102 protein-coding genes, 6 pseudogenes and 2 riboswitches (1 of these 110 running past the window's edge) are annotated in these 110,614 nt (G+C 37.5%); of the genes and pseudogenes, 33 read left to right on the top strand and 75 right to left on the bottom strand.

What is annotated here, in order from left to right:
• Nucleotides 1–359 precede the first annotated feature (359 nt).
• The gene (locus ACM5BR_RS16190; protein ID WP_416829054.1) at nucleotides 360–710 is read left to right on the top strand and encodes a DUF2614 family zinc ribbon-containing protein; all 351 of its coding nucleotides are present in this window, start codon (nucleotides 360–362) and stop codon (nucleotides 708–710) included.
• Nucleotides 711–926: 216 nt separating this feature from the next.
• On the opposite strand, the gene perR is transcribed toward ACM5BR_RS16190, so the two are convergent.
• The 6 genes from perR to ACM5BR_RS16160 form a co-directional block, all read right to left on the bottom strand.
• Nucleotides 927–1,370: a peroxide-responsive transcriptional repressor PerR gene (perR, locus tag ACM5BR_RS16185; RefSeq protein WP_416829053.1), complete on the bottom strand. Its 444-nt coding sequence runs from the start codon at nucleotides 1,368–1,370 to the stop codon at nucleotides 927–929.
• Between the two features lie 276 nt (nucleotides 1,371–1,646).
• The gene (bcp, locus tag ACM5BR_RS16180) at nucleotides 1,647–2,114 is read right to left on the bottom strand and encodes a thioredoxin-dependent thiol peroxidase (protein ID WP_416829052.1); all 468 of its coding nucleotides are present in this window, start codon (nucleotides 2,112–2,114) and stop codon (nucleotides 1,647–1,649) included.
• Between the two features lie 46 nt (nucleotides 2,115–2,160).
• Nucleotides 2,161–2,568: an ion channel gene (locus ACM5BR_RS16175; RefSeq protein ID WP_416829051.1), complete on the bottom strand. Its 408-nt coding sequence runs from the start codon at nucleotides 2,566–2,568 to the stop codon at nucleotides 2,161–2,163.
• A 47-nt stretch (nucleotides 2,569–2,615) separates the two neighbouring features.
• On the bottom strand, nucleotides 2,616–3,401 hold the full coding sequence (locus ACM5BR_RS16170; protein ID WP_416829050.1) for an ABC transporter permease: 786 nt from the start codon (nucleotides 3,399–3,401) through the stop codon (nucleotides 2,616–2,618).
• A 6-nt stretch (nucleotides 3,402–3,407) separates the two neighbouring features.
• Complete coding sequence (locus ACM5BR_RS16165; RefSeq protein WP_416829049.1) at nucleotides 3,408–4,199, bottom strand: ABC transporter permease; 792 nt, start codon at nucleotides 4,197–4,199, stop codon at nucleotides 3,408–3,410.
• The gene (locus ACM5BR_RS16160; protein WP_416829048.1) at nucleotides 4,192–5,202 is read right to left on the bottom strand and encodes an ABC transporter ATP-binding protein; all 1,011 of its coding nucleotides are present in this window, start codon (nucleotides 5,200–5,202) and stop codon (nucleotides 4,192–4,194) included. Before ACM5BR_RS16160 ends, ACM5BR_RS16165 begins: the two co-directional genes overlap by 8 nt.
• A 205-nt stretch (nucleotides 5,203–5,407) precedes the next feature.
• Here ACM5BR_RS16160 and ACM5BR_RS16155 point away from each other — a divergent pair, with 205 nt between their 5' ends.
• The 3 genes and pseudogenes from ACM5BR_RS16155 to ACM5BR_RS16145 form a co-directional block, all read left to right on the top strand.
• A complete protein-coding gene (locus tag ACM5BR_RS16155; protein ID WP_416829047.1) occupies nucleotides 5,408–6,715 on the top strand; it encodes a glutamate-1-semialdehyde 2,1-aminomutase in 1,308 nt (435 codons plus the stop codon).
• Nucleotides 6,716–6,947: 232 nt separating this feature from the next.
• Nucleotides 6,948–10,484 (top strand): annotated as a pseudogene (locus ACM5BR_RS16150) (glutamate synthase-related protein); the annotation flags it as partial.
• A gap of 72 nt (nucleotides 10,485–10,556) precedes the next feature.
• Nucleotides 10,557–11,378: pseudogene (locus tag ACM5BR_RS16145) on the top strand (GltB/FmdC/FwdC-like GXGXG domain-containing protein); the annotation flags it as partial.
• Nucleotides 11,379–11,437: 59 nt separating this feature from the next.
• On the opposite strand, the gene ACM5BR_RS16140 reads toward ACM5BR_RS16145, so the two are convergent.
• The 3 genes from ACM5BR_RS16140 to ACM5BR_RS16130 form a co-directional block, all read right to left on the bottom strand.
• Nucleotides 11,438–13,192: an ABC transporter ATP-binding protein gene (locus ACM5BR_RS16140; protein WP_416829046.1), complete on the bottom strand. Its 1,755-nt coding sequence runs from the start codon at nucleotides 13,190–13,192 to the stop codon at nucleotides 11,438–11,440.
• A gap of 123 nt (nucleotides 13,193–13,315) precedes the next feature.
• On the bottom strand, nucleotides 13,316–13,846 hold the full coding sequence (gene ntdP / locus ACM5BR_RS16135; protein ID WP_416829045.1) for a nucleoside tri-diphosphate phosphatase: 531 nt from the start codon (nucleotides 13,844–13,846) through the stop codon (nucleotides 13,316–13,318).
• Between the two features lie 167 nt (nucleotides 13,847–14,013).
• Entirely contained in the window at nucleotides 14,014–14,193 is a 180-nt protein-coding gene (locus ACM5BR_RS16130; protein WP_416829044.1) for a gamma-type small acid-soluble spore protein, read from the bottom strand.
• A 145-nt stretch (nucleotides 14,194–14,338) separates the two neighbouring features.
• Here ACM5BR_RS16130 and ACM5BR_RS16125 point away from each other — a divergent pair, with 145 nt between their 5' ends.
• Nucleotides 14,339–14,563, top strand: coding sequence for a hypothetical protein (locus ACM5BR_RS16125; protein ID WP_416829043.1), 225 nt, complete (start codon nucleotides 14,339–14,341; stop codon nucleotides 14,561–14,563).
• 43 nt (nucleotides 14,564–14,606) lie between these two features.
• On the opposite strand, the gene mutY is transcribed toward ACM5BR_RS16125, so the two are convergent.
• Nucleotides 14,607–15,698: an A/G-specific adenine glycosylase gene (mutY, locus tag ACM5BR_RS16120; RefSeq protein ID WP_416829042.1), complete on the bottom strand. Its 1,092-nt coding sequence runs from the start codon at nucleotides 15,696–15,698 to the stop codon at nucleotides 14,607–14,609.
• A 155-nt stretch (nucleotides 15,699–15,853) separates the two neighbouring features.
• Between mutY and ACM5BR_RS16115 the strand changes: the two genes are divergently transcribed.
• Nucleotides 15,854–16,834, top strand: a complete 981-nt coding sequence (locus ACM5BR_RS16115; protein WP_416829041.1) for a metal-dependent hydrolase — start codon at nucleotides 15,854–15,856, stop codon at nucleotides 16,832–16,834.
• 10 nt (nucleotides 16,835–16,844) lie between these two features.
• Here the strand turns inward: ACM5BR_RS16115 and ACM5BR_RS16110 are convergent, their stop codons facing one another.
• A complete protein-coding gene (locus ACM5BR_RS16110) occupies nucleotides 16,845–17,111 on the bottom strand; it encodes a YfhJ family protein (protein ID WP_416829040.1) in 267 nt (88 codons plus the stop codon).
• 117 nt (nucleotides 17,112–17,228) lie between these two features.
• On the opposite strand from ACM5BR_RS16110, the gene sspK reads away from it, so the two are divergent.
• Together sspK and ACM5BR_RS16100 are read left to right on the top strand one after the other, a co-directional pair.
• Nucleotides 17,229–17,378, top strand: a complete 150-nt coding sequence (gene sspK, locus ACM5BR_RS16105) for a small acid-soluble spore protein K (RefSeq protein WP_416829039.1) — start codon at nucleotides 17,229–17,231, stop codon at nucleotides 17,376–17,378.
• A 16-nt stretch (nucleotides 17,379–17,394) separates the two neighbouring features.
• Nucleotides 17,395–17,547: a YpzG family protein gene (locus tag ACM5BR_RS16100; RefSeq protein ID WP_416829038.1), complete on the top strand. Its 153-nt coding sequence runs from the start codon at nucleotides 17,395–17,397 to the stop codon at nucleotides 17,545–17,547.
• 21 nt (nucleotides 17,548–17,568) lie between these two features.
• On the opposite strand, the gene ACM5BR_RS16095 is transcribed toward ACM5BR_RS16100, so the two are convergent.
• Together ACM5BR_RS16095 and recX are read right to left on the bottom strand one after the other, a co-directional pair.
• Nucleotides 17,569–17,892, bottom strand: a complete 324-nt coding sequence (locus ACM5BR_RS16095) for a YfhH family protein (RefSeq protein WP_416829037.1) — start codon at nucleotides 17,890–17,892, stop codon at nucleotides 17,569–17,571.
• Nucleotides 17,893–17,975: 83 nt separating this feature from the next.
• Nucleotides 17,976–18,779, bottom strand: a complete 804-nt coding sequence (recX, locus tag ACM5BR_RS16090) for a recombination regulator RecX (RefSeq protein ID WP_416829036.1) — start codon at nucleotides 18,777–18,779, stop codon at nucleotides 17,976–17,978.
• A gap of 103 nt (nucleotides 18,780–18,882) precedes the next feature.
• Between recX and ACM5BR_RS16085 the strand changes: the two genes are divergently transcribed.
• The 4 genes from ACM5BR_RS16085 to ACM5BR_RS16070 all read left to right on the top strand — a co-directional run bounded on the left by ACM5BR_RS16085 (nucleotide 18,883) and on the right by ACM5BR_RS16070 (nucleotide 21,891).
• Nucleotides 18,883–19,773, top strand: coding sequence for a TIGR01777 family oxidoreductase (locus tag ACM5BR_RS16085; RefSeq protein ID WP_416829069.1), 891 nt, complete (start codon nucleotides 18,883–18,885; stop codon nucleotides 19,771–19,773).
• A gap of 14 nt (nucleotides 19,774–19,787) precedes the next feature.
• Nucleotides 19,788–20,909, top strand: a complete 1,122-nt coding sequence (locus ACM5BR_RS16080; RefSeq protein WP_416829035.1) for an amidohydrolase — start codon at nucleotides 19,788–19,790, stop codon at nucleotides 20,907–20,909.
• A gap of 240 nt (nucleotides 20,910–21,149) precedes the next feature.
• The gene (locus ACM5BR_RS16075) at nucleotides 21,150–21,704 is read left to right on the top strand and encodes a GNAT family N-acetyltransferase (protein ID WP_416829034.1); all 555 of its coding nucleotides are present in this window, start codon (nucleotides 21,150–21,152) and stop codon (nucleotides 21,702–21,704) included.
• Between the two features lie 64 nt (nucleotides 21,705–21,768).
• Nucleotides 21,769–21,891 carry a YfhE family protein gene (locus ACM5BR_RS16070; RefSeq protein WP_416829033.1) on the top strand — a complete coding sequence of 41 codons (123 nt, stop codon included), beginning with the start codon at nucleotides 21,769–21,771 and terminating at the stop codon, nucleotides 21,889–21,891.
• A gap of 316 nt (nucleotides 21,892–22,207) precedes the next feature.
• On the opposite strand, the gene ACM5BR_RS16065 is transcribed toward ACM5BR_RS16070, so the two are convergent.
• From ACM5BR_RS16065 to ACM5BR_RS16050, 4 genes are all read right to left on the bottom strand, one after another.
• Entirely contained in the window at nucleotides 22,208–23,341 is a 1,134-nt protein-coding gene (locus ACM5BR_RS16065) for a diglucosyl diacylglycerol synthase (RefSeq protein WP_416829032.1), read from the bottom strand.
• Between the two features lie 376 nt (nucleotides 23,342–23,717).
• Complete coding sequence (pflA, locus tag ACM5BR_RS16060) at nucleotides 23,718–24,455, bottom strand: pyruvate formate-lyase-activating protein (protein ID WP_416829031.1); 738 nt, start codon at nucleotides 24,453–24,455, stop codon at nucleotides 23,718–23,720.
• An 18-nt stretch (nucleotides 24,456–24,473) separates the two neighbouring features.
• On the bottom strand, nucleotides 24,474–26,714 hold the full coding sequence (pflB, locus tag ACM5BR_RS16055) for a formate C-acetyltransferase (RefSeq protein WP_416829067.1): 2,241 nt from the start codon (nucleotides 26,712–26,714) through the stop codon (nucleotides 24,474–24,476).
• Nucleotides 26,715–26,909: 195 nt separating this feature from the next.
• On the bottom strand, nucleotides 26,910–27,923 hold the full coding sequence (locus tag ACM5BR_RS16050; RefSeq protein ID WP_416829030.1) for an N-acetylmuramoyl-L-alanine amidase: 1,014 nt from the start codon (nucleotides 27,921–27,923) through the stop codon (nucleotides 26,910–26,912).
• A gap of 255 nt (nucleotides 27,924–28,178) precedes the next feature.
• On the opposite strand from ACM5BR_RS16050, the pseudogene pyk reads away from it, so the two are divergent.
• A pseudogene (gene pyk / locus ACM5BR_RS16045) lies at nucleotides 28,179–29,594 on the top strand (pyruvate kinase); the annotation flags it as partial.
• A 139-nt stretch (nucleotides 29,595–29,733) separates the two neighbouring features.
• Here the strand turns inward: pyk and ACM5BR_RS16040 are convergent.
• The 13 genes from ACM5BR_RS16040 to ACM5BR_RS15980 form a co-directional block, all read right to left on the bottom strand.
• Nucleotides 29,734–30,480, bottom strand: a complete 747-nt coding sequence (locus tag ACM5BR_RS16040) for an ABC transporter ATP-binding protein (RefSeq protein WP_416829029.1) — start codon at nucleotides 30,478–30,480, stop codon at nucleotides 29,734–29,736.
• Complete coding sequence (locus ACM5BR_RS16035) at nucleotides 30,477–31,433, bottom strand: ABC transporter substrate-binding protein (RefSeq protein WP_416829066.1); 957 nt, start codon at nucleotides 31,431–31,433, stop codon at nucleotides 30,477–30,479. The genes ACM5BR_RS16040 and ACM5BR_RS16035 overlap by 4 nt, the downstream gene beginning before the upstream one ends.
• 38 nt (nucleotides 31,434–31,471) lie before the next feature.
• Entirely contained in the window at nucleotides 31,472–32,269 is a 798-nt protein-coding gene (locus tag ACM5BR_RS16030; protein ID WP_416829028.1) for an ABC transporter permease, read from the bottom strand.
• Entirely contained in the window at nucleotides 32,217–32,537 is a 321-nt protein-coding gene (locus ACM5BR_RS16025; RefSeq protein ID WP_416829027.1) for an MTH1187 family thiamine-binding protein, read from the bottom strand. The genes ACM5BR_RS16030 and ACM5BR_RS16025 overlap by 53 nt, the downstream gene beginning before the upstream one ends.
• A gap of 80 nt (nucleotides 32,538–32,617) precedes the next feature.
• Nucleotides 32,618–32,718: riboswitch (TPP riboswitch) on the bottom strand.
• A 196-nt stretch (nucleotides 32,719–32,914) separates the two neighbouring features.
• A complete protein-coding gene (locus ACM5BR_RS16020) occupies nucleotides 32,915–34,666 on the bottom strand; it encodes a PAS domain S-box protein (RefSeq protein ID WP_416829026.1) in 1,752 nt (583 codons plus the stop codon).
• Nucleotides 34,667–35,026: 360 nt separating this feature from the next.
• Complete coding sequence (locus tag ACM5BR_RS16015; RefSeq protein ID WP_416829065.1) at nucleotides 35,027–36,592, bottom strand: succinate CoA transferase; 1,566 nt, start codon at nucleotides 36,590–36,592, stop codon at nucleotides 35,027–35,029.
• Nucleotides 36,593–36,672: 80 nt separating this feature from the next.
• Nucleotides 36,673–37,317: a LytTR family DNA-binding domain-containing protein gene (locus tag ACM5BR_RS16010; RefSeq protein WP_416829024.1), complete on the bottom strand. Its 645-nt coding sequence runs from the start codon at nucleotides 37,315–37,317 to the stop codon at nucleotides 36,673–36,675.
• Between the two features lie 212 nt (nucleotides 37,318–37,529).
• Nucleotides 37,530–39,047 (bottom strand): acetyl-CoA hydrolase/transferase family protein, encoded by a 1,518-nt coding sequence (locus tag ACM5BR_RS16005; RefSeq protein WP_416829022.1) that lies wholly within the window; start codon nucleotides 39,045–39,047, stop codon nucleotides 37,530–37,532.
• A 777-nt stretch (nucleotides 39,048–39,824) separates the two neighbouring features.
• Nucleotides 39,825–40,268: a DUF3021 domain-containing protein gene (locus ACM5BR_RS16000; RefSeq protein WP_416829020.1), complete on the bottom strand. Its 444-nt coding sequence runs from the start codon at nucleotides 40,266–40,268 to the stop codon at nucleotides 39,825–39,827.
• Nucleotides 40,269–40,280: 12 nt separating this feature from the next.
• Nucleotides 40,281–40,721 carry a LytTR family DNA-binding domain-containing protein gene (locus tag ACM5BR_RS15995; protein WP_416829018.1) on the bottom strand — a complete coding sequence of 147 codons (441 nt, stop codon included), beginning with the start codon at nucleotides 40,719–40,721 and terminating at the stop codon, nucleotides 40,281–40,283.
• Between the two features lie 163 nt (nucleotides 40,722–40,884).
• Nucleotides 40,885–41,115, bottom strand: a complete 231-nt coding sequence (locus ACM5BR_RS15990; protein ID WP_416829016.1) for an excisionase family DNA-binding protein — start codon at nucleotides 41,113–41,115, stop codon at nucleotides 40,885–40,887.
• 83 nt (nucleotides 41,116–41,198) lie between these two features.
• Nucleotides 41,199–42,143, bottom strand: coding sequence for an N-acetyl-gamma-glutamyl-phosphate reductase (argC, locus tag ACM5BR_RS15985; RefSeq protein WP_416829014.1), 945 nt, complete (start codon nucleotides 42,141–42,143; stop codon nucleotides 41,199–41,201).
• A gap of 129 nt (nucleotides 42,144–42,272) precedes the next feature.
• Nucleotides 42,273–43,184 (bottom strand): DMT family transporter, encoded by a 912-nt coding sequence (locus ACM5BR_RS15980; RefSeq protein WP_416829013.1) that lies wholly within the window; start codon nucleotides 43,182–43,184, stop codon nucleotides 42,273–42,275.
• A 246-nt stretch (nucleotides 43,185–43,430) separates the two neighbouring features.
• Between ACM5BR_RS15980 and ACM5BR_RS15975 the strand changes: the two genes are divergently transcribed.
• The 5 genes from ACM5BR_RS15975 to ACM5BR_RS15955 all read left to right on the top strand — a co-directional run bounded on the left by ACM5BR_RS15975 (nucleotide 43,431) and on the right by ACM5BR_RS15955 (nucleotide 48,266).
• Nucleotides 43,431–43,853 (top strand): DUF2871 family protein, encoded by a 423-nt coding sequence (locus ACM5BR_RS15975; RefSeq protein ID WP_416829012.1) that lies wholly within the window; start codon nucleotides 43,431–43,433, stop codon nucleotides 43,851–43,853.
• 164 nt (nucleotides 43,854–44,017) lie between these two features.
• A riboswitch (PreQ1 riboswitch) is annotated at nucleotides 44,018–44,062 on the top strand.
• 8 nt (nucleotides 44,063–44,070) lie between these two features.
• Nucleotides 44,071–44,556: a QueT transporter family protein gene (locus tag ACM5BR_RS15970; RefSeq protein WP_416829010.1), complete on the top strand. Its 486-nt coding sequence runs from the start codon at nucleotides 44,071–44,073 to the stop codon at nucleotides 44,554–44,556.
• A gap of 172 nt (nucleotides 44,557–44,728) precedes the next feature.
• Nucleotides 44,729–46,210 (top strand): HD domain-containing phosphohydrolase, encoded by a 1,482-nt coding sequence (locus ACM5BR_RS15965; protein WP_416829009.1) that lies wholly within the window; start codon nucleotides 44,729–44,731, stop codon nucleotides 46,208–46,210.
• Nucleotides 46,211–46,463: 253 nt separating this feature from the next.
• Nucleotides 46,464–46,988 carry a DoxX family protein gene (locus tag ACM5BR_RS15960; protein WP_416829008.1) on the top strand — a complete coding sequence of 175 codons (525 nt, stop codon included), beginning with the start codon at nucleotides 46,464–46,466 and terminating at the stop codon, nucleotides 46,986–46,988.
• A 312-nt stretch (nucleotides 46,989–47,300) separates the two neighbouring features.
• Nucleotides 47,301–48,266 (top strand): FTR1 family iron permease, encoded by a 966-nt coding sequence (locus tag ACM5BR_RS15955; protein ID WP_416829006.1) that lies wholly within the window; start codon nucleotides 47,301–47,303, stop codon nucleotides 48,264–48,266.
• Nucleotides 48,267–48,409: 143 nt separating this feature from the next.
• Here the strand turns inward: ACM5BR_RS15955 and ACM5BR_RS15950 are convergent, their stop codons facing one another.
• From ACM5BR_RS15950 to ACM5BR_RS15930, 5 genes are all read right to left on the bottom strand, one after another.
• Nucleotides 48,410–49,060 (bottom strand): HAD family hydrolase, encoded by a 651-nt coding sequence (locus tag ACM5BR_RS15950; RefSeq protein ID WP_416829004.1) that lies wholly within the window; start codon nucleotides 49,058–49,060, stop codon nucleotides 48,410–48,412.
• A gap of 111 nt (nucleotides 49,061–49,171) precedes the next feature.
• Nucleotides 49,172–50,305 carry a carboxynorspermidine decarboxylase gene (gene nspC, locus ACM5BR_RS15945; protein WP_416829003.1) on the bottom strand — a complete coding sequence of 378 codons (1,134 nt, stop codon included), beginning with the start codon at nucleotides 50,303–50,305 and terminating at the stop codon, nucleotides 49,172–49,174.
• Between the two features lie 10 nt (nucleotides 50,306–50,315).
• The gene (locus ACM5BR_RS15940; RefSeq protein ID WP_416829001.1) at nucleotides 50,316–51,515 is read right to left on the bottom strand and encodes a saccharopine dehydrogenase family protein; all 1,200 of its coding nucleotides are present in this window, start codon (nucleotides 51,513–51,515) and stop codon (nucleotides 50,316–50,318) included.
• Nucleotides 51,516–51,920: 405 nt separating this feature from the next.
• Nucleotides 51,921–52,658 carry a tRNA pseudouridine(38-40) synthase TruA gene (gene truA / locus ACM5BR_RS15935; protein WP_416829000.1) on the bottom strand — a complete coding sequence of 246 codons (738 nt, stop codon included), beginning with the start codon at nucleotides 52,656–52,658 and terminating at the stop codon, nucleotides 51,921–51,923.
• 49 nt (nucleotides 52,659–52,707) lie between these two features.
• A complete protein-coding gene (locus ACM5BR_RS15930; protein WP_416828998.1) occupies nucleotides 52,708–54,897 on the bottom strand; it encodes a bifunctional diguanylate cyclase/phosphodiesterase in 2,190 nt (729 codons plus the stop codon).
• Between the two features lie 306 nt (nucleotides 54,898–55,203).
• On the opposite strand from ACM5BR_RS15930, the pseudogene ACM5BR_RS15925 reads away from it, so the two are divergent.
• Nucleotides 55,204–56,097: pseudogene (locus ACM5BR_RS15925) on the top strand (PhzF family phenazine biosynthesis isomerase).
• 131 nt (nucleotides 56,098–56,228) lie between these two features.
• On the opposite strand, the gene ACM5BR_RS15920 reads toward ACM5BR_RS15925, so the two are convergent.
• The 3 genes from ACM5BR_RS15920 to ACM5BR_RS15910 are packed head-to-tail and all read right to left on the bottom strand — an operon-like array spanning nucleotide 56,229 to nucleotide 58,527.
• Complete coding sequence (locus tag ACM5BR_RS15920) at nucleotides 56,229–57,026, bottom strand: ABC transporter permease subunit (RefSeq protein WP_416828997.1); 798 nt, start codon at nucleotides 57,024–57,026, stop codon at nucleotides 56,229–56,231.
• A gap of 2 nt (nucleotides 57,027–57,028) precedes the next feature.
• Nucleotides 57,029–57,916, bottom strand: coding sequence for an ABC transporter ATP-binding protein (locus tag ACM5BR_RS15915; RefSeq protein ID WP_416828995.1), 888 nt, complete (start codon nucleotides 57,914–57,916; stop codon nucleotides 57,029–57,031).
• Nucleotides 57,913–58,527, bottom strand: coding sequence for a TetR/AcrR family transcriptional regulator (locus tag ACM5BR_RS15910; RefSeq protein WP_416828994.1), 615 nt, complete (start codon nucleotides 58,525–58,527; stop codon nucleotides 57,913–57,915). Before ACM5BR_RS15910 ends, ACM5BR_RS15915 begins: the two co-directional genes overlap by 4 nt.
• A 221-nt stretch (nucleotides 58,528–58,748) precedes the next feature.
• On the opposite strand from ACM5BR_RS15910, the gene ACM5BR_RS15905 reads away from it, so the two are divergent.
• Complete coding sequence (locus tag ACM5BR_RS15905) at nucleotides 58,749–59,744, top strand: excalibur calcium-binding domain-containing protein (protein ID WP_416828992.1); 996 nt, start codon at nucleotides 58,749–58,751, stop codon at nucleotides 59,742–59,744.
• Between the two features lie 273 nt (nucleotides 59,745–60,017).
• On the opposite strand, the gene ACM5BR_RS15900 is transcribed toward ACM5BR_RS15905, so the two are convergent.
• Entirely contained in the window at nucleotides 60,018–60,212 is a 195-nt protein-coding gene (locus ACM5BR_RS15900) for a hypothetical protein (RefSeq protein ID WP_416828991.1), read from the bottom strand.
• 638 nt (nucleotides 60,213–60,850) lie between these two features.
• Between ACM5BR_RS15900 and ACM5BR_RS15895 the strand changes: the two genes are divergently transcribed.
• Nucleotides 60,851–61,648, top strand: a complete 798-nt coding sequence (locus ACM5BR_RS15895) for an SGNH/GDSL hydrolase family protein (protein ID WP_416828989.1) — start codon at nucleotides 60,851–60,853, stop codon at nucleotides 61,646–61,648.
• 450 nt (nucleotides 61,649–62,098) lie between these two features.
• Here the strand turns inward: ACM5BR_RS15895 and rlmD are convergent, their stop codons facing one another.
• The 3 genes from rlmD to pdaA all read right to left on the bottom strand — a co-directional run bounded on the left by rlmD (nucleotide 62,099) and on the right by pdaA (nucleotide 65,363).
• On the bottom strand, nucleotides 62,099–63,490 hold the full coding sequence (rlmD, locus tag ACM5BR_RS15890; protein WP_416828988.1) for a 23S rRNA (uracil(1939)-C(5))-methyltransferase RlmD: 1,392 nt from the start codon (nucleotides 63,488–63,490) through the stop codon (nucleotides 62,099–62,101).
• A 10-nt stretch (nucleotides 63,491–63,500) separates the two neighbouring features.
• Entirely contained in the window at nucleotides 63,501–64,361 is an 861-nt protein-coding gene (locus tag ACM5BR_RS15885) for a DNA-3-methyladenine glycosylase family protein (protein WP_416829064.1), read from the bottom strand.
• Nucleotides 64,362–64,580: 219 nt separating this feature from the next.
• On the bottom strand, nucleotides 64,581–65,363 hold the full coding sequence (gene pdaA / locus ACM5BR_RS15880) for a delta-lactam-biosynthetic de-N-acetylase (protein WP_416828986.1): 783 nt from the start codon (nucleotides 65,361–65,363) through the stop codon (nucleotides 64,581–64,583).
• A 156-nt stretch (nucleotides 65,364–65,519) separates the two neighbouring features.
• Here pdaA and ACM5BR_RS15875 point away from each other — a divergent pair, with 156 nt between their 5' ends.
• Together ACM5BR_RS15875 and ACM5BR_RS15870 are read left to right on the top strand one after the other, a co-directional pair.
• A complete protein-coding gene (locus tag ACM5BR_RS15875; RefSeq protein WP_416828985.1) occupies nucleotides 65,520–65,927 on the top strand; it encodes an Rrf2 family transcriptional regulator in 408 nt (135 codons plus the stop codon).
• A gap of 72 nt (nucleotides 65,928–65,999) precedes the next feature.
• Nucleotides 66,000–66,638, top strand: a complete 639-nt coding sequence (locus ACM5BR_RS15870; protein ID WP_416828984.1) for an NAD(P)-dependent oxidoreductase — start codon at nucleotides 66,000–66,002, stop codon at nucleotides 66,636–66,638.
• 143 nt (nucleotides 66,639–66,781) lie between these two features.
• Here ACM5BR_RS15870 and ACM5BR_RS15865 read toward each other — a convergent pair whose 3' ends face one another.
• Entirely contained in the window at nucleotides 66,782–68,302 is a 1,521-nt protein-coding gene (locus ACM5BR_RS15865) for a fumarate hydratase (protein ID WP_416828982.1), read from the bottom strand.
• A gap of 189 nt (nucleotides 68,303–68,491) precedes the next feature.
• The gene (locus tag ACM5BR_RS15860) at nucleotides 68,492–68,671 is read right to left on the bottom strand and encodes an SE1561 family protein (RefSeq protein ID WP_416828981.1); all 180 of its coding nucleotides are present in this window, start codon (nucleotides 68,669–68,671) and stop codon (nucleotides 68,492–68,494) included.
• Nucleotides 68,672–68,852: 181 nt separating this feature from the next.
• On the opposite strand from ACM5BR_RS15860, the gene yfkAB reads away from it, so the two are divergent.
• Nucleotides 68,853–69,971 carry a radical SAM/CxCxxxxC motif protein YfkAB gene (yfkAB, locus tag ACM5BR_RS15855; RefSeq protein WP_416828980.1) on the top strand — a complete coding sequence of 373 codons (1,119 nt, stop codon included), beginning with the start codon at nucleotides 68,853–68,855 and terminating at the stop codon, nucleotides 69,969–69,971.
• Between the two features lie 224 nt (nucleotides 69,972–70,195).
• Here the strand turns inward: yfkAB and ACM5BR_RS15850 are convergent, their stop codons facing one another.
• Together ACM5BR_RS15850 and cax are read right to left on the bottom strand one after the other, a co-directional pair.
• Complete coding sequence (locus tag ACM5BR_RS15850) at nucleotides 70,196–70,981, bottom strand: YfkD family protein (protein WP_416828979.1); 786 nt, start codon at nucleotides 70,979–70,981, stop codon at nucleotides 70,196–70,198.
• Nucleotides 70,982–71,109: 128 nt separating this feature from the next.
• Nucleotides 71,110–72,165, bottom strand: a complete 1,056-nt coding sequence (cax, locus tag ACM5BR_RS15845) for a calcium/proton exchanger (RefSeq protein WP_416829063.1) — start codon at nucleotides 72,163–72,165, stop codon at nucleotides 71,110–71,112.
• A 258-nt stretch (nucleotides 72,166–72,423) separates the two neighbouring features.
• Here cax and ACM5BR_RS15840 point away from each other — a divergent pair, with 258 nt between their 5' ends.
• Entirely contained in the window at nucleotides 72,424–72,570 is a 147-nt protein-coding gene (locus ACM5BR_RS15840) for a BH0509 family protein (RefSeq protein ID WP_416828977.1), read from the top strand.
• 495 nt (nucleotides 72,571–73,065) lie between these two features.
• Entirely contained in the window at nucleotides 73,066–74,154 is a 1,089-nt protein-coding gene (locus ACM5BR_RS15835) for a phosphodiester glycosidase family protein (RefSeq protein WP_416828975.1), read from the top strand.
• A 48-nt stretch (nucleotides 74,155–74,202) separates the two neighbouring features.
• Here the strand turns inward: ACM5BR_RS15835 and ACM5BR_RS15830 are convergent, their stop codons facing one another.
• Complete coding sequence (locus tag ACM5BR_RS15830; RefSeq protein WP_416828974.1) at nucleotides 74,203–74,805, bottom strand: DedA family protein; 603 nt, start codon at nucleotides 74,803–74,805, stop codon at nucleotides 74,203–74,205.
• 442 nt (nucleotides 74,806–75,247) lie between these two features.
• On the opposite strand from ACM5BR_RS15830, the gene ACM5BR_RS15825 reads away from it, so the two are divergent.
• The gene (locus ACM5BR_RS15825; RefSeq protein WP_416828973.1) at nucleotides 75,248–77,179 is read left to right on the top strand and encodes a heavy metal translocating P-type ATPase; all 1,932 of its coding nucleotides are present in this window, start codon (nucleotides 75,248–75,250) and stop codon (nucleotides 77,177–77,179) included.
• Between the two features lie 197 nt (nucleotides 77,180–77,376).
• On the opposite strand, the gene ACM5BR_RS15820 is transcribed toward ACM5BR_RS15825, so the two are convergent.
• Genes ACM5BR_RS15820 through ACM5BR_RS15810 form a run of 3 tightly spaced genes read right to left on the bottom strand, consistent with a single transcriptional unit; the run spans nucleotide 77,377 to nucleotide 79,251 of the window.
• Entirely contained in the window at nucleotides 77,377–78,252 is an 876-nt protein-coding gene (locus tag ACM5BR_RS15820; RefSeq protein WP_416828972.1) for a YihY/virulence factor BrkB family protein, read from the bottom strand.
• A gap of 13 nt (nucleotides 78,253–78,265) precedes the next feature.
• Nucleotides 78,266–78,763, bottom strand: a complete 498-nt coding sequence (locus tag ACM5BR_RS15815) for a hypothetical protein (RefSeq protein WP_416828971.1) — start codon at nucleotides 78,761–78,763, stop codon at nucleotides 78,266–78,268.
• A gap of 23 nt (nucleotides 78,764–78,786) precedes the next feature.
• Nucleotides 78,787–79,251, bottom strand: coding sequence for a low molecular weight protein-tyrosine-phosphatase (locus ACM5BR_RS15810; protein WP_416828970.1), 465 nt, complete (start codon nucleotides 79,249–79,251; stop codon nucleotides 78,787–78,789).
• A gap of 189 nt (nucleotides 79,252–79,440) precedes the next feature.
• Between ACM5BR_RS15810 and ACM5BR_RS15805 the strand changes: the two genes are divergently transcribed.
• Nucleotides 79,441–79,662, top strand: a complete 222-nt coding sequence (locus ACM5BR_RS15805; RefSeq protein WP_416828969.1) for a DUF1128 domain-containing protein — start codon at nucleotides 79,441–79,443, stop codon at nucleotides 79,660–79,662.
• 82 nt (nucleotides 79,663–79,744) lie between these two features.
• Here ACM5BR_RS15805 and ACM5BR_RS15800 read toward each other — a convergent pair whose 3' ends face one another.
• Together ACM5BR_RS15800 and ACM5BR_RS15795 are read right to left on the bottom strand one after the other, a co-directional pair.
• Nucleotides 79,745–80,551 carry a hypothetical protein gene (locus ACM5BR_RS15800; RefSeq protein ID WP_416828968.1) on the bottom strand — a complete coding sequence of 269 codons (807 nt, stop codon included), beginning with the start codon at nucleotides 80,549–80,551 and terminating at the stop codon, nucleotides 79,745–79,747.
• A 294-nt stretch (nucleotides 80,552–80,845) separates the two neighbouring features.
• Nucleotides 80,846–81,493 carry a hypothetical protein gene (locus tag ACM5BR_RS15795; RefSeq protein ID WP_416828967.1) on the bottom strand — a complete coding sequence of 216 codons (648 nt, stop codon included), beginning with the start codon at nucleotides 81,491–81,493 and terminating at the stop codon, nucleotides 80,846–80,848.
• Between the two features lie 310 nt (nucleotides 81,494–81,803).
• On the opposite strand from ACM5BR_RS15795, the gene ACM5BR_RS15790 reads away from it, so the two are divergent.
• From ACM5BR_RS15790 to ACM5BR_RS15780, 3 genes are all read left to right on the top strand, one after another.
• Nucleotides 81,804–83,117, top strand: a complete 1,314-nt coding sequence (locus tag ACM5BR_RS15790) for an alkaline phosphatase family protein (protein ID WP_416829062.1) — start codon at nucleotides 81,804–81,806, stop codon at nucleotides 83,115–83,117.
• Nucleotides 83,118–83,447: 330 nt separating this feature from the next.
• Nucleotides 83,448–84,695 carry an RNA-guided endonuclease IscB gene (gene iscB, locus ACM5BR_RS15785; RefSeq protein ID WP_416828966.1) on the top strand — a complete coding sequence of 416 codons (1,248 nt, stop codon included), beginning with the start codon at nucleotides 83,448–83,450 and terminating at the stop codon, nucleotides 84,693–84,695.
• Nucleotides 84,696–84,793: 98 nt separating this feature from the next.
• A complete protein-coding gene (locus ACM5BR_RS15780; protein ID WP_416828965.1) occupies nucleotides 84,794–86,071 on the top strand; it encodes an MFS transporter in 1,278 nt (425 codons plus the stop codon).
• A 127-nt stretch (nucleotides 86,072–86,198) separates the two neighbouring features.
• On the opposite strand, the gene ACM5BR_RS15775 is transcribed toward ACM5BR_RS15780, so the two are convergent.
• The 18 genes and pseudogenes from ACM5BR_RS15775 to ACM5BR_RS15690 form a co-directional block, all read right to left on the bottom strand.
• Nucleotides 86,199–86,783 carry a TetR/AcrR family transcriptional regulator gene (locus ACM5BR_RS15775; protein WP_416828964.1) on the bottom strand — a complete coding sequence of 195 codons (585 nt, stop codon included), beginning with the start codon at nucleotides 86,781–86,783 and terminating at the stop codon, nucleotides 86,199–86,201.
• A 157-nt stretch (nucleotides 86,784–86,940) separates the two neighbouring features.
• Nucleotides 86,941–87,534: a hypothetical protein gene (locus ACM5BR_RS15770; protein ID WP_416828963.1), complete on the bottom strand. Its 594-nt coding sequence runs from the start codon at nucleotides 87,532–87,534 to the stop codon at nucleotides 86,941–86,943.
• A gap of 165 nt (nucleotides 87,535–87,699) precedes the next feature.
• Nucleotides 87,700–89,409, bottom strand: a complete 1,710-nt coding sequence (locus tag ACM5BR_RS15765; protein ID WP_416828962.1) for a nuclease domain-containing protein — start codon at nucleotides 89,407–89,409, stop codon at nucleotides 87,700–87,702.
• Complete coding sequence (locus ACM5BR_RS15760) at nucleotides 89,393–91,324, bottom strand: McrB family protein (RefSeq protein ID WP_416828961.1); 1,932 nt, start codon at nucleotides 91,322–91,324, stop codon at nucleotides 89,393–89,395. The genes ACM5BR_RS15765 and ACM5BR_RS15760 overlap by 17 nt, the downstream gene beginning before the upstream one ends.
• Nucleotides 91,321–91,635, bottom strand: coding sequence for a hypothetical protein (locus tag ACM5BR_RS15755; RefSeq protein WP_416828960.1), 315 nt, complete (start codon nucleotides 91,633–91,635; stop codon nucleotides 91,321–91,323). Before ACM5BR_RS15755 ends, ACM5BR_RS15760 begins: the two co-directional genes overlap by 4 nt.
• 1,050 nt (nucleotides 91,636–92,685) lie before the next feature.
• Entirely contained in the window at nucleotides 92,686–93,918 is a 1,233-nt protein-coding gene (locus ACM5BR_RS15750) for an aminopeptidase (RefSeq protein ID WP_416828959.1), read from the bottom strand.
• Nucleotides 93,919–94,069: 151 nt separating this feature from the next.
• Complete coding sequence (gene thiE / locus ACM5BR_RS15745; protein ID WP_416828958.1) at nucleotides 94,070–94,717, bottom strand: thiamine phosphate synthase; 648 nt, start codon at nucleotides 94,715–94,717, stop codon at nucleotides 94,070–94,072.
• A gap of 1 nt (nucleotide 94,718) precedes the next feature.
• On the bottom strand, nucleotides 94,719–95,516 hold the full coding sequence (gene thiD, locus ACM5BR_RS15740) for a bifunctional hydroxymethylpyrimidine kinase/phosphomethylpyrimidine kinase (RefSeq protein ID WP_416828957.1): 798 nt from the start codon (nucleotides 95,514–95,516) through the stop codon (nucleotides 94,719–94,721).
• An 11-nt stretch (nucleotides 95,517–95,527) separates the two neighbouring features.
• Nucleotides 95,528–96,328 (bottom strand): hydroxyethylthiazole kinase, encoded by an 801-nt coding sequence (thiM, locus tag ACM5BR_RS15735; RefSeq protein WP_416828956.1) that lies wholly within the window; start codon nucleotides 96,326–96,328, stop codon nucleotides 95,528–95,530.
• A 373-nt stretch (nucleotides 96,329–96,701) separates the two neighbouring features.
• Nucleotides 96,702–98,063: a type I glutamate--ammonia ligase gene (gene glnA, locus ACM5BR_RS15730; protein WP_416828955.1), complete on the bottom strand. Its 1,362-nt coding sequence runs from the start codon at nucleotides 98,061–98,063 to the stop codon at nucleotides 96,702–96,704.
• A gap of 205 nt (nucleotides 98,064–98,268) precedes the next feature.
• Nucleotides 98,269–99,477: a threonine ammonia-lyase gene (gene ilvA, locus ACM5BR_RS15725; RefSeq protein ID WP_416828954.1), complete on the bottom strand. Its 1,209-nt coding sequence runs from the start codon at nucleotides 99,475–99,477 to the stop codon at nucleotides 98,269–98,271.
• Nucleotides 99,478–99,549: 72 nt separating this feature from the next.
• Entirely contained in the window at nucleotides 99,550–100,482 is a 933-nt protein-coding gene (locus ACM5BR_RS15720; RefSeq protein WP_416828953.1) for a D-2-hydroxyacid dehydrogenase, read from the bottom strand.
• A 40-nt stretch (nucleotides 100,483–100,522) separates the two neighbouring features.
• Nucleotides 100,523–101,908, bottom strand: coding sequence for a sigma-54 interaction domain-containing protein (locus ACM5BR_RS15715; RefSeq protein ID WP_416828952.1), 1,386 nt, complete (start codon nucleotides 101,906–101,908; stop codon nucleotides 100,523–100,525).
• Between the two features lie 120 nt (nucleotides 101,909–102,028).
• On the bottom strand, nucleotides 102,029–102,811 hold the full coding sequence (locus ACM5BR_RS15710; protein WP_416828951.1) for a 3-hydroxybutyrate dehydrogenase: 783 nt from the start codon (nucleotides 102,809–102,811) through the stop codon (nucleotides 102,029–102,031).
• 14 nt (nucleotides 102,812–102,825) lie between these two features.
• The gene (locus tag ACM5BR_RS15705; protein WP_416828950.1) at nucleotides 102,826–103,488 is read right to left on the bottom strand and encodes a 3-oxoacid CoA-transferase subunit B; all 663 of its coding nucleotides are present in this window, start codon (nucleotides 103,486–103,488) and stop codon (nucleotides 102,826–102,828) included.
• Between the two features lie 12 nt (nucleotides 103,489–103,500).
• The gene (locus tag ACM5BR_RS15700; protein ID WP_416828949.1) at nucleotides 103,501–104,202 is read right to left on the bottom strand and encodes a CoA transferase subunit A; all 702 of its coding nucleotides are present in this window, start codon (nucleotides 104,200–104,202) and stop codon (nucleotides 103,501–103,503) included.
• 49 nt (nucleotides 104,203–104,251) lie between these two features.
• A pseudogene (locus ACM5BR_RS15695) lies at nucleotides 104,252–104,953 on the bottom strand (GntP family permease); the annotation flags it as partial.
• A gap of 92 nt (nucleotides 104,954–105,045) precedes the next feature.
• Nucleotides 105,046–105,691 (bottom strand): annotated as a pseudogene (locus ACM5BR_RS15690) (GntP family permease); the annotation flags it as partial.
• 435 nt (nucleotides 105,692–106,126) lie between these two features.
• On the opposite strand from ACM5BR_RS15690, the gene ACM5BR_RS15685 reads away from it, so the two are divergent.
• Together ACM5BR_RS15685 and ACM5BR_RS15680 are read left to right on the top strand one after the other, a co-directional pair.
• On the top strand, nucleotides 106,127–106,318 hold the full coding sequence (locus ACM5BR_RS15685) for a hypothetical protein (protein ID WP_416828948.1): 192 nt from the start codon (nucleotides 106,127–106,129) through the stop codon (nucleotides 106,316–106,318).
• Nucleotides 106,318–106,512, top strand: coding sequence for a YwbE family protein (locus ACM5BR_RS15680; RefSeq protein ID WP_416828947.1), 195 nt, complete (start codon nucleotides 106,318–106,320; stop codon nucleotides 106,510–106,512). The genes ACM5BR_RS15685 and ACM5BR_RS15680 overlap by 1 nt, the downstream gene beginning before the upstream one ends.
• A 51-nt stretch (nucleotides 106,513–106,563) precedes the next feature.
• Here ACM5BR_RS15680 and ACM5BR_RS15675 read toward each other — a convergent pair whose 3' ends face one another.
• The 5 genes from ACM5BR_RS15675 to ACM5BR_RS15655 all read right to left on the bottom strand — a co-directional run.
• Nucleotides 106,564–106,719 carry a hypothetical protein gene (locus ACM5BR_RS15675; protein ID WP_416828946.1) on the bottom strand — a complete coding sequence of 52 codons (156 nt, stop codon included), beginning with the start codon at nucleotides 106,717–106,719 and terminating at the stop codon, nucleotides 106,564–106,566.
• A 347-nt stretch (nucleotides 106,720–107,066) separates the two neighbouring features.
• A complete protein-coding gene (locus ACM5BR_RS15670; RefSeq protein ID WP_416828945.1) occupies nucleotides 107,067–107,573 on the bottom strand; it encodes a DUF1700 domain-containing protein in 507 nt (168 codons plus the stop codon).
• A 184-nt stretch (nucleotides 107,574–107,757) separates the two neighbouring features.
• Nucleotides 107,758–108,717, bottom strand: coding sequence for a peptide-methionine (S)-S-oxide reductase MsrA (gene msrA, locus ACM5BR_RS15665; protein WP_416828944.1), 960 nt, complete (start codon nucleotides 108,715–108,717; stop codon nucleotides 107,758–107,760).
• Nucleotides 108,718–108,988: 271 nt separating this feature from the next.
• Nucleotides 108,989–109,891 (bottom strand): formyltetrahydrofolate deformylase, encoded by a 903-nt coding sequence (purU, locus tag ACM5BR_RS15660; protein ID WP_416828943.1) that lies wholly within the window; start codon nucleotides 109,889–109,891, stop codon nucleotides 108,989–108,991.
• 91 nt (nucleotides 109,892–109,982) lie between these two features.
• Nucleotides 109,983–110,614, bottom strand: the end of a protein-coding gene (locus tag ACM5BR_RS15655) for a long-chain fatty acid--CoA ligase (protein ID WP_416828942.1). Its footprint extends 988 nt past the window's final position; 632 of the gene's 1,620 nt are visible here — the last part of the coding sequence; its start codon lies off the right edge, out of view; the stop codon is at nucleotides 109,983–109,985.

Raw genomic sequence — 110,614 nt, 5'->3', positions numbered from 1 at the left:
TTAGGCACGCCGCCAGCGTTCATCCTGAGCCAGGATCAAACTCTCCATAAAAGTTAAGTTTGTCTAAGCTTATTAAAAAACTGACGTTTCATGTTTTGTTTAGTTTTCAAAGAACTCTTCATCGCTCAAAAGCGACTTCTTTATGTTAACACCATTCTAAATTCGTGTCAACATCTTTTATTTCGTTGTTTCATCGCTGTATTTCATCAGCGACGTGTAATAATATATCATGTCATAATCACATGGTCAATAGAATTTATAATTAAATTTTAATTTCATTTTATTGGAAAATCAGGTCGTATTTATGACTAAGAATTTATATAATATATTATTATATGGCAAAATGAGGTGTTAGCCAAATGAGAATGAAATATAGCAGTAAAATCAATAAAATTCGAACGTTTGCGTTAGGAACTGTTTTTGCTGGACTTTTTCTTTCTTATGTAAGTGTATTTTTTCGTTACTCTCCTCTCATTATGTCATTATTCATTATTGTAGGTTTTCTTGCTATTCTATGTAGTACTATCATTTATTTTTGGATTGGTATACTTTCAACGAAAACGGTACAAGTTATTTGCCCAGAATGCAAAAAAACAACAAAAATACTCGGCAAAGCCGATGTCTGTATGTACTGTCGTCAGCCGCTTACCTTAGATGCTTCATTAGATGGGAAAGCATTTAACGAATCCTATCGTAACCGAATAAAGTGAAACTTTCCTTAGCGATGGGTTTTCTCTCAGCCGATGGTTATCCATTAACAAAGTTATAGGCAGTCCCCCTCTTAGGTCTTTCATTATTTCTCAATCCTTGGAACAAGTATCTTACTGCCCTTAAATAGCGGAATAAATAAAAAAAGCTGGCTGTAAAGGATCACATCCAATACAACCAGCCTGATACCGGCTCATGCCGGTTCCTCTATACGTTTCTTAATTTTCCAACACATGATTACATTCTGGACAAACACCGTACAATTCTAAGCGATGACTTCGAATTACAAAGCCAGTTTCTTCCGCTGCTTTTTGTTCCACTTCTTCTAAATGAGTATAAGGAAAATCTACAATTTTTCCACAGCTTTCACATATCACATGATAATGATCGCTTGTTACATAATCAAATCTACTCGATGCATCACCATACGTTAGCTCTTTAACTAAACCGATTTCCTTAAATACACGTAAATTATTGTATACAGTCGCAACACTCATATTTGGAAATTTATCTTCAAGTGCTTTATAGATTTCATCAGCCGTTGGGTGTGAAAAAGAACCAACAAGATACTCTAAAATAGCATGACGTTGTGGAGTCATACGTACACCTGTACCTTTCAAAAGTTCCAGCGCCTCTTTTAGTTCGTCATTAACCACCGTCATGCACCCCCATTCTATAGGAATTCCTATGTTATAATATTTACAATTAGTTTACAGCTTCATATTTCCCATTGTCAACATTTATACTTTAATGGTACCGCAAATCTGTCTAAATTATGAGAATTGCAATAAACTTATTTTGCAAGCAAAAAAATAGTGCGAGAAATGTCTCGCACTTGGAAAGCTATCATCTGAGGAGGTATGCCCTATACTGTAGACTATGACCAGATAGCAACATTGTATAGACGAATGCCTCATTTTACTTAAATAAAAGAAGCCTTAATCTAACTCTTCTTTAATTGCAGCTAATACTTCCTTAGCGTGTTCTTTCACTTTTACCTTACGCCACTCTTTAACTAGCTTACCCTCTTTATCAATTAGGAATGTTGACCGTTCAATCCCCATATATTCTTTTCCAAAATTCTTTTTAAGTTTCCAAACACCGTACAGTTCTGTTACGACATGCTGTTCGTCCGATAATAATAGAAATGGTAAATTGTGCTTTGCCACAAAAGATTTATGCTTTGAAAGCGGGTCACGATTTATTCCGAGTATTACTGTATTCTCGTCATTGAATAAATCAAGCATATCACGAAAATCACATGCTTGCGTTGTACATCCTGGTGTCATATCTTTCGGATAAAAATATATCACCACATTTTTCCCACGAAAATTTGATAAAGTTACTTCTTTTCCGTTACTTGCAGGCAATGTAAAATCTGGTGCAAGCTCTCCTATCTTACTCATTGTAACAACATCTCCTTCGTATTCTACACCATTAACTATACCAGATTTAATCGCGTTTTTGTTCTGCAACGATCCGAAAGACGAAGGCAAACGGCATCGTATACCCAATTAAAGCTTCTACAATTACAATTGCTCTTCCTATTCCTATCGGAGTTATATCACCATACCCGACAGAAAACAAAGTAATAGCACTAAAATAGATGCATATCCCTATCAGTTCAACTGCTTTATCCTCAGCAGTATTCCCATGTTCATTAAGAACAGGCAATCCTATTTCTTCTAACAGGAAATACCCTAATCCAAAGGCAATAAGTACTGTTAAATAAACTAGGCTTAGCAGAAGTAAATTAGAAAACGAAAAAAATGAATGGGTCGTATAGGATGATTTCCAAAGGCTGCGTATGCTATGCACAATAGCTAGAATAACGAGTATTAACACCATTATCCAAATCATGTTTGTCCACCTCATCTCATATGTATGAGGAAGAAGAGTCAATTATTTCAATTACCTGCACCCCGGTAATGTTTTACCCCTTTATTCCAAAGAAAAACAGCGAAAGTGAAAAAGAGAACGCCCATTACTGGTGTTAAAAACGCATAAGAGTACCATTCACTCTTATGCAAAAAATACGAAGCTGGATACACTCCTACGAAAGCAAATGGTAAAATCCACGTTAAAATAAACCGAATGACTTTATTATAAATATTAATTGGATACCGGCCATAGTTTCCAATGTTATACATAAGCGGCATAATCGAGCTTCTTGCATCAGACCAAAACCCTATGCTTGCAAGCGAGACAAATATTCCGCCGTATACAAGTGCTCCGCCAATCGCCATAATGATAAACAAAAAGAAATCATACCAGTGAAATGTTAAATGCAGCTGGATGGAAGCATAAACCATGATAAGTATACCTGTAATGCCTCCTATAAAAGATTCAAGCTCCATCCGTTCTAATATGATTTGAAATAAGCTATGAATAGGTCTAGTTAAAATACGGTCCATTTCTCCTTTTACAATATATCTATCATTAAAATCCCAAATGTTAAAAAAAGCGGAGAAGATTGAGAATGGTACGAGGAAAAAGCCGTAAATAAAGATAACTTCTTCTCTTCCCCAACCTTGAAGGGACTGCGTATGACCGAATACAACAAGAATAAAAATCAGATTAACAGCCTGCATCATCATATCCGACATAAGGCCTACAAGAAGATCACCGCGATACTGCAGCTTTGTTTTCATATACTGTGCTGCATAATGAAACAGTAATTGTATATACATCATGCTCCCTCACCCTCCTTGCACAATTAATCGTTTTTTTGCTAGTTTCCACATGAAAACGATAGGAAGGATCAAAGCGACGGACCATATCATTTGAAACATAATAGCATGCCAAACCGCTTGCCCTTTTAACCCTTCTGAGAAAATCATGCTTGGAATGTAGCTTATGGCTTGAAACGGAAAGAAGTTCATCACAGTTTGAGCCCACAAAGGATAAAAGCTAATCGGAAGCAAAAGCCCGGAAAATAAATCAATAACAACTCGTTTTGCATACATTAACCCATCATTATTAAATAAAAAGAATGTCATCATACCTGTAATCAAGTTAATCTGTGTATTAATGATAAAGCTAAATATAATAGATAGAAAAAATAAAAACCACGTCTGTACATGGGAAGTGACCGCTAGAGAAAATAGAAATGAAACGAGGATCATTCCTGGTATCGAAAAGAATAGAAACCGAAAAATTCCTTCCCCTAGCCCTTGCATAACCTTCATGCCAAGATAACTATACGGACGAATCATTTCAATGGCTACACGTCCTTCGCGAATTTCCTCCGCAATTTCACGGTCGATATTATTGAAGTAAAAAGCCCGAGCCATCCAGCCAACCGCCACATACGTTGTCATTTGTGCAACTGATAACCCTTGCACACTTTCTTTTCCACCGTATATCGCTTCCCACAAAAAGTAATAGGCTCCGATATTTATCGTATAGATTAGAATTCCACTATAGTAATTTGTCCGATAGGCAAGCATCATAAGAAAACGTATCCGAATCATTTCAATATACTTAGCCATGAACATTACCCTCTTCATAAATATTACGAATGATTTCTTCGGTCGATACTTCTTCTATCTTTATATCTTTAATTTTAAACGATTGTACGACATTGGAAATTAATGCAGAAATCACACTTTCTTCATTAGGTAATTTTGCAGCCCAAACATTTTCTCCATCCTCTTGTTTCCATATAACTTGTCCTGACAATTGCTTGGTAAGTTGCTCTTTCGAAACAGGATTTACAAATTGAAAATGAATGATTTTTTCTTTTCCCCAATTAGAACGAAGCTTATCAAGTGAACCATCATAAATTATTTTTCCTTCATCTAACATGACAACACGATCACATAAAGCTTCGATATCAGATATATCATGAGTTGTTAACAAAATTGTCGTTTTGTATCTTTCATTCATTTCTTTCAAGAATTCCCTTATTTTCAATTTAACTAGAACATCTAATCCAATCGTCGGTTCATCTAAAAATAAGAGGGGTGGATTATGAATCAGTGCTGCAGCAAGCTCACATCTCATTCGTTGTCCAAGTGATAGCTTACGAACAGGTTTGTCTAGAAGTGGGCCAATTTCAAGCGTTTCAATCACATGATCCATATGCTCCTTGTACTGCTTATCAGATATTCCATACACTTTCTTTAGCAATCGAAAGGATTCCTGTACAGCAATATCCCACCAAAGCTGAGAGCGTTGCCCAAATACAACACCAATTGTTCTCACAAACCGTTCTCTTTCCTTATGAGGATTCATGCCATTCACAACAATTTGTCCAGATGTTGGTGTGAGTATACCCGTTAGCATTTTAATCGTTGTCGACTTTCCTGCCCCATTCTCCCCGATATACCCTAGCATTTCACCTCGTCTAACTGAAAAGGAAATGTCGTTTACAGCCGGAACAACCTTGTAATTTCGCGTGAATAAATCACGAAAGGCTCCCTTTAATCCTGAACGACTCGAATGGGAAACAAATTCTTTTCGCAACTGTTTTACGTCGATAATCGTGTCCATTTACTTACCTCATTTTCATATTTTCATAACGAATAGTTTACCTAACAGGTGCCCTGTTCTCAACTAATAAGTATTATCCTATATCCTGTGTTACAATAAAAGAAACGAAAGATATTTTGAACTTATCAGGTATTTCCCTAAAGGGCAGGATAGTGAAAATTGTCACAATCTTTCAAGGGTATCTATGTAAAGGAGAGGAATAGAAGTGAAATTTACCAACTCAGAACAATTACATACCGAAGCGCTAGCAAATATTGTTGGCGGCGTAAACAGTCCATCACGTTCCTATAAAGCAGTTGGAGGCGGTTCTCCAGTTGCGATGAAACGGGGAAAAGGAGCATACTTTTGGGATGTTGACGATAATAAATATATTGACTATTTAGCAGCATACGGTCCTATTATTACCGGTCATGCTCATCCGCATATTACGAAAGCAATTCAAGAAGCTGCAGAGGATGGCGTTCTATTCGGAACACCAACACCTTACGAAGTGACTTTCGCAAAATTATTAAAAGAGGCAATTCCCTCATTAGATAAGGTTCGTTTTGTTAATTCTGGTACAGAAGCCGTTATGACAACCGTTCGTGTTGCCCGTGCATACACAGGAAGAACGAAGATTATAAAGTTTGCCGGCTGTTACCACGGTCACTTTGATTCTGTGCTTGTGGCTGCGGGATCTGGTCCTTCTACCCTTGGCACTCCAGATTCTGCTGGGGTTCCCCGTAGTGTTGCACAAGACATCATTACCGTTCCATACAACAATGTTGAAGCATTTAAAGAAGCATTAGATAAATGGGGAGACGATGTTGCCGGTGTATTAGTAGAACCCATTGTAGGAAATTTCGGAATCGTTATGCCAAATGAAGGATTCCTTGAACAAGTAAATGAAATAGCCCATAAAGCCGGTGCACTTGTAATTTATGATGAAGTAATTACAGCTTTTCGTTTTACATATGGCGGAGCACAAAATTTATTAGGTATCACTCCCGACTTAACAGCACTAGGCAAAATCATTGGCGGCGGTCTGCCAATCGGTGCATACGGCGGTAAGAAAGAAATTATGGAACAAGTTGCTCCATTAGGCCCTGCCTACCAAGCAGGAACAATGGCAGGAAATCCAGCCTCTATGCGTGCAGGTATTGCATGCCTGGAAGTTCTTAAGCAAAATGGCGTATACGAAAATTTAGATGAACTAGGTAAATTATTAGAAGAAGGAATCCTCGCTAAGGCAAAAGAGCATAATATCACCATTACGATAAATCGATTAAAAGGTGCTTTAACTGTATTTTTCACGAATAAAAAGGTAAAAAATTACGATGATGCTAAGCTATCTGATAGTGACCTCTTCGGTAAATTTTTCAAGCTTATGCTAAGCCAAGGTATAAATCTTGCACCGTCCAAATATGAAGCATGGTTTTTAACAACAGAGCACACAAGACAAGATGTTGAAGATACAATCGCTGCTGTTGATTTTGCATTTAAAGAACTGGCTACTATCATCTCCAATCATTAAAATGGAAGAAAAAAACAGAGGAAAAACCTCTGTTTTTTTCTGTATACTATTTCATAAATTTAAGTTTAATAGTATAATTATTCATACCACTAAAAATTGAAGAAACGAACTTATTATATTTTACTTGTTAAAACCTTCGTTTTTTCTTTATAATTAGACATTATACGTTCAAAAAAATCTAACAATTTTGAATAGTTATTTTTTCCAACATTGAATGGAGGTGACTGGCCCCATGGCCAACAATTTGACAAATAATTGGACTCCTGCCCTTTTTCGCGATTTCCGAAAAGCGGAGCATGATGCTTGCGGCATTGTTTCCGTTATGGAAAAAAAGCGCCGTCCTACTAAAGCAAATATTGATTTATGTATAGATTCATTGGTCAAAATGAATCATCGTGCCGGTTTTATTAATGGCGAAGGTGATGGAATTGGTATTCACATTGACCTCCCAACAGAACTTTGGAAAGAGAAATTAACGCGTAAAGATATTTCATCTTCTCTCGTAGACCGTCCGGATTTTATTGTAGGACATCTTTTTCTTAGTAAAAAAGTTGACACGTTATCTCTACGTGAAGAAATAAAAGATACGTTCACAAAATCTGGTTTTGAGCTCGTTTACGAAACGGATGCCGTAACAAATACTGATGCACTTGGCCCACTTGCGAAAGCAGAAGAACCTGTTTTTTGGCAAATTGCACTTCTTCCAACCAAAGAAAAAGAAAATATTGAACTTGAATTATTTAACTTAACTATAGAAGTAGAAAAGAACGAAGCGGTTCATGTATCTTCTTTAAGTGCCCATCATGTAGTTTATAAAGTTCTTGGTGCTGGAGATACTCTCGTAGCGTATTATCAAGATTTAACTAATCCGATTATTGCTTCCACGATGACACTTGGTCATAATCGTTATTCAACAAACACGCTTTCTAACTTCTTCCGTGTTCAACCATTTAGTGTTTTAGGACATAATGGAGAAATTAATACGATTGCGAAGCTTCGTGATCAAGCTGAAATGATGAATGTACCTCTTACACTAGGAGGTAGTGATTCACAAGATTTAAACCGAACGATTGAAACATTGCTTGCTCGCTATGATTATAGTTTGTTTGAAGCACTCGATGTTTTATTTCCACCAATTGTTAATGAAATTAAACATTATAAAGAAGAGCTGCAAGATTTATATGCGTATATGCGTGAAAGCTGGGGTCATTTCGCACAAGGACCTGCTGGTATTATTTCTCGCTACAAAGATGAAGCAGTTTTCAGTGTTGATGCATTAGGTCTTCGTCCTTTATGGATGGTACAAACTGAAACTTCCTATGTATTTGCATCTGAACCTGGTGTCGTTTCACCAAGCGATTATGTTGCCGAACCGAAAGCACTAGCTCCTGGTGAAAAAGTCGGCTTAAGATGGAATCATGACGATATGGTTCTATACGAATACGCAGCTTACCAAGACGAAGTATTTAAGAAATTAAGCCAACGCATTAAAGCAAGCGGCTATCGCGAGAATTTAAATCCACCAAAACCAGCTCATGTAGAAGCTGTAGCTCCAAATGAAAAAGTAGAGGATCGACAATATGCAGCATTTGGCTGGGATCGTGAAAACATTCAACTCATGGAGCAAATGGCGGAAAAAGGTGCAGAGCCAATTCGTTCTTTAGGCCATGACGCCCCTCTTGCAGCATTGGATCCAGATAGAAGAAATATTGCTGACTTCATTAAGGAAAGCGTAGCTGTTGTAACAAACCCTGCTATTGACCGTGATCGAGAAATCGAGCATTTCTCTACGCGAACAATTATTGGAAAACGTCCATCCTTACATGAAAAACATGAGAAATCATTTATTGTAGAATTGCTTTCCCCTGTTTTAATTGAAGGGCAAGACGGACAAATTGCTGCTGAACAAACAGGCCAGATTACCTATGAAGATCTTATCCATTTATTTGCCCTGCACGACACAGTGTATAAGATTTCTGCAACATTTACAAAAGATGAAACATTGAAGGATGCTTTAGACCGCTTAGCAGACGAAGCACTAACTGCCGTTAAAAAAGGCGTAACACTTCTCATTGTAGATGATGAAAAAGCCCATAAAGACGGAAACTTATGGATAGATCCACATCTCGTTATTGGAAAATTACAACAAGCTCTTGTACATGAACAACTACGTAGAAATTGTTCGATCGTACTACGCTCCGGAGCTATTCGTTCCTTACATGATCTTGTGACTGTATACGGCTTAGGAGCAGATGCAATTAACCCATATTTAATGTTCGCTACAGTAAGCGACAACACAATTACTCCTTGTGTGAACTTATTTAGCGCTTTGAATAAAGGACTTGAAAAAGTAATTAGTACAATTGGTATTCACGAATTACGTGGATATGGCCGTCTCTTCTCTTCTATCGGCTTAAATAAAGAAATTGCAGATATTTTAAATATCGTAAATTTCCTTGGTTCCGACAAACTCGCATATAATTTTGAACTATTAAAGGAAGATGCGATTAAACGCTTAGCTGATTATGAAACAGAAGGAACAAGAATGCGCAAAACATTCCACGTCTTTCCTCGCATTTGGAAAGCCATTGGCGAAGTGGCAAAAGGCAACGGCTATGATGAATATCGTGAAAAATTAAATGATGTCGAACAAAAAACACCAATATCCATTCGTCACGTAATGGACTTTAAAACTGGATCACAACCAATACAGTCAGAGAAAGTAAGTATCCATGTAGGAGAGCATAACCTGCCATTTATTATTAGTAGTATGTCGTTCGGATCACAAAACGAAGTAGCCTTCCGTGCCTATGCAGAGGCTGCAGATCGCTTGAATATGGTCAGCCTAAATGGTGAGGGCGGCGAAATTAAAGATATGGTCGGAAAATATCCGAAAACACGCGGCCAACAAGTAGCCTCAGGACGTTTCGGTGTTAATGCTGAATTGCTAAACTCTTCTAACTTAATTGAAATTAAAATTGGGCAAGGTGCAAAGCCTGGCGAAGGTGGTCATTTACCTGGATCAAAGGTAACTGCAAAAATCGCAGAAGCGCGGAATGCAACGATCGGTTCCGACCTTATTTCGCCTTCAAACAACCATGACATTTACTCAATCGAAGATTTAGCACAAATGGTTACAGAAATTAAAACTGCTAATAATCAAGCAAAGGTAGTTGTCAAAGTTCCAGTTGTTCCTAACATCGGTACGATTGCCGTTGGTATCGCAAAGGCTGGAGCTGATTATATCGGTATTAGCGGCTTTGACGGTGGTACAGGTGCTGCCAGAATCCATGCACTGCAACATGTAGGATTGCCAATTGAAATTGGTGTAAAAGCAGCACATCATGCATTAATAGAAGCAGGAATGCGTAATAATGTTGAAATTTGGGCTGACGGCGGTATGAAGAGCGCAGGAGATGCATTAAAGGTTATCCTTCTTGGCGCGAACCGAATTGGCTTTGGTACACTTGCCATGATTTCTATCGGATGTACAACGTGCCGTGGATGTCATCTTGATACTTGTCATGTTGGTATTGCAACTCAAATTGAATCAGAAGCGCAAGCGAAAGAACACGGTTTACGCCGCTTTGTACCACGACAAATAGATCTTGCCGTAGATGGATTGATGAACCTATTCTCTACATTTGGTGAAGAGCTCAAACGTTTAGTTGGACAATTGGGCTATACGAATTTACAAGAAATCGTAGGTCGTTCTGACTTGCTTATTCAAGCTCGCGGCTTAGATCAATTAGATTTAACCAATATGTTAGCAATTGATGTAGAAGAATATGTACCAAGTGCATCTGTAGATACAGTAGAAGAAGCTGTACCGTTTACTGTAGAGTCAAAAGAGCTCCTTGCAGTAGGTGTAGATCAACGCGTAATGGGCGGTCTTGAATCCTGCTATCGTGTTCGTTCAAAATTAGCTGGCACGACAAAACTCGAACCAATTACATTAAAATATGATGGTTCCATTCCTGGTAATGGCTTAGGTGCTTACAATAGTGAAAATATTTTCATTCATGTCAGCGGCGGTGCGCAAGACGGAATCGGAAAAACAGCACTTGGCGGCGGCATTTACATCATGAAAGCCAAAGGGAAAGACGGTAAATTCTACAATGGTTCTGTAGGAAAAGGATTTGGCTACGGTGCTCAAAAGGGCTCCCTTTACGTACAAGGCAATGCAGATGCACGTGCAGGAATTCGTCTATCTGGAGCGGATATTATCATTGGCGGACGTCTGCAAGAACCTCTTCCATCTCATGAATATGGAAATATTGCCGTACATGCCAATATTAAAGGATTCGCATTTGAATACATGACAAACGGACGCGGTCTTGTACTAGGCGATCCAGGTCCATGGATTTGTGCAGGTATGACAGGAGGAGCTATTTATCTACGTCATCAGCCAGAAATGGGCTTAACAGAAGAAGCTCTTCGCAATCGAATTGCAAAAGGAGCAAATGTAACCTTGCAGCCTTTAACTGCAAAAGGCACTGCCGAAGTTACAGAGATGCTTCTTGACTACATTCGTATTCTAACTGAGCATGAACAATACGAAGAAGTAAGCGTAGTTTCTGCCTTGCTTGATGATATTGGAAGTCACTTCCGAGAAGTCATTCCAACAAAGTTGCAAGCAGATCCTTCCCTATCTACAGAATGATAAGATAAGCAAAAAAAGAAAACCTGCTAGTAGCAGGTTTTCTTTTTTTTGCAATTCTATTATTGAGAAACGGATTCTAAATTTTGAATATGATACAGCTCATAATAATATCCATGCTTTTTCATCAAGTCATCATGGTTTCCCATTTCCTTAATTTCTCCATCTGCAATATACACAATTTTATCGACATGCGTAATTGTAGACAGACGATGCGCAATAATAATGGCAGTCCGATCCTTTGCAAGCTCCTGCAGTGCCTCTTGAATATATTTTTCATTTTCCAAATCAAGAGCAGATGTTGCTTCATCTAGAATAAGCATAGAAGGATCTTTCAAAAATACACGAGCAATGGCAATTCGTTGGCGCTGTCCGCCCGAAAGCTTCATTCCGCGTTCCCCAACAATCGTGTCATAGCCATTCGGTAAATCTAAAATAAATTCATGTGCATGAGCCGCCTTAGCCGCTTCTATCATTTCCTCCTCTGAAGCTTCTGGCCGCCCATATAAAATATTGGAACGAATCGTATCACTAAATAAAATATTATCCTGAAGTACAATCCCAATATGGCCACGTAAACAGGTTAATTCATAATCTCGCACGTCTATGTCATCAATTTTAATAGAACCCTCTGTGACATCATAAAAACGCGGGATTAAACTAACAAGAGAAGATTTTCCTCCTCCGCTAAGCCCAACGAGAGCAATTTTTTCACCAGGTTGTATCGTTAAATTGATATGCTTTAACACCTCTGGATCACGTTCATTGTACCGAAATGACATACCCTCAATTGAAATTTTTCCATCGATTTGGTTTCGTATGATTGCATCTGGACGATTTTCAACATCATAAGGTTTATCTAGAAGCTCAAATACACGATCCATAGATGCTAGAGATTGAGTCAATGTCGTCGATGAATTGACAAGACGACGTAGCGGGTTATATAAGCTATCCATATAACCTACAAAGGCTACCATCGACCCTAATGAAAGCTGCCCTTGAATAACTAAATAGGCTGCTAGCCCAATGACAACAAGAGGCCCTAAATCCGTTAACGTATTCACGGAAGCAAACGTCTTAGCATTCCAGTTTGTATGCTGCAAGGCTCGATTTAGAAATTCTCCATTTTTCCCTGCAAACTGCTCTTTTTCATATTCTTCTAAAGCAAAGCTCCGTGTGACCTGTATGCCTTGAATTCGCTCATGTAAGTACCCCTGCATAGTAGCAAGTGCTTGGGAACGAGCTCGCGTTAATTTACGCAGTCGTGCAAAAAAATACTTTACGGAAATCATATAAATCGGTAAAACAAGTAGTGAAATAAAGGTTAACTTCATATTCATAGAAAACATAACTGCAATTGCAATTACAATCGTTGCTGTATCTAGCCATACGTTCATTAAACCCGTAATGACGAAATCCTTCGTCTGCTCTACATCGTTTATAACACGAGAAATTACTTCTCCGGTTTTTGCATTTGAATAAAAACGTAGGCTTAGCTTTTGCAAATGGGCGAATAAATGCTTTCGTACATCATACAAAACTAAATTTCCGATTTGCTGGGCATAATATTGGCGATAATATTCAATTGGCGGTCTAAGAACTGCGAATATAAATAAAGCAATCCCAATTGCTATAAATAAATGATTGTTTTGCACAGAAATAGAATCTTTGCTATGAATAACGTCATCAATTAAATACTTTAACAAAAACGGAATAATTAAAGGAATCGCAAATTTAATAAGTCCAATCACAATTGTTATTGCTATTTTCCATTTATAAGGCTTAACAAACTGTAAATATCGTTTTATACTGTTCAATCCATTTCCCCCTTTCATAAAGATATGAAGCCCACCCACATAGATTCCATAAAAAAAAGAGTCCTCAGACCATCATGAGACATATCAAGTAAGAAAACCTGCTGAATATGCATCAGCAGGCAGCTAATCTCTAAACATTAAATATCGTTCGTACCAACTATCAACAAAGTCTGGGGCAAAGGGACCTTTTCTTTGAAGAATCCATTGAATGAGAATATTCATATTTTGCTTCAGAATCGTATCAATGACTTTGGGATACTGCATCTGTTCCCGGTGCAATTCATATTCATCTTCATCTAGCAGAACATAGGTCATATCAGGATACACCTTAATGTCTAGATCATAATCAATATACTTTAGTGCCTCCGTATCATAGGCAAATGGAGAACTTAAATTACAATAATAATAAATTCCATCTTGCCTAATCATCCCGATAATATTAAACCATTGGCTTCCATGAAAATAACATATAGCCGGTTCCCTCGTTACCCATGTGCGTCCATCTGATTCCGTTACAAATGTTCGATCATTGGCTCCAATTATAACTCTGCTTGTTGCTTTTAAAATCGTCGTTTCTTCCCATATTCTATGAATACTTCCATTGTGCTTATAACTATGTATTTGAACCCTTTCACCTTCTTTGGGAATATCCATATTTCTCCCTTCTTTCGTCTCAAAGAGGATTGTATTGTTTTCATTGTTTTCTCCTATTATAACTGTTAAGATTAATTTTTTAAACTAAAGTCTGACCTTAGCATACTTTGTGGTGAATGCATAAAAAAGCACTCCTTATAAAAAAGGAGTGCTTCTGCCGTTATTGCCTAGGGAGTTTTATATTTTCCTGAAGCTAGTGATTTATTCGCTTCAGCCTTTGCATTCAGATCCTTCACTTGTTGTACATCAGTTTCTGTAGAGAATTCAGTACCAAATTGTGCATTTTGTTGATTCATCTTTTGGATGCTAGCACCAGAGGTTGCTTGATTTGGTTGTTTGTTATTCATGATTATCACCTCCACAAAACATAATGTAACCAACTCCGTTTTTAAATATCCGATAAAAATGATTGAGGTGAAATGAGGATAAAGAATAACATTCATACTTTTTATACACAATAAATAAAGAGTATCTATTAGGAGGAGACACGAGATGTACGTAGGACGAGATATGACAAAGCTATCCATGATTTCAAAACAAAAGTGGGATAAAGAGGAATTAGCATACTTTCATCATTCATTACAGCAAATGTTGCCTTATTTAAATGCGGAAGGACAAACGATATATAAAGAAATTATGAAGGAAATCGAAGCTCGTGGAGGCCTTCACCGAAAAGAAGCTGATTGGACACAAGGAACGAACAGTTCCTATGATTAAAAAGCGCACTCCTTTTAAAAGAAGTACGCTCCTGTTATTTCCATTAATCTGACAATACAAGCTGCTCGTACATTTTTTTGTGAGATTGAGAAAACGTATAGAGTGAAAATTCATCTCGATTAATTACACGCAATGTATCTGATTCTTTCACATCAATGGCTGTTCCCTTATAGACGGTAATATCCCATATACGATGAGAAAACGTATGTGAAATATTCGTTACATGTTCGGCAATATGAATATCGATGCCGAATTGCTCCTTTAAATAATAAACTAGCTGCTGGCTAGGACTGCTAATTCCATCTTGCAATTCAACATTAGGGAACTCCCACATATTAGCAAGCAAGCCTGCACTTGGACGTCTATGTATAACATATCTTCCATCCTCTGTTACCAATATACCTGCTGCAATAGGAACTATCTTCGGATTCTTTGCTTTACTTTTTACAGGAAGCTCCTGCTGAACTCCTTCTTGAAAAGCGCAGCAATGCGATTGGACCGGACATAGCAAACAGGATGGATTTTTAGGAATACAAATAAGAGCTCCTAGTTCCATTAAGCCTTGATTGAAATAAGAAGGATTCTCTTTAGAAATCACTTCACGAATCACATTCTCGAAGAGCTTTCGTGTCTTCGGTTTTGCAATATCCTCCCAAATTGATAAAATACGGGACATAACACGCATTACATTTCCATCAACGGCTGGCTCAGGTACATCGTAGGCGATACTTAAAATGGCTCCCTTCGTATAAGGTCCAATTCCTTTTAACTTACCGATATCTTCAGCCGTATTTGGTACGATGCCGCTATAACTAGCCTGCACTTCTTTCACAGCAGCATGCAAATTTCTAACACGCGAGTAGTACCCGAGTCCTTCCCACGCTTTGAGCACCTTCTCTTCGTCCGCGTTCGCTAGTGTCTCTAATGTAGGAAACTGTTCCATGAAATTGTTGTAATAAGGTTTTACTGCTTCTACTCGGGTTTGCTGCAGCATAATTTCCGACACCCATACCCGATACGGATCTTTATTTTTTCGCCAAGGCAATTCTCTTTGTTCTTTATTAAACCATTGAATTAAATCATGGCTAAATTGTTCTTTATTAAATTCATTTAGAAATTCAAGATGTTCGTTCAAAAATTCTCCCCCTACCTTAAAACAATTCGTTTTTGCATATAAATACTATTATAATAAAAGTAGATACATCTTTACTGTATGAAAAATATAGCAATATTCTGTTTTAAGAAAAGATGCACAGATACAGAAAAAATGGATTCATTGGAGGTTATTTTGTGGATACAGCCACTCATCTAGCAATGGGAATTACGCTTGGCGGACTCGCCACGATTGATCCAGTTATTGGGCAGAACAGTTTAGGGCCGCAAGCAATTATGCTTGCAACAATTGTCGGTTCAAATATTCCCGATATTGATACCATTTTGAAATTACGAAATAACGCTAAGTACATTCGTAATCATCGTGGTATTACCCATTCGATTCCAGCAATTTTTCTTTGGACTTTTTTAATCGGTATATTTGTCCATTTGAATTTTCCTGATACTTCCTTATCTCATCTTTTTATTTGGTCATTTATCGCTGTATTTCTTCATGTTTTTGTTGATATATTTAATGCTTACGGTACACAAGCTCTACGTCCATTTACACGGAATTGGTTAGCTCTTGGTGTGATTAATACATTTGATGCGATTATTTTCTTTATTCATGTAATTGCAATCTTACTCATTTTCGCTGGTACAGATAAAGGAATGACGGCATTATCTGCCTATATTATCATGGCTGTCTATTATATTGTTCGAATTACGATGAGAACACATATTGAAAACATCGTGAGAAAACGATTTGATCATGTAGAAAAGGTTATTATCTCTCCGACATTGCGGTTTTATCATTATCACCTTGCCATCGTAACAGAGAAATATTATTATGTAGCACATATTCATCGTGGCAATATCTTGCTTTTTGACAAATTCGAACGCGTTCCGCTTCCTGATAATGCCATTATGCAAGCAGCACGAAAGGATGCAAATATTTCGGCATTTCTTTCCTTTTCTCCCGTTTATCGCTGGGATATATTTGAGTTTACGAATTGCTATGAAGTCCGATTTATTGACTTACGATATCGGAGTAAAGACTACTATCCGTTTGTTGCAATCGTACAGCTCGATAAGCAATTAAACATAATGAGCTCGTATACTGGATGGATTTTCAGTGAAGCAAAATTACGAAAAAAACTCGATATTATAGTGGATTGAAGTAAGACTACTAATGCTTCGGATAATCAGCTTGATTTAGTAGATGCTTATACTTAGGGTTGTTCGACATAATCAGATGAAGGTGTTCACCGTGATTCTCTATCCATGTCTTGACAACCCTTTCTGTCATTTCTGCTCCATTGTATATACCAGCTCGTGCATAACTAGCTTCGAAATCCCCCCACAATAGTTCAACCCATGAGCGCCCTTGTGCATATGACAATTTTTTATTCTTTTCTAAAAGCAAAGCCGTCAGTTTTTCGATAATATCATTCATATCTTTTTACTCCTTTAGTAAAGTTTGTTACTCACTTACTTACATATTTCTTCGCTACTGTGCACATTCTATAGTTGATACATCGTTGTATCAATTCTACTTAAGGAGGTCCTTTCCTTGGGTAAAGGTAAAGAAGCCTATTCTGAAAAGAGAAATAATAGTAAAATGGATGGTCATGCAAGAGCAGAGGCTCGTTATGCTTCTAAAAGAGCTGATGGTACTATTGCTATGCATCCACAAGAACGCATGCGTGCTGCAAAAGACTAGTGAGGTGACTTATTCAATGAGCTATCGTAATGGATTAGATCCACGCTCTGAACTGTTTCGTCACAATTGGACGCGGCCAAAACGGGCTAAATGCCAAGTAAATGGGGAAACACAAGAAACACAAGCTTTAATTGTTTTGGCAAAAGAAACGAGAAAACGCCGATTCTAGAGGATTGAAAAACCAGAGAAATTATTTCTCTGGTTTTTTTAATAAAGAAATCGGAAGTGCTTGTTCTTCTTGATCCTTTTTACCATCTCGATAACCCCAAGCAAATACACCTTTAAAATACGTAATCGTAAAATGAACGCCTGGTTCGTCTGTAATTTCATATACGCCGCCTACATTAAATTCATTCGGATCCATCGTGTACGCCTTAGCCATCGCCATCTTACGCATTATCACTTCGTATTCGTTTATCATCCCCATCTGCTGGGCTTTAACTGCTTGTTCTTTCAGCTTACCCATTTCTTCCTGCAATTCGTAAATTGAACATTCGCTATATCGTTTTTCCATTTGTTTGTTCCTCCGTACAATCATGTTTATTAAAAGCCTCTTCCATTCTAAGCGATATCCATATTGTACTATACAATGAACGGTTATTCCTCCGAAAGCTCTTGAATGACACGTTCAATTGTTTCTAACTGAAAGCCCTTTCGATATAGGCTTTGTTTCATTTTCATTTTATAAGTATCCCTATCTTTTTTGTACTTATCATGGAGCTTGCTGCCTTGTTTAAGAGCTGCTGTCCATTCTTCATCAGCATCTTGATCCTCTTGCTCTTCCATTGCAATTGCAATAATGGAAGATGGATAGCCTTTACGCATTAGCATTTCTTCAAGTTTTTTCTTCAACTGAAATGCAGATAGGTTTTTTAATGTTTTCCGTTTTTTTTCGCAAAGCTGAATCGCATTTGTAATTTGCTTATCTTCCGTGTATTCATGTAAACTTGAAATAACTACATCTTGCGGAATACCTTTCCCCATTAATTCACGGCGAATAATAATTGGCCCCTTACTTCCAACATTATATTGCGTTCGAACATAGGCAATGGCATATTCTTGATCATTCACATATCCTGCTTGTATAAGCTTATGTATCGCTTCCTGTATTACTGCTACGCCGTAGTCTTTTTTGCTCAAATGCTCTTCTATCTCCTGCTTTGTTCGCATTTGATAGGACAAGAAGACAATTGCTTTTAAATAACATTGGCGTACTTCCTCATCATAAAGAATATCAGCGAGCTCTAGCTCATCTATTTCCATTCCCTTTCGAAGACCATGCTTTGCAAGTGTGCTCTCGTCCACGCTAAACCCGTATTCCTCACCGTAGCCTTTATCTATGTAAATGTTGTATCGTTCCTTCGAAGCCTTTTGAACTTGCATTTTTGTAATGACAGCCATTTTATTCACCTCTTTATTGGAATACTAATTCGCCTACAAAATATTGTAGCACATGTATCCCATTTTCGAGTTTTTAACATATATATAGTAGGGAGTGGTAGTTATTAACATCATTATTACTGGAGGTACAGGTTTCATCGGAAAAGCCATTTGCTCTCTATTGGCAAGCAAGGGACATACAGTATACATCCTAACAAGAAGTAGTAGAGCATCTACGCAATCTAATATATACTATATGAAATGGCAAGCAACTGACGAAGAACTTCCTATTTCTTCTATTGATGCTGTTATTAATTTAGCTGGAGAACCTATTAATAGCGGGCGCTGGACAAAAACGAAGAAAGCACAAATTGTAAGCAGTCGCGTGAATACAACCGATGGATTGTTAAGACAGCTTGCAAAACTAAAAAAACGACCGCGTGTATTTATAAACGCAAGTGCCATCGGGTATTATGGTACATCTTTAACTGAAACATTTACCGAAAATAGCCGTTCAGGCAACGACTTTCTTGCAACAACTGTCCAAAGCTGGGAAGCAAAAGCAAGCTATGCAAAAAATCTAGGAATACGGACTGTTTTTACTCGATTTGGAATCGTCCTTGGTAACGGAGGGGCATTGCCAAATATGACCTTACCTTACCGTCTCTTCATTGGTGGAACGATTGGGTCCGGAAAACAATGGGTTTCATGGATTCATATTCAAGATGCTGCCCGTATGATTGCATTCGTATTGGAAAATGAACACATTGAAGGTCCTATTAACGTAACCTCACCTACACCAATTACCATGAAGGAGTTTGGACAAATAATCAGTAAAGTAATGAAACGACCCTATTGGATTCCGGTTCCATCTTTCATACTAAAGTGTGTTCTCGGCGAAATGAGCACACTTGTTTTAGAAGGACAGCAAGCAATTCCAGAAAAAGCATGTAAGCATGGGTTTACATTTTCTTATCCTCATCTTGAGGAAGCATTATCAATAATTTTAAGGTAGCTAAGGGGTTTATGATGAAAATATTATTTCAAAACGCGACCATTTATCCAATTACAGCACAAACATTACTTGGAGATCTTCTAGTAGAAGATGGAAAAATCAGTTCCATACAAGCAAACATTACACCTAGTAGTGACATGCAAATTATTGATGCACATGGCTTGTATTTATTTCCAGGCTTTATAGATGTTCATACTCATCTTGGCTTGTATGATGAAGGAACCGGCTGGGCTGGAAATGATGCAAACGACACAATTGAAGCTTTGACTCCTCATATTCGTTCAATTGACGGTATTTATCCGCTTGATATTGCATTTCAAGATGCAATTAAGAGTGGAATTACAGCTGTGCACGTAATGCCGGGAAGTCAAAACGTAATTGGTGGAACAACCTGTGTTATGAAAACTGCCGGCAAAAACATTTCAAATATGATCTTACAAGAGCCTGCTGGTTTAAAAATTGCACTAGGGGAAAACCCAAAACGTGTGCATAGCAATGGCAGTGATGCATCTATTACGAGAATGGGAATCATGGGGATGCTTCGTGAATCATTTTATGAGGCCCAGCAATACGGCCGTGCAACTGATTTTCGAATGAAGCCTATTTTACAAGCGCTAAATCGTGAAATACCGGTTCGAATTCATGCACACCGAGCAGACGACATTCTTACTGCCATTCGATTAGCAGATGAGTTCAAACTAGATTTACGTATTGAACATTGTACCGAAGGACATCTGATTGCAGATGAGCTTGCTGGACGTAACTTACAGGTAAGCGTTGGTCCTACGTTCACAAGAAAATCAAAGGTTGAATTAAAAAATAAATCATGGAGCACCTACGCTAAGCTTGATGAGGTTGGTGTTGAGATATCAATTACGACGGATCATCCGTATACACCTATTCAGTACTTAAATTTATGTGCAGCGATAGCAGTTCGTGAAGGTCTATCAGAAGAAACTGCCTTGCGGGCAATAACTATTAATCCTGCTAGAAATGTTAACCTCGATCACCGTATTGGAAGCTTAGAAGTAGGCAAGGATGCAGATATAGTTCTTTGGTCACATCATCCTTTTCATTACTTGGCGAAGCCATATTTAACCATGATAAATGGTCAAATTATCCACACAAAAAATTAAAACAAATATGTTTATTTTTTAAACAATATGAAGTATTATACAAATAGAAAAATGAATATAAACCATAATCAATTTGTTTAAATTGATGAATGGGGAAGGCAAATGGTGCGCCACCAGTTAGGTAGACTGGTTCTAGTGGGTTCGATTCCCACCCCGAAATTTTTTTTCAAGCTACATTAAAAAATTTCGAGGGTGGGTTTGTTATGAAAGCATTCTCCCCTCGTTAAAGGAGGATATAGAATGTTAAAAAAACGCGACCTACACGACTGCTCTGCTCTTTATGATTTGATGGTACATCCAAATGTCTTCCCATTTGTTCGTCATAAAGTATCTTCCTACGAGGAGTTTCTGTTTGTAACGAAGCAAATGATTGAAGCCGAAGAATGTGGTGAACTAATTTCAAGAACGATCTTAGACGAATGGGGAAATCCAATCGGTACCATTACATTATATGATATTGTAGAAGGTGCTGGGTTTCTAGGAACATGGATTGGTCAGCCTTTTCACGGAAAAGGCTATAACAAATTAGCTAAGGATTCTTTTTTCCATGAGGTTTTTTATGAGCTGGGTATGGAAACGATTTTTATGAGAATTCGCAAGGTAAATACTCGTTCGTTAAAAGCTGCGCTAAAACTACCCTATGTAACGTTTGCCAATGAAACGAGAAAATCGATTTATGAGCAAATTAATGGAGATGGAGATACGTACGATTTGTACGAAATATCTAAGGATCAATACACGCTTCACACATTACGTGAAGGAGTAGTACTAGATACAATTTTAAAAGAGGCATAATCGTATAAGAAATCATCCTATTGGAAACGATACATAATGATTCCAATAGTAGGGGTGATTCTAAATGGATAAGAAAAAACGTGAAAAAATGAGAAATAAGCTATCTGCAACGCAAGAGGTTTTGTATCAACGAGAGTTCAAACGTGCTGACCGAGTTGCTGGATTCAAGCCAAATGGAATTTATTAAAGCTGGGAACGATACCTTTTTCTTACAAGTGCGCTAAAAAAGATGCACAGGATACATTTCCTTGCATCTTTTTCTATTTTTTTCTACACGCTTTTTTTCCACATTATTATTAATTGTGAATAACTAACCGTAAATTACTCAAATCTCTTCAAACAAATTGTAAAGTACTCCTGTTTTATGTGGATATTTTTGTAATTACTGTGGGTAATGTGGATATTTATGTTAATAACCGGATAATGTAAGCATGTTTCAAAATAATTATTGTGGATAACTAAACAAGAAAAAAGCATCTCACCTAAAATGGGAGATGCCAAGGTTATCTTACCGGTTCAAGTACTGCTTCTTGTTGCTGATGCTTCTCTAATACAGCCGAAACCACTTGTCTTGCAGCATTCGGCTTATGAATTCTTCTTAATGCCCCTCGCATTTGTTCTAATTTATGATCATCCTGTAGCAATTGATTGGTTTTCAGAAACACATCATCGCCTTCACGAATAACCACTGCTCCACCTATTTGTTCAAAATACACCGCATTTTCCGTTTCTTGTCCTGGTACTGGGTGATAAAGTACAACTGGCACTTGTAAGGAAGCGACTTCACTAAGCGTGATACCGCCTGGCTTTGTAATGATACATGTGGAAATACGGAATAATTCATCTATTTGCTCAACATATCCGAAAACATTAATAGAGTCTCCATGTAATTCTCGAATTTCCTTCTGCAGCTCTTCATTTTTTCCACAAATAACAACCACTTGCAAGTTAGCGACACTCATAAATAGCTCACACAGTTCCTTGACATTCCCTAGTACACCATGCGCTCCAGCTAAAATGAGCAACGTTTTCTTTGAAGGATCTAAACCATATTTTTCATAATGATCTTCCGAATAGATCCGACTTTCAAAGTTTTGGCGAATCGGTATTCCCGTAACAGTGATTTGTTCACGAGAAATTCCTATATTCGCAATCAACTCCTTCACATATTCAGTTGCTACAAAATATTGATTCACATAGGTATGTACCCAAATTTTATGAAGGCAGAAATCAGTTATTACATTATAAACAGGAATTTCTAATCCCATCTTCTTTTTAAATTCTGGAACAGCTATGATTGGAAAAGTATTAATGATAATATCTGGCTTTTCCATATGTAAAATTGAAGCAAGCCGTTTTTTTCCAAAATTCGAATACCACTTTGCGAATTTTTTATTGTAAATCTTTTCTACTCCGTAATAAAACAATCGGTATAGCTGTTTACCAATTGTATAACTTTTTAAATATAAATATTTTGTTATATCGGTAAGAACAGGATGTGATTCTGAAAACAAATCACGTACAATAACCTGTTGTACTCCACTTTGATGAAACGCAAGTTTTAGTGTTTTCGCTACCTGCGCATGACCGTTTCCATAGTGCGCAGTTAAAATTAACACTTTGGGGTTATTGATCAAACAAATTCACTCCTAGCTTATCCTGCTTGTAATACTGCGATGACCTTACAAACAACTTACTATATTTTTCATATGAGTTTCCTGGTGCTCTAGGTGGCTGGTCATAACCTTCCTAGACGATCATAACTGTACCAATACCCCTACTCCGCATTTATTCTCATTTATTATACGTTTCCAAACACGCTTTCGCAATGTTGAAGTAATGTATGGCACAGAGTCATGATTACCATTACGTTTTACAAATTATTAATATATATTAAATATTCCTTTACAAATAAAGAATTCCTTGTTTAGTATACTCCATTCTCCTTCTCTTCTCCATAATAAAAGAAAGGTAAGCCAGCCTGTATGCAGGAATGCTCGTAAAAAGAAAAACCTAATTCATAGGAATTAGGTTTTCTGTTAAGATTTGTCTTGCCCATGCAGCACGTTCTTCTGTAGGTGGTTCTATGCCTTCAAGCGGATACGTTAAGCCCAGCTCTTTCCATTTATATACACCAAGCTTATGATACGGAAGAACCTCGACTTTCTTTATATTTCGAAGCGTTCCTAGGAACAATGAAAGCTTGCGAAGATCCTCTTCTTTATCTGTAATCGTTGGAACAAGAACATGTCTAATCCAAATAGGCTTTCTTTTCTCTGACAAATAACGAGCAAAGGATAAAATATGTTCATTGGGTTTACCCGTGAGCTTACGATGAACATGTGAATCAATGTGTTTAATGTCCAATAGTAATAAATCGGTATAATTCATTAGTTCCCCGAGCTTCTCTTGAAATAGCATCTCCTCACTATAGCATCCACCTGAAGTATCGATAGCTGTATGGATACCGAGTTCCTTACATTGTTTAAATAATTCGATTAAGAAATCAAGCTGTAGAAGGGGCTCCCCGCCGCTAACGGTTACACCGCCTCCCTTAAGAAATGGAAGATAACATTTCACATCCTCCATAATTTCTTCAACAGATACTTCTTTCCCGCCTCCAATATTCCACGTATCCGCATTATGGCAATATTGACACCGCAGTAAACAGCCCTGTAAGAAAATCACATAGCGAATGCCTGGCCCATCAACAGTACCGCATGATTCGATAGAATGAATGCGCCCTTTCATTCATAAGCGCCCCTTTCGTTACATAGATTCATGCATTGTACGATGAATCACTTCTATTTGCTGCTCACGTGTTAATTTAATGAAGTTAACCGCATAACCAGATACACGTATCGTTAACTGTGGATATTTTTCTGGATGATCCATTGCATCAAGAAGTGTTTCTCTATTAAATACATTGACGTTTAAATGATGACCTTCCTTACTAGCATAGCCATCTAACATCGTTACCAGATTTTCCACTTGTGTATGTTCTTCTTTTCCAAGTGCCTTTGGAATAATGGAAAACGTATTGGATATTCCATCTAACGCGTAATGATACGGAAGTTTAGCAACAGAAAGCAAGGATGCTAGCGCTCCTTTCGTATCGCGGCCATGCATTGGATTCGCACCTGGTGCAAACGCCTCACCCATGCGGCGACCATCTGGTGTATTTCCTGTTTTCTTACCATATACAACATTAGAAGTAATCGTTAAAATCGACATCGTATGAGTAGAGTCACGATACGTCTTATGTTTACGAAGCTTCTTCATAAAGCGTTCTACTATATCAATGGCAATGCTGTCGACACGATCATCGTTATTTCCGTATTTCGGAAAATCTCCTTCAATAGCAAAATCTACGGCAATACCGTTTTCGTCCCGAATTGGTTTTACAGTAGCATATTTAATCGCACTAAGTGAGTCCGCAACAACGGACAAACCTGCAATTCCTGTTGCCATCGTACGAATGATTTCAGTGTCATGTAATGCCATTTCAATGCGTTCATAGCTATATTTATCATGCATGTAATGAATAATATTTAACGTATTTATATATAAGCCAGCCAACCAATCCATCATTGTATCAAACTTCTTCATTACCTCTTCATATTGCAGGGTATCGGCTGTAATTGCTTGATATTCTGGTCCAACTTGTACTTTTAATCTTTCATCTTTACCGCCATTAATAGCGTATAACAATGCTTTTGCTAAATTTGCCCGTGCACCAAAAAACTGCATTTGCTTTCCAATTCTCATAGCAGAAACGCAGCAGGCAATTCCGTAATCATCACCATATTCAACACGCATCAAATCATCATTTTCATATTGAATGGCTGACGTCTGGATAGACATTTTTGCACAATAGCTTTTAAATGCTTGCGGCAATTTCGTAGACCAAAGTACCGTTAAATTTGGTTCCGGTGCAGGCCCTAAATTCGTTAATGTATGAAGAAAACGGAATGAGTTTTTCGTAACAAGTGCTCTTCCATCAAGTGCAACCCCGCCTATTGACTCTGATACCCAGGTTGGATCACCGGAAAACAGTTCATTATAATCAGGTGTTCTCGCAAATTTAACAAGACGAAGCTTCATGACAAAATGGTCAACTAGTTCTTGTGCTTCTTCTTCTGTCAATGTTCCATTTTGTAAATCACGCTCGATATAAATATCTAAGAACGTTGACGTACGTCCTAAGCTCATCGCCGCTCCGTTTTGTTCTTTAATAGCAGCTAAATATGCAAAGTAGAGCCACTGGAATGCCTCACGAGCAGTTGTAGCAGGTTTTGCAATATCGAATCCGTACGAAGCTGCCATCTTCTTTAATTCAGATAATGCCCGAATTTGCTCGGCAATTTCCTCGCGAAGGCGAATTACTTCCTCACTCATTATGTTCGATGTACTTTGAAAGTCACGCTTTTTCTCCTCAATCAAGCGATCTACACCATATAGCGCAACGCGGCGATAATCACCGATAATACGCCCCCGTCCATACGCATCAGGTAGACCAGTAATTATAGCTGATTTTCGGGCAGCCTTCATTTCATCTGTATATGCGTCAAATACACCTTGGTTATGCGTCTTTCGCCAATCTCGGAAAATTTGACTTATGTCTTCTCTCACCTTAAAGCCATAGGACTCACATGCTTGTTCTGCCATCCGAATACCGCCAAATGGCTGTAGTGAGCGTTTAAATGGCTCATCTGTTTGAAAACCAACTATAGCTTCTAATTCTTTATTTAAATATCCAGGATTATGAGAGATAATCGTTGATACAATCTCAGTATCCATATTTAAAACGCCTTCATTTTGTCGTTCTAATTGAGTAAGTTCCATCACTTGTGCCCACAATGCCTTTGTCGCATTGGTAGCATCTTTCAAGAATGATTCATCGCTATCATAACAGCTTATATTTTGCAGAATAAAATCTCGTACATTAATTTCTCGTTTCCAAGTTGCACCTTTAAAGCTTTGCCAAGCGTCTATGATCTTTTCTACCATTTGAGTCATCTTTAATCTCCTCCATTCCATTCATAAGGGATAAGACTTTAATATAGCAGATCTCATTACTAGCATACTATTTGATAGGAAGTAATGACGTAAGTAGATGTGAAACCTTTGCGAATCATTTCACAAACAAATGTATCTCTTATGTAAACCTAGAAAGATGCACCAAAAAAGGTGCACCTTTCTAGGTTAATTTGGCCGAAAACGAACATATTTTTGATTAGCACATATCCATTCATTTCCACCGACGTTATACCAGCCGTTTTCTTCATAATAAACCCGGTACGTTTCTCCTTTATGCACAACTTTCACTATGCTACTATCTATACTTGGACCTGAGCGAACGTTTAATGCATCGACAAGAATGATTGCATTGCCAGAGGTAATCTGCTGAGGTGAAGAAGTTTGTTCATTTGGCGCAAACTTAACATATTCCTGCTTTCCACTAATCCACTCATTCCCACCTACGTTGTACCAGCCATTTTGTTCACAGTATACGATATATACTTCTCCCTTATGCACAACTTTCAAAACAGAGCCATTTAAGCTCGGTTCTGAACGAACATTTAGTGAATCAACAATAATAGTGGCAATTCCTATTCCAATTGGTGATGGCTGAGGTGCTGGACTACCTTCTCCAGTTGAAGCAGCATATTCATTCACTACATCTTGCACGAAATTAGAAAAAGTGCGCCCTGTATAGCGCAAGGCAGTCGAGGGATCTTCTCTACGGGTTGGATCAAGCTCTTCATGCCCTACAATACTAGTAGCAGGATCCAGTCCAAAACGGTAGCAAATATAAGCAATTACCCAAACGTAACGTTTATATGCCTCCTCGTTATTAATTGAACCATCATCTGAAAAGCAAAGCTCAACTCCAATAGCTGCATCGTTTGCATCCACACCAAAGCGTTCATTATCCCCTGTTACATTATAGCGAACGTGCCACGCTTTTTCGGCTAGACCCGTCAAGGCAGGGATACATTCTATAATTTGTTTATCATCTACAAAAATATGAGCAGAAGCACTTATTTCATTACGAGAACTTTCATAATAGCTTACATTTTGTGCAGCAGTTGAATTCAGATTTCCTGTATCGTGTGCAACAATAAAGACAACTTTTTGCATCGGAATTTCAGGTCTTCGCAGGCTCGGTGCCGTTAAATAAAGCGGAGTAACATTATATTTCATTACAAAATTCATTTCTTCTCCTCCTTACCCTTTTCGCTATTTTTTTCTTCATATTAGATATAAATCGATTATTTTTAAAATTGGGAAGTACGAAACAATCCGAATCAGATTGCCTCGTAGTAGCAGTATATACAACCGCTATTAAATCGCTTAGTCCATAATAGAAAATGTATGCAGGATTGATTTTTACTATCTATTAAGGTGGGATAATTTATTGAAATTCGTTCCAAACTAACAGCATGACCTTATAAGATAGGAATGATGATCATGCGTAAAACAAAGATTGTATGTACGATTGGACCGGCTAGCAGCAGTTTAGAAATATTAAAAGAACTAATGCAGGCGGGAATGAACGTGGCTCGTCTAAATTTTTCCCATGGTAACTATGAGGAACATCAAGCACGAATTGAAATGATTCGACTCGCTTCCTTACAAACTGGAACAGCAGTTTCTATTTTATTAGATATTAAAGGACCGAAAATTCGAACACATGAGTTTGAAGGAGGACAAGCCGAGCTCAATGACGGTGCGACAGTCATGGTCTCAATGAAGAAGGTGCTTGGTACTAGTGAGTGCTTCTCCATTACCTACGAGGGACTGTATGATGATGTAAAGGTGGGCACTCATCTTCTTCTTGACGATGGCTTGTTAGAATTAGAAGTAACGGAGAAAGAGAACGGTGAGCTAAAGACTAAGGTCATCCACGGCGGCATCTTGAAAGATCACAAAGGAATTAACGTTCCAAACGTAAACATTCGTCTTCCTGGTGTTACCGAAAAAGATATACAAGATATTAAATTTGGAATTTCCCAGCATGTAGATTATATTGCTGCTTCGTATATTCGAAATGCATCGGATGTTCTTACCATTAAACATATTCTACATGAACATCACGCATCGCATATTCGTGTCATTCCAAAAATAGAAAATAAACAAGGAATCACGAATATCGATTCCATTCTAGATATTGCAGATGGATTGATGGTTGCAAGAGGAGATATGGGTATTGAAATGCCCGCAGAAGAAGTTCCACTTATTCAAAAAATGCTAATACACAAGTGTAACGCTGTCGGCAAACCTGTTATAGTCGCTACGCAAATGCTAGATTCAATGCAAAAACAACCAAGACCAACACGAGCAGAAGCATCGGATGTAGCGAACGCCGTACTCGACGGTAGCGATGCCATTATGCTCTCTGGTGAAACGGCAGCCGGGCTATATCCTGTTCAATCCGTTCAGACCATGCATAGAATTGCCTCTTCTATCGAGAAGTCACTTAATTATGAGGAGCTACAACGACATCGTATGCAATATCCTTATTCATCACTTATTACAGAAGCTATCGGACAATCTGTCTCACATACCTCCCTCTCGCTACCTATAACGGCCATTCTTGCACCCACGAGAAGTGGATATACGGCTAGAATGATTTCAAAATATCGTCCGAAGGCTCCTATTATCGCTATTACCTCAGATGAAACCGTATATCGGCAGCTTTCACTTGTCTGGGGCGTTACTGCATTCCTAACAAAGCAAGTAACAACAACCGATGAAATGATACAGCATGCAGTAGAAACAGCCAAAACAGCATCTCTCGTCTCGCCGAATGACACGATTATCATTACAGCTGGAGTTCCTGTTCAAAAAGTAGGGACAACAAATTTGATGAAAATACAAACCGTATGATTCTTTGATGGACAAGAAGTGAAAATCTTTCTATCTCTTATTAGAGGTAATCACATATGTCTTCTATATAACAAAACCCACAAAATCGTATAACGGACTTTGTGGGTTTTTGAATATACTTACTGGAATCTTTATTCTATCCTGCCATAAAAGGTGACAAGATACGCAAAATACGATCTTTATCTTCCTTCAACACATTTGATGTAATCATTTCCATCGTACGCGGACGCGGAAGGCGAACGCGTACTTCATCAATAATCATTGAAGGTTTTTGAGATAGAATAAAAATACGATCAGACAAAAGCACTGCTTCTTCTAAGTCATGCGTCACCATGACAATCGTTTGCTTTCCTTTTTGCCAGGATTGCAGCAGCCAGCGATGTACATCCATTTTTGTAAAAGCATCTAGCTTACCAAATGGCTCATCAAGCAGCATAATCGGCTTTTTACATAAATACGTCCTTAAAAAACTAATGCGCTGCCGCATTCCGCCTGACAAAGCCTCTGGATAATGATTGGCGTATTCAGCAAGTCCAAACTGCTCAAGGACCTTCATTCCTTCAACCATTCGTCTCTTTTTTTCTACTTTGTTAATTTCTAAAGGAAGTACAATATTTTGCAATATCGTTCGCCATGGAAGCAGCAAATCTTGCTGCGGCATATAGCTGATCAGATCTTGACTTTCAATGGACTGATCGCCAAACAATACGTCCCCATCGCTACCTTCAAGTCCGGCAATAATATTCAGCAAGGTGCTTTTTCCACAGCCGCTCGGACCCACAAAGGAGACAAACTCTCCTTCATTAACCTGGGCCTGAATGTCTTGTAAGACTGGCATTCCTTGAAACGATTTCGTTATGCCTGTTAGTTGTAATCCACTCATTTTGCTTTCGGAAGAAATTCGTTTGTAAATGCAGCATTTACATCAATTTTCTTGTTAATGACCTTATTGTCATATAGAAAATTCATATAATTCGTCCAAACGCTTTCCTTCTGTACCCCCCACTGTGCACTATCATCTTGATATTTCGTACTAACCCATTTTTGACTTTCTTTAACAAGGTCCTTGTTAATATCCGGCACATTTTGAATTAAAATATCAGCGGCTTCTGAAGGATTTTTAATTGCGAAATCATAACCTTGGGCAGTTGCGGCCATAAATTTCGTAACAAGATCTTTATTTTCCTTCGTATTCTTTTCACTCGTTATAATAACAGGACTATAGTAATCCAATGCTGGGTTCAAATCCTTTACCATAATGGTGTTCAAATCAACACCTGTACGTTTTGCTTCAATGCCATCCCAGCCGTAATAAATCCATTCGAAATCTGCATCATGTCCAATTGACTTTAGAAAATCCGTTTGACCCAATACAATTTTATTAACTTTATTAAAATCAGCGTTATCTTGCTTCATAATACTTGCAATCGCTGCTTCTTCAGCAGGAGAGCCCCAACCGCCATAGCGTTTTCCTTCAAAGTCCTTCGGAGATGTAATATTATCTTTCTTTAAGGATGCAAAGGCAGAAGTGTTATGCTGCATAATCGTTGCAATCGAAACCACTGGTACATCTTCTGCACGTGCGGAAGTAACATTTTCTTGATAGCTAATACCAAAGTCAGCCTTACCAGAAGCAATCATTTGTTCAACTGTAACGTTATCTCCTGGTTGAATAATATTTACATCTAACCCTTGATTTTTATAATATTCCTTTGTTTTAGCTACATAGAGTCCAGTATGATTTGTATTAGGAAACCAATCTAGTACAACCGTAACCTTCTTCAAATCCTTTGCAGTCTGTTTCGTTGGAGCAGATTGACATCCAACAATTGACAATAAAAATACAGTAATAATCGTTAATAAGATACCTTTTTTCACTTGTTGTCTTCCTTTCTATATATCCAAGGTGCAGCAATCCTTGCGAGTAATTCTACGGCAAAATAAAGTAATAATGTAATGCCGACAATAACAGCTGCAATACCAAACACACGTGAGGTTAAGAATGACTTCGTTGCACGGGTAAGCATAACACCAAGGCCTTCACTCGCACCAAGCCATTCTCCAATAATAGCCCCCATCACACTATATGTGACGGCGATTTTTAAACCAGAGAAAAAATACGGTAGCACTGCTGGAAACTTAATTTTTTCGTAAATTTGCCATGTCGAAGCTCGCATCGTCTTCATCAAATTAAGCATAGCTTGATCAACAGTTTGAAATCCTTCAAGTATGCTTAATGTAATTGGAAAGAAGCAAATTAATACAACGACAAGAACCTTGGGCAGCATCCCATACCCAAACCAAATAATAAACAAGGGTGCAATCGCTACAATCGGAACCGTTTGCGAAATAACTAATAATGGGTTTATAAGCACGCGAAATAGCGGTACCATATCCATCACAACTGCAAGCAACGTACCAAAACAAACAGCAATGACAAGACCTATTAAAACCTCATCTAGCGTTACAAGCGTATTCACAAAAAGAAGTTCTTTCATCCCGACCAGCTCTTGGACAATGGACGAAGGCTTCGGCAGAATCCACGTTTCAATATGAAAAATTGATACAATAGCCTCCCATAGGATGAGCAAGAAAAGAAGCCAAAGTATCGTAATAATACTATTTGATTTCTTTCGCTTCATAGTTTTCACGATACTTTGCAATTTTTTCATCAATTGTTACACCCGTACTTGGACGATAATGGATTTTTATAGATGTAATTGTCTCAACTGCCCCAGCATCAATACAAGCTTGTTGTGCGTTCTTAATAATCTCCAGCAATTCATCAAGATCCCCTTCAAGCGTTGTTTCCATCGCCCCTACTTCATATCGAACCCCAGACTTCTCTACCACTTCAATTGCTTTATCAACAAGCGCATACAAATTGCCTGTTTTCGCCTGTGGAACGACAGAAAATGAAATTGTAACTTGTTTAGACATACAAACACCCTCCTAAAAGATGAAAAGGCTTTCCTGCCAATGCAGAAAGCCTATTTTTACAGATTCATAGAATGTTACTACGATTCTCTGATACACTTTCCTACGCTGGCATTACCCAGATCAGGTCTACGGTCGATGTGATTTCACATCCTCTCAGCCGTTACGGCTCCCTGTATCTATTCATCTATTATTCATATTGTAACACGGTGTTACCCAAAAAACCAATTCATGAAATTTCATATATAGGCTTTTACCACTTTAGAACAGTTTATATGCTAGTAAAAAGTCAACAAAAAAGCCACTTATCACTTTAAAGAAGAAAGAAAACATTTCTCCTCATAAAGCTATAATTGGCCTAATTCCCCTAAACAGAATCATTATTTATCACTTATGATTTCCCTTCCAATTGGAAGGGAAATCGTAAAGCACGTGCCTATATCCTTTTCACTTTGCACTTCAATCTTCCCTTGATGATTCTCAATAATTTGGTATGTAACCATGAGACCGAGCCCAGTTCCTTTTTCCTTTGTTGAATAAAAAGGGCGGCCTAATTGATCTAGTTTTTCTTTCGGGATTCCTTTTCCTTGGTCGCATATGCGTATGGTGGCGTATTCTTGTTGTTTTTTTACGTTTGTAGAGATTATTCCGCCTTTATCCATTGCTTCAATTGCATTTTTAATTAAATTAATAAAAACCTGCTTTAGTTGACTGCTATTGCAGTATACAAAAATAGTTTCTTCCGCTTCACTTACAATTTGAACACCTTTCAATACCGCTTGCGCTTCTAAAAGAGTCGTCACTTCATGAATAATTTGATTAATGGAACATACAGTAAAGGTAGAAGCTTGCGGTTTTGCGACCATTAGTAGCTCGCTTAATATCGTTTCAATACGATTAAATTCAGAGTCCATAATTTCATAGTATACTTCCTTATGACTGTTATTCACTCTCATAAGTTGTAGAAATCCTTTTAAAGATGTGAGTGGATTACGAATTTCATGAGCGATTCCTGCGGCGAGCTGCCCAACAGCAGATAATTTCTCTGATTGCCTTAGCATATCTTCCGTTCGTTTTCGTTCACTTACATCGCGAAATGTAATGACCGTTCCAACGATTTTTCCTTGTTCACAAATCGGAGTAGCTGTATACTCTACCGGAAAGGTGCTACCATCTTTTCTCCAAAAAGTATCCTCTACCACCTGAATCTCGTAATTGCAACTTGCTAACGGATAGCCCGTTTGATTGATACCAGAATGAAGAGAGTAAGTACGAAATTCTTCCTTCACGAAGCCCGTCATTCGCTGTGCTGATTGATTCCAGAATATTATATTTCCTTTCAAATCAATCCCATATATTCCTTCTGCCACAGAGTTTAGGATTAATTCGTTTAAATCATTTAGCCGAGCAATTTCCGTTTTCGAAAATTTCGCCTCCGAAATATCCTTTGCAATGCCATAAATACCGATGATTTCTTGATTTGCAATAACAGGATTTAGTAACAAATCCACATCAAGCATTTTATTATCTTTGTTCTGAATCCTAACTTCTACGTTAAGTCTTTCCCCTAAAGATGCCTTTTCCACAGATTGAATGGCTTCCTCATCATGACAAATCATAAAGAAGGAATTCATAATCATTTCATCAGATGAATATCCAGTTAATTCAACGAACTTTTGATTTACTGCGAGTATCGTTCCCTCTAAGCTCATTAAAAAAACAATATCAGGATGATAATCAAAAAGCGAGTTATGATAGTAAAGTGTTTCTTGAATCAACTTTTTGTTCATTGTGATGTCTTGAAATTGTATAACGTAGTAGTCTTGGACTTCGTAGGCTTTTATTTTAAACCAACAATGTAGAGGTGGATAATATTCTTCAAACTCAAAATACGTTTGATGAACAAAAGCATTTCTATACTTTAAAAATATACGTTTTGCATCCTTATTTATCTTTAAAATATTTTTCCCTATTATCTCCTCCTTCTTGACCTGCAGAAGACGTTCTGCCTCCCTATTCATAAACGATAAATTCCCTTTATTATTAAGGCAGAACACTCCATCCCTCAGCATGTCTAAAATACTTTGTTGAATAATTACGTTATTATCGGAATTCATCCTATTAATAAACAAATAGAATTCTCCTTTCACAAAGTATTTATGCGTTACTCCATATTCTGTATTTCAACTTTTATTCTATCAAATATATTCCAAGTTTGATAACTACATTTTTGTAAATAAATGTATGGTTGAGTATGAAATAACTTATCTATCCATTACTAAAAACTATAAAGAAATTTTGCAATCAATAAAGGATTATACCCTATCTTTGTAGTAATAGTAATATAATGGAAATTTATTAATTAATATTCGTTACAGATTCCCATCCACCTTCCTCTAATAGAAATAACTTGTTTTCTAAAGAGAAAGAGTGATAGATAAAGAAGCTACACTTGTATTGCGTGTAGCTTCTTAGAACTCTATTTCATTTTTTTACGCTTTAACTTTACTTTCTTTTTCTTCAAGCATAGTGCCGTTCTTTGCAAAATTTGTATGCCAAGAAAATGCTTTTTCTAACACATGTGGTGTATGACCACCACGGAGCATTGCTTCATTGAAGTATTCTAGTAGTTGCGACCGGTACATTGGATGTGCACAGTTTTCGATAATAACGTGTGCACGTTGTTTAGGAGTTAATCCACGGAGATCAGCAACACCTTGTTCTGTTATTAACACGTCTACGTCATGCTCAATATGATCAATATGAGATGCGAATGGAACAACACTCGAAATTTTACCATGTTTCGCTATCGATTTTGTTACAAACATTGTAAGGCGGCCACTACGTGTAAAATCTCCAGATCCCCCGATACCATTCATCATATTCGTACCCATAACATGAGTAGAATTTACATTTCCATAAATATCAAACTCAAGGGCAGTATTAATTGTTATTAATCCAAGTCGACGTGCAACCTCGGGATTATTTGAAATTTCTTGAGGACGCAAAACAATTTTATCTCTATAATTTTCTAAATGATTGAATACATGATCCATTTTAGCTTGCGATAATGTAAAGGCCCCGCCAGATGCAAAACGAATTTTTCCAGCATCAATACAATCAATAACTGCATCTTGCAATACTTCAGAATATAGAGTTAAATCTTCAAACTCTGAATCTAGGAATCCATAGAATACTGCATTCGCAACAGAACCTACACCTGATTGAAGAGGCGGTAATGGAAGTGGTAATTTTCCGACTTTTACCTCTTTACGTAAGAAGTTAATTAAATGATTTGCAATCATCTTCGTTTCTTCGTCGGGATCCACTAATGTTTTAGCTGTATCTTGTTGTTCCGTTATTACAATTCCTTTAATCTTTTCAGGATCTACTTTGATATATGGATTACCAATTCTTTGGTCTACTGCAGTTATTGGAATTGGCGTACGTCCTTCGTGTGGACCAGGATTGTATACATCATGAAATCCTTCTAAATCAATAGACTGAGCCGTATTTAATTCAACAATTACTTCCTTTGCCATTTCTACGTAAATACTACTATTTCCACCTGAAGTTGTTGGTACAATATAGCCTTCTTCTGTGATAGAAAGCGCTTCCACCACAGCGATGTCAACAGAGATTATTTGGTTACGCAGCATGTCTGCTGTATCAGATAAGTGAGTGTCCAAATACTCAACATTTCCATTATTGATTTCCTTACGCATCGTTTTATCAGATTGGAAGGGAAGACGAAGACCTACAATACCAGCTTCTGCTAATACTTTGTCAATTGCCGGTCCAACAGAAGCACCTGTATAAACATTAATTTTAAAGGGTTCACCCGAATTTTTTGCTCGTTCAGCTAGGGCAACTGGGACTACTTTAGGATCGCCTGATGACGTAAATCCACTAAATCCAATACTCATTCCGTTCTTAATCCAGCTTGCAGCTTCTTGTGCGCTAACAACACGATCAAGTAAACGTGGGTTTCTTATACGATTTTTATATTCCACTTTTATCCCTCTCTCCCATTTTTCATATATTGTAACCGATAACATAATAATAAAAAGAAAATATGGATACAATTAGTAAAAACGAGGATAAAGAACGTTTTTTACGTTCAAAACAGTGAGAATATTTAAAATCCGAGTATTTTCCGAAAATAACTAGAATAAGTTTGACTCACAGGAATTTTAATACCATTTTTCATGACTAATATAAACGTAGAATGAATATCTGGAAATATTTCCTTAATAAAGTTCACATTAACGATAAAGGATCGATGACATCGTATAAATATATCCTTCGGTAAGAAATATTCAAACTCCTGTAAGGAATATTTATGTGTTCCTACATATTCCTCTGAGTATACAAATGTTCTTCTATCCTTCGCTTCTACATAGATTACCTTTTGAAGCGATACGGGAACATATCTATCATTTAATTTTACAGTTACAAATGATTTTCCATTTATTAAGGCAGGATAAATAGATGTGACACATCCTACAAGGTCGCCTTCATAAAAAAACGGAACAGCCCGGCCCTGATAAGGCACACCGAATATATCACGGCTAACAAATTCAGCCACCTTCTGTTTCGTCATTATTGCTTTATAGGTAATCGTTCCTTTCTTTACAAGGTCACCCGGTTTGATTTTTAAATCAATACGATTGCTTGGTCGGTAATAAACATATTCTTTTGTATTCGATACAGCTAATGATGTTTCGTCTGAAAGCAACTCACTCATAACACCTAATAAAGATTCCACTGTAAAACCTTTCATCGTCCACACCCTTTACTTTCAGATTTTTGTAAGTATATTTAATTTTACAATTTTTTTCGCATATTTTCCATTACCGCTAATTGGAAGTACATAAAAAAAGACTACATGCAGAGGTGCTGCATGTAGTCTTTTTTAATATAATCGGGAATGCTTCGATGATCCCGTATCAACGAGCAGGATAACACCTACTGATGAAGGGAAAGTTCACCTTATTACGCTTCAATATTTTCCGTTGTTTCTTGAAGCATTGTACCATTTTTAGCAAAGTTAGCATGCCAAGATAACGCTTTTTCAATTACGTGTGGAGTTTGTCCACCTCTTGTAAGAGCTTCATAATAATATTCTCTTAATTGTGGGCGATACATTGGATGCGCACAGTTTTCAATAATAAGTTCAACTCGTTCTCTAGGTGCTAATCCCCGTAAATCTGCGTATCCTTGTTCTGTTACAATGACATCTACATCATGTTCCGTATGGTCTACGTGAGAAACAAATGGAACGATACTAGAGATTTTTCCATCCTTAGCAATGGATTTCGTTACGAAAATTCCAAGACGAGCGTTACGAGCAAAGTCTCCTGATCCGCCAATACCATTCATCATCTTCGTTCCCAAAACATGAGTGGAATTTACATTTCCGTAAATATCCAATTCCAAAGCAGTGTTAATAGAAATTAAACCGAGTCGTCGAATAATTTCCGGATGGTTTGAAATTTCTTGTGGTCGAATCATAACTTTGTCACGATAGTTTTCAAAATTAGAATATACTTGGTTCATTTTTTCTTCAGATAATGTGATAGAACAGCAAGAAGCATAACGAACCTTGCCAGCATCAATTAAGTTAAACACAGCGTCTTGCAATACTTCAGAGTATACTTCTAGGTCTGTGAATTCAGATTCTAAAAATCCATCTAGTACAGCATTCGCAACACTACCGATACCAGATTGAAGCGGCGCAAGATTTTTTGACAAACGACCTTCTTTAATTTCATTACGTAAAAATGCCATTAAATGATTTGCCATAGTTTGTGTTTCTTCATCTGGTTGAACAATAGTAGAAGGAGAATCTGGATGATTTGAAAAGACGATTCCCTTAATTTTATTAATATCTACCGGAATACCCTTAGAACCAATACGATCATCTATTTTAGAAAGTGGAATTGGTCCACGTTGTCCTTGAGGCCCTGGAGAATATAAATCATGCACACCTTCTAATAAAGGAGTTTGTGCTAAGTTAATTTCAACGATAATGTTTTTTGCATTTTGTGCAAATACCATTGAGTTTCCAGCAGAAGTAGTTGGAATAATCATTCCATCCTCTGTAATGGAAACCGCTTCCAAAATAGCAAAGTCAATTTTGTCCAATACATTTTGTCTTATTAATTCTGCAGTATGAGAAAGATGTTGATCGACAAAATAAAGCTCACCCTGGTTAATTTTTTTACGCATTGTAGGGTCTACTTGGAATGGTAGACGTTTGTTTATAATACCAGCTTCAGCAAACATTTTATCTATATCACAGCCTAAAGATGCACCTGTATATACATTCACTTTGAATGAATCTGTTTCAGCTCGTTTCACTAATGCGAAAGGAACTACTTTTGCATCTCCAGCTCTTGTAAAACCACTTAATCCTAAAGTCATGCCGTCTTGAATCCAAGATGCCGCTTCTTCCGGTGTAACTACGCGGTCATGTAAGCTTTTGTTATGAATACGCTCCTTAATATCCATTTATAAAATCCCTCTCTCTCCCATTTTTTCATTTATTCTAACCGAATATATGAAAAGTAAGAATATTCGGATAAAATCATTATAATTGTTTATATTTTTTAAAAATTTAATATATTTAAAATTACTAGTTCACTTATTGAAAAATATGTGTTATAGTACAGTCATGGGTGCAAAAATGCTTATTTAAAACAGGAAAATAATTTCTATAATTCAATCTTTCCAAAGTAAGTACAACAAACCTCTATATGTCGCGATAATACTTACATGAATAGCAAACCAACTTCTTGTGGGAACTGAAAAAATACTTTGATAAACACCAATTGATTGTTATCATTCTTTTCTTCTGTTCTATTACAACTTGCCTTTTCTGTACTAATACATTATAACAATTATTTACTTTGTATCATAATATATTGTATACATTTATGCTCTTTTTTGAAAGGTGCACCATGTATGAATATGTTGTTCTACTACATTTACTTCACAATAATCTAGATGGAAAATCATAGCGCTTTCAAAAAACAAAATGAGTTTATAATACTCCGGAAGCATGTACCAAAAAACAAATCAAGTTTAAATATTCTTTCATTTCAATAGTGCTAATAGTAGTTTACAACTTTTTTCGATTATTGTCTATGTAAGTCTTGCATTATTTATCCATTTTTTTACTATTTTGTAATTTTTCAATGTCGAAGCAATGTATTAATCTTAAAAAAATGAAAGAGAAAGTCCGCTTTTTTTGCGAAGGGTCCTTCCCTTTAATGTGTTTACCAATGCTTAGTTTCTCTTGTTCAATGTATCATTTAGCTTATTGATTCTATACTTCCATATATAATACTGTGAAAGCCAAATCAATATATAGATAGCAACAAAGATTAAAAAGTAGTTGAAGATAGATAGAGGATCTGGCTTCATCCACCCAGCAAAGATAGCACAAGGCAAATACACAATGCTTAAAATAAGAAAATGAACCGTCGTCATTTTCGCTAAGCTCCAATTGTCCAAATCAAACAAAATAGAACTACTTGCAAACGTAAAACCAATAATGATGCTGACTACATACTGAATAGCATATACGGTAACCGGATTTTTAGAGGGGTCCATGGTAGCACTATATGCCATATGCCCAGCTACTAATGAACTAATTAATACAATCGTAGAACTAATGAACACCCCAATCGGAATTCCAATCAAGCCTCTTAGCAATGCTTTTTTCAACATAATCTATTCACCTCATATTCCTAGGTATTTTTTGATTTTGGACATATACCTTCTTGAAACAAACTCCCTTTCCCCAGTTTTTAAAATTAGCTCGATGGTACCCGCATATGAAATATCAAGTCTATCAACTTGATCCATGTTCACAATACAGGAATTTGAAACCCTTACAAATGAAGTACCTGTTAACATCTCTTCTAATTCATAAAGCTTTTTCTTAACCCAAAAAGCTTTTTTTCCCACTTTTGCATATACCTTCTGGTTTTCGCTATAAAAACAATCAATGTCCTCTGGATTCAGTAGAAAAATGTTTTCATCTTGTATGCCAGCTACTGTTTTGCATTGCATGGCTCCTAGTCGATCAACGAGCTGCTGTACTTCCTTCGTTAGTTCATTGCAATAAATCACAAGTTTCGTCTCTTGCAGCTCCTTCTTTATAACAATTTCAACCTCCAATCTTTTTCCCTCCTTTCAGTTCTATTATAGTACGTCAAAAAGAATTTTTTTCCAGTTTGCAACAGATGGTCCTATCCAGCATGTAAGCGGTAAAATTCTTGCTATACACGGTGGATCTTTCCATGTTATTTAAAGAAAAAAGCCCTGATTGAAATCAGGACTTTTAATCTTCATCTTTTACATCAATATCTTCTGGAATAGGTTCATTCATTATTTCCTCGATGAGCATTTTATATCGTTCCATTTGCTCCAAATGAGTATTGAACTGTTCCTTATAAATTAGATATTGCTCGCCATCAAACAAAGCGCGAATTCGCTTTTGCAGGATTAGACTTTCTACTACGGATTCTGAAACATCTAAGTATGCTGCCGTTTCTTCTATTGTTAAGTACATTTCTTCCATCCTTTTCTCTACTAGCTTACTTTTACCGTAACAAGGAAAAGAAAAGAATGCAATATCTTCTTTAGGTAGCACAATTAGTAGGTTAAACCAATTCCCTCTTCCAATCCAAGCATAATATTCATATTTTGAATCGCAGCTCCTGAAGCACCCTTGCCTAAATTATCGAGGCGGCAAACAAGCAGCACACGATCCTCTTCGCCAAATACAAAGATTTCACTTCGGTTTGTATCATTACATCCAATAATAGAGAAGAAACCGTCCTCAAGGTTTGCATCGCTTTTATACGGCATAACAGATACAAATTTTTCTCCTTCATAATAGGAGGATAGCAATTCATGTATTTCCTTCGCACCCATTTTCTTCTGAAGTAATCTTGGATGAAGCGCAATCGATACAGCTAATCCCTTATAATAATTTGCTACGATAGGCGTAAAAATAGGATCATAGGAAAGACCAACCATTTTCTTCATTTCTGGTAAATGCTTATGGTGTAAAGCTAGCGCGTAATGCTTAGGACTGTTATATGCTTCCTTCTTTTCAGATTCATATTTTTGAATCAGTTTTTTACCACCGCCGCTATATCCACTAATCGACTGTGCAAAAATTGGGTAATCCTTAGGCACAATCCCCTCTTGAACCAATGGATACAGTGAGAGTATGAAGGCTGTTGCATGACAGCCTGGCACAGATACTCGCTTCGACATGGCAATCTGCTCTCTTCTATTATGCAATTCTGGTAAGCCGTATACCCAATTATCATTCGTCCGAAAAGCAGTACTTGCATCAATAATCTTCGTATTCGGGTTTGTAACAAGTGATACAGACTCTTTTGCCGCTTCATCTGGCAGGCAGAGAAACGCAATATCTGCTTCATTTAATAGCATTTTTCTCTCTTCTTTATCTTTACGCTTACTCGCATCAATTTCAAGAATTGTAAGGTCTTCGCGCTTTGCCAAATATTCACGAATCTTTAGGCCCGTCGTTCCTACTTGCCCGTCCACAAACACTTTATATTTCACAACAATTCCTCCCTAAAAGCTATCTCTTATGAAATATAATACAGAAAAACGAATAAAAATACCATACATTCTCGAAACATAAAGAAAACTTAGTTTAATAACGGAACAAAAAAATAGCCTTTATCTAGGCTACTTTTCCTCCTTTAACTTCCCCTTCCATATATGCAGGATCATCTTGCTTTCATTCATATACACACCAGCAAAAATTAACAACCCGCCAATTATCATTAATAGATTAATTTCTTCATGGAGTACTATAGAAGAAGCTATCATTGTAATGAGAGGAATAAAATAGACATAATTCGTTGTTTTCACAGAGCCAATTCGTTTTACTGCTTCATTCCACATGATAAATCCTGCAACAGATGCAAGGATTGAAAGAAAGAGTAGATTCCATACCACGCTACTCGTTAGAGGCGGAAAGGGACGGAGAGAATGTTGGGTAAAGTATAGAATTGGAATTGTAGTCAAGACACCATAGAAAAATGTTTTACGTACCACATAGAACGGATTGTAGGCTTTGTTTACTTTTTTAACTAAAATAGAATAGATAGAAAACAATAATGCAGACAACACAGCCATAAAATCACCTAGTGGATTTAGCTTTAGAATTTTTCCATTATACATAATTAGCACAATGCCGATTGTTGCTAGCACAAATCCAACGATAAAGCGAAAGGAAACCTGTTCATCCTTTGTTGAAAAATATGTAAGCAGTACAGTAAATATAGGAAGTGCCGATAAGATTAGCCCTACATTGCTTGCTTGTGTATACTGCAGCGCGATGTTTTCTGTCCAAAAGTAGAATGAAATCCCTGAGATCCCTAAGAAGCAAAATAGCAGCTCTTCTTTCCACGGAAGGACTTTAAACTGTTTCGGATAGATTACAATCATTATAAGTACAGCAATCACAAACCGATACAACAATAACTCCAGTGGTGTAAATACTTGCAATAATACTTTTGTAGAAACAAATGTAGTTCCCCAAATTACAATTGTAATGAACGCAAATACATGTCCCCATACTTCATTTCTCTGCATTTCTTCTAACTCCCCTATTTCACTTTTTAATAAAATTGTACACCATTTATGGAAATATTTACTTTATATATTTTAATACCATTGAATTTCTCCCATATAAAAGACTAACTATTCAAAACTTGACTAATAAAATATACGTACGGTATAGTGAAGCTGTAAAGAAATGCTATGGAAAATTTCTGGTTCCAAAAATACTAGTTTAATAGGTACATAATCTTACAAATTTCAACTTGAAAGGAAATCATGATGAAAAAACTTCTAAATACCGCATTTATTTATGCCATCTTAGGTTTAGTAGCAGGTCTTTATTATCGACAAATGACTGTCAATTACAATTTTACTGGAAAAACAATGTTATCCCTTCTACACACACATATATTCGTGTTAGGTATGTTTATGTTTTTGTTTGTTTTATTACTCGAAAAGAATTTTTCACTAACTAAGAGTGATTTGTTCAATTGGTTCTATTATATTTACAATGCTGGTTTAATTATTACAGTAGGTTTGATGGGTGTACACGGTACATTAACAGTTATGGGTATTACAACAGGCGCAGCTATTGCTGGAATTGCTGGAATTGGACATATTATCATTTCAATTGGTTTCATACTTTTCTTCCTATGCTTAAACGATCGTGTGAAAGCAGCAGCAAAAGAAGCAAAAGAATAGAAATATGAAAATCGCAGCAACTAAATAAGCTATTAATAGAAATAAGGATGATTCAAATACTTGAATCATCCTTATTTCTATTTGGAATCTTTCTTTAAAACCATCTCGTTTTTCTTATTGACAAATGTAGTACCATCCTTTATTATTGTACATCGAATGTTTACTCGAACGTGGTTCGAAACCATCCCACGCTAAAAAACTAAGGAGAGAATATGTAATGAAACTGAAAACCCTTGTTGGAAATGGAATTGTAGCAGCTTTATATATCGCGGTTTCCGCAGTTATTCAACCTTTTGGATTTACCAATATACAATTTCGAATTTCCGAGATGTTTAATCATTTAGTCGTATTTAACAAGAAATATGTTTACGGAATTATTCTTGGTGTTTTTTTAACTAATTTATTCTTTTCACCAATGGTTGGATACGATCTTATTTTCGGTGTTGGTCAATCGATTCTTGCTTTGCTAACTACTATCGTTTCAGCACGCTTCATCAAAAGCATATACAAACGTATGCTTCTGAATGCCATCGTATTTACCATTAGTATGTTTCTCATTGCTGCCGAGCTTCATTTAGCTTTGCAATTGCCATTCTTATTAACATGGCTTACAACTGCAATTGGTGAGTTTGTGGTTATGATTGTAGGTATACCAATTATGTATACATTAAATAAGCGTGTCAATTTTGAAAAGTATGTATAATAAAAGCCCCATAGTTCATTTATTAAGATGAACTATGGGGCTTTTATTCTTCCGTACTCTAAAACCTTCATGTTATGATAGAATAATGAACTATTACATTTTAATATATACAATAATAAATTGTTTATGTTACCTTCTAGAGAGGAAATATTAACTAGGAGGATATAGCACTATGTTGCTTTATAATAAATTGAAAAAACAATTATTAGTCAATCACATAATTGGTTCTTTCCTTGCTATATTAGGTGTTGGCAGTGTCTTTATTTTTCATATCCTTCATTTACCGCAAAATGAGATTTTCATATTGCTATTCATCATGCTCATTTCCTTAGTATTCATGTATGGTCTTGAATTTATCGTATACAAGCATGATATACATCCAATTAAAGTTGCTCTAACAGGGATTAATCCCTCTCTGAAGTTATTAAAGCAAGCATATACAACTGCTCATCGGCTTCCCGTATTAACAGTAAGACGAATTATGCTGCCACATTTGTTAGGAATATCTATTCCTGCATCCGCATTAACCTTTTACTGTATACATACCAATAAACTGCAATTCCCTTGTTACTACATTGGTTTTGCATGGTGCGGTGTTATTCTGATTTCTACTCTTCATGCATTAATTGAATTCTTTTTAACAGAGCGTATTCTACATCCACTCATTTTACATTTCAACCAAACAGCGAAGAAACTATATCATAAATCGTTCGAAATTGGGAAATTTGAATTCATAAGTATTCGAAGAAAACTGTTACTAAGCTCTGCATTTATTGCCGTATTTCCAGTCCTATTGTTTACTCTCGCCTCTACCCTTCAATTAAGTCAAAGAGCATCAGAACGCCTTAATGATTACTGGATCTGGTCAGTTATTCTTATTGTTATCGTATCTCTATCTACTTTCTGTAGTGTGCTATTATATGAGAATATAAAAAAACCAATTTATGCATTAGAAAAAAACATATTGCAAGTAAGAAGAGGCAAAATGCACCCTATAGAAAATACATATTCAGATGAATTTGCATATGTTATTTCGGGCTTTAACAATATGATCCAGGGGATGAAAAAGCGTGATTCCCAAAATCAATTGCTACTCGAAAGCTTTTTCACAGTATTTGCTGCAACATTAGACGCACGGGACCCCTATACAGCTGGGCATTCGATACGAGTAGCAGAATATACGGTAAAACTAGCAAAAGCAGCTGGCTTAGGACCACCAAAAATAGATTTACTACGAAAGTCTGCTTTGCTTCACGATATCGGTAAAATCGGAATAAAAGATAAAGTATTGCTTAAGGAAGGGAAACTAACAGATGAAGAATTCGAACAAATTAAACAGCATCCTGTAATTGGGGCTCGTATTCTAGAACAAATTAATCTACCGAAAGAATTAAAGCCGCTTCTCCCAGGAGTGAAGTATCATCATGAACGCTACGATGGGAACGGCTATCCTGAAGGACTAAGCGGGGAGAATATACCTCTATTCGGCAGAATCATGGCCGTGGCAGATGCGTATGATGCTATGACCTCCGACCGGCCTTACCGTAAAGGAATGCCATCCGAAAAAGCACTTAGCATCATTCATTCCGGAAAAGGAACGCAATGGGACCCGTATTACGCAGGCTTGTTTGTTCAAATCATGCGAGAAAACTAATTTTAAAGATATAGTGATATATATAAGATTGGGCTGCCTTTTATGAAGCAGCCCTTCTTTCTTTTTCAAAAAAGCTATAGAAATGTTCAAATTCCTTTAATGTACAAAAGGTTTAGAAATTTTCAAAAATATGTCATTATTCAATAACAAAATCGTAATATTTAGCACATACTTCCATTAATTTTTGCCGTATACTAAAAGAGAAGAAACAAAGTAATATTGCTTTACCACAACTAACAAAGGGGGTAATGATATGTTTGTTCAGTTTCTTCGCACTAATAAATATGCTAGTATATTTGTAACTTTGCTTCGTTTATATGTTGGGTTTGAATGGCTTATGGCAGGTTATGAAAAAATCACAGGAAAATTCGATGCAACTGGATTCTTAAAAGGGGCAGTAGCAAATGCTTCAGGCGCTCATCCAGCTGTACAAGCCTGGTGGGCTAGCTTCTTACAGCATTTTGCAATTCCAAATGCAGGATTATTTAATTTCTTAGTACCTTGGGGAGAATTATTGGTAGGTATCGGTCTTATTGTTGGATTTTTACCACGAACTGCAGTTTTCTTTGGTCTTATGATGAATTTTGCATATATGTTTAGCGGTACAACGAGCACAAATCCGCAACTTGTTCTTCTCTCTATGTTTATCCTATTAGCTGGTGCAAATGCAGGAAAATGGGGTGTAGCTGGATTACTTAATAGATATAATGTCACACTTCCTAAATTCCCTAATACACCTAATTTCCCTCATTCTGACGGAACTAAAAAAATAGCATAGTGAAAAATAAAACTAATAAAAAAGTAGGGGGAAACACCTCCTACTTTTTTATTTATTTCAAACTTACCATCCTCTTTTATTATTACATTTCATATCTCTTATCTTTAAGCTCTGAAACTTACTTTATCTCAATTAAAAAAGCTAAAGCATTTGGTAACCAAGTTATTATTTTATGAAAAGTACCTGTTAGTTAAAGAAAAAGTTATCTGTAGTTTAAGAATTATCTTGACATAAAAAGATAAACCGGGATAAAATCATTTTGTAATTGATAAAGATTATCATTATCGTTTATAAAAAGGGGAGTACATCTTAATGTTGAGGAAATTCTTTAATCTCAAAACTTTACTTATCACGGTAGCATCATTGGTAGTAATAGGGGTAATAGTATGGCAGGGAGTGAATTATCAGGGAAATCCTGATCCTACTGCTAAAAACATAACGCCTGGTGCTGCCGTAATAAATACAGCTATCCTAATCTTTCGAGAAGGATTAGAGGCTATTCTAGTATTATCAGCGATAATTTCAGGCTTAGTACGTAAGAAGCAAGATAACTATTGGAAACCTATCTCTTTAGGAGCAGGGGTATCCTTTTTAGCTACCATTGCGACGTGGTTTATCGTGGTAGCCATTATTTCTTCCGTCAATGCATCAGAGCTAAATATCCAAGCTGCAACAGGACTTCTAGCTGTTATTGTTTTATGTATTATTATGAATTGGTTCTTTCATAAGATTTACTGGCAAGGTTGGATTAACCTCCATAATCGAAAAAAGAATAAAATAACTAGTTCCAGTGAGAATGTGGAGAAAAATACGTTTTGGTCTCTTTTCCTACTCGGGCTTACATCAGTTTATCGGGAAGGATTTGAAGTGGTTCTTTTCCTTCAAAACTTAAGATTAAAAGTGGGGTCTGAGGTAATTCTACAAGGAGCACTGATTGGATTAGCATTAACAATGATAGTAGGGGTTCTTACCTTTTTAGCACATCGCCGTCTTCCTTATAAAAAAATGTTGGTATTTACAGGTGGTCTCTTAGTAGTAGTGCTCGCTGTAATGGTAGGTGAAACCGCACAAGAAATGCAACAAGCAGGTTGGATTAGTACAACTACACTTAACATAAATATCCCTGACTGGGCTGGAGTTTGGTTTTGTATATTCCCAACAGCAGAGACGTTGTCTTTACAAGCTGTAGCTGTAATCTACGTATTAGGCTCTTATTTTGCCGCTCGTTATTTAACTAAGAGAAAAGCAGCGAAACAAAAATTAACCACTACCGTTTAACGTTCATGTTCAAATAATCCTATTTTCTCACTTATAAAACCATAGTATGTAGCAAATAAATCCTTTAGCGGCTGGGCAATAAAGTGAAACTTTCTAAAAGTAGGGGGCTGAAAGACACCCCCTACTTTTTTTACGCAAACTTATTAGGTTGTAAGAAGAGCATGCAATTCCTTCACACTATGCACGATATAGGACGGTGATGCAGCAGTTAATTCCTCCAATGTCCCATAGCCATACGTAACAGCTATAGATGCAATATGATTTTCTTTCGCACCAACTATATCGTACTTCCGATCTCCAATCATCACCATCGAATCTTGATTCAAATCATATTTGTTTATAATGTATTCAATAATTTCAGCTTTCGAAGTGCGAGTACCATCTAATTCGCTCCCTACTACTCCATCAAAATAATGATCTATACGAAAGTATTCTAGAATACGAGTCGCAAATACAGTTGGCTTTGATGTTGCTACGAAAACTTTCTTTCCTTGCTGTTTCAAGTCTTCTAGTAAATCCAGAAATCCAGAATACAGTTCATTTTCAAATAATCCCTGTTTCGCAAAATATTCTCGATAGTACTGAATTGCCTGATTATTTTTCTCATCCTTAAAGCCATAGTATGCAGCAAACGAATCCTTTAGCGGCGGGCCGATAAATAATTCTAGCTTTTTTGTATCACTTTCTGTAATACCCATTTTATTTAAAGCATATTGAATAGAAGTTACAATTCCAACTTTCGGATTAGAAATGGTACCATCTAAATCAAATAATATAACATTATAATGATTCATCATTTCCCCTCATTTCCCTAAACAAAACCCACAAAGCCATGTGATCTTTGTGGGTTGTTCTATAACTGAAAAAAGCTACTCTTTCCAGAAAATTATTACGTTTTTATCTTTTTATAAACGAGAGGCATAATCTTCATAGCCGAATTGTTTAACGACTTGAATGCCCTCTTCCTCGTTAAAGCGAGCAATCGACGGAAGATTAACACCATTAAACATATGATTCTTAACCATTGTATAATGAGCCATATCACAGAACACGAGTCTGTCACCTGGTTTCAACGGTTCTTTGAATGAATAATCGCCAATTACATCTCCAGCAAGACATGTAAGCCCGCCTAGTCTATACGTATACTCATATTCATTCGGCTGACCCGCACCAATGATATTTGGTCGGTATGGCATTTCAATTACATCTGGCATATGACAAGTTGCTGATGTGTCTAGAATCGCAATATCCATACCGTTGTTAACGATGTCTAGTACAGAGGCAACTAGATAACCGGTATTTAAAGCTACTGCTTCACCCGGCTCCAAGTATACTTCTACATCATATTTTTCTTTCACGAATTGAATCGTACGGACGAGCGTTTCAATGTCATAATCCGGACGAGTAATATGGTGTCCCCCGCCAAAATTAATCCATTTCATCTTCTTCATATATTCGCCGAACTTTTCATCTAACACTTTGATAGTACGTTCAAGTGTATCGGAATTTTGCTCACACATCGTATGAAAATGAAGTCCATCGATGCCATCTAGCTCTTCCGGCTTGAAATTTGCTAACGTTACACCTAATCTGGAATTCGTATAGCAAGGATTATAAAGTGGTACTTCAATCTCGGAATATTCCGGATTTACGCGAATGCCACATTCGATCTTTTTCGGTGCTTGCTGCACTTTTTCCTTGTACTTCTTCCACTGTGTAAACGAATTGAATACAAGGTGATCACAGTAGGTTAGAAGTTCATCGAATTCCTGCTCTACATAAGCAGGAGCAAAAGCATGAACTTCTTTCCCCATCTTTTCGTAACCAAGTCTTGCTTCGAATAAGGAGCTTGATGTTATTCCCTTTAAATACTGACCTACAAGAGGAAAGACGGACTGCATAGAAAACCCTTTTAGTGCAAGCAAAATATTGCAGCCTGTACGTTCCTGAACGGAATGTAATAGTTCTAAATTTTTCTTAAGAAGTCTTTCGTCAACAACATAACAAGGTGAAGGTAGTGCTTGAAAGTCTAAATTCATCAGCTATACCTCAATCTACAAGTGTTGGCGCAAAATCTTCTTGCCATGGAAGTCCATATTTATTTAAAGCATCCATAAATGGATCTGGATCGAATTCTTCAATATTGTGCACACCTGGCTTTTTCCAGATACCCTTGATGATTAACATCGCACCGATCATAGCTGGAACTCCCGTTGTGTAAGAAATGGCTTGTGAGCCAACTTCTTTATAGCACTCTTGATGATCACAAACGTTATATACATAGTACGTTTTTGGTTTTCCATCTTTCGTTCCTTGGAAAATACAACCGATATTCGTCTTTCCTTTTGTTCTTGGTCCAAGAGACGCTGGATCAGGAAGAATAGCCTTCAAAAATTGAAGAGGGATAATTTCCTTACCTTCATAAACAATTGGTTCAATCGAAGTCATTCCAACATTTTCAAGAACACGTAAATGTGTTAAATACTTCTCTGAGAACGTCATCCAGAATCGGATACGCTTAATTCCTTTTATATTAAGAGCTAGCGATTCTAATTCTTCATGGTGCAAAAGATAGATATCTTTCGGACCTATTTCTGGAAGATCGTACACCTTTTTAATCGCTAACGGATCTGTTTCAATAAATTTACCATTTTCAAAATAGCTGCCATTCGCTGTAATTTCACGAATGTTAATTTCAGGATTGAAATTCGTTGCAAATGGATATCCGTGATCTCCTGCATTGGCATCGACAATATCAATAGAATGAATTTCATCAAAATAATGCTTTTGGGCATAAGCACTAAATACGCCGGTTACACCTGGATCAAATCCACTACCTAATACAGCCGTTAACCCTGCTTTCTCAAACTTCTCTCTATATGCCCATTGCCATTTGTATTCAAACTTTGGTACATCAGGTGGCTCATAGTTAGCCGTATCCAGATAATGAACACCTGTTGCTAGGCATGCATCCATAATCGTTAAATCCTGATAAGGAAGTGCAACATTAATAACAACGTCTGGTCCAAAATTATTAATTAGCTCAATCACTTCTTCAGTGTGATCTGCATCCACTTGAGCTGTTTGAATTTTGGTACGACCTCCATCTAATTTTTTCTTTAGAGCGTCGCATTTTTCAATCGTTCTACTTGCAATACATATTTCTTCAAAAACCTCAGGATTCTGACAACATTTATGAACCACAACACTAGCAACACCGCCAGCGCCAATAATCAAGGCTTTTCCCAATTCTCAAACCTCCATCTCTCAGATTAAATAAGCATTATTTTACAGAAAAACTTTCAAAACATCAAGAAAAACTAAAATAGACAGATAATTCATATTATCTAGAACAAAATAAAAGGACTCCCTAATGTAGTATAACATCTACAAAAAGAGGATCCACAACGTTTTCACTATACCAAAACTTAATGGTATTGAAAAGTGCCTTTCCATTCATATTATAAATTTTCCATTATACATTTTAGAATTTCTTTTTTTAACTCTATTTCAAAATATTGTTTTGGACCTAAAGATACGTTCATAAGCTAAATCATACACCATTTCTACACTGTTTTTGACCCATTAACATTTCAGTACAATTCGATACTGTATTTTGCAGATGGCGGAAGTAGCCCCCCATCTCTTACGTATCTAAAAATCAATCTTTTCCAAGTACAGTCCACCTGCATCAGCAAGACAGCTTACTAGACTTCTGTCTTTTGCCTCCAGTATACCTGGTATATCTTCTGGAATTACCTCACCAAGCCCTACTTGAATCAACGTGCCAACAATTTTTCTTACCATATTATAAAGAAAGCCATCTCCGCTCACCCGAATTTCAATGAAACCTGCATTTTTTTCTATAGCAATGGAATAGATGTCACGCACCATGGATTTCTTCTTAGATTTTGCATTTGAAAAAGCAGTGAAGTCATGCTCACCAATAAAAGCTTGAGATGCTTGTTTCATTCTTTCCACATCTAGCTTTTGCTCTACATGCATACTGTACTTTCTCATAAAAGGATTGGTATTCTCCTCGTTCCAGATCTTATACAAATACGTTTTACCCTTAGCATTATAACGGGCATGAAACCGTTCAGGAACTGCTATAACCTCGGTAACGCTAATATCTTGTGGTAAATATCGCTTTAAGTAATTCTTAATTGCAGATTCAGTTACATTCTCCTCAATCTTAAAATTAGCGATTTGAGCAAGTGCATGTACACCCGCATCTGTTCTGCTGCAGCCGATAATTTCAATATTTCTTCCGACTAACTCGGATAATACATTTTCTATTTTTCCTTGAATGGTATTTTCGCCGCTGCCGAGCCTTTGCCAGCCCTTATAGCGCCCGCCATCGTACTGAATGATTAGTTTGTAGTTGTTCATAACGTCTCCTTCTATTCCTAGCTAACTTATAGTTGAAATTCTGTGCATATCACAAACCATAGCGAAGAGATTCCTCTTCTGCATCTTTATGCCTTTCTGAAATAACTTCCCTAACATGATTTTGTATTTTATCAAAATTTGCTGATAATGCTTCAGCAGAGATTGGTTTACTAAACAAATATCCTTGAATTGTATCACAATCACCTGCTGCTAAATAGGAAAACTGGCCTATGTCTTCCACTCCTTCAGCAATAACTTTCAATTTTAGATGCTTCGCCATCGAAATAATCATAGAAATAAGGACGGCATCATCGTGATTCGTTTGGACATTACAAACAAACGAACGATCGATTTTCAAACAGTCAATCGGAAAATCCTTTAAATAAGACATAGATGAATAGCCTGTTCCAAAGTCATCGACCGCGATTTTGACTCCTAAACGCTTTAAATCATGTAAAAGTTCAATTGCATGATTCGTATCCATCGTCATACTTTCCGTGATTTCTAATTCCAGATAATTCGGAGAAAGATTTGTTCTTTCCAATATATCTTCAACCATCTGTACTAAATTTTGTTGAAAAAATTGTCTAATTGATAAATTAACAGCGACCCTAATATTCGAAATTCCCTCTTCATGCCATTGTTTAGCCTGCTTACAAGCTGTTTCTAATACCCATTTACCAATGGGAACAATTAGACCCGTTTCTTCTGCAATCGGAATGAATGTAGCTGGTGAAATCCACCCTTTTTTTGGATGCTTCCATCGAATTAATGCTTCTACAGAATCTATACAACCCGTAATAATTTCAACTTGAGGCTGATATTCAAGATAGAACTCTCTTTTATCAAGAGCCTCATACAAATCATGTTCAAGAGCTAATCTCTCCTCAAACTGCTGTTTCATTTTAGAATGGTAGAACATATATAACTCCGATACTTTTTGAGCTTCGCGCATAGCAATTTGAGCATGCTTTAACAGTTCCGTTTCATTTTCTCCATGATCTGGGTACATAGCAATTCCAATATTTAATGTGACTTTTAATAGGAAATGCTGTAGTTGGACAGGTTCTTTCATTATATCTTGAATGTGATTGCAAACTTTAACAACATCCTCTTTATTTTCTACTGAATTTATGATAATTGTAAATTCTCCTGCTCTCAGCTTACTCATAAACAGTTCTGAGGGAAGAGATTCACGCAACCGAACTGCAACCTTCTGTAACATCAAATCTCTAAAGGAATGTCCGAGCGATTCATTAATCGAATTAAGCCGATTAATCTCCATTATCATGATTGCCTTTTTTGTTCTTTTTAACTTCAGTTCTTTCTTAAGCTTTTCTATCAAAAACCGTGAATTTGGCAATTCTGTTAATTCATCATGATAAGCCATATGATGCAGCTTTTCTCTTGATTTCTCTAATTTTTGCCTAGTCCTCATTAATACTTGAAAAGGTTTTTCAACAGATGCATAATAAAACGCTCTTATCAGAAAATAGTAACCCATTAGTTGAAATAGATGACCAATAAAATTTCTAATATCATACACGCTTTTATAGACTGTGAACATTGAATCTCCTAGTATTAAATATATAGATGCTATGATAACCACGTCGTTGCGAGTTTGACTTCTAAATAAGTAAAGAATCAATGCACATTGCAATACAATCGCCAAATATTGCATTCCATTCTTTAATACAGTCGTGCCTACTCCATCAATCACAAGATTAGGTAACAGTTGATATGGATAATAGATAATAAATACCCAAACAAGGACAAACAAACAAGCTAGACTATATGCAAGCCACCGCTGGGCGATATGAACTTTTTTTTGCTTTAATGTAAAAATAAACAATAATCCTAAAACCTGTGTTAAGCGTCCAATTATATAAAACCATGTAGCTGAATATGTAGAACTTTCCTTTAAAAAAAAGGGCATTCCTTTATAAGAAATGGTATGCATAATTTCCAAGAGTCCTAAGGCTAAAAAAAGAGCACCAATATACAACCGATAATTGGATAAAATATAAGGAAAAACGAGCCATGCTTGAATGGCTATACTAAAACAAGCAACAATAATCATGATTTCAATCATTAAATGAATCATCACATAATTACTTGCTCCAAAAACGCGATACAATCGATCATCAAATAAGAAAACTACTATAAGAAGCAAAAGAGGAATCACAAAATCCCATCTATATTTTTTAATAAAATCAAGAATTCCTATTTGTTTGCCCATAAATTGTCTCCCCTTCACTTCTACACAGGACCTGTAAACTATTAATACTCAGACCAATCTATCCCTATATCATGGTAATATTTTTCCTTAATATATCATAACCCTTCCATTCAAAAAATAGGGCTAAATTAAAATATATTCATAATATTTCTATAATTATCCATATGTCTAGATCACTCCCTGAATCCTAAAAACCTTTTTTAACTGACAGAATAGTAATTGAACAATAAACTCTCTGTAAATGGTAAAATTATAAAAACTATTAATTTGTAATATTTCACAAATAGATTGATGGGGGAAATAAAGATGAAGTCAGTACAGGTCTACCATTATGATGCCTTTAGTAAAGAACCCAATAAAGGAAATCCTGCAGGGGTAGTTTTAAACGGAGATGACCTAACAGATACAGAAATGTAAGAAATAGCTTTGAAAGTAGGTTATAACGAGACCGCTTTTCCAGTTAAATCAGACGTAGCCGATCTTAGAATCCGTTTCTTTACCCCTGGCCACGAAGTAAATTTGTGTGGTCACGCAGCAATTGCAACTATTTATGCTCTAACAACAAAAGGATTATTGGATGATAAAAAGGATTTTAAGATTGAAACGAAAGCAGGAGTTTTACCAATAAAAATTCATTCAGCTACAGATAATGAAACCTACGTAACGATGAAACAGGCTTCACCAAAGTTTGTAGAATTTAAAGGTTCAAAGGAAGATTTAGCGAATTCAATCGGGTTAGTCAGTGAGGATATTGATGATGAATTACCGATTTTATATGGCAACACAGGTATATGGACACTATTGATTCCAATACATAAACTCGATACTTTCAAAAGTATGAAACCCAATAATAAGTTATTCCCCAACATCTTAAAAGAAATGCCAAAAGCATCTGTTCACCCTTTTTGTTTAGAAACATATAACAATAACGCTCATATGCATGCTCGGCACTTCTCGTCACCTTATTCTGGTACAATAGAAGACCCAGTTACAGGAACAGCTTCAGGTGTAATGGGAGCTTATTATGCCAAATACATAAACAACCATTTAGAAAAATCTCTAAATCTTGTAGTAGAGCAAGGTCATGAAATCAATAAAGATGGTCGAGTTATGGTGCATGTCTTAAAAAATGAAAACAATTATGTTATTGAGATTTCTGGAAATTCAGTATATGTTAAGGAATTTGAAGTAATTTATTAATGGGCTATAATACGGAACTTTCCCTACTTTTGGGGAAGCCCATCCAACCTTTGCCTTTACAGGCAGAAAGACCCCACTAAGACTTCTCCGATTTCTCTTAAGTCTTAGTGGGGTCCTTACTACCCTAAAAATTACAATGGTAATCTTTTCTTTTTGAAAATCAACACACTAGCAACAAAAAGAATAACAATTATACCTATATAGACAAGATTGACTCCCAAAATGTCACTACCATGAACCACTTCTACCGGATCGTAATAACCGTAAATAGATAGCTTTTTCAAATTCTCTAAATTCGTTGAAACACCACCCAGCATATTCATAAGAAGAAATACGATTGGAATACCTGAGCCAAAACCAAGCGACATCTTTGCTTCATTAAACAAGCAAGAGAAGAAGAAGCTAATCATCATTACCACCATATTGACAAGCATCGTGGTAAGGTTGAGGTTGAAAAATGCACCAATATCTAAAGAACCTGGAAACATTACTGAACATATTAGAATACCTACGCCAAACAAAGCAGCAAAAAGCACAGCAACAGAAGCGAGCGCATAGACTCCTTGTGTAATAATGATTTTAACTCTTGAATTAGGGGTTGACAAAAGATATACAAAGGAGCTATTATCCACCATCTTTGCCACAAGTCTGTTTCCAAGAATAATAGAGTAAACCATAGGGAAGCCAAGCATCAACAATCCATAAAGCCAGCTTGCAAGATAACTTGTAAGGTCTGTAACCATTTTTGAAATGCCCATTGCTTTCATCATGTTTTCCGGAAATAACTTCAGCATGGATGTCATTGCCTCCATGTCATTGGGATTATACATTGTAATCATTACAGTGATATACATGGTAAGCACACCGAAGAAAATAAGGAATAATGTCCAGTTCTTTTTAAATACTGTTTTTAGTAATGGAAAGCTCATAACTATTTGTCCCCCCTATCGTAAAAGTGCATGAAAATATCTTCAAGAGACTGGGTTTTCACATCAAAATTAAGAACAGTAAACTGTGCTGCTGTTTTAATGAATCGATCGATATTTTCACCTGTTACGAATACCTCAACAGTATCACTAGCTATAGGATATACCTCAAAGCCTGCAGACTTAAGCAGCTGCGTTGCGGAAGCAACATCGGCAAGCTTGATAATAAAGCCTTTGCGTTGCGAATCTTTAAGAGTCTGCACATTGGACTGCGTAACAATTCTGCCATCCTTGATGATCAATACATTATCACAAGTTTTTTCGACTTCTTCAAAAATGTGGCTCGACATCAAAATCGTTTTGCCTTTTGCTTTTTCACTTAATACAAGTTCAACAAATCGATTTTGCATTAGAGGGTCGAGACCACTTGTTGGCTCATCTAAAATAAGCACATCGGGATTATGCATAAACGCAGTGACAATACCTAACTTTTGCTTCATACCTTTTGAAAACTTTTTGATTTTTCCTTTTGGATCAAGCTCAAACATCTCGATAAGCTGCTTTTGCCTTGATGTATCCTTCATGCCTCGCATGTCATTCATAAATTTAAGGAATTCATATCCCCTCATATCATCGAGAAATGCTATTTCACCGGGAATATAGCCGAGAGTTTTTTGAATTTCCGACGCACGTTTTGTGCAATCAAGTCCTCCTATCGAACATGAACCGCTATTTGGCTGCATAAAGCCGAGTAATGCACGAATGGTTGTAGTTTTTCCAGCTCCGTTAGGACCTAAATAACCCATAACCTCGCCCTTTTTTACAGAGAAATCTAATTCAAACACGCCTTTTCCACTTGGATATTTCAATGTAAGCTTTTTTACATCAATCATAGAAACTCCTCCTTATAGAAATTTTGTTTCAGCATTTGTAAGCATTGATTAAATTCTCTGTTGATATCATCAATATCTATTTGGGCATTCGCTCCAATCTGATTGACATATCCTTCGGCAAACCATGTAAGCATTTTCAATACTAAGGTTGGGTCGATACCTTCTTTAAACTTGGATGTATCTATTCCATTAAGGGCAATACGCGAACGAAAGGCCTCTCTTTGTACCATCATCGATTTAATTTCCTGTACAACTTCCTCATCCGTTTCTAAAAAAATACTTTTTAGAAAGGACAAAATGGTTGGGTGCTGACGCATCACCGAAACCTTTATCTCTGTAGCCAATCTAATACGTTCAAAAAAGTCCGTTTCGCCTTCGTTAAAATGCGTGTTCATTTCATTTATTAGGGTATTACCACTGAATTGCGCCAAAAACAGATACATATCTTTCTTCGTACCAAAATAATGGAATATCATTGACTTGGATATTCCTGCTGTATTGGCAATATCTCTAATGGAGGCTTTTTTATAACCATTGGTACCAAAAACCTTCAGAGCTGCGTTAATAATATCAGTTTGTTTTTCGTTAGGTAGACTCAAAAACTTTTCCAAACTATCACCTACCTTTCATACGATATTGTAGACCGAATCGGTTTATTTAATTATATATCCGTAAACCGATTCGGTCAATAGAATGGATGTATGATCAATACAATTTTCCCTTATACCAAACCCAAACAAAATATTACATTTATAGTTAAATATTAATCTGTTTTTGCTATACTTAACATTGTAAATTTTATATAAAGTAATATAGGAGGAAAAGAAAAACAATGAAACATTGGTTAATTCTAGGGGCATTATCTATTTTAATTATTAGTTTGGTTGGTTGTAACCAAGAAGCTTCTGCACTGCAAAAAGAAACCAAGCAGCAACAACCTACACAAGAAGCTAAGACAGAAAAACCTGCTACATATGAGATTGACGGTATATCTATCACGAAACCATCTGTTAAAAATGCGGATGTAATCGGTGTAGTTGATGGTGACACCATTACAGTAAAAATAGATGATAAGGAAGAAAAAGTCCGATTTACATTAGTAGATACACCTGAAACCAAGAATCCAAGTACACCTGTAGAACCTTGGGGACCAGAGGCAAGTGATTTTACAACACAACAACTATTGGGTAAGCAAGTTGGACTTGAATTTGATTCACAAGAACGTGATCAATATGGTCGCTTACTTGCATATGTTTGGATTGGAAATGAACTATTTAATGGGACTTTATTGGATAAAGGATTTGCTCGTGTTGCCGTTTATCCACCAAACACAAAATACGAAAACCAACTCAAAACCATTCAAGATCATTCCAAAAATGGTAAATCCGGAATATGGAGTATTGAAAATTATGTAACAGATTCTGGATTTAATATGGATGCTGTGAAGCCAAAAGAACAACCAGCTCCCGCTCCAATCCCTGCCCCATCCTCACAACCAGAACAAAAAACTGCACAGAACGATAACGTTTTTTATGCTAATTGTACCGAGGCAAGAAAAGCGGGTGCAACCAATATTAAAAAAGGTGAACCTGGTTACGCTCCAAAGCTTGATCGTGATGGGGATGGAATTGCATGTGAGGATAGTGACTTTGAATCTAATTCTAGCCATTCCTCACAACCAGCTTCTCAGCCACAACAAAGCCAAGATAATGTTTTTTATGCAAATTGTACTGCAGTACGAAAGGCTGGAAAAGCTCCTTTACACAAAGGAGATCCAGGCTATTCAAGTAAACTTGATAGAGATGGTGACGGAATTGCTTGCGAATAATAGATATACAAAACCTTACTGAGCGATTTGAAATCATAACCACCCTTCCAAAGGATGGTTTGAACAAAGGCGCAAAGATACTCACTTTCCTTTCTTATTTTAGAGACTTGAACAATCTCTATCATAAAACTGAAAGTGAGTTTTTTTGTGTAACAACTGATTCCCCACCCGCATAGCATATGGTTTTATGTTTCGCCTTTCCAGGCTCAACGGACTGAATTCCATAAAATAAAAAAGCCTAAGCAATTCTGCTTAGACTATCATTCATTAACATTAAATACGAACGTCAATATCTCTTCCTTTTCCATCAATATCCCCATCATGATCTGGGTCTGATAAATTTGTCAGTTGTTGCGTTGATTGATTCACTTTATTATCAACTTGCTGAACTTGAGCCTGACTTTGTTGTGTTGCTCTAATAGTTTGATAATATTGCATTGCGTTATGTCCTACTCCAGAAATTTGCATACACTCACCTCCTTTTAAATAATTTTTAATCCATATATATAAATTAGATGAACATCTTTGTATAAATAGTTAAATCATATTTATCTAAACGTTTCTTGCCTCATCAAATTAATTTCTCACATTATATCCTTCGGTAGTAAATACTATTTACCTTGTTAAGAATTACTTCTCTTTAATATAATATCTTTTTTTTAAAACTTTCTTAAAATTCCCCTTAAAAAATTTTAATCTTCCACTTCTTGAGGTGTTCAATTATTTAATTTATTATGAATACGTTATTGGTTATATTATCCTTCAATAAATTGAAAAAGGGTTTACCTCAGATATTTCAGACAGATGATGGATCTGAAGTAGCTCGTATTCTTCTAGGAGGAGGGAATCAGCTTGTAAGTATTCCGCGTGGTGATTCCGGCCGGCAAATGCGCCATTGCTTGGTGATGGAGGCAGTGATTACGAAATCCCTAAGAATATTTGCCAAAGGAAGAACTCACACTATCGAAGTTATTGAAAATGTAATAGATAAGTGGTTATCCAGGAAGAATGGAATGCTCTTTTTTCATTGGGAGAACTGGTTTTAATGTAATGGTCCGTATTATTATATGGTAATATTAATACTATATAATATAACGGAGGTTAATATGACTAAAAATTCTATTTTTTCCATAACAGTACTCGTCGTTTGCATTGTAGTCATTATCTTTGGTAAACAATATTGGGATAATAAAATACATGCAACAACCTTGCAGTCTGAAAAATCGAACCCAGTTGACCAAGTGCAAAAACAAGATGACCAGGCGCAAAAAGATAAGGAAAGTTTAGCTGCCAAAACGTGGTTAGGGAAAGTAAATCCGAAAGTTGCTTTCATAGGAAGCGGCGGGGCAGCTGGAACAGGATCAAGCTCTTATGAACAGTCATGGGCAGGAAAGCTTGAACAAGCGTTCCGTCAAACCAATCCTGATGTACAAGTGAAGAATGTAGCAAAGAATGGATATAAAACGAGTGATGTGAAGGATAAGGGAGAACTGCAAGAGGTCATTTCTTTTAAACCAGATGTTATAATTTTTGAACTTAGTTCGATTGATGATTATGCTGCTTCAGTTGAAGTTACGAAATCTGAGCAAACAATCCAAAGTCTCGTCAGTGCTTTTAAACAAATGAATCCGGATGTACGGATTGTATTCATGCCGTCTAATGAAGAAACAGCCTTGGATACCAAGAAAAGAAATGGCTTGACTTACAGTGAATATGTGTCAGCAATCGGAAGCTATATTCAGTCAAATGGATGGAACTATATTGATTATTGGAGTGCATTCGAGCAAAAACGGAAGGCGGCCAATCTGAAAATAAGTAACACGTTAACCGATGGTATCCATCCGAATGATAAAGGACACGAATTGATTTTTGCGTCTATTCAAGATTATTTTGTAAAGAAATAAAAATACAAAAGGCGTGTTTCGTGCTCCTATCTTGAGGACACTGAAAAAGCATGGATTTCGAAAAAATAGGTGCGACGAAAATTTATCTTTGTGTTCACAAAAGAAGCTCATTACGCTTTTCCCGATACTGCACACTCTATATTTACATCCGGAACCACCACCTTCTTGATGAGAGATTTATAAACGAAATATTGTTGAACCCTGTTTTACCTCTACGTACTGTTTTTACACACAAAAACACCTTGATAATTTCTACCAAGGTGTTTCTTTTACTATCATTTACTTAACCTTTTAAGCATATTACATGTTTACAAAAAACCGATTTCAATTTGATTATTTACAGATTTTTTATTTATTTTATATTTTATTTTAACTATATTCCGACAAAATAAAGTCGTGCTACGATAAATCTCCCCAACCCGTATTCCTGCGAACCCCAAAAATTCCCATTTACAATGAAGTCGCGCAGCGCAATTCCAACAACGCACAACACTCCACATGACTCGTCTGCGGAAACATATCTACCGGCTGTACATACTCCACGTTATACATCTTCGACAACTGCTTTACATCTCTTGCCAGCGTCGACGGATTACAAGACACATACACCATCTTCTTCGGCTTAACCTCTAAAATTGTATCTAACAGCTTCTCATCACAACCGGTACGCGGTGGGTCAACGACAACAACATCTGGTTGCCAGCCCTCCTTCACCCATTTAGGTAGCCAGTATTCGGCTTTCCCTGTTACATATTTAGTATGGGTAAATCCGTGCTTCTCGGCATTCTTCTTTGCATCTTCAATCGATTCAGGAATGACGTCCATACCACGAATTTCCGCTGCTTGCGGGGCAAGCCATAATCCGATTGTGCCAACGCCACAGTATGCATCTACGATTTTTTCGTTGCCGGTTAACTGCGCAGCTTTTTTTACTTCGTCATAAAGCTTTACCGTTTGAACAGGATTTAATTGAAAGAATGCTCTTGCAGATAGTTCAAAGGAAAGATCGCCAAGTGTTTCTTGAATAACTTCTTTCCCTGATAGGCGGAATGTTTCATCACCAAAAATAAGGGATGTTTTTTCACCGTTTACATTTTGCATGATTGATTTTACGTGCGGCAATGCCGTTTGTATTTGTTTTACAAGCTGATCTTTGCGCGGAAAGTCTTGCTTAGTCGTAATGAGTACAAGCTGAAGCTCTCCGGTTTGCATAGCAACACGTGTAACGATTGTACGTATGATTCCTGTTTTCTTTCGTTCGTTGTATATTGGAATATTTAGTCGCTCTAGGATTCGCTTCACTTTTTTCGTTACTTCATTTGTACTTGTATGCTGGATGTGACAGTCTGAAATGTCTACAAGACGATGGGAGTTTAGCGCATATAAACCAGCGATGATCGTTTGTTCTTCCTTACCGACTTGAAGCTGACTTTTGTTACGGTAATGCCAAGGATCTTCCATCCCGATGGTTGGACGAATGATATTCGTTGGGATTTTTGTGTATTTTTCAAAGGCTTGGACGACGATGTCTCGTTTTTGCTCTAATTGTCCCTCATAGGAGAGATGCTGAAGCTGACAGCCGCCGCATTGGTCGTATACCGGACATGGCGGTGTGACACGCTGGGAGGATCGTTTGCGAATTTTCTTAAGTTTCGCTTCGGCATATCCTCGTTTAACGGTTGTTACTTCTGCTACTACTTCTTCCCCAGGTAGTGCTCCCGGTATGAAGACGACTTGGCGTTTGAAATAGCCAACTCCTTCTCCGTTAATCCCGATTCGTTTAATGGTGACGGGGAAAGTTTGTCCTAATTGTAATTGGCTTACATTCTGCTTTTCGTTCATGTTTTTACTCCTACTCTATGCTACGCCAAAGATATAGGGATGCATAACTGCCGTACGGCTCCCATTCGCTCTTTAGCTGTTCCATAAATTCATCAGTTGGTTTATTTTCTAGTTTAAATAGCTGCTGGATGGCACGCTGCAGACCAATATCTGCCTTTGGAAACATATTTGTTCGTCCTAATCCAAATAGCAAGAAGTTTTGAACCGTCCACGGTCCAACTCCGCGTAGTGGCAACAGCTTCTTCTCAATCTCTTCATTAGAGAGATGACGCATTTCAGCTATGTTTACGTTACCATTCACAATTTGTTTGGCTAATCCGATTACATATTCTGCTTTACGCTGACTAAATTGAAGTTCACGAAGCTCTTCAATTTGAATACTTGCAACACGATGTGGCGACGGCGGAAACCAAACACCATCTATATTCGTTCCAAATGTAGTATAAAATCGCTGCGTTAACGTGAAAGCGAATTTTAAATTGAGCTGTTGATGGATGATACACCGTGCAAGGCTTGCAAATGGATCGAAATCTAACACAATTGGCGTGTAAGCATAACGTTCACTTAAGGTGCTCAAGGAAGTAGCACGAAAATGAGCTAGCATCTCTTCCATTTGCACATTCCAACCGAAGATCTCACGAATACGCTCTTCTGCCTCCGCTTTATTCTTTGTACCAGACAGTTGAAATACTGGTCTTTCAAATGTACCGATTGCTTTTACCGTAATAACATCTTGTTCATTGTTCAAGCTTATTGGAACTTTCACGAGTTGTTCGTTTAAATCGATGATGTTTAACGGATCCAATGATAATCTCTGTAATACTTGTTCAAAATTATACGGATTTTCAAGCGTAACGACGGTGCTCCACATCATGATCACCCTTTTTTTCATGTTGAGCCCATTATAACATGAACTGATTGGAAGGTTTTAAAAACGGGATGGATTTGAATAATTCTCGTTTCGATAATAAAGGTTGTAATTTCGATAATAAATTTTTATTTTCGATAATAAAGCCTGCGATTTCGATAATAAAGTAAATTCTTCCCATAAAAACAAGCGTCAAGCACGGGTTTGCTTAACGCTTGTTTCTTATTTTTTGAATTTCTCTGCAACTAAATCATCCAGGCTTTTAAATTGGTAGCCGCGGTTACGTAATTCGTCGATTATTTTGCTAAGTGCTCCTGCGTTATCGCTTGAAATGGAATGCAGCAATAAGACGGCTCCGGGGTGAATCTGTTTTGTCACGGAGTCATATGCGTATTGCCAGCCGCGTTGCTGATCGACCTTCCAATCTTGAAAGGCGAGAGACCAGAAGACATTGTAATAGCCCATTTCCTTTGTAACAGCGAGGGTTCGTTCACTAAAAATACCTCGGGGTGGTCTTAAATACTTCATTTCTTTTTGTCCGGTAAGCTGCTTTACTTCTGTTTCGATTCGCTGCAGTTCATTGCGCAGCTTTTCATCGCTGATTGTCGTTAAATCAGGATGGTGCCAGGAGTGATTGCCGATGATATGTCCATCTTGTACCATACGTTTGACAAGCTCTGGCTGATCTTTAATGTATTGTCCTGTAATAAAGAAGGTGGCTGGTACTCTCTTTTCCTTTAGTACATCTAGAATTTTTTCTGTGTAGCCATTTTCATAGCCGTTGTCAAACGTGAGATAGATATCTTTTTTGTTTGTATCTCCAAGAAAGAATCCATCATATTTCTCAATTAGACTTGTGAATTTTTTTCCGGCATCTGGAGGAAGTTCGTTTTTGTTTCGTGCAACACCCCAATGGTTTGCCGTATTATCATAGGCAAATGTGCTAGGGATATTAACGGTAAGAAATGTGAGGACGAGGCCGAAGGAAATCCATATTCGTTTCATCGTGTTGTACTCCTTTCGACGTTTTACTCGTATTTTTTGTGTGGACAAATGATTTCATGCAGATAACAAATTTCCAATTTTTTAAAAATAATAGCATTCACATTTGACAACAATCATTAATTGTAACTATAATAGTTACACGATGGTGGTGATGATATGAAAAATAGTCGATTTGCTGTTGCAATTCATATTTTGGCGTTAGCATCTATACAGCCTAATGCAACTTCTGATTACATCGCAAAAAGTGTAAATACGAATCCAGTCGTTATTCGTCGCATAAGTAGTATGCTTAAAAAAGCTGGACTTTTAACATCCCAAGCAGGAATACCAGGCGTAACGATAACAAAGGAACCTTCTGAAATTACAATGTTAGATGTTTACCGAGCGATTCAAAGTGAAGAACACTCAACCTTTTCCATGCACGAAAATCCAAATCCGAATTGTGTGGTTGGTCGTAACATACAAGCTACACTTGAGAAAAAATTTTGCGATGCACAAAAGGCGATGGAAAAGGAATTAGCCAGCCAAACACTAAAAGACATATTACAAGATCTCTTTCAATAACGAGAAAGAGATTTTTCACCACCGAAATGTAACTATTATTGTTACAAATATACTATCGGAGGATGATAACAAATGAAAATTGCAGTTATTGGAGCAAACGGAAAAGCAGGTAGTCGTATTTTAAAGGAAGCTGTTGATCGTGGCCATCAAGTAACGGCTATCGTGAGAGATGCATCAAAACATACGAACAAAAACGTCCCAGTAATTGAAAAAAATATATTTGATTTAACTTCTAATGATACTAAACCATTTGACGTAGTAGTTAATGCATTTGGTGCTCCACTTGGTGAAGAGCAAGCCCATGTTGACGCTGGACACGCTTTAATCGAAGCATTAAAAGGTACTAATACCAAAGCAGTTATCGTTGGTGGTGCTGGAAGCCTTTATGTAGATGAAAATAAAACAGTGAGAGTAATCGATACACCAAATTTCCCAGATATGTTTAAACCAACTGCAAAAGGCCAAGCACGCAACTTGCAAGAATTACAAGAATCAACGGGTATTACTTGGACATTCATTAGCCCATCTGCTATGTTTGACCCTGAAGGAAAGAGAACGGGATCATATCAAGCAGGAAAAGATAATCTGCTTGTAAATGCAAAAGGTGAAAGCTATGTTAGCTATGCTGATTTTGCAATTGCTGTACTAGATGAAATTGAAAATCCTAAGCATGTTAATGAACGTTTCACTGTTGTTGGTGAAGCTGAATAATACAGTGGCCATCTTAAGGCCTTTTATAAGAAAAACCCTCAGAATCAATTTTCTGAGGGTTTTTTACTGAGGTATTCATGTTATGAAAAAAAGAGGATATACGTTCTTATATCCTCTTTTTATTTTATATTCTTTCAAATCTCTTATTTGAATACTGGTTCTTTAAATTGAGCAAGCTTTTCTAAAGAAGACTTGTCCACGTCAGCGTGTAAGCTGTTGCCGTGAGAATCCATTGTTACTACAGCTTTGAAGCCTTCTACACGTAGATGCCACATTGCTTCTGGAATTCCGAATTCTAGATGGTCAACACCTTTTACTTCCTTAATACATTCTGCATAGTATTGTGCTGCACCGCCGATAGCGTTTAAGTATACGCCGCCATGCTCTTTAAGTGCTGCTAATGTTTTTGCACCCATACCGCCTTTACCGATTACAGCGCGAATGCCGAATTTCTTCATGATATCGCCTTGATAAGGTTCTTCACGAATACTTGTTGTAGGACCTGCTGCTTTTATTTCATATTTGTCACCATGTTTCAATACAACCGGACCGCAGTGATATATGATTTGTCCATTTAAGTCTACTGGTGCATCATTTGTCATTAAGTATTTATGCATTGCATCGCGTCCTGTGTACATCATACCGTTAATGGTAACTACATCTCCTACGCGAAGGTCACGAATTTGGTCTTCCGTAATTGGAGCTTGCAAGATGATTTCACGTGTTTCTTCTTTTACTTCTTTTTCTACTGGTTTTAATGTATTTTCGCCTTCTTGGTATAACCAATCGATAATTTCGCCTGATTCTGCATTTGCAGTAATACCTAAACGGCGGTATGCCCAGCAGTTATATGCAACAGACACATAGAAGCTAGCAGGGATACGGTGGATTGCACCAATTTTACATCCAAGCAATGTTGTTTCGCCGCCAAAGCCCATTGTTCCAATTCCGAGCTTGTTAGCATTTTCATTGATATATTCTTCTAATTCCTTCAATTCAGATACTGGGTTTTCATCATCTAAAGTACGGAATAATTGTGTTTTTGCAAGTTCATAGCCTGTTGTGCGATCGCCGCCGATTCCAACACCAAGTACGCCAGCGCTACAGCCTTGACCTTGTGCTTGGTATACAGCATGCATGATACATTTACGAATACCATCAAGATCGCGTCCAGCACGTCCAAGTCCTTCAATTTCAGCAGGAAGGCTATATTGAATATTTTTGTTTTCGCAGCCGCCGCCTTTTAAAATAAGACGAATATCGATATAATCCTTTTCCCATTGTTCAAATTTAATAACCGGTGTTCCAGCTCCGATATTATTTCCTGAATTTTCACCTGTTAAGGAATCCACAGAGTTTGGACGAAGCTTACCATTTTTCGTTGCAAGTTCAATAGCTTTATAGATATCTTCTTTAATTTTTAGTTGATTCACACCAACTGGTGTTTTAATTTTGAAAGTTGGCATGCCTGTGTCTTGGCAAATTGGTGAAACATTTTCATCTGCTTTACTAATATTATTAGTGATTGTATCCAATGCCATTGCAGCACGTGTCCCAGCGTTTTCACGTTCCTTCGCACGTTGAAGTGCACGCCGAACGTCCTTTGGTAAGTGTGTTGAAGTTTCTACGATCAACTGATATATACTGTCTTGCAGTTTTTCCATAGGTTTATACCCCTCCCAATGTAAATGTGAACGCTATCAATTTTACGAAATATTTTACAATTTGATTATACTCCTACTTGTATAAAAAGTTGAAGGAGTTTTTCTTGGCTTATTTATATATATAACATAACAATAGGATTATATAAAAAGTACAAACCAGCAGAATGATTTCTGCTGGTTGTATCTTACTTAATCTTTTTTAAACTGCTCGCATTTATGTTCCAGTTCATCTAGCATTTGAAGTAAGCGATCAATATCTTCTACTTCCACTTCTTCTGGTTCCATTGTATCAATTACTTCAACAAACATATTTAATCGTTTTTTCAAATAGAGTAATTGTGAATCTTTATCGTGAACAGCGTTTCCCACAATATTCGCTCCTTTATATCTGAATAATAATAGTATACAGGAATTGTACCCCTTTGAAAATTTTTAGGCAAAACGGTTTATTAACAGGAAAATTTCTTCTATGATTAACATTGAATGATCACTGAAGTAATCGTATTTCTACGAGTATTCGTAGAAATGACGAGAAAAAGGAGTTTTTTACATGAATGTATCACAACAAAAACCGATTACTCCTTCTTACGATCCATGGGAAGCCTATTTGGATGTTGAAGAGTACGGTGAATGTAAGCTAACAAACGTGGAGTTTACGACTACAACGCTTTGCAATATGCGATGTGAGCATTGCGCTGTTGGTTACACATTACAGTCGAAAGATCCGGATCCTTTGCCGCTGGATTTACTTATACAACGTTTAGATGAAATTCCTACATTACGCTCGCTAAGCATTACAGGTGGTGAACCGATGCTATCGAAGAAATCGGTGGCGGAGTATGTAATGCCTCTTTTTAAATATGCACACGAACGAGGCGTACGAACACAAATTAATTCAAACTTAACGATTGAGCTTTCAAAATATGAGCAAATCATTCCTTACTTAGATGTCTTACATATTTCACATAACTGGGGTACAGTGCAAGATTTCGTAGAAGGCGGATTTGCCATGATGGAGAAAAAGCCAAGTATCGCCCAAAGAGAACAGCTTTTCAGACGAATGATTGATAATAGTAAGGCACTTTCAAAAGCTGGTGTACTTGTTTCAGCGGAAACGATGCTAAATAAACGTACGCTTCCTCATATTGAACATATCCATAAGCAAATTGTCGAGGAAATGGGATGCATGCGTCACGAAGTACATCCTATGTATCCTAGCGATTTCGCAAGCAATTTAGAAATACTTACGAAGGATGAAATTCGCGGTGCTATTTCTCACCTTCTTGACATTCGTAACGAAAATGTTTGGATGCTCTTTGGAACATTGCCGTTTTATGCTTGTAGCAGCGATGAAAAGGATCAGGCTATTTTAAGGAAACTGCGAGGCAGTAAAAACGTTACGGTTCGTAATGATCCAGACGGCCGCTCTCGCCTCAACATTAACATTTTCGATGGAAACATCATCGTAACAGATTTTGGTGATATACCTATTCTTGGAAACATTCAAACAAATACGTTGCAAGAAGCATATGAAGCATGGCAGCAATCAGCAGTGGCTAAATCCCTCAGCTGTCACTGCTCCTCTGTAAAATGTCTCGGTCCGAACATACTTGTGAAAAATAGTTACTATCCAGAGGAAAACTTTTTAGAGAAAAAAGCAGTGTTATAAAGTGAAACTTCCATCAGTGGGGGGGTTTTTCCCACTGATGGTTAGCCCACCCAATTCGGACTTTTACGGGCAGTTGTCCCCCACCCATCTTCCTTGCTTCTCTCTGAATCTTGAGGTGTGGGTCTTACTGCCCGTTAAAGCGGGATAAAAAAGCAAAATATGTCCTCTGAAAAAGCCAGGAGATTGCTCCCGGCTTTTTCAGATAACTTAGTACCTCGCTGGGGTCATCTTGGCTTCGGCGTTGCTAAAAATCCAAAAGAAAGCCTATCTTGAATTGGAATCCATGCCCCAATGCCTTGTGAGGTTACGTTTTCAATGTCAAGCTTGTGCTGGTTTCCTTTTAACACGAGATAAACTTCTCCATACGTGATCTTTCCTTTTTCACTTACCGCCGGTACATAGGCATACAGATAGCCAATGTTATTTGGAGACAAGTTATATACACGACTATGCTTCGTTCCGTATCCGACTATCGTTTGAAATGCAAGGGGTAAATGTGTTTTGTCCATCGCTTTTAGCATCATCATTTTTTTGACTTCGTCGGCATTTTTCACATTTGCCGTTAAGCCCCCTCGTATGACTTTCTGCTGATCTTGATGATATACCATTTGTACAAAGGCACCATTCCCGCGATTATCCATGTAGTTTTTGTTAACCTGCTGATATTCCCAATTCACTACAGTTTCTGATGATTCATATTGTAATGGCCATTGTCCTAAATAAATTCTTGCTTTATAACCAACCGCAAGCGGTGCGTTAGCGATTGAGGTTTCATTTAACATCCGTATTAAATCCGGGTTTTCAATAGGTACCGGTGAAGATTCTACTAGCCGTTTTGCAAGCTCGCTAGGCTGCAATCGTGGGACGTTTTGAGTTGCATTCGGATACGTATTGTCCTTTGAAATATCGACTACTGACGGTGGAATTTTCTCACTTCCATACACTTCAAACGGGTAAGAGAAGATGCAAAAAAGAAGGAAAAGCATAATGACACGTTTTGCACATTCCATGATAAATCTCCTTTCATATATAGTGAATCATAGTTATTGTTTTCTTCTCTTTCCGCCGTTATGCCAAAAAAATCACAAAAAAATCGACCCTACTTTAAAATAGAGTCGATCATTGTATTCATGTTTTATTATAGAAGATAAAAACCTATTCCCATGATGATATAAGCCGCTAATAGGGTTCCCCCTTCAAACCAATTTGTGTCTCCATCGTTTGAAATGGAGATTATTAAAAATACAGCTGTACTCATCGCAACCAATTCAGGTAATGTAAACACTAGCGGCATTTGCTGCTGCAATAAAATGGATAACAGCACCAAAACAGGGGCTACGAACATTGCCACTTGCAGCGTAGAGCCAATGGCAATTTCTACTGCAACGTTCACTTTATTTTTATATGCCATCATAACAGCAGAAGCATGTTCGGCTGCATTACCGACAATTGCTACAATGATAATCCCTATGAATAATTCCGACCAGCCGAATGCGGTCGCAACAGATTCAAATGTATGTACTAAGGATTCTGATTCATAGGCAACAGCTATAGTTGCCAGTGCAAGAACACTCATGGCTTTTGTTTTTCCCCACTCTGGTTTTTCTTCAGTTACTTCCTCTACTTCTTGATGCTGATACACACCACGATGTGTAACCAATTTAAAGAATAGACCTGCAAGATAGAGAATTATTAAGATAATGGAAATACCCACACTTAACGAAAACGTCTTCGAATCGTTCAATGTTTGTGAGAATACTTCAGGAATAACAAATGCAACGATAACAGCAAAAACTAGCAGCGTTGAATTGTGCCGAGCATCAAACACATTGAATGATTGACGCTTATATTTTAATCCTCCAATAAAAAATGATAGACCTGCAACGAGCAATAGGTTCCCTAAGACAGAACCTGTTAGCGAAGCAAGTACCACTTCTGTTAATCCTGCCTTCAGCGAAAAAATCGAAATAATTAATTCTACGGCGTTTCCAAATGTTGCATTTAATAATCCACCTACACGTGGACCTGAAACAATAGCAAGACTTTCTGTTGCTCTCCCCATTAAGCTAGCTAATGCAATAATGGTAAGGCAGTATATGCCAAACATTATCGTATCTGGCCAATGAAGTATGTTTCCTACAATTGATACTGGTAGTCCAATTGTAACAAACAATAAGAACAATTTATTAACCATAAAATGCTCCAACCCTTCCCTACTTTCGATAATCTTCATTCTATCATTATTCTTCACCTTGTTTCGTAAAATTTATCTTCTATTTGTTTAAAAAATAATGCTTTTCCCCACCGATGAAAAGGCGTCCCCCATCAAAATACCTTTTCTTTAAAAATTTGTATTTTTTTTAAAAAAGTGTAGCACTTTTTGGATTTTCTGTTATATAATAATATCAACTTAAATAAACTGTATTAAAACAGTGGGATGGGGGAATTTATAATGAGAAGAGAAGAGCGTAGAAACATGATCGAGTTTATTGAGAAACAAAGAGGATTACAACGTGAGGAATTAACGTTTATGACAGACGAAGAAGTTGAACACATCTACAACGTAACGTATTTTCATCTTGAAGAAATCGCAGAATAATAGATAAACAAGGGGAGTATTCAATAAAAAGGAGAAGGCGCAATTGCCCTTCTCCTTTTTATTATACAAATGAAATCTTCCATTATAATGGACTCCATAATCTTACCCTATAATACAAATATTACAATGAAGGTAACAGAACTACATGAAACTTTAACACATCTGTAATTGAATAGTTATAAAACCATCTATAATATATTCAATAGATTGTATAAAATTTTATAGTGATTATGTAATGGGATTTGTTTTGCTTTTTTTATGAATACTCCAATCAAGTATTAAATGGCTTTTCATACCTCCCTTATAGCTATACTTCCGCTCAGGTGTAGATTCCTACTTCTAACAGACTGCGAATGTTTATCCATAGCTACATATAGGTTTTGCTTTTATAAGCTGCTATTACTTGTATATGTTTCATAATTTTTACGTTGTAAACTTATCTTTTAAATATGATACTATAGTATCGTTATGCGTTACATGAAGGGAGATTTATGAATGAAACGAAAGCTAATCCTTTCTCTGAAAATTCTTTTAACAGTAGGATTTAGCATTATTATATGTGCTGGCATTGTATTATTTGCGACACCTTATGGTCATCAATTACGGACGATTGCTGCAGAAACTATTCTTACATCCCAGCATCGCCAATACGCAAAATTATTACTCTTACCTCAGAGTGAATTAGATGCCATTGTTAAAAACATCTACGATCCAAAGACAATAAACAGTAATGAAACGTTTAGTTTATCGCAAAAAGAACTTGAAAAAAAGAAAACGGAACCTTTAAATATTACAATTGAAACAGTAAAACAAAAGTTTGATGATCACTTCTATGAAGGTAAGCTTATGACGATAAGCAATCCGCTTAATGTGAAGCTTGTTAACCAACAAGGAACGCAAGGTGCGGATGTTGGTGAGAAGATTTATGTAATGGCTCAACGCGAAAAAGCACTCGCTGCTGTAAATGCAAGCGGCTTTGTTGATGAAACAGGAGTCGGCGGCGGTAGTGTTGGAATTGGAATCGTAATTACAGATGGTAAAATTATTAATACACCAAAAGATGAAAATACCAGCACCATTATTTCTGGTTTAACAAAATACGGTGAAATGATAACGGGTGATTATTCTGCAAAGCAGCTCATTGATAAAGGCGTTGAATCTGCCGCAGGATTTATGCCACAATTGATTGTAAATGGTCAAAAAATGATTACAAGCGGAAACGGCGGCTGGGGCTATGGTCCAAGAACCATTATGGCCCAAAAGAAAGATGGTACGCTTATGTTTCTCGTTATTGATGGAAGACAACCACATAGTTTAGGCGCATCCATTAAGGACTGCCAAGACCTATTATATGACCGAGGCGCTTACAATGCGATGGCTATGGATGGCGGAGCTTCTTCTACTCTATATGCAATGGGAGATATTATTAACGTCCCTGCAACTAAATTTAAATCTCGTTATCTACCTAACGCATGGGTAGTAACTGCTAATCCGAAACAAAAGGTTACCGTAACGATTGACGGACAAGAACAACCAGCTGATAAAATTTCAGAAATTACTGGTCTTCCAGCTGTAACAAAATAAAGTAAAAAAAAACAAGATTGGCGTAGGCCAATCTTGTTTTTTTTTACTTTAACTTTCACGAGCGTTTTTTATCGCCTGCATATACAACCACGTTAGTACTCCAATACATATGCATGTAATGGTTAGCATCGTACCATAATGATGGATGGTTCGAATCACGACATGCCAATTATCTCCTAATTTTCTTCCAAGTGTAATGAATACCATTACCCATAAAAACGCTCCAGAATAAGCATATGCACAGAAGCGCCGATAACTAAGAGATGAAATACCAGCAAAATAGGCAGTCAAATGCCTAACCCCCGGTAAAAAATATCCAATTATTAAGAGAAAAGGGCCAAATCTTTTAAATAATACATGTGTTCGTTGTATTTTTGCTTCTGTGATTCCGAACTTTGACCCGAATTTCTGTAATACAGGTAAGCCAAGCTTACATCCTAACAAATAGCTTAACGTAATTCCTAGCATTGCTCCTAACAAACCGCATACAATAGCTGCTATGTATGTCATATATCCTTGTGATACGTTATAACCAACAAATGTGAGAATCAGCTCATCAGGAACGGGTAATCCAACTACCCCTCCTGCCAATACAACAATTAAACCCAAATAGCCATAGTGCATAATCCATTGCATAATATGCTGTTCCATTCTATTGCATTGCACCCTCCTATACGTAAACAGATCCTTTCTATCTAAATCCGATACATACGAAACAGTTTTCTAATCCTATTACTGACTCAATGCTTCTTAATAATAAAATGATACTCTGTCTATCTTATCTGTTTCATGTCTTTATTTCAACTTGTCCTCCCCTAGGAATTCATCAAAATTTCTACAATTTATGTTCTAAGAAGTCTGCTTACATATATTCAATAGGAAAGCAAATACAGCATACATTTTATTTCTCATTTTCAAATTATTTCATATCACTCCATAGATGTTTCATGATATAATGAGGGCGAGGAAAACTAAATACCCCATAAGACTTGATATAGCGCTGCTATCCATTTGGATGGCAGCTTTCGTGTTTTTTAGGGGTAGCGATTTTGATTCTTTTTCTCATTAGAAGAAAAGAGAGGAGATGATTTATATGAGTAGCCAAGCAAAAACACTTGAGCAAAAACAAGTAAAGAATAATCAAACAGCTTCATTCATGGAGACATTCAAAAGACACCATGAACTCATATTTGCACTATCTTCTGGTGTTTTCATTCTTATCGGATGGATATTAGATAAGCAAGGTGCAACTACCGTTTCTATTGCCTTCTTTGTGCTGGCCTTTCTGATTGGTGGATACGCAAAAGCGAAAGAGGGAATTACCAGTACCATCGAGGAAAAAGATTTAAACGTTGAAATGCTGATGATTTTTGCAGCTGTTGGTTCCGCAATGATTGGATATTGGGCAGAAGGTTCCATCTTAATATTAATCTTCGCACTTAGCGGTGCAATGGAAACTTACACGATGAATAAAAGTAAAAAAGAAATTTCCGCACTTCTTGATTTACAACCTGAAGAAGCGCTTCGTATATCTAATGGAACCGAAGAACGTGTACCTGTAAAAGAACTTCAAATTGATGATATTATTCTCATTAAACCAGGAGAAAGAATTCCTGCTGATGGAATGATTGTTGTTGGTGAAACAAATGTTGATGAAGCTGCTATTACAGGTGAGCCAATCCCAAATGAAAAGAAAGTAAATGATAATGTATTCGCTGGAACAGTAAATATGCGCGGCGCTATTGAAGTCAAGATTACGAAAAATAGTGACCAAACGTTGTTTCAAAAAATCATTCGAATGGTGCAAAGTGCGCAAAGTGAAAAATCTCCTTCCCAGCTATTTATCGAAAAATTTGAAGGGACCTATGTTAAAGCGGTCTTAGCTGTCGTTGCGTTAATGATGTTCATACCACATTATGCCCTTGGTTGGAGTTGGAACGAAACATTATACCGAGCTATGATTTTACTAGTGGTTGCATCTCCTTGTGCACTTGTTGCTTCCATCACACCTGCTAGTTTATCTGCCATTTCAAATGGTGCACGTCATGGTATTTTGTTTAAAGGCGGTGTTCACTTAGAACGACTTGCATCCTTACGAGCTGTTGCCTTTGACAAAACAGGAACATTAACACAAGGACGTCCCGTTGTCACAGATGTATTCGTACGAGAAGGAATCACAGAGGCTGATATGTTACAAATAATGGCCTCTATCGAAAGTCACTCTACACATCCATTGGCAGAAGCAATTGTAAAATTTTCGAAGCAAACATACAACGCGGCCCCTGTCAAACCAGAAAAGGTAGAGGATGTAACAGGATTTGGATTAAAAGGAGTTGTCGACAATAAAGCTTATAAAATTGGGAAACCTGCCTTCGTTGGAGATGAAGCAGCTACATTTAAAGATGGAATTGCATCAAAGCTTGCGAATGAAGGAAAAACACTAGTTTATATGAGTGACGAACAAGGCATTGTCGGTCTAATTGCGCTAAAGGACATTCTCCGCCCGGAAACATTAAAGACAATACAGGCACTAGATGCACTTGGTGTAAAGTCGGTAATGATTACAGGAGACAATGAACAAACAGCGAAAGCAATTGCAGCAGAAAGCAATATTTCTGAATACTATGGTTCCTGTCTACCTGAAACAAAAGTGGAAGCAATTAAGGAATTGAAAGAAAAATACGGGACTGTGGCAATGGTTGGGGATGGTATTAATGATGCTCCTGCACTTGCAACTGCTAGTATTGGCGTTGCAATGGGAGAAGGGACGGACGTTGCCCTAGAAACCGCAGACGTTGTATTAATGAAGAACGAGCTTTCTCGATTAGCACAGGCCATTAAGTTATCAAAGCGTATGAATGTAATTGTAAAGCAAAATGTTATTTTCTCATTATCTGTCATTGCGCTACTTATTTGCTCAAACTTCCTTCAATTTTTGGCCCTTCCATATGGGGTAATTGGACACGAAGGTAGTACCATTCTCGTCATTTTAAACGGCTTACGATTACTAAAAGCAAACGAATAATTTCAAAAAAAGACTCCAAAGGAGATTTCCTTTGGAGTCTGCTGTTAATGATAATCGTTTGAACCGTTTGCGCTTCCGCTCGTTTTATGTTTTGGTTGTGAGCTGCTGCGTTGCTTACGTTGGTTTTTATCATTTTTAGCGTTTCCATGTTGATTTTTACTCATCAGATCGCCCCCTTTTCAGATATAGTATGGGAGTTAATCCTTCTTTTTAGTATGGAAATCACTACCGTTACTTCGTCCGCTATAGATCATAGCATTCAGTTCACCACCTAGTAAAATAACCCACGCAGTCAAATAGAACCAAAGCATAAGAACAATGATACCGCCTAAACTACCATAGGTAGTTGAATAGTGCCCAAACCTTTCTACATAGTAGGCAAACAAATACGAAACGACAACCCAACCAACTGATGCGAACGCTGCCCCTGGCATCACTTCTATTGGATATAACTTTCGGTTAGGGGCAAACTTATAGAGAAATGCAAAGACAATAAATAATACAAAAAAGCTAAGAACGAGACGTACGGTACCCCATATTTCTAAAAAGCTTCCAGGTAAGTGCAATACTGCATAAATAGCAGTACCAATTAGCTTTCCAAACACAGGAAGGGCAAGTGCAAACATGATGACAAATACCATTGCAATAGTTAGTACAATCGAGATTGCTCTTGTTATGTAAAATGGTCGCGTCTCTTTACTATCATACGCACGATTAAAGGCATTCATAATCGCATTAATTCCATTGGATGCCGCCCAAAGCGTCCCTAATATACCAAATGACATGAGTCCGCCATTTTGGTTTTGTACAATCTTCGAAACGCTCGTCTCAATGACTTTCATTCCATCAGCTGGGACATATTGCTGTAAAAACAATAGAATATCTTCAGATTCAAGTGGTAAAAATCCAATAATTGTAAGTAAAAAGACAAGTGCCGGGAAAATTGACAGTAAGAAAAAATAGGCGAGTTGAGAAGCCATACCCGCCACATCATCCTTTTTTGTCCGCTCATACAAATGAAGAAGTAATGTTACAAATTTGTTTACTCTCCTGCTGAAGTACAATGTGCTCACCTACTTAGTACAATTACTTTTTATCTGCACCAGCTTCTTCTTTTTTCTCAGTTTCTTCTTCTGGTATCTCCTCTGTCTCTAATGATACCTCTTCTACAGTAGTTGCAGATGCCTCTGCCTGTGCAAAAGCGAGCTCTTCTTCTTTTCGCTTAGCTTCTTCTTGTTCTTTCAATTCTTGTTTCTTTCTATTAAAAATTTCTCGTGATTCCTGTAACGTTTCGATTACGAGAGGTGTTATTTTCTTTATGGATTCAATTTTTTCGTTTACAACTTCCTTATCTGTCAGTTGACTACCCTTTGCACGAATATCCTGTACAGTTTCTTTCACACGTTCTTTAATAGGAGCTGCTTGATTACGAAGATCACACATTTTTTCCTTAACCTTGCGGGCATTTGCAGTTAGTCTCTCACGATTTTCTCTTTTGCATAACGTAGCTAGTGCACCTACAGCGACACCAATTGTAATATTTCGAGCAAATGTATTCTTCTTTTCTGTTTGTTTCTTTTCCATTTTCCTTCACCCTCTCCATTAGTTTACATGCTATTCTCTTTCCGAATGTGCTCCAAAAGATGCTTACATCCCTCTGTTACGAGGTCAAATACCTCCTGAAAGTTTCCTGTAAAGTATGGATCTGGAACGTCCTTCCAACTGTCCGTAGGAACAAAATCCGACAATCGTCCAACATAACCCTTAGACTGACCAAAACGATACACGTCATGTAAATTTTGTTCATCCATGACAACGATATAATGGAACTTCGTTAAATCATTTTTTTCTACTTGCCGTGCTGTAATTCCTTCAAAGGAAATTGTGTTTTCCGTTAATATTTTTTGCGTTCCAATATGTGGTTTTTCCCCGATATGCCAGTTGCCCGTTCCCGCTGAATCTACAACAATCTTATCCTGTAAGTTATTCTTAACAATTAAATCACGGAAAATTGCCTCTGCCATCGGCGAACGACAAATATTACCAAGACAAACAAATAATACGTGAATCATAGTTCATTCTCCCCTTCATTATAAATCTTTACACCTAGTATAAGGGGAAACTCTATACAGTGGATATAATTTAAGCTCCCACTATTTGTATTTTATCGTATACAATTGTAAACCACGGTAGAAATCGTTACAAAATATTGTCGAAAAGGTGATAATATAGAATTAGTTCACGAAAGAGGAGGAGTTTCATTGGATTTATCAATACAATCAAAAGAAAATATTTCATATATGGTAGAAGCAATTAAAGAAAAACTCCGTATGGTCAACGCCGATGCAGTTCGTGCAGAAAACTTTAATGCAGAAATGTATGAAGAATTACTCGAAATTTATTATCATGTCATCAAGCGTAATACATTTAGTATTAGTGAAATGCAAGCCATTACGGAAGAGCTTGGATCCTTAATGAAATAATTCACTTATTGAAAAAAGATCTAACTACCCTTAAATAGAATTCTATGAGGCGAAGCAGCGTTGCATCGCCTCATTCTATTTTTCACAATGACGGACTCTTCGATCGCAGAATCATTCCCTGCATTTCTCGAATAAACTCACTTTGTGCGATGCTATAAATTTTCACAAATTGACGAAGATGCTTTTCCATACCTACGACAATAAAGTTTGATACTTCATCACATAATAAACCAATATAATTGACACGCCAATCACCTTCTACACGATAGAAGACTGTAAATTGACTGTATCGTTCATGATGTTTCATTGATTTTGCAAGCTGCTTTGCCATATTACTTGACGCGTGATGCCACCTCAATTTCGCTTCAAGCTCCTTTAAGCTATACTTGCCGTTTTCTAGATAACCTATAAATTCCTCTCTATCTAAAATGATCGCTCCGTCCTGAATCACCTGTCTTTGTTTTGGCAGCATGCCCTTCACAATTTCATTCCAGAGTTCAATTGACGTTCCTCTTTCGTTCAAATGATAAGTAAGCTGTTCACCTATTTCAAATACATGACTTTCTATTACTTTTCCAGCATCAAAATAATAGTAGATTTCATCTCGTTTGCCGTTCCGTTCCGATTGCATCCATAATGTCATATTTGTTTTTGTGCAAATTTCCATATAAGTAAATAATTTTGGTATTACATCTATATCGTTGTCCTTATATACAATGTATCCTTTCTTAACGAGAGACTGTGCGGCTCGTTTCATCGCTGCTTCAATGTCTTCGATCCAATATCCTATAAAGGGATCGGGTACTCCAATAAGAGCATCACAGTCAAACAGACTCGCTAGAAAAAAGAACTCTTCATTCGTTAGTTCTATTCTATCTATAATACTCATGATACGAATCTCCTTTTATAGACCCCTAGTATTCCTTTATATTTGCTGTACTATGATTTTTCTTTACATTCATTGAATATACGGATTTTTTATTACATATATTATTTATAAAAGCCTGCCTAGGCATCAATTTATTTAAGTAGGAATGCTATTCTATTCTTTACAATAGGCATGATTTTTAACCCAATACTTCCTATCGCCTTTCTGATACAAAAATAGAAGAGAGACCTCTATAGTCTCTCTTCTATTTTAACTCATTTATAAAGCCCTGTTTAGAGTAAACAAAGATTATTTTCAAGTACAATTATATCTATTTTTTTCTAAAACAAAAGACTTTAATTTGTCTTTAATAGAAAGCAAATCATCTTCGTCCTTTTCTACATTTCGAAATTGAATTCCTTCAAAAATTGTTTCCGTTTGTAGAACATCCTCCCCTGCCTTATTACTTAAAGTGTTAGACAGCAAATCATATCTTACATCTTCTGTACGGTCAGAGGAAAAATCTCCGCTTGTCCTTGTATCTGATTCCATACCTTTTTTTTCATATTCACCTAATGATAGAAGATGTCGTGTTAATTGAGGATTACTTATGTTTGCTCCGTATACATTTTGTAGTTTTTGAAAAGACATAGCTGATAAGAATGAAGAGCCAGCCGTATGAAACGCTTCCAAATTAACAAATTCTTCATCCAGCAGCCGTAGCTCATTCGCTGTTTCCGAAAGAAAACTAGCTTGCTCTTCTAAAACCTCAACAAGCATTTGAGAAATTTCATTCCATTTATTCCTACTCTGTATCAATTTCTCTCTTTCTATCTGTTCAAACGACAATCGATCTAGAAAACCAGAAAATTCCCCTATTAGCTGTTCAAAGCTACGTACCGTGTCTTGAATTGTCTGACTCACTTGCTCCATCGATTGCGGATATACAGTCATTCGTCCCAAATTCACTTCTCTCCTATCGTAAGGGCTTGTTGCTATACGTACAAAAGCACTAGTATTACCAATTATACATTACGAAAAATAATAACAACAATACATTTTCTAACACAGGATACAAAGTAGTAAAAATCTAATCTACTTTTATCCTGCTATTTTATTACAAGGATTACTCCTTTACTAAAACTACATATTTGAGACGTTTTTTTACTTTTATGATAGATTTTATTTACTTTTGTGAAAATATTGTAAATGCATACCTTTCCTCTACATATCGTATTACAATCTTACTAGCTTACAAGTAAGGAGGATTTCTATTATGCAACCTGCAACAAAACATCTACTTGTTCTCTCATTTGATTGTCTGTCTTCATTAGACTTTCCACTTTTGCAGGAGCTTCCACATTTTCATACACTCCTTCAAAAAGGAGCCTATTCCAAAAAGGTAGAAGCTATATATCCTTCTGTAACGTATCCGTCTCATGCAACGATTGTAACTGGTAATTATCCATCACGCCACGGTATTACAAACAACACATTATTACAGCCAGGGCGGTTATCTCCCGATTGGCATTGGCACCGTCGTCACATCCAAGGAACGACAATCTATGATGAGGCAAAGCGAGCAGGACTAAAAACAGCTGCCCTTCTGTGGCCAGTGACAGCGAGAGCAGACATTCATTATCATATGCCAGAAATCTTCCCCAATCGCCCTTGGCACACGCAAGTTCTTGTATCTCTTCTTAATGGAAGCCCCTTCTATCAGTTGGATATGAATCGGCGATTTGGCCATTTACGAAAAGGCTTAAGTCAACCAGAACTAGATGACTTCGTGCTTGAAGCAGCTATTCATACAATAAAAACGAAAAAACCAAATCTTACGCTTGTTCATTTTACCGACTTAGATACGCAAAGGCATATGTATGGATTCTCATCTAAGCAAGCCATCCAAGCGATCCATCGTCATGATAATCGTCTTGGCAAACTGATGCGTGCATTAAAAGAAAGTAACCTTTCAGACGACAGCACAATCATTGTATTAGGAGATCATAGCGCATTAGATGAAACAACCGCTCTACATCTGAATGTTCTTCTTTATGAACAGAATTTCATTACAGTCGATGCACGCGGGAATGTAACGGATTGGAAGGCATACTGCAAAAGCTGTGATGGATCAGCATATATCTACCTGAAAGACAAATATGATGATGAAACAAAAGAAAAGGTATCCCGTATGGTCACAACTTTACTTGCCGATTCTTCTAGCGGAATTGAATTTGTACTAAATAGTGAGGAGGCAAAAATGCGCGGAGCAGACGGGAACTGTCTATTTATGCTTGAGGCAAAAAAAGGCTATTATTTTCTGGAGGATTGGATTGGATCGTATAAACTACGTATTACTCCTGAAGATACGAAAGCTGACAAAAAATATACCCTTGCCACTCATGGCTATTCTCCGACAAAGGACAATTACACAACCATTTTCATAGCGGCAGGTAAAGGAATTCGTCAAGGTGCTATTATTCCTTTTATGCGTCTCATTGATGAAGGACCTACAATGGCTGCCCTCCTCGGCTTAGATTTAGGTGATACAGACGGAACATGTATAGCGGCTATGCTGCAATTATAATAGTTTGTAAAATATGTATTAATTTTCATCCATTACTCACTATTACCAAGTAAGGTTCCTGTACAATTACCGTCAACTACCCACCACTTAAACGCTAACACGTTTTGAAGTGAGGGCTTGTAAAAAGCTCTGGTTGTCTAGTCTTTGTCTTTTGTAGACTCCGTTCGTAGGTTGCATACCCAAGAATGATTCCCTAGTTCTTGGCTCTATGGTAGCTCTGTAACAGTTCTGATTGGGAAGGAACGGTCAACCACAAGCCTTCTTATATAAGAAGTTGCCAACATCTACAAACATTGGCGAAGGGAAACAAACTCTTAGGAGGGACAAAACATGCGTGTATTTGTCAAGAATGTAAGAGGAGAACCGCTTATGCCCTGCAGTCCTCGCAAGGCTCGGCTTCTTCTCAAACAAGGAAAAGCAAAGATTGTGGGATACACACCATTTATCATTCAGCTCCAATATGCTACTGGAGAAACAGTACAACCAGTTACAATCGGCGTTGATAGTGGCGCAAAGTATGTAGGCGTTGCGATTACAACAGAAGAAAAAGTACTTGCGAAAGGAACCATTGCGTTACGCCAAGACGTCAAAGAGAACCTGTTCCTTAGAGCTACATTACGTAGAAGTCGAAGACAACGTAAAACCCGCTACCGAAAAGCACGTTTTCTGAACCGAAAAAAGAAAGAAGGCTGGCTCCCACCCTCCATTCAAAGTCGAATCGACAATGTTATTCATTGGATAGAGAAATTCAAATTCCTCTTACCATCTCCAAAAGTCATTGTCGAAGTAGGAAAATTTGATGCGCAAAAACTAAAAAACCCTAATATACAAGGAATCGAATATCAACAAGGAGATGCCTTTGGCTTTTGGAATGCAAGATATTACGTATTTGCGAGAGATAACTATACGTGTCAAATTTGCAAGAAAAAAGGTGGTATCATGCATACGCATCATATCATTGAACGATGCAACGGCGGCTCTGATATGGCAGATAACCTTGTAACAGTGCATGATGAATGTCATCAAAAATTTCATCAAGGGAAAATCAAACACAGTTTCAAGAAAGTCAAACAATATAAAGAAACTGCTTTTATGAATATATTGCGGCTACATATTATGAATCGTTTAGATTGTGAGATTACGTATGGCAGTTGCACAACACCAAAGAGAAAAGAACTTGGATTAGCCAAAACGCATGCAAATGATGCCATTGCGATTACCAATCCAATACAACTACAAGAATACGATCAAAGCGGTGAATTTTTCATCAAGCAATTTAGAAAGAAAAAACGCTCTCTTCATGAAGCAACCGCAAGAAGAGGGAGAAAAACGAAAAATACAAGTGCAAAACGGAACAATAAAAATACACCGCATGTAGATAAAATCTATTTAGGAGATAAAGTCAAGGTATTTGGGCAAGTAGGTTTTGTGACGGGGTTTACAGGGAAAATGGTATACGTACAAGATATACATGGACACTATGTACAAAATCCTGATAAATCTTATAAACAAGTGAAGATATCAGATATAGAACGTATACACCATACGAACAATTGGCAGTTCTTAGAAATCAGTTAGGCTATACCTAACCGAAATTCATCCCCACCTTACCGCTGGGCTCTTGAAGATGGGGACTTCTTTCGGAAATACATTAAAACCTTAGGGAGGATCATCGCATGAAAGGGATTACGAAGAAAGAAAAGAGCTGGATCTTTTATGATTGGGCAAATTCTGCTTATTCGCTTATCATTACTACCGCAGTATTTCCTATCTATTTTAAAGCAGCTGCAAATAATGCAGGCCTAGCTTCAGCAACATCAACGGCGTACTGGGGCTATGCGAACTCACTTGCTACTTTTCTCATTTCACTGCTTGCACCAATCTTAGGAACAATCGCAGACTATAAAGACTTTAAGAAGAGATTTTTCACTTTCTTTTTTGCACTCGGTATTATTTTTACAGCTATGCTTGCTATTGTTCCGCATAATCAATGGCTGTTGCTATTAATATGCTATATGCTCACAGTTGTAGGATTTGCAGGAGCTAATATTTTTTATGATGCATTTCTTATTGATGTTACTACCGATGAACGGATGAACCGAACTTCAACAAGAGGCTATGCCTACGGATACATTGGAAGTACAATCCCATTCATTATCGCAATTGCTATTATCATTCTTGCACAAAACAATATACTCCCGTTATCTGCCACAGTCGCAAGTCAAATTGCGTTTTCTATTACTGCCCTTTGGTGGGGGCTCTTTACTATTCCCTTGCTGCGTAACGTCACACAAAACTACTATATTGAACATGAACCGAATCCGATTGGAAACAGCTTTAAACGTTTGTTCCAAGCCTTCCTTAATATTAAAAAACATAGAATCGTCTTTCTATTTTTACTCTCATACTTCTTCTACATTGATGGTGTTGATACGATTATAACGATGTCTACCGCTTACGGAACAGACCTAGGTATTAGTAGTACAAACTTGCTTATTATTCTATTTGTCACCCAAATCGTTGCCGCTCCATTTTCTCTCCTGTATGGAAAATTAGCTGAAAAATTCTCAGGAAGAACTATGCTCCTAGTGGGAATTGTTATGTATGTCATCATTTGTACATACGCCTATTTCTTAAAAACAACCCTCGATTTCTGGATCTTGGCTATGCTTGTAGCTAGCTCGCAAGGTGGGATTCAAGCACTGAGCCGTTCTTATTTTGCTCGAATCGTACCAAGAGAATCAGCAAACGAATTTTTCGGATTCTATAATATCTTCGGCAAATTCGCAGCAATTATGGGGCCTTTTCTCGTAGGTGTCACCGCGCAGGCAACTGGAAAAACAAATGCAGGAGTACTTAGCATCGTCATCCTCTTCATTATTGGAGGTGTCATTTTAACAAAGGTTCCTAAACAGAAGGAAATCACATCTGCTACCAATGCTGAAACGATGTAACATGTTACATGAAATTCTTAACAACAAGTAAAAAAGACGTGCAAGCGATGAATTTTTTGCACGTCTTTTTGCTCTTTATAGATTAGCCTAGACTTCTTCTATGTATTTGTATTCTTTTCTATGTATTCTAGTATCGATTTAACAAGCCATTGAATAACATTCCAAATGAGATTTTCACACGTTCTTGCAGACTATAATCCTCCCCATTCATACACCATGTCATAAGGATTCCAAAATATTGCTGACATGCTAGCTGCGCCATCGTGTTGGATGATAGCAATGTGTTGAATTCCCCAGACCTTTGTCCTTTCTCAAACAGCTCCTCTAGCACTCCCACAATCTGTTCAATGCTACACTCAGTCTGACGAAAAACCGGATTCATAAGTGAGAATTGTAATAACATTTGTAGTGATACTTGACTATGCTGAATGTTGTTTGAAAGATCAACAAACAATTGTATGATAGAAGGTGTCAACGCACCCTTCCCCTTGGTTAACATTTGCATATGTTCTCGAATGAATTGTATCTGTTGTTTAATGATAAACTGGATAATTTCTTCCTTCGATTGAAAATATTGCAATGCTTCTGCTTTGAAAATTCCTGAGGCCTCTACAATATCATCTAATGTCGTTTCAAATCCTTTTGTAGAAAATAAAACAATTGCTGCTTCAACAATTGTAGTTTCAATGTGTTTCTCCATTTGCTGTTGCACTGCATTCTCCCCTTGTGAGTAAATTACAGTTTAATTGATGAATTGACTTATCCTTATCAAGTGTAACATATATTCTCCTTGCTTTTGATGACATACTAAAAGACATAGAGAAAAAATAGTTAACATGAAAAAAGAAGGGGTGTGCCCCCTTCTTTTTTTACTTTATTTCACCACTTGGCGTGGCAGAGGATGTCTGTGCATTGGTAGAATTCTGTTTTTCTTGGTCTATCATCTGCCACAGCTGATTTGCCTGTTTTGCAATTGCTTTAATTTGTTCACTTTGGGACGCTGTGTTAGAAAGTTCTTTCAGAATAGCTTCCGCTTCCTCATATTTCTTTTCATTAGCTAATGCCTGTGCTTTCATCAGCTTATCTTGCATTTCCTTTTGCTGTGAATTCCACTGATTTACTTTGGTTATCATTCGATTTGCTTTCTCCTTCAGTATCTCAATATACTCAGAAGAATCTTTCGCATTTACAATTTGCTCTGCAGCCGCTACGGCACCATTATAATCTCCTTGCTCAATAGCTTGAACACTGTTTTGTATATGCTTCGTTTCATCGATATATGTTTTTACTTCTGCTGTAGAATGTTCTTTTTCTGCTTCCATCAAGTGAGTAAGCGCATTTCCGTACTGATCCTCTTGTAATGCTTTCATAGCAGAATGAATTTCTTTATCATATTTCGTTATGCTACAAGCAGAGACAGATAGAAGGGATACTATGCATACTAGGATTGCTACTTTTTTCATTCGACGCTCCTTACCATTCTCTGTTTTCACGAATGTGGTTCACTTTTTTTCATGTTAATGTTACCACATTAAAAACACGAATGAGCCGCACTATACTTTGAAAATCTTAGAATGGAGCTAGGATTTTTAAGAGTATAATTCCTGTTTCCCTTCTATCCCTATCCTTTACACGGTCAATAACGATAACACATTTTGTTTATTCACTAATTCTGTAATGGCTATTGTAAGATTTTCTGCAATATGCTCGGTGCTATATGTTGGACTAAGTTGGACTATGCGAAGATCGTGATTTTCCAACTTTTTTGCTACAGGGTATTCCTTATGGACATTAGGATGAATCGCCCATACTTCATGAACAGGCCTAACATACCTTGCCTCTCTTGTGCCAAATAAATAATTAGATTTACATGACAATGCATACTGCGAAAGCTTACGCATTGTTGCTGTTTTGTACTTTACCCTCGTGACGTCCCATATATGGTGAAGAGGCCGATATTTAAAATCGAACAATAAACTGCCCATATAAACTGCTTCTAAATATATGTCCATACGCATATCGGGTCGATTGCTCGTGCTTTCCGTATAAAGTGGATAATCAGGAGATGTTTCTACCGCATCAAGTGGAATTTCTCCTTCATAGAAAAGATGAATCGTTATGGAATCCTTCTGTAAAATAATCTTTGTATTGCCTTCTAATGAAGGCAAGCCATAATTATCTTTTTCTCCTTCAGAATATAGCCAACCACTAACTGGTGTATAACACATCGTTTTCGTAAGAACTTGTAAAAATTGCAGGAAGCCCCAAATTTCATAAAGCTTATCCGTACGCTTAAAACGTATACTTCCCTCTTTCAACATATCCTGATTCTTTTTCCATTGCCGATACATTTTATAAACTGCACGATATCTGGCATCTGTATGGAGGTGATACGGTAGAATTGATGTACTATAGTCTTCCAGTTTTGAAAACCAAGGTGCGGATTGAAGATGCAGCAATGCATGTAACAGACGTTTCATCATGACTTGCGAGGATCTAAGAAACGATGACTCTTCTTTCATCTCTTGTGAAAATTCAATGCGTTCCAAATAGATATCACCCATTCGTTTCATCTGAAGTAATTCACGCTGGAGGAACCGTACCATTTGTTTTAAGTAGCGATTTTCTGGAAGATTATAATCCCACTTAAGAGCAGAAGATGGTCGTCTACTTTTCGTATAGACTTGCTGCTTACGGATACGTTCTATAGGTATTGTTCTCTCTGTAGAAACGAATCCAACCTCTTTTTTAATTGAATGGTTTACATGTGTAGTTAAATCAGTTAATGCAGCAAGAACATGCTTTAAATGGTTTTCTACAATGGAATAATTCATCATGTACGAACGTGATACGTCCATACTGAACTTAGGGAGGACTAGATCTGTTTGTTGAACCCGTTCGTACGCTAGTCCTTTCAGAAATCCTTCAATTTCTTCCTTCATAATCTGCAGTTGACTTGTAGTAATTTGCTTAGGAAGAACACGTAGCATCGTATAATATGACGTCTCACAAACGACCCGAATACAATAATCGCCCGGAATAAGCGGGAATTGATCATAGGCAAAGAGCAGCCGTTTCTTATCAGAAGGAAGAAGATAGGGATCCGTATCTTCTTCAATCTCACCTTTATTTATTATGCATTCTAATCCCTCAATATAGAAACGACACGTTTCATTTTCACTTTGAAATAAAACATATACATCAATATTTTCACGAATTTCGATGCATGTATTCTCAGAGATATCAGATTCGTTCGTGGTAAACATAACTGTTTCTGCAGCGCGGCCTTGTTGCTCCAATTTCAGCGTAAACGGAACAGAATTAGTATACATAACCATAGTATTTTAACTCTTTAGCTTTTTGTTTTATTGCCTGCTTTGACTTTATAAATGGAGATAAATGATCATAGCGCTGCAAGATTAATAATAGCTTAGAATTGATGACTTCCTCACTCTGTTCATCGTACGTACCGATAAATGATTTCCATACTTCCTCCGATCCTCTTATTTTCGTTAATACTCGCTGCACAAATTGTAAATCTAATGCATCCGCGCGCGTTATATATTTTGTATTCGGTACGTTTTGGACGTAAGCATCCACTTGTCTTACAATTCGCGGACCGATTCCTGCTCTCGTATCAATATCATGCATCGCCTCATGCACTTCCCACAGCCACTCTAATTCTTCTTCAGATAGAATAGCAGAAGATGTACGGCTAAACTTTCGATAGGAATGATAATCCATTCTTTTATTCGTATGGAGCATACGACTTTCTTTGTTATTTTTATGAGAAGAAGTGTATTTCACAACTTCAAGTGTAATAACATTGGCACGATCCAATACCTTGTCAGAAAAATGAAAGGTAGATTCATCAACATTTACCGTCCCAACGAACATAACATTGTCGCCAATCGGAATACTAGGTGGATATTGCGAAGCATTATACAGCTTGTTCGCTACATTCTCATTATATAAACGAAGAATACGTTCCTCCTTCTCCATCTCTAAAACAGATAAAAACTGTGAAAAGTAATGCTCGACTCGTGCTAAATTCATTTCGTCAAACGCAATAATATAGAGCTTGGACGTGCGATTTTCCTCTTTCGCCGCGTCAATTAGCATATCAAGAAGTTTTGTATTGCTCGGTCTGTAAATCATATTAGTAAAATCAACATAACCGATTACATCTGAATCATCCGTCCAAGAAGGTCGAACTGGAATAAAGAGCATCTGCTGTTCATTATGAATGCCTAGTGCATCTGCATACGCATGAATAAGCCGTGATTTTCCAATTCCGCTCATTCCTTGTAAAATGACAAGATGAGAAGTCTTCATCGCAGCATGAAAATTTACTAGGTCTTTAGAAGAATAAAGGAGCCCAGATTGACTCGTTAGTTCAATAAAATGCTCGACAAACGAGTCTTCCTCAAGTTGCGACGGTGGAACTAGATTCTCTCGTTCCACGATAGCTGCAGCTGCTTCCTCTAAACCTTCATCTGGAAGAATAGACTCTAGCATTTGTCCATCCTTGAGTAGATCATCCATACTGCTATAAGAATGAATATTCATATACGATAACGAGTTAGATATTTCATATAACCCATCCTTCCAAGAATCTGGGAGCAATTCAATTTTTAATACTTTATCATATTGAAAACAAAATCCACCGTGTGCATACGAATGACTAGTGAAAGGCCCTATTACATAGGTTTTCTCCTCATCTTCCTTCCATAAAATAAATCTTGGTGATTCATTTGTATCCACTGAAAATTTTTCAATTTTACCAACGTGTTTCTTCATAATGATCCGTTTGCAAAATTCTTGAAACGTATAGCCATGCTTATTTTCACTAAACACTGGAACTGGCTCAAATCGATCATTACTTCGAAACGAATCTGCTTTTCGTACTAATTCCGTTTCTTTGGCTAAAAAAATATCTTGTGTAGCCGTTGCCTTTTTAGCAGGCCGAAATACAAATAAGTAATTATCTAAAAAACTTCGTAATTCCCTCTCTCGCTCATGATCGAGCATCTTTACTTGATCTTCAAACCCAAATCGTTGTAAATCTGTTGCATAACAAGCAAAATACGTCGCGTTTCCAATGTGATTCGGCTTAGTTGACACTTTTTTAATCCAAAATTGGACGGTATTCTGACTATTCACAAAAACACTTTTAGACTTATGAAATTCATTTTCAATTTCTTCATTGGTGGCAAGTACTCCTAAAAGACAAAAATCCCATTGTTTCATCATCGCAATCTCTCCCATTGTATAAATTGTTCAAGCGTATAAAACTCCTTGATCTGCTCAGGTCGAAGTGCTTTCTTCACGCTACGCAATACAGCAGGTGGCAACGAAAAACGCAATAGGCATACAAATTCATAGTCTGCAAATGTATGTGAATCTATCATCTTTACTTGATCTAATGAAAGAACGGGATACTCGGACAATTTTTGCTTCGGCACATCCCCGATAACAACATAGGAATGTAGGATTGCTTGCTGATCAGCAGCTATTTCAACCCCTATTTGCAATCTATGAATCTCCTCTTCACATTGCCGCATGATAACCTCATAATCATGAAGTGCTTTCTCTTTTTTCCCTAGNGTAGGATTGCTTGCTGATCAGCAGCTATTTCAACCCCTATTTGCAATCTATGAATCTCCTCTTCACATTGCCGCATGATAACCTCATAATCATGAAGTGCTTTCTCTTTTTTCCCTAGCTCTTCTTGTAAGCTTGCCACTACACTTCGTTGTGATGATAACTCATTATCCAATTCATTCTTGCTGTTCTCCATTTCTTCAATACTTCGTTTATATTTTTTTGCATCTCGTTCATATTTTTTCACTTCTTTATCTTTTTGTAGCAGCTCCTGCGACTTATTCGCCAACTGCTCCCCCATTTCACTTAGCCTTTTCTCTTGTTTTTTTATCTTTTCCTCGAATTGTTCAATCAATATTTGCATTTGTTGTAATCTATTATGCTCATTATCCAGAACTGTAATCGTTTTCATTTCTTTCGTCATTTTTTCATATATTTCTGTTGCAATCTGTGTATGCTCCTTATTTGTAGAACTCAATAAAACAGCTAGGATGTGTACGGCTTTATCACTATCCATACAAGACTCCATAAGCTCTTCCTTATTTCTTGCTATAACTGCATTCATTTCATTTTGAAAATAAAGTTTAACCTGTAAAATCTGTTGTGATTTCAGCAATTCTTTCATGCATTTTGTTCTTATATTTTTCATCATCGAAAGTTCTAGATTTCGGAAGCCTTTTATCTTTACACCGCAATGCTCGACTAAATTGTACAAATCCTCATCCTTCATTTCATGAAAAATCCACTTCCATATTTCTCTTTGCACACAAATTCCTCCTTAACTCACATAAATACTTGGTTACACCTCTCTCCCCCCTTTGATAGAAAAAATGCGTGCCTGACTAGGAACACGCTCGAAACACAACCTGCTTAACAAAAGTAATATTACTATTTTCTTTTCTTAGGTACGAAAATCCTACCAATTTATTTCCATTTCTGATAATATTTATCATGTTGTTAAATAAAAACAGGCCCCGAGTTATCTCTCGGGGCCTGTTTACTATTCGTTTTTAAAACGCCCAATTTCCATTACGGAAAATCGGTTCACGCTTTCCATCCTTTGTAATACCATCAATATTCATTTCAGCAGAGCCAATCATGAAGTCCTCATGTACGAGGCTACTGTTTGATCCGCGTGCAGCCAATTCATCTTCAGATATCGCTGTACCGTTTTTCAAATTAACAGGATATGCTTGGCCAAGGGCAATATGATTTGATGCATTTTCATCATAGAGCGTGTTATAGAAAATCAGACCAGATTGGGAAATCGGTGATTGATGAGGTACAAGTGCAACCTCTCCTAATCTGCTCGATCCTTTATCGGTCTCTAATAAATGTTTAAGTGTTTCATAGCCGGTTTCCGCTTGATAATCGATCACTTTGCCATTTTCGAATGTTAAAGAGAAATTATTGATTACATTACCTGCATAATTTAACGGTTTTGTACTACTTACTACACCGTTCACTCCATCTTTATGAGGCATCGTGAAAACCTCTTCCGTTGGCATATTCGGATTAAAGACCGTACCGCTTTGGCTTACGGCACCACCGCCAAGCCAAATATGATCATGCGCAAGATCAACTGTTAAATTTGTTCCTGGCGCTTCGTATACAAGCTGTTTGTATTGTTTTTCCGTTAGATAGGCAGCCTTATTCTTTAACGTTTCATTGTGTTCCTTCCATACCGCGATTGGATCTTCTTGATCGATACGATTAATCCGGAAAATTGCTCCCCAAAGTTTTTCTATTGCTTCTTCTTCTGATAAGTCTGGGAATATTTTCGCAGCTGATGCTTTTGTTGGAACAGTTACAATCGACCAACAAACTTTATCAGCCATTAACCCGCTGCGATAGGTTTGAAGTGCCGTATTAGCCGTTTTATTCGCTGTTGCGATGCGATCAGTTGGAATACCATTTAACAAATCAGGATTCGGCGTATATATATTTAGCACGCAGCCCCCGTTTTCAACGAGTTCCTCTAACCCTCTCGCCTTCCACATCGGATATTCTGTAAATGCTTGGTCTGGAGCATTCTCATATTTAATACGAGTTAGCTCATCGTCACTCCACTCCACGTATACATGTTTTGCTCCTTCAGCATACGCTTTCTTCGCAACTAAACGAGCAAATGGTGCTGCTTCTATAGGTGAATTGACATGTACTGTTTGATTCAGCTGTACGTTTACACCAACACGAACCGCAAGCTCAGCATACTTTTCTATTTTATCTTGAAAATTTGACATATCTCTACCTCCATATGTACAAAATGATGGAAACATAAGGAACAAATTAACAATCCTTTTGAATATTATAACAAACGATTGCGAAGAAAACGAACAGGACATTTCTATAAAAAAAGAAGGCGGTAATTCAATCCGCCTTCCTTTTTACACTTTACTTCTTCACAGCTTCTGCTAGCTGTTTTGCCGCCTCATAGGAGGAATCCGCTAAGCTGATAGCGGAAATAACTGACACACCATCTGCACCCGCTGCCATTACTTCATCGGCATTCCCTGCATGAATTCCGCCAATTCCAACAATCGGAGTATCCAGTCCGTTTTTCCGTATGATTTCAATCACTTCTGTACCTCGCACCGGCTCGGCATCATCCTTACTCTGTGTTGGAAAAATAGGCCCCACTCCAAAGTAATCAGCTCCATTTGCTATTGCCAGGTGAGCATCGTCTAAGCTATGAACAGAAACACCTAATATTTTATCGCCAATTCTTTTTCGAACATGTTTTGCATCTTCGTCTTTTTGTCCAATATGAACGCCATCTGCATCAATAGCAAGCGCCAAATCAACATCATCATTCACGATAAAAGGAATATGATTTTCCTTGCACAATGCTTGTATCCGTTTGGCAAGCTGCATTTTTTCCTGTCCTACGGCTGCATCTTTTCCCTTTTCACGAAATTGAAATAAGGTGATGCCTCCTCGAATTGCTTCCTCTACTACTTCTACAACATCATGTTTACAATTTGTACTTCCTGCAATAAAATACACGCGAAGCATATTCCGCAATGTCTTTGGATCTGTCATTTTATTTCCCTTCCTTGTAAGCCCAATGATTCGTTGGGCCGTGTCCGTGGCCAAGGCCGAGATTGTTTTCAATCGCAGCTTGAATGAAATCTTTAGCAATTTGAACAGCTTCTATAACTGTCTTACCTTGTGCAAGGCTCGCTGCTATAGCTGCTGCAAACGTACATCCTGTCCCGTGCGTATGCTTCGTCTCAATCTTCTTACTTGTAAAGTATGTAAATGATGAACCATCAAATAGCAAATCAATTGCTTCATCTTCTGCATCATCATGGCCGCCCTTAATCACAACATTCTTTACACCCATATCATAGAGCTTCCGTGCTGCAAGCTGCCGCTCATCCATCGTTGTTATCGTCATTCCCGTTATCGCCTCAGCTTCCGGAATATTTGGTGTTACCACCTTCGCTAACGGCAATAATTCCTCTTTTAGTGCCTTCATTGCTTCTTGCTGTAAAAGAGGAGCTCCTCCTTTGGCAATCATAACTGGATCGACAACAACCTGCTCCCAACCAAACTGACGAATTTTCTCTGCAACAACACGAATAATACTACTATCAAACAACATTCCCGTTTTTATTGCATCGACTCCAATATCACTAGCAACCGATTCAATTTGTTCTGCGACTGCTGATGGTGTCATAGGATAGACCCCTTGTACACCAAGTGTATTTTGTGCAGTTATGGCAGTTATAGCCGACATCCCAAACACCTTTAGCTCTTGAAACGTCTTTAAATCTGCTTGAATTCCAGCACCGCCGCCGCTATCTGATCCTGCAATCGTTAATGCTCTGTATGTCATTCTGATCCCCCTTACTTAATCTTTCCATATTTCATAACATCCTTATCCTGAACTTGAGAAAGCTGATTTAATAACTCGATTTGAAAGCTTCCAGGCTTCTCACCTGATATACTTACAGCTAACTCAGCCGCCACTTCATAGCTTACAAGTGCTGAAACAGCTGCAGATACATAATCCTCCCGTTCCACTGCTGCAAATGCCCCAATAACAGAAGTAAGTAAGCAGCCCGTTCCTGTTACCTTTGTTAAAATTGGATGACCATTTTGAATGGTATACGTATCTATACCGTTTGATACGACATCTTCTTTTCCCGTTATAACGACCGTCGTTTGGAGCTGCTTTGCTGCATACTGTGCTAATTCCATGACATTTAGGTCGCCTTCTCCGACATCTACTCCTTTGATGTTCCAGCTTTGCCCAACCACATTTGCAATTTCAGCCGCATTTCCGCGTAGCACCGCAATATCTAGCTCCTTTGCAAGAAGACGTGCCGTTTCCGTACGATATGGCGTTGCCCCTGCACCCACCGGATCGAAAATAACCGGCACATTTGCTTCATTAGCAGCTTTACCTGCAATCAACATGGACTCTACCTCGAGCGCATTTAGCGTTCCAATATTTAACACGAGCGCGCCTGCAATACGCGCCATATCCGCAACCTCTTCCTTGGCATACGCCATAACAGGAGATGCACCAAGTGCTAGTAATCCATTTGCTGTAAAGTTTGTCACCACAACGTTTGTAATATTATGGACCAGTGGACTTGCCTCACGTACCTTGTTCAATGCTGTTGCTACTTGCATTACATCCATACTTCTTCATCCCTTCAAAAAAATTCCTGCCCACCAACGTAAAAAAACACTCTGCGTACGCAAAGTGTTTTGAATAGACTCAATTCACGATCCCTACGCTGGCATTATCCAACAGGTTCAAGCGGTCTACGACAGAATAGTCATACTCTCAGCCCACTTCCGCAGGCTCCCGAAACTATATTCGTTTATTCCTATTCTAGGAAACAATGTAACAAGCTCTTTGTCGCCTATGAACCGATTACATTCTAGTAAAGTGTACTCGTAAGTTCTGAAAATTTCAAGAAAATAGAGCCATTTGAAAATCATATCCCTCTATGACAATCTGCATACAAAAAAGCGCCTGCTTACAGGCGCTTTCCATATTCTAGTACGATTAGAATTTTTCTTGATAGTTTTCGAGTTCCCAAGTATGAACAGATGTACGATAGCTATCCCATTCTGCTTTTTTCACAGCTACGTATTCTCTAAATACATGTTCGCCTAATGTTGCTTTACCAATTTCACCACTTTCAAGTGCTGCAATAGCACCCTCTAGGCTACCAGGTAAATTATCAATTCCTAATTCTGCACGTTTTTCTTCGCTCATGTGGAAGATATCTGCATCAATTGGCGCTGGAGCAGTTAAGCCTTTTTCAATTCCGTCTAGACCGGCAGCTGCAACTACTGCATATGCAAGATATGGATTTGCAGATGGATCTGGGCAACGAAGTTCAACACGAGTAGCTACGCCGCGTTTAGCAGGAATACGAATTAATGCAGAACGGTTAGATGCTGACCATGCAATGTAGCAAGGTGCTTCATAACCAGGTACAAGACGTTTATAAGAGTTTACTAGCGGGTTCGTTACAGCTACAAAGCTCTTTACATTTGATAAAACACCAGCGATAAATGAGTAAGCTTCTTTTGATAATTGTGCTTCATCACTAGGATCGAAGAATATATTTTCTCCATCTTTAAAGAAGGACATATTTACGTGCATACCAGAACCGTTAATGCCAAATACCGGTTTTGGCATAAATGTAGCATGCATACCAAACTGACTTGCAATCGTTTTTACTACCCATTTATATGTTGTTGCATTATCAGCTGCACGTAATACATCTGCATATTTGAAGCCAATTTCATGTTGACCTACTGCCACTTCATGGTGAGATACTTCAATTTTGAAGCCCATAGCTTTTAGCGCACGATAAATTTCTAAACGAACGCGTTCACCAAGATCTTTCGGAGAAGTTTCAAAGTAACCGCCGTTGTCTTGCGTAACAGAAGTTGCTTTGCCGCTTTCATCTTTTTGAAATAAGAAGAATTCAAGTTCAGGTCCAACAGAAATGGAATACCCTTTTTCAGCAGCTTTGTCGACCGTATGCTGTAAAACGTTACGAGTATCACCAGCAAATAAAGTACCGTCCGGGTTTTTCGCACTACAGATGAAACGAGCTTCTGAATATCCTTCTTCTACCGTCCAAGGAATAACTGCAAATGTCGTTAAATCTGGTTCTAAATATAAATCTGAACGATTAATTGGAGAAAAACCTGTAATAGAAGAACCATCAAACATAATCTTTCCTTCTACTACATCATCTAATTGTTCTGCCGTTACCGTTACTTGTTTTAAAATTCCTTCCATATCTACAAATTGTAAATGAAGAAGCTCAACGCTCTTCGATTCAATGATTTCCTTAATTTCATCAACAATAGTACCTTCTGTAGCTCCAGTTACATATAACAGTGCCATGATATGAAACCTCCCATTTTCGCGTCAACTTATATAACATAGTTATATTATAGACGATTTATTTTATATTTTACAATACATTTCTGTGACTTTTTTTCAGAATCTTCGGTATTTGTTGTCCAATCATCAAAAATACGATTGAAACCGTTTTCAAAAGCAACAAAAAAACGAAAGAACAAGGGCTTGTCTGTTCTTTCGTTAAGATTTATTGTATGAATGTAGTAGTTAATCCTTCACTTTCTAATTTATCCATAATATTCTTAATATGTTTTGGATCCTTTGTTTCTAATGAAATTTGCAGTTGTGCATACCCTGGAAATACATGTTTCCCCATACGTTGATGGTTAATTTGCAGCACATTTGCTTCCATCAAAGAAATAATCTGTAATATTTTCTCCAATTCACCGGGCTTGTCTCGAATCAACGTAGTAAATTGTACAAAGCGACCTGCCTCTGCCATACCGTGTTCAATAACTCGAGATATGAAATTTACGTCTACATTTCCCCCACTTAAAATGGCAACTACTTTTTTTCGGGCAAGCGGTGTTTTATGATAGAGTAGGGTTGCTAACGAACTTGCTCCTGCACCTTCCACGAGTAGCTTGTTTCGTTCAAGGAGCAATAGCATCGAGCGAGCAATTTCCATCTCATCTACACAGACAATATCATCTACATAACGTCTAATCATTTGAAATGTTAAATCTCCTGGTCGTTTCACAGCAATGCCGTCCGCCATAGTAGGGGATAGATTTACAGATACTACTTTATTTTCAAGCAAAGACTGCTTCATACTTGGACATGCCCTTGCTTGAACACCATACACCTTAATCTTCGGATTGTATTCCTTGATTGCAAGGGAAACGCCGGCGATGAGTCCCCCGCCTCCAACTGGACAAATAACTGCTTCCACATCCTGCATCTGTTCAATTATTTCTAAGCCAAGCGTTCCTTGACCTGCAATGATCGCTTCATCATCAAACGGATGAATAAAAACGGCCCCGTTTTTATTTTGAAGCTCCTTTGCATAGGAAAGTGCTTCATCCACCGAATTTCCGTAAAGAATTACCTCTGCACCATACTGCCTTGTTGCTTGAATTTTACTTAATGATGCTCCTTTAGGCATGACAATCGTACAAGGAACATCTAGCATGCCACTAGAATAAGCTACGCCTTGGGCGTGATTTCCTGCTGATGCTGCAACAATTCCAGCTTGAAGCTGTTCTTTAGGTATTGACATCAATTTATTGTAGGATCCTCGGACTTTAAATGATCCCGTTTTTTGTAGATTTTCAAGTTTTATGTATACATCATTGCCTGACAGCTTACTAAATGTTTTGGAATAATCGATCGGTGTTGTATGAACAATTCCCTTCATTCCTTCTCGGGCTTGCAGTAATTCTTTTCTTGAAAGCATAAAAAAGCCCTCCCTTTGCAATGCTAACTTAGTATATTGCAAAGAAAGAGATACTTATGCGAATTACTTCAATTAATAGCCAGCTTCAATGTTCACTCGGTTCAAAAGCGGTTCCCCATTTTCTAACCGATCCAATGTTTCTAAAAAACAATCAATCGCCTCTTCAGGTGAAGTAAGAGCAGAAATATGAGGAGTAATGGTAACATTAGGAAGCGTCCAAAGCGGAGATTCTTCAGGAAGCGGCTCCTGCGCTACTACATCTAGAACTGCTAAGCGTATATACTCTTCCATAAGCGCTTCTATGAGTGCTGCTTCTTTAACCGTTCTTCCACGTCCTACATTAATAAAGCCGGCACCGCGAAGCTGCGAAAAGAAGGAATCATTAAAATACTCATAAGTATCCTTCGTCAGCGGAAGAGTTGAAATAACCCAATCTACATTTGAAAGCACTTGTTTGACATCACTATTTTTTATAATTTGATGAAAATACTGCTTTCTTGATCCTGTCCGTGATACACCTATCGTTCTGACTCCGAAAAATGATAATGTTCTAGCAATCTCTTGTCCAATCACACCTGTTCCAAATATGACAACCGTTTGCGATGCTAGCATGGCAGGTTCCCACTCCTGCCAGTTTTTATTTGTTTGTTGACTCTCAAATTGAACATGACGCTGGACATCACGTAGTATATAACTTAAGCAATATTCACTAATTCTTTTTCCAAAAGAGCATAAGGTTCGTGTAAGAAGAACATCCTTATCCCATTCGCGATCAAATAAAAAGCTGTCTACACCTGCTCCTAAAGCGTGTACCCATTTTAAAAAAGAAAGATTGAAATGAGCAGACGGCCGAAACCCAACATAGGCATCTGCCCACTTACAATCTTCTGCCGTTACTTCTTGTTCAGATAAGAAGCGAAACTGTTTTTCTATTCCTTTTTTGCTTATGATCTTCTTCATATCCATTTGAATTTTGCCTGTTATTAAAATGTTCTGAATGTTCATCGTTGTATTTTCCCCCTGCTTTTGAAAACTGCTCTCCCTACTAGTCAATCTCATATCGTTTACATTTTTCATAAAAACTTGTTTTCCCGATTTGAAGTAGCTTAGCTGCAAACTGTTTATTCCCCTTCGCTTGTTTCAAAGCTTGTTGCAGCGCATGCTTTTCTGCAGCTATCATACTTTGCTTTAACGGCTGCACAGAAAGATCCTGCTCGAATGAATCATACTGCCTAGCAGGCTTATCAACCAAATAAAGCGGTAAATGCTCTAAACGAACAACCTGTTCATCAAGCACATTGACAGCTCGTTCGAGTACATTTTCAAGTTCCCGAACATTTCCAGGCCAAGAATGCCCCTTTAACTTATAAACGACTTCATCAGATAATTCAAGATTACTCCGATTAAATGTACGCTCTAATTTTTGCAATAACGCTTTGGCTACTAATTCAATATCATCTCGTCTTTCACGCAGCGGAGGGATTTCAATTTTCATAACATGCAGCCTGTAATATAAATCCTGTCGAAACGTTCCTTCCTCAACCATCTGTTCAAGATTTCGATGAGTTGCGGCAATAATTCGGACGTTAATCGCTATCGGAGAGTGACCGCCAATCTTCTCAATTTCTTTTTCTTGCAATACACGAAGTAGCTTACTTTGCATAGAAAGAGGCATATCTCCAATTTCATCTAGAAAAATGGTTCCGTGATGCGCAAGCTCAAACTTCCCTTTTTTTCCACCTTTACGAGCTCCCGTAAAAGCACCCTCTACATAGCCGAACAATTCAGATTCGAGTAAATTCTCTGGAATGGATGCACAATTTACACGCACAAACGGAAAAGGACTGCGCGGACTTGTTCCATGAATGGCATGGGCAAATAATTCCTTACCTGTTCCGGATTCACCTACTAGAAGAACAGCAGATTGACTACAAGCTACCCGTTCAGCCAGTCGTTTTGTCTCGCAAAACAGTGGATGATTACCAATTAAATCGTCAAAAGTATATTTACTTTGCAGCTCCTTTTGTAAACGATTCTTATAATATTTCAATTCTTCTAAAATGGGCTGCACTTTATTAGAATAATTCATCCAGTCTTGAGAGTTGCGAAACATAACTGTGCCGACCGCACCTACAAGCTCCCCGTTCACATACAACGGATAGCGGTTTGCAATCATTTCCTTTCCTTTTATAAAGTGAATCGATGCTACCTCGGCTTGGCCCGTTCTCATCACGATACTCATTCTTGTATTTTCAATGATTGCTTCTACATGTTTGCCAATCGCCTCTGTTACGGTCGTATGTAAATAATCACAATAGGCTCGATTTATGTACCGAATGATTCCATTTTTATCTACAATGACGATCCATTCTGCTGCTACGTTCAATACTTCTTCTAACCATTCGTAAGGAAACTGATTTTGCGTAATCACATACCTCCATCCCTTCTTACGTCCCATCGAAAACTACCAATTTGTTACTATATATACAATAGTATCAAAAAAATAAAGGTGATGATACATTCTGTATCATCACCTTATGTAGGTAACACTTTATTGTGCCGTATAGCCGCCATCTATGACAACCGCTTGACCCGTTATTCCCTTCCCTTTCTCACTCGCTAAAAATACTGCATAGTCTGCAACTTCTTCGACAGAAAGAAGTCGCTTTTGCGGTACTAATGGATAGATGACTTGCTCAAGTACTTCTTCTAGCGGTACCTGTCTCGTTTTAGCTAAATCGGACAATTGATTTTGTACAAGTGGAGTATTCACGTATCCTGGACAAAGCGCATTGACAGTGATGCCATGTGCGGCTCCTTCTAACGCAGCTACCTTCGTCAATCCAATCACTCCGTGCTTCGCACTATTATAGGCAGCCTTACCGGCAAATCCGACTAATCCATTAATCGATGCCATATTTATGATACGTCCATATCCTTGCGATTTAAAAATAGGAAAGGCATGTTTGATCCCGACAAATGAGGCAGTTAGCATCACTTTAATAAGCAGTTCAAATTTCTCTGTTGGAAACTCTTCAATAGGAGATACATATTGAAGACCAGCATTATTTACAAGGATGTCTAATCTACCAAATTCCTCTAGAGCTGTCTGGAAGCTTTCCTGTACCTTTGCTTCATTCGTTACATCACATGCAACCGCAATCGCTCTTGCACCTTCCTCGCGTATCGTTTCTGCAGCAATCTCTGCTGCTTCCTTGTTCAAATCAGCGATAACGATGTTCGCTCCTTCCTTCGAAAACGAACGAGCAATTTCCAGTCCAATCCCACTGGCAGCGCCTGTAATAAGAGCCACTCTATTAGCTAGTGTACCCAAGTCTTAGTCCCTCCTTATGTTAACGAAACTCCTATTTGTACATTTGGACTAACAACAAAGCTTGCTTCTGTTTTATTTATGACTTCTTCCACTGTGACACCTTCTGAAGTTTCTACTAAAACCATTCCTTCTTCTGTAAAATCAAAAACAGCCAAATCGGTAATGAGACGATGTACGACCTGCTTACCCGTAAGAGGAAGTGTACATGCTTTCTTCACCTTCGATTCCCCGTACTTGTTCACATGCTCCATAATGACAACAATCTGCTTTGCTCCATTCACAAGGTCCATAGCTCCGCCCATTCCCTTTACCATCTTGCCTGGTATCATCCAGTTTGCTAGATCGCCGGATTCTGAGACTTCCATTCCGCCTAATATAGCAAGATCAATATGACCACCGCGAATCATTGCAAATGACTCAGCACTGTCAAAGAAGGCAGCTCCCGGAACGGCTGTTACCGTTTCTTTGCCGGCATTAATTAAATCGGGATCCTCTGTTCCCGAGGTAGGGTATGGTCCAATACCAAGCATCCCATTTTCGGATTGCAAAAGAACATCATAATCTGGTGGTATTTCATTCGCAACTAAAGTTGGTATTCCAATTCCTAAATTAACATTCATCCCATCGTGAATTTCTTTCACAGCTCGCTTTACAATTTGCACTCTTACATCCTTCATCTTCCATACCTCCTATGCTTTCGTAACTGTACGTCGTTCGATACGCTTTTCATAATTGTTTCCGCATAACACTCGCTGTACATAAATTCCAGGAGTATGTATCTCATCTGGATCTAGTTCGCCAATTCCTACCATCTCTTCTACTTCTGCAATCGTAATTTTTCCAGCCATAGCTGCCATAGGATTAAAGTTTCGTGCTGTTTTTCGATATACAAGATTACCGAGCGGATCTGCCTTCCATGCCTTTACAAGGGCAAAGTCGCCAACGATGCCGCGCTCCAATAGATAAGATCGACCATTAAATTCCTTATGCTCCTTCCCCTCTGCAATAGGAGTTCCAACCCCTGTAGCAGTATAAAAGCCCGGAATACCAGCTCCGCCTGCACGAATACGCTCGGCCAGCGTTCCTTGAGGAACAAGCTCTACTTCTAACTCTCCGCTTAGAAATTGCCTTTCAAATATTTTATTTTCACCTACATAAGAAGAAACCATTTTTTTAATTTGGCGATTGGCTAATAGTAAGCCTAAGCCCCAATTATCTACGCCGCAATTGTTGCTTACAATCGTCAGATTGTCTGTACCTTGCTCACATAGTGCGAGAATCGCTTTTTCAGGAATACCACATAATCCAAAACCGCCAACAATAATTGTTGCTCCATCATATATATCTGTTACCGCTTCTTGAAAGGAATCCATAACCTTACTCTTTTTCATCACATATTCTCCCTTCTATCACTCTATCAATCTCTTATTCATTCAATAATTAGACAATTCCCGTTATGCTATACACACCGATAATGAAGAAAACCGCTAATGTTTTAAAGATGGTAATCGCAAAAATATCTCGGTACGACTGACGATGCGTTAAACCCGTAACCGCAAGCAAGGTTATGACAGCACCGTTGTGCGGAAGCGTATCCATCCCGCCTGATGCCATTGAAATGACGCGGTGCATGACTTCTGGTGGTATATTAGACGTATGAATGGCTTGTAAATATTTCTCAGACATTGCACTAAGCGCAATTCCCATTCCACCGGAAGCAGATCCCGTAACACCAGCTAAAGCTGTCGTTGTAACAGCTCCATTAACGAGTGGATTCGTAAAGGTTTCCCCGATTCCCTTACTAATAACATTAAATCCCGGAAGAGACGAGATAACTCCTCCAAATCCATATTCAGCACCGGTATTCATTGCTGCAAGTAATGCACCGCCAATGCTCGCATTAATACCAGCTTGGAAATTTACCTTTATCCGGTTCCAGTCATACATAATCGTCGTGATAATTCCGATTAGTAATGCCATTTCTACGGACCAAATAGCAACAACTGAAGATAGATCAATTTTCCCAAAGGCTTTCAGTCCAATAGATTCAAAGTTAAAGCCATTCGGATACCATTGCGGAAGGAATACGGTAAAAACTTTGTTCATAACACCAACCAAAACCAGAGGGACAAACGCTAACACTTGACGAGCAACGCTCTGTTTTGTCGAAGGTAAGAAAGATGGCTCTTCAGTTTGAACAGGGATGTCTTGCGAAGCAGCAATTTCAGCCCCCTCAAATCCGTAATACCCTTCACCGGCCTTCTCTGCTTTTTTACGACGGGATTCCAAATACCATAACCCTAGGCATAGCACAAATACGGCGCCAATAATCCCTAAAGTCGGAGCTGAATAGATTGTCGTTTTAAAAAAGGTTGTGGGAATAACGTTTTGAATTTGCGGTGTCCCAGGCAATGCATCCATCGTAAAGGTAAACGCACCTAAGGCAATTGTTCCTGGAATTAAACGTTTCGGTATATTTCCTGCCCGAAACATATTCGCTGCAAATGGATAAACAGCAAACACAACAACAAATAAACTTACACCGCTATATGTTAAAATTGCTCCCATTAATACGATTGCTAAAATGGCCCGCTTCGCTCCTACAAGCTGCACGATTGTTTTTGCAATCGATTCTGCTAAACCTGACATTTCTACAACCTTACCGAAAATCGCACCAAGTAGGAAAACCGGAAAATATAACTTAATAAATCCAACCATTTTCTCCATGAATACATTTGAAAAGAACGGAAGTACAAATTCAGGATTTGTTAATAACACCGCAAAAAGAGCACAAATCGGCGCAAACAAAATGACTGAAAACCCCCGATACGCAACAAACATCAATAGGCAAAGAGCAAGTAAGATGATGACTATTTCCATTAGTAGCCCCCTTAATTAATGTGTAGCTTGAAAGAACATAAGAGAAAACGTTTTCATTCTTATAAGGTTGTACTCCCTCCCATCTATGTATAAAGTGCAAATTTGCATCCCCTGCTTTTATTAAAGCAAGTAGTGTGCCAAATTTTGTAATTCAAAAAATAAACATCATTTTTGATTATAATTTATTTGAAATGTTGGAATATAAATACAAATTAGGTTTATCATAAAATGTAGTATACAACTTACATTTCCGTAATTACGGAATTAACCGCCTTATTTTTTCCGTTATTATGGAATATTCCGCTTTTACGGAACCTCTTTTTATCTAATCATTCTGTTCGTGTCATTCTTTTTATTTTCATTACGTAAATAGCTTTATGAAGCATTTTATATTATAATTATTCTCTATCATACCGTTGAAGGAGACTACTATTTATGCCAGGTACAGATCATAATGAGCAAGGTAAGAAAGTAAGCCTACAAGAAATCATGAAACAAAAATTGGAAAGCAAAAAACAAAATCAAGCAAATGGAAAGTCCAGCTTACGTGGTTCACAAAAAACGAAGAGTATGGAAAGTCAGCTTACGAAAAAACCGAATAACCAACGTAGAAAGACGGGTATGTAATGAACGGAAATGACCGAGCAGCTATTACTCCAGGACTTTCGGTTCAAATCGTACTTAAGCAAGATCAACGAACAGGAAAGAGAACAAGCGGAATTGTAAAGGATATTCTCACAAATTCCGCATTTCATCCACATGGTATTAAGGTACGTCTCCAAGATGGCCAAGTCGGAAGAGTACAAGAAATTATGAAATGAAGCTTTAGAAATTAGCTTCTAAAAAAAAGCAGATGCCTTATGGCAGCTGCTTTAACCCTTTCTTAAGCTATTTTTGTATGTTTCTACTGTCACAACATCCGGCAAATCAAATTTGTGTTCGTCTATATCCTTCTCTATCACAGCACCCTTTGGCAGCTGCGGTTCATGCCCCTTCTTTTTATGATGAAACGCCTTTCCTCTACCCATTTTGTTCACTCCCTTTCATGAGGATACACTTTAGTATGAGATAAAATCCTGCAAACTATGAATGCAAAAATTGTACAGTAGCTTTTGTAATATTTCCGTGGAAATATGTATATTATGGAATATTTTTGACAAACCGGGCTTCTTATGTCAACAAAAAAAGACACAACCTTTGCATCATTTTGTATTCAGTGAAAAATCGCCTGAACTAGTGTGTACCTTTACCATATATTTGCCGTCGCCAAGTGATCCCTTAATTTTTTCTTTTGATTTTGATAAGGTGCGAGTACCTGAGAAGTCCCCACCTCACCTCTAGGCGTTAGCGTAGGTGACGGGTAGTTCACTCAGGATTATTCTCCTCTTATCATTTTCATATGTAGGCCAATATAGAAAACCAGCCCTTTATATAACAGTTTTCCTGCAAAAATAAGTCCAATTATTAATAAAACACCTAGTCCGCTCATGATCATCGATAGAAAAAGGGACTGTAGTGCACCTATATCATGAATAAAAAAAAGAGAAATAAGAAGATAAGCAGCAAATGCTATGCCAGCCACTGCAACGCTCCAAAGCGAAATATAAATAGACAACAACATAACGATTGGACCAAGTGCAACAATTAAATTAAATAGTAACAATCCAATCCCTATCATAACTTTTTTGGGCAGCGAATGAGACCGTTTTGGTATGACTGCCTCTCGCATCCCAAGTTCTTTCATAATTTCTTCTTCCACTTTTCCCTTGGCTATCTCTGTCTCATACAAATCTTCAAATAGCTCAATCATGCGTTTCTTATCTTCAATTGATGCCCCTATCATCCGTCTTTCCACAATTCTTCTTATTTCCCCTTTACTCATTGCATATCTCCCTTACCGCTTTGTTACTTTATCTTAAGAAAAAAAGGTCCTGTAACATAGTGAAAGGAGTCATGATTTTATCTATCTATTTCATGACTTTTAGACTATGTGCTTCTATAGCTTGTTTATCAAAAAAAAGATGCCACAACGTGACATCCTTTTGCAAAAAGCGAAAATTCTATTGTTAAAATAAAATAAGAAAATCTCCGTACCCTTCTTTTTCTAATTCGTCTTTCGGAATAAAGCGAATGGCAGCGGAATTAATGCAATAGCGAAGTCCGCCGCGGTCTCTTGGTCCATCCTCAAACACATGACCTAGGTGAGAATCAGCCTCCTTGCTTCGCACCTCAGTACGTACCATTCCATGGCCAAGGTCTACATTTTCTTTAACACTTGCATCCATAATTGGCTTTGTAAAACTCGGCCAGCCGCATCCACTATCAAATTTATCACGTGAGCTAAATAACGGTTCTCCTGAAACGATATCTACATATAATCCTTCTCGATGTTCATTCCAATATTCATTTTGAAATGGAGGCTCTGTTCCATTTTCTTGCGTGACATGAAACTGCATATCGGTAAGCTTATTCTTCAAATGGTCTTTATTCACTTCCCAATGCTTCTTAATAAACGCATCGCGGCCAGAGCCTTTCCGATATAATGCATAGCGAAACGCATTTTTCTTATAGTAATCTTGATGATACTCTTCTGCTTCATAAAATGGCTTAGCAGGGAGAATTTTTGTTGCAATCGGCTTTTGAAAGCGTCCGCTTTCAGCTAGTGCAATTTTAGATGCTTCTGCTTTTTGGCGTTGTTCTTCATTGTGGTAAAAAATCACAGTTTGATACGATTCACCCCGATCATGGAACTGTCCCCCTGCATCAGTTGGATCAATCTGACGCCAGTACATCTCAAGCAGCTCGTCATAAGAAATACGGCTAGGATCAAATGTGATTTGAACAGCCTCATAGTGTCCGGTTGTCTCAAGGCATACTTCCTTGTATGTTGGATTTTCCTTATGACCGCCCGTATAACCGGATACGATTTTTATAATGCCATCTATTTCATCAAACGGTTTGACCATACACCAAAAACAACCGCCCGCAAAAGTTGCAAGCTCTTTCATTTGCTCTACTTCGCTCATGCTTTCACCTCATTCTTATCGTGATTACCTTTCTTACTATGTATTGTATCCCATCAGATGTATGTGTACCAAACGAACTGGACCTTCTATTCTTTAAACAAACGTTTGAATAAACAAAATCTACAGAAAAAAATCCCGAACAATGGCGGTAAGATTCATATATCGCCAATAAACCTAACGAAGGATTATATTGTCAACTTTGTTCCACGATCACATGAAAAACAACGGCTTTACCTTACAAAACCGTTGTTTCTCTATCATTTCTCTTATTCTATGAAAACACAATCGTCTTATTCTCATGCACGATCACACGGTCTTCCAAATGCCATTTCACCGCACGAGATAATACGCTTCGTTCAATTGCACGTCCAATTTTCTTTAAGTCCTCTATTCCGTCCCTATGATTCACTCGTTTAATGTCCTGCTCAATAATCGGACCTTCATCTAAATCGTTTGTAACATAATGTGAAGTTGCACCAATTAGCTTAACACCTCTCTTAAACGCACGTTCATAAGGCTTTGCACCAACGAAAGCTGGTAAAAACGAATGATGAATATTAATAATTTGATTCGGATGCGTATCCACAAATTCTGGTGTTAAAATTTGCATATATCTTGCTAGCACGATCGTATCAATCTCATACTGCTGAAGGAGCTGCTGCTGCTTTTGTTCGACTTCCGCTCTGTTTTCCTTAGAAGCAGGTATGTGGTAAAACGGTATATGTAAGGCTTCCACAACTTCACGTGCATCTTCATGATTACTAATAACAAGTGCTATATCAGTCATTACATCTCCATTTTGCCAATCCCAAAGGAGCTCTCGTAAGCAATGGAGCTCTTTCGAAACAAAAATAGCCATTCTTTTTAGCGTATGAACGTATGTAAACTTCCATTTCATCTGAAACTGCTCAGCAATAGATAAAAATTCTTGTTCAAGCTTCTTTTCCTTTACTTGTAAATTAGGACATTCAAATTCAATTCGGAGAAAAAACATGCCGCCTTCTGGATTCGTTGAATACTGGCTCGATTCAATAATGTTTGCATTATATTCATATAAAAATTTTGAGATACTGGCGACAATACCAGGTCGATCCGGACAGTGAACGACTAATCTGCCTCTATTTTGATTTTGCTGTTTAAAGTCTTGCAAGTATGCTTGAATAGTTGGTTTCATTTGGTAATGACTCCTTTTTATCTATCATTATACTAAAAAATCCCTCTCAATCAAAAATAGATTGAGAGGGATTTCATGTATAGCATTCTATCTATGCTTTTAGTAGATAACTTTTTAATTCATCCCGAAGCGCTCGTTTTAAAAATTTTCCAACGGACGTTTTCGGAATTTCCTCCATAAAAATAATGTCATCAGGTAACCACCATTTTGCAAATTGCGGTATAAGGAACTCATATAAATCTTCTTTTGATACGGATCCTTTATGTGATTCTTTCAGAACTACGCAAGCAAGGGGACGTTCCTGCCATTTTACATGCGGTACAGCAATGACAGACGCTTCTAAAATAGCCTCATGTGCCATTAATGCATTTTCTAAATCAATAGAAGAAATCCATTCTCCTCCACTCTTAATTAGATCCTTTGTACGGTCAGCAATTTTGACAAATCCTTCTTCATCGACTGTTACAACATCGCCTGTATGGAGCCAGCCATCCTTCATCGAATCTTCAGTTCGATCATCGTTATAATAGCTACCTGCAATCCATGGGCCTCGTAAGCAAAGCTCTCCCATATCATTACCATCCCATTTCGTTTCGCCTTCTGAACCAATTACCTTCATTTCAATACCTGGGATAATATAGCCCTGACGGGTACGTAATTCATAGTACTCGTCTTTGCTTACATTCTTTTGATAGGATTTCAACCGATTGAATATAACCGCCG

This window comes from Ectobacillus polymachus, assembly GCF_048159605.1.
GTDB classification, from domain to species: domain Bacteria; phylum Bacillota; class Bacilli; order Bacillales; family Bacillaceae_G; genus Ectobacillus; species Ectobacillus polymachus.
The sequence above is the reverse complement of the archived record's forward strand: the minus strand, read 5'-3'. Positions and strand labels throughout refer to the sequence as shown.

Coding starts and splice junctions, on each gene's coding strand:
- ACM5BR_RS16190 (WP_416829054.1), top strand. CDS start 360: ATGAGAATGAAATATAGCAGTAAAATCAATAAAATTCGAACGTTTGCG.
- perR (WP_416829053.1), bottom strand. CDS start 1,370: ATGACGGTGGTTAATGACGAACTAAAAGAGGCGCTGGAACTTTTGAAA.
- bcp (WP_416829052.1), bottom strand. CDS start 2,114: ATGAGTAAGATAGGAGAGCTTGCACCAGATTTTACATTGCCTGCAAGT.
- ACM5BR_RS16175 (WP_416829051.1), bottom strand. CDS start 2,568: ATGATTTGGATAATGGTGTTAATACTCGTTATTCTAGCTATTGTGCAT.
- ACM5BR_RS16170 (WP_416829050.1), bottom strand. CDS start 3,401: ATGATGTATATACAATTACTGTTTCATTATGCAGCACAGTATATGAAA.
- ACM5BR_RS16165 (WP_416829049.1), bottom strand. CDS start 4,199: ATGGCTAAGTATATTGAAATGATTCGGATACGTTTTCTTATGATGCTT.
- ACM5BR_RS16160 (WP_416829048.1), bottom strand. CDS start 5,202: ATGGACACGATTATCGACGTAAAACAGTTGCGAAAAGAATTTGTTTCC.
- ntdP (WP_416829045.1), bottom strand. CDS start 13,846: ATGGATATTCCCAAAGAAGGTGAAAGGGTTCAAATACATAGTTATAAG.
- ACM5BR_RS16130 (WP_416829044.1), bottom strand. CDS start 14,193: ATGAATAACAAACAACCAAATCAAGCAACCTCTGGTGCTAGCATCCAA.
- ACM5BR_RS16125 (WP_416829043.1), top strand. CDS start 14,339: ATGTACGTAGGACGAGATATGACAAAGCTATCCATGATTTCAAAACAA.
- ACM5BR_RS16110 (WP_416829040.1), bottom strand. CDS start 17,111: ATGAATGATATTATCGAAAAACTGACGGCTTTGCTTTTAGAAAAGAAT.
- ACM5BR_RS16100 (WP_416829038.1), top strand. CDS start 17,395: ATGAGCTATCGTAATGGATTAGATCCACGCTCTGAACTGTTTCGTCAC.
- ACM5BR_RS16095 (WP_416829037.1), bottom strand. CDS start 17,892: ATGGAAAAACGATATAGCGAATGTTCAATTTACGAATTGCAGGAAGAA.
- recX (WP_416829036.1), bottom strand. CDS start 18,779: ATGGCTGTCATTACAAAAATGCAAGTTCAAAAGGCTTCGAAGGAACGA.
- ACM5BR_RS16080 (WP_416829035.1), top strand. CDS start 19,788: ATGAAAATATTATTTCAAAACGCGACCATTTATCCAATTACAGCACAA.
- ACM5BR_RS16075 (WP_416829034.1), top strand. CDS start 21,150: ATGTTAAAAAAACGCGACCTACACGACTGCTCTGCTCTTTATGATTTG.
- ACM5BR_RS16070 (WP_416829033.1), top strand. CDS start 21,769: ATGGATAAGAAAAAACGTGAAAAAATGAGAAATAAGCTATCTGCAACG.
- pflA (WP_416829031.1), bottom strand. CDS start 24,455: ATGAAAGGGCGCATTCATTCTATCGAATCATGCGGTACTGTTGATGGG.
- pflB (WP_416829067.1), bottom strand. CDS start 26,714: ATGGTAGAAAAGATCATAGACGCTTGGCAAAGCTTTAAAGGTGCAACT.
- ACM5BR_RS16050 (WP_416829030.1), bottom strand. CDS start 27,923: ATGAATTTTGTAATGAAATATAATGTTACTCCGCTTTATTTAACGGCA.
- ACM5BR_RS16040 (WP_416829029.1), bottom strand. CDS start 30,480: ATGAGTGGATTACAACTAACAGGCATAACGAAATCGTTTCAAGGAATG.
- ACM5BR_RS16030 (WP_416829028.1), bottom strand. CDS start 32,269: ATGAAAAAATTGCAAAGTATCGTGAAAACTATGAAGCGAAAGAAATCA.
- ACM5BR_RS16025 (WP_416829027.1), bottom strand. CDS start 32,537: ATGTCTAAACAAGTTACAATTTCATTTTCTGTCGTTCCACAGGCGAAA.
- ACM5BR_RS16015 (WP_416829065.1), bottom strand. CDS start 36,592: ATGTTATCGGTTACAATATATGAAAAATGGGAGAGAGGGATAAAAGTG.
- ACM5BR_RS16010 (WP_416829024.1), bottom strand. CDS start 37,317: ATGAAAGGTTTTACAGTGGAATCTTTATTAGGTGTTATGAGTGAGTTG.
- ACM5BR_RS16005 (WP_416829022.1), bottom strand. CDS start 39,047: ATGGATATTAAGGAGCGTATTCATAACAAAAGCTTACATGACCGCGTA.
- ACM5BR_RS16000 (WP_416829020.1), bottom strand. CDS start 40,268: ATGTTGAAAAAAGCATTGCTAAGAGGCTTGATTGGAATTCCGATTGGG.
- ACM5BR_RS15990 (WP_416829016.1), bottom strand. CDS start 41,115: ATGTACTTAACAATAGAAGAAACGGCAGCATACTTAGATGTTTCAGAA.
- ACM5BR_RS15980 (WP_416829013.1), bottom strand. CDS start 43,184: ATGCAGAGAAATGAAGTATGGGGACATGTATTTGCGTTCATTACAATT.
- ACM5BR_RS15975 (WP_416829012.1), top strand. CDS start 43,431: ATGAAAAAACTTCTAAATACCGCATTTATTTATGCCATCTTAGGTTTA.
- ACM5BR_RS15970 (WP_416829010.1), top strand. CDS start 44,071: ATGAAACTGAAAACCCTTGTTGGAAATGGAATTGTAGCAGCTTTATAT.
- ACM5BR_RS15965 (WP_416829009.1), top strand. CDS start 44,729: ATGTTGCTTTATAATAAATTGAAAAAACAATTATTAGTCAATCACATA.
- ACM5BR_RS15960 (WP_416829008.1), top strand. CDS start 46,464: ATGTTTGTTCAGTTTCTTCGCACTAATAAATATGCTAGTATATTTGTA.
- ACM5BR_RS15955 (WP_416829006.1), top strand. CDS start 47,301: ATGTTGAGGAAATTCTTTAATCTCAAAACTTTACTTATCACGGTAGCA.
- ACM5BR_RS15950 (WP_416829004.1), bottom strand. CDS start 49,060: ATGAATCATTATAATGTTATATTATTTGATTTAGATGGTACCATTTCT.
- nspC (WP_416829003.1), bottom strand. CDS start 50,305: ATGAATTTAGACTTTCAAGCACTACCTTCACCTTGTTATGTTGTTGAC.
- truA (WP_416829000.1), bottom strand. CDS start 52,658: ATGAACAACTACAAACTAATCATTCAGTACGATGGCGGGCGCTATAAG.
- ACM5BR_RS15930 (WP_416828998.1), bottom strand. CDS start 54,897: ATGGGCAAACAAATAGGAATTCTTGATTTTATTAAAAAATATAGATGG.
- ACM5BR_RS15920 (WP_416828997.1), bottom strand. CDS start 57,026: ATGAGCTTTCCATTACTAAAAACAGTATTTAAAAAGAACTGGACATTA.
- ACM5BR_RS15915 (WP_416828995.1), bottom strand. CDS start 57,916: ATGATTGATGTAAAAAAGCTTACATTGAAATATCCAAGTGGAAAAGGC.
- ACM5BR_RS15905 (WP_416828992.1), top strand. CDS start 58,749: ATGAAACATTGGTTAATTCTAGGGGCATTATCTATTTTAATTATTAGT.
- ACM5BR_RS15900 (WP_416828991.1), bottom strand. CDS start 60,212: ATGCAAATTTCTGGAGTAGGACATAACGCAATGCAATATTATCAAACT.
- ACM5BR_RS15895 (WP_416828989.1), top strand. CDS start 60,851: ATGACTAAAAATTCTATTTTTTCCATAACAGTACTCGTCGTTTGCATT.
- rlmD (WP_416828988.1), bottom strand. CDS start 63,490: ATGAACGAAAAGCAGAATGTAAGCCAATTACAATTAGGACAAACTTTC.
- ACM5BR_RS15885 (WP_416829064.1), bottom strand. CDS start 64,361: ATGTGGAGCACCGTCGTTACGCTTGAAAATCCGTATAATTTTGAACAA.
- pdaA (WP_416828986.1), bottom strand. CDS start 65,363: ATGAAACGAATATGGATTTCCTTCGGCCTCGTCCTCACATTTCTTACC.
- ACM5BR_RS15875 (WP_416828985.1), top strand. CDS start 65,520: ATGAAAAATAGTCGATTTGCTGTTGCAATTCATATTTTGGCGTTAGCA.
- ACM5BR_RS15870 (WP_416828984.1), top strand. CDS start 66,000: ATGAAAATTGCAGTTATTGGAGCAAACGGAAAAGCAGGTAGTCGTATT.
- ACM5BR_RS15865 (WP_416828982.1), bottom strand. CDS start 68,302: ATGGAAAAACTGCAAGACAGTATATATCAGTTGATCGTAGAAACTTCA.
- yfkAB (WP_416828980.1), top strand. CDS start 68,853: ATGAATGTATCACAACAAAAACCGATTACTCCTTCTTACGATCCATGG.
- ACM5BR_RS15850 (WP_416828979.1), bottom strand. CDS start 70,981: ATGGAATGTGCAAAACGTGTCATTATGCTTTTCCTTCTTTTTTGCATC.
- cax (WP_416829063.1), bottom strand. CDS start 72,165: ATGGTTAATAAATTGTTCTTATTGTTTGTTACAATTGGACTACCAGTA.
- ACM5BR_RS15840 (WP_416828977.1), top strand. CDS start 72,424: ATGAGAAGAGAAGAGCGTAGAAACATGATCGAGTTTATTGAGAAACAA.
- ACM5BR_RS15835 (WP_416828975.1), top strand. CDS start 73,066: ATGAAACGAAAGCTAATCCTTTCTCTGAAAATTCTTTTAACAGTAGGA.
- ACM5BR_RS15830 (WP_416828974.1), bottom strand. CDS start 74,805: ATGGAACAGCATATTATGCAATGGATTATGCACTATGGCTATTTGGGT.
- ACM5BR_RS15825 (WP_416828973.1), top strand. CDS start 75,248: ATGAGTAGCCAAGCAAAAACACTTGAGCAAAAACAAGTAAAGAATAAT.
- ACM5BR_RS15815 (WP_416828971.1), bottom strand. CDS start 78,763: ATGGAAAAGAAACAAACAGAAAAGAAGAATACATTTGCTCGAAATATT.
- ACM5BR_RS15810 (WP_416828970.1), bottom strand. CDS start 79,251: ATGATTCACGTATTATTTGTTTGTCTTGGTAATATTTGTCGTTCGCCG.
- ACM5BR_RS15800 (WP_416828968.1), bottom strand. CDS start 80,551: ATGAGTATTATAGATAGAATAGAACTAACGAATGAAGAGTTCTTTTTT.
- iscB (WP_416828966.1), top strand. CDS start 83,448: ATGCGTGTATTTGTCAAGAATGTAAGAGGAGAACCGCTTATGCCCTGC.
- ACM5BR_RS15780 (WP_416828965.1), top strand. CDS start 84,794: ATGAAAGGGATTACGAAGAAAGAAAAGAGCTGGATCTTTTATGATTGG.
- ACM5BR_RS15770 (WP_416828963.1), bottom strand. CDS start 87,534: ATGAAAAAAGTAGCAATCCTAGTATGCATAGTATCCCTTCTATCTGTC.
- ACM5BR_RS15765 (WP_416828962.1), bottom strand. CDS start 89,409: ATGGTTATGTATACTAATTCTGTTCCGTTTACGCTGAAATTGGAGCAA.
- ACM5BR_RS15760 (WP_416828961.1), bottom strand. CDS start 91,324: ATGATGAAACAATGGGATTTTTGTCTTTTAGGAGTACTTGCCACCAAT.
- ACM5BR_RS15755 (WP_416828960.1), bottom strand. CDS start 91,635: ATGCGGCAATGTGAAGAGGAGATTCATAGATTGCAAATAGGGGTTGAA.
- ACM5BR_RS15750 (WP_416828959.1), bottom strand. CDS start 93,918: ATGTCAAATTTTCAAGATAAAATAGAAAAGTATGCTGAGCTTGCGGTT.
- thiE (WP_416828958.1), bottom strand. CDS start 94,717: ATGACAGATCCAAAGACATTGCGGAATATGCTTCGCGTGTATTTTATT.
- thiD (WP_416828957.1), bottom strand. CDS start 95,516: ATGACATACAGAGCATTAACGATTGCAGGATCAGATAGCGGCGGCGGT.
- thiM (WP_416828956.1), bottom strand. CDS start 96,328: ATGGATGTAATGCAAGTAGCAACAGCATTGAACAAGGTACGTGAGGCA.
- glnA (WP_416828955.1), bottom strand. CDS start 98,063: ATGGCACTGTTATATGTAACTGGAGCTACAGAAGGTACTATTGTTGAT.
- ilvA (WP_416828954.1), bottom strand. CDS start 99,477: ATGCTTTCAAGAAAAGAATTACTGCAAGCCCGAGAAGGAATGAAGGGA.
- ACM5BR_RS15720 (WP_416828953.1), bottom strand. CDS start 100,482: ATGAACATTCAGAACATTTTAATAACAGGCAAAATTCAAATGGATATG.
- ACM5BR_RS15705 (WP_416828950.1), bottom strand. CDS start 103,488: ATGAAGGATGTAAGAGTGCAAATTGTAAAGCGAGCTGTGAAAGAAATT.
- ACM5BR_RS15700 (WP_416828949.1), bottom strand. CDS start 104,202: ATGAAAAAGAGTAAGGTTATGGATTCCTTTCAAGAAGCGGTAACAGAT.
- ACM5BR_RS15685 (WP_416828948.1), top strand. CDS start 106,127: ATGCCAGGTACAGATCATAATGAGCAAGGTAAGAAAGTAAGCCTACAA.
- ACM5BR_RS15680 (WP_416828947.1), top strand. CDS start 106,318: ATGAACGGAAATGACCGAGCAGCTATTACTCCAGGACTTTCGGTTCAA.
- ACM5BR_RS15675 (WP_416828946.1), bottom strand. CDS start 106,719: ATGGGTAGAGGAAAGGCGTTTCATCATAAAAAGAAGGGGCATGAACCG.
- ACM5BR_RS15670 (WP_416828945.1), bottom strand. CDS start 107,573: ATGAGTAAAGGGGAAATAAGAAGAATTGTGGAAAGACGGATGATAGGG.
- msrA (WP_416828944.1), bottom strand. CDS start 108,717: ATGAGCGAAGTAGAGCAAATGAAAGAGCTTGCAACTTTTGCGGGCGGT.
- purU (WP_416828943.1), bottom strand. CDS start 109,891: ATGAAACCAACTATTCAAGCATACTTGCAAGACTTTAAACAGCAAAAT.